112 protein-coding genes, 2 tRNA genes, 1 other RNA gene, 2 pseudogenes and 1 riboswitch (1 of these 118 running past the window's edge) are annotated in these 115343 nt (G+C 40.1%); of the genes and pseudogenes, 74 read left to right on the top strand and 43 right to left on the bottom strand.

The annotated features are described in order from the left end of the window. On the bottom strand, positions 1–143 hold the 5' end (the start) of the coding sequence (locus tag ACHZBG_RS10180; RefSeq protein ID WP_320129353.1) for an SPFH domain-containing protein. It extends 886 nt beyond the left edge of the window; 143 of the gene's 1029 nt are visible here — the first part of the coding sequence; it begins with the start codon at positions 141–143; the stop codon falls past the left edge of the window. Between the two features lie 229 nt (positions 144–372). Here ACHZBG_RS10180 and ACHZBG_RS10175 point away from each other — a divergent pair, with 229 nt between their 5' ends. The 3 genes from ACHZBG_RS10175 to ACHZBG_RS10165 all read left to right on the top strand — a co-directional run bounded on the left by ACHZBG_RS10175 (position 373) and on the right by ACHZBG_RS10165 (position 3199). Beyond that, entirely contained in the window at positions 373–1155 is a 783-nt protein-coding gene (locus ACHZBG_RS10175) for a helix-turn-helix domain-containing protein (RefSeq protein WP_320129352.1), read from the top strand. A 3-nt stretch (positions 1156–1158) separates the two neighbouring features. After that, a complete protein-coding gene (locus ACHZBG_RS10170) occupies positions 1159–2496 on the top strand; it encodes an MATE family efflux transporter (protein WP_320129351.1) in 1338 nt (445 codons plus the stop codon). Positions 2497–2770: 274 nt separating this feature from the next. Beyond that, entirely contained in the window at positions 2771–3199 is a 429-nt protein-coding gene (locus tag ACHZBG_RS10165; RefSeq protein WP_320129350.1) for a hypothetical protein, read from the top strand. Positions 3200–3206: 7 nt separating this feature from the next. Here the strand turns inward: ACHZBG_RS10165 and ACHZBG_RS10160 are convergent, their stop codons facing one another. The 4 genes from ACHZBG_RS10160 to ACHZBG_RS10145 form a co-directional block, all read right to left on the bottom strand. Then, complete coding sequence (locus ACHZBG_RS10160; protein WP_320129349.1) at positions 3207–3632, bottom strand: flavodoxin; 426 nt, start codon at positions 3630–3632, stop codon at positions 3207–3209. 312 nt (positions 3633–3944) lie between these two features. After that, on the bottom strand, positions 3945–4739 hold the full coding sequence (locus tag ACHZBG_RS10155; protein WP_394699383.1) for a tetratricopeptide repeat protein: 795 nt from the start codon (positions 4737–4739) through the stop codon (positions 3945–3947). A gap of 62 nt (positions 4740–4801) precedes the next feature. Beyond that, a complete protein-coding gene (locus ACHZBG_RS10150; RefSeq protein WP_320129347.1) occupies positions 4802–5590 on the bottom strand; it encodes a class I SAM-dependent methyltransferase in 789 nt (262 codons plus the stop codon). Positions 5591–5894: 304 nt separating this feature from the next. Beyond that, positions 5895–5967 (bottom strand) — tRNA-Met (locus ACHZBG_RS10145). Positions 5968–6103: 136 nt separating this feature from the next. On the opposite strand from ACHZBG_RS10145, the gene ACHZBG_RS10140 reads away from it, so the two are divergent. The 3 genes from ACHZBG_RS10140 to ACHZBG_RS10130 are packed head-to-tail and all read left to right on the top strand — an operon-like array spanning position 6104 to position 7738. Beyond that, positions 6104–6313 carry a zinc ribbon domain-containing protein gene (locus ACHZBG_RS10140; RefSeq protein ID WP_320129346.1) on the top strand — a complete coding sequence of 70 codons (210 nt, stop codon included), beginning with the start codon at positions 6104–6106 and terminating at the stop codon, positions 6311–6313. Positions 6314–6365: 52 nt separating this feature from the next. Then, complete coding sequence (locus ACHZBG_RS10135; protein WP_320129345.1) at positions 6366–7142, top strand: hypothetical protein; 777 nt, start codon at positions 6366–6368, stop codon at positions 7140–7142. 11 nt (positions 7143–7153) lie between these two features. Next, a complete protein-coding gene (locus ACHZBG_RS10130) occupies positions 7154–7738 on the top strand; it encodes a CYTH domain-containing protein (protein ID WP_320129344.1) in 585 nt (194 codons plus the stop codon). Between the two features lie 48 nt (positions 7739–7786). On the opposite strand, the gene ACHZBG_RS10125 is transcribed toward ACHZBG_RS10130, so the two are convergent. The 7 genes from ACHZBG_RS10125 to ACHZBG_RS10095 all read right to left on the bottom strand — a co-directional run bounded on the left by ACHZBG_RS10125 (position 7787) and on the right by ACHZBG_RS10095 (position 13468). Further along, a complete protein-coding gene (locus ACHZBG_RS10125) occupies positions 7787–8281 on the bottom strand; it encodes a heme-degrading domain-containing protein (protein WP_320129343.1) in 495 nt (164 codons plus the stop codon). A 3-nt stretch (positions 8282–8284) separates the two neighbouring features. Continuing rightward, positions 8285–9253: a Gfo/Idh/MocA family oxidoreductase gene (locus ACHZBG_RS10120; protein WP_320129342.1), complete on the bottom strand. Its 969-nt coding sequence runs from the start codon at positions 9251–9253 to the stop codon at positions 8285–8287. Positions 9254–9319: 66 nt separating this feature from the next. Next, entirely contained in the window at positions 9320–10084 is a 765-nt protein-coding gene (locus tag ACHZBG_RS10115) for a hypothetical protein (protein WP_320129341.1), read from the bottom strand. 2 nt (positions 10085–10086) lie between these two features. Then, a complete protein-coding gene (locus tag ACHZBG_RS10110; RefSeq protein ID WP_320129340.1) occupies positions 10087–10758 on the bottom strand; it encodes a lysophospholipid acyltransferase family protein in 672 nt (223 codons plus the stop codon). A 61-nt stretch (positions 10759–10819) separates the two neighbouring features. Next, the gene (locus ACHZBG_RS10105; protein ID WP_320129339.1) at positions 10820–11578 is read right to left on the bottom strand and encodes an ABC transporter ATP-binding protein; all 759 of its coding nucleotides are present in this window, start codon (positions 11576–11578) and stop codon (positions 10820–10822) included. After that, positions 11571–12551: an iron ABC transporter permease gene (locus ACHZBG_RS10100; RefSeq protein WP_320129338.1), complete on the bottom strand. Its 981-nt coding sequence runs from the start codon at positions 12549–12551 to the stop codon at positions 11571–11573. Before ACHZBG_RS10100 ends, ACHZBG_RS10105 begins: the two co-directional genes overlap by 8 nt. After that, positions 12548–13468: an ABC transporter substrate-binding protein gene (locus ACHZBG_RS10095; protein WP_320129337.1), complete on the bottom strand. Its 921-nt coding sequence runs from the start codon at positions 13466–13468 to the stop codon at positions 12548–12550. The genes ACHZBG_RS10100 and ACHZBG_RS10095 overlap by 4 nt, the downstream gene beginning before the upstream one ends. 54 nt (positions 13469–13522) lie before the next feature. After that, a riboswitch (cobalamin riboswitch) is annotated at positions 13523–13723 on the bottom strand. Between the two features lie 27 nt (positions 13724–13750). Between ACHZBG_RS10095 and rnhA the strand changes: the two genes are divergently transcribed. The 3 genes from rnhA to ACHZBG_RS10080 are packed head-to-tail and all read left to right on the top strand — an operon-like array spanning position 13751 to position 15306. After that, complete coding sequence (rnhA, locus tag ACHZBG_RS10090) at positions 13751–14206, top strand: ribonuclease HI (RefSeq protein WP_320129336.1); 456 nt, start codon at positions 13751–13753, stop codon at positions 14204–14206. Positions 14207–14209: 3 nt separating this feature from the next. Continuing rightward, positions 14210–14767 carry a chromate transporter gene (locus tag ACHZBG_RS10085; protein ID WP_320129335.1) on the top strand — a complete coding sequence of 186 codons (558 nt, stop codon included), beginning with the start codon at positions 14210–14212 and terminating at the stop codon, positions 14765–14767. Beyond that, positions 14764–15306 (top strand): chromate transporter, encoded by a 543-nt coding sequence (locus tag ACHZBG_RS10080; protein ID WP_320129334.1) that lies wholly within the window; start codon positions 14764–14766, stop codon positions 15304–15306. The genes ACHZBG_RS10085 and ACHZBG_RS10080 overlap by 4 nt, the downstream gene beginning before the upstream one ends. Here ACHZBG_RS10080 and ACHZBG_RS10075 read toward each other — a convergent pair. The 5 genes from ACHZBG_RS10075 to ACHZBG_RS10055 form a co-directional block, all read right to left on the bottom strand. Beyond that, on the bottom strand, positions 15236–15877 hold the full coding sequence (locus tag ACHZBG_RS10075) for a tetratricopeptide repeat protein (protein WP_320129333.1): 642 nt from the start codon (positions 15875–15877) through the stop codon (positions 15236–15238). The genes ACHZBG_RS10080 and ACHZBG_RS10075 overlap by 71 nt on opposite strands. After that, positions 15874–16938, bottom strand: a complete 1065-nt coding sequence (locus ACHZBG_RS10070) for a uracil phosphoribosyltransferase (protein WP_320129332.1) — start codon at positions 16936–16938, stop codon at positions 15874–15876. Before ACHZBG_RS10070 ends, ACHZBG_RS10075 begins: the two co-directional genes overlap by 4 nt. A gap of 82 nt (positions 16939–17020) precedes the next feature. Next, on the bottom strand, positions 17021–17806 hold the full coding sequence (locus tag ACHZBG_RS10065; RefSeq protein ID WP_320129402.1) for a carbohydrate ABC transporter permease: 786 nt from the start codon (positions 17804–17806) through the stop codon (positions 17021–17023). Positions 17807–17864: 58 nt separating this feature from the next. Then, positions 17865–18785, bottom strand: a complete 921-nt coding sequence (locus ACHZBG_RS10060) for a sugar ABC transporter permease (RefSeq protein ID WP_320129331.1) — start codon at positions 18783–18785, stop codon at positions 17865–17867. A 59-nt stretch (positions 18786–18844) separates the two neighbouring features. Then, positions 18845–20080 carry an extracellular solute-binding protein gene (locus tag ACHZBG_RS10055; protein ID WP_320129330.1) on the bottom strand — a complete coding sequence of 412 codons (1236 nt, stop codon included), beginning with the start codon at positions 20078–20080 and terminating at the stop codon, positions 18845–18847. A 206-nt stretch (positions 20081–20286) separates the two neighbouring features. Here ACHZBG_RS10055 and ACHZBG_RS10050 point away from each other — a divergent pair, with 206 nt between their 5' ends. Continuing rightward, a complete protein-coding gene (locus ACHZBG_RS10050) occupies positions 20287–20916 on the top strand; it encodes an adenylate kinase (protein ID WP_320129329.1) in 630 nt (209 codons plus the stop codon). A gap of 68 nt (positions 20917–20984) precedes the next feature. Here the strand turns inward: ACHZBG_RS10050 and malQ are convergent, their stop codons facing one another. From malQ to ACHZBG_RS10020, 6 genes are read right to left on the bottom strand one after another with little or no spacing between them, the layout of a single operon-like run. Next, the gene (gene malQ / locus ACHZBG_RS10045; protein WP_320129328.1) at positions 20985–22565 is read right to left on the bottom strand and encodes a 4-alpha-glucanotransferase; all 1581 of its coding nucleotides are present in this window, start codon (positions 22563–22565) and stop codon (positions 20985–20987) included. Next, the gene (locus tag ACHZBG_RS10040; RefSeq protein WP_320129327.1) at positions 22562–23635 is read right to left on the bottom strand and encodes a LacI family DNA-binding transcriptional regulator; all 1074 of its coding nucleotides are present in this window, start codon (positions 23633–23635) and stop codon (positions 22562–22564) included. Before ACHZBG_RS10040 ends, malQ begins: the two co-directional genes overlap by 4 nt. 2 nt (positions 23636–23637) lie before the next feature. Then, a complete protein-coding gene (locus tag ACHZBG_RS10035; protein ID WP_320129326.1) occupies positions 23638–25467 on the bottom strand; it encodes an alpha-amylase family glycosyl hydrolase in 1830 nt (609 codons plus the stop codon). Between the two features lie 6 nt (positions 25468–25473). After that, positions 25474–26355, bottom strand: coding sequence for a carbohydrate ABC transporter permease (locus ACHZBG_RS10030; RefSeq protein WP_320129325.1), 882 nt, complete (start codon positions 26353–26355; stop codon positions 25474–25476). A 3-nt stretch (positions 26356–26358) separates the two neighbouring features. After that, positions 26359–27267: a sugar ABC transporter permease gene (locus tag ACHZBG_RS10025; protein ID WP_320129324.1), complete on the bottom strand. Its 909-nt coding sequence runs from the start codon at positions 27265–27267 to the stop codon at positions 26359–26361. A 59-nt stretch (positions 27268–27326) separates the two neighbouring features. Further along, positions 27327–28808 (bottom strand): extracellular solute-binding protein, encoded by a 1482-nt coding sequence (locus tag ACHZBG_RS10020; RefSeq protein WP_320129323.1) that lies wholly within the window; start codon positions 28806–28808, stop codon positions 27327–27329. Positions 28809–28973: 165 nt separating this feature from the next. Here ACHZBG_RS10020 and ACHZBG_RS10015 point away from each other — a divergent pair, with 165 nt between their 5' ends. The 15 genes from ACHZBG_RS10015 to ACHZBG_RS09945 all read left to right on the top strand — a co-directional run bounded on the left by ACHZBG_RS10015 (position 28974) and on the right by ACHZBG_RS09945 (position 46969). Beyond that, positions 28974–30014: an alpha-amylase family glycosyl hydrolase gene (locus ACHZBG_RS10015; protein WP_320129322.1), complete on the top strand. Its 1041-nt coding sequence runs from the start codon at positions 28974–28976 to the stop codon at positions 30012–30014. Continuing rightward, positions 29965–30681: an alpha-amylase family glycosyl hydrolase gene (locus ACHZBG_RS10010; protein WP_320129321.1), complete on the top strand. Its 717-nt coding sequence runs from the start codon at positions 29965–29967 to the stop codon at positions 30679–30681. The genes ACHZBG_RS10015 and ACHZBG_RS10010 overlap by 50 nt, the downstream gene beginning before the upstream one ends. A 358-nt stretch (positions 30682–31039) precedes the next feature. After that, positions 31040–32314: an extracellular solute-binding protein gene (locus tag ACHZBG_RS10005; protein WP_320129320.1), complete on the top strand. Its 1275-nt coding sequence runs from the start codon at positions 31040–31042 to the stop codon at positions 32312–32314. 74 nt (positions 32315–32388) lie between these two features. Continuing rightward, the gene (locus ACHZBG_RS10000; protein ID WP_320129319.1) at positions 32389–33276 is read left to right on the top strand and encodes a sugar ABC transporter permease; all 888 of its coding nucleotides are present in this window, start codon (positions 32389–32391) and stop codon (positions 33274–33276) included. A gap of 8 nt (positions 33277–33284) precedes the next feature. Beyond that, on the top strand, positions 33285–34136 hold the full coding sequence (locus tag ACHZBG_RS09995; protein ID WP_320129318.1) for a carbohydrate ABC transporter permease: 852 nt from the start codon (positions 33285–33287) through the stop codon (positions 34134–34136). Positions 34137–34221: 85 nt separating this feature from the next. Beyond that, a complete protein-coding gene (locus tag ACHZBG_RS09990; protein WP_320129317.1) occupies positions 34222–34983 on the top strand; it encodes a copper homeostasis protein CutC in 762 nt (253 codons plus the stop codon). Further along, complete coding sequence (locus ACHZBG_RS09985) at positions 34980–36125, top strand: ROK family transcriptional regulator (RefSeq protein WP_320129316.1); 1146 nt, start codon at positions 34980–34982, stop codon at positions 36123–36125. The genes ACHZBG_RS09990 and ACHZBG_RS09985 overlap by 4 nt, the downstream gene beginning before the upstream one ends. A gap of 46 nt (positions 36126–36171) precedes the next feature. Then, positions 36172–37656, top strand: coding sequence for a M81 family metallopeptidase (locus tag ACHZBG_RS09980; RefSeq protein ID WP_320129315.1), 1485 nt, complete (start codon positions 36172–36174; stop codon positions 37654–37656). A 167-nt stretch (positions 37657–37823) separates the two neighbouring features. Further along, entirely contained in the window at positions 37824–39332 is a 1509-nt protein-coding gene (locus tag ACHZBG_RS09975) for an IMP dehydrogenase (protein ID WP_320129314.1), read from the top strand. An 81-nt stretch (positions 39333–39413) separates the two neighbouring features. Next, complete coding sequence (locus ACHZBG_RS09970; protein WP_320129313.1) at positions 39414–43892, top strand: EAL domain-containing protein; 4479 nt, start codon at positions 39414–39416, stop codon at positions 43890–43892. Positions 43893–43927: 35 nt separating this feature from the next. Next, positions 43928–43999 (top strand) — tRNA-Val (locus tag ACHZBG_RS09965). 147 nt (positions 44000–44146) lie between these two features. Then, complete coding sequence (locus ACHZBG_RS09960) at positions 44147–44986, top strand: hypothetical protein (protein WP_320129312.1); 840 nt, start codon at positions 44147–44149, stop codon at positions 44984–44986. After that, positions 44983–45678, top strand: a complete 696-nt coding sequence (locus ACHZBG_RS09955) for a YggS family pyridoxal phosphate-dependent enzyme (protein ID WP_320129311.1) — start codon at positions 44983–44985, stop codon at positions 45676–45678. Before ACHZBG_RS09960 ends, ACHZBG_RS09955 begins: the two co-directional genes overlap by 4 nt. Next, the gene (locus tag ACHZBG_RS09950; RefSeq protein ID WP_320129310.1) at positions 45675–46010 is read left to right on the top strand and encodes a hypothetical protein; all 336 of its coding nucleotides are present in this window, start codon (positions 45675–45677) and stop codon (positions 46008–46010) included. Before ACHZBG_RS09955 ends, ACHZBG_RS09950 begins: the two co-directional genes overlap by 4 nt. Continuing rightward, on the top strand, positions 46010–46969 hold the full coding sequence (locus ACHZBG_RS09945; RefSeq protein ID WP_320129309.1) for an RluA family pseudouridine synthase: 960 nt from the start codon (positions 46010–46012) through the stop codon (positions 46967–46969). Before ACHZBG_RS09950 ends, ACHZBG_RS09945 begins: the two co-directional genes overlap by 1 nt. Positions 46970–46971: 2 nt before the next feature. Here the strand turns inward: ACHZBG_RS09945 and ACHZBG_RS09940 are convergent, their stop codons facing one another. After that, complete coding sequence (locus ACHZBG_RS09940; RefSeq protein WP_320129308.1) at positions 46972–47580, bottom strand: MBL fold metallo-hydrolase; 609 nt, start codon at positions 47578–47580, stop codon at positions 46972–46974. Next, positions 47577–48155, bottom strand: a complete 579-nt coding sequence (locus tag ACHZBG_RS09935; protein ID WP_320129307.1) for a pentapeptide repeat-containing protein — start codon at positions 48153–48155, stop codon at positions 47577–47579. Before ACHZBG_RS09935 ends, ACHZBG_RS09940 begins: the two co-directional genes overlap by 4 nt. A gap of 72 nt (positions 48156–48227) precedes the next feature. On the opposite strand from ACHZBG_RS09935, the gene rsgA reads away from it, so the two are divergent. Continuing rightward, positions 48228–49202: a ribosome small subunit-dependent GTPase A gene (gene rsgA / locus ACHZBG_RS09930; protein ID WP_320129306.1), complete on the top strand. Its 975-nt coding sequence runs from the start codon at positions 48228–48230 to the stop codon at positions 49200–49202. After that, positions 49183–51531, top strand: coding sequence for a Smr/MutS family protein (locus tag ACHZBG_RS09925; RefSeq protein WP_320129305.1), 2349 nt, complete (start codon positions 49183–49185; stop codon positions 51529–51531). The genes rsgA and ACHZBG_RS09925 overlap by 20 nt, the downstream gene beginning before the upstream one ends. Before the next feature lie 100 nt (positions 51532–51631). Here ACHZBG_RS09925 and ACHZBG_RS09920 read toward each other — a convergent pair whose 3' ends face one another. Together ACHZBG_RS09920 and ACHZBG_RS09915 are read right to left on the bottom strand one after the other, a co-directional pair. After that, on the bottom strand, positions 51632–52897 hold the full coding sequence (locus tag ACHZBG_RS09920; protein ID WP_320129304.1) for a hypothetical protein: 1266 nt from the start codon (positions 52895–52897) through the stop codon (positions 51632–51634). 62 nt (positions 52898–52959) lie between these two features. Further along, on the bottom strand, positions 52960–53568 hold the full coding sequence (locus ACHZBG_RS09915; RefSeq protein WP_320129303.1) for a Crp/Fnr family transcriptional regulator: 609 nt from the start codon (positions 53566–53568) through the stop codon (positions 52960–52962). A gap of 132 nt (positions 53569–53700) precedes the next feature. On the opposite strand from ACHZBG_RS09915, the gene ACHZBG_RS09910 reads away from it, so the two are divergent. From ACHZBG_RS09910 to udp, 3 genes are read left to right on the top strand one after another with little or no spacing between them, the layout of a single operon-like run. Continuing rightward, positions 53701–54051, top strand: a complete 351-nt coding sequence (locus tag ACHZBG_RS09910) for a GIY-YIG nuclease family protein (protein ID WP_320129302.1) — start codon at positions 53701–53703, stop codon at positions 54049–54051. Beyond that, entirely contained in the window at positions 54048–54527 is a 480-nt protein-coding gene (locus ACHZBG_RS09905; protein ID WP_320129301.1) for a DUF6530 family protein, read from the top strand. Before ACHZBG_RS09910 ends, ACHZBG_RS09905 begins: the two co-directional genes overlap by 4 nt. Positions 54528–54584: 57 nt before the next feature. After that, positions 54585–55367 carry a uridine phosphorylase gene (gene udp, locus ACHZBG_RS09900; protein ID WP_320129300.1) on the top strand — a complete coding sequence of 261 codons (783 nt, stop codon included), beginning with the start codon at positions 54585–54587 and terminating at the stop codon, positions 55365–55367. Here udp and ACHZBG_RS09895 read toward each other — a convergent pair whose 3' ends face one another. Further along, positions 55368–55847 (bottom strand): hypothetical protein, encoded by a 480-nt coding sequence (locus ACHZBG_RS09895; protein ID WP_320129299.1) that lies wholly within the window; start codon positions 55845–55847, stop codon positions 55368–55370. Positions 55848–55919: 72 nt separating this feature from the next. Then, positions 55920–56228 (bottom strand): hypothetical protein, encoded by a 309-nt coding sequence (locus ACHZBG_RS09890; protein ID WP_320129298.1) that lies wholly within the window; start codon positions 56226–56228, stop codon positions 55920–55922. A gap of 172 nt (positions 56229–56400) precedes the next feature. Here ACHZBG_RS09890 and ACHZBG_RS09885 point away from each other — a divergent pair, with 172 nt between their 5' ends. From ACHZBG_RS09885 to ACHZBG_RS09855, 7 genes are read left to right on the top strand one after another with little or no spacing between them, the layout of a single operon-like run. Next, on the top strand, positions 56401–57036 hold the full coding sequence (locus tag ACHZBG_RS09885) for a V-type ATP synthase subunit E (protein ID WP_320129297.1): 636 nt from the start codon (positions 56401–56403) through the stop codon (positions 57034–57036). Positions 57037–57046: 10 nt separating this feature from the next. Beyond that, positions 57047–57580, top strand: a complete 534-nt coding sequence (locus ACHZBG_RS09880) for a DUF2764 family protein (protein WP_320129296.1) — start codon at positions 57047–57049, stop codon at positions 57578–57580. Between the two features lie 11 nt (positions 57581–57591). After that, positions 57592–59349: a V-type ATP synthase subunit A gene (locus tag ACHZBG_RS09875; RefSeq protein WP_320129295.1), complete on the top strand. Its 1758-nt coding sequence runs from the start codon at positions 57592–57594 to the stop codon at positions 59347–59349. 10 nt (positions 59350–59359) lie between these two features. Next, a complete protein-coding gene (locus ACHZBG_RS09870; protein ID WP_320129294.1) occupies positions 59360–60664 on the top strand; it encodes a V-type ATP synthase subunit B in 1305 nt (434 codons plus the stop codon). Between the two features lie 9 nt (positions 60665–60673). Then, complete coding sequence (locus ACHZBG_RS09865) at positions 60674–61285, top strand: V-type ATP synthase subunit D (protein WP_320129293.1); 612 nt, start codon at positions 60674–60676, stop codon at positions 61283–61285. Position 61286: 1 nt separating this feature from the next. After that, on the top strand, positions 61287–63125 hold the full coding sequence (locus ACHZBG_RS09860) for an ATPase (protein WP_320129292.1): 1839 nt from the start codon (positions 61287–61289) through the stop codon (positions 63123–63125). 32 nt (positions 63126–63157) lie between these two features. Then, positions 63158–63595 (top strand): V-type ATP synthase subunit K, encoded by a 438-nt coding sequence (locus ACHZBG_RS09855; protein WP_320129291.1) that lies wholly within the window; start codon positions 63158–63160, stop codon positions 63593–63595. Positions 63596–63708: 113 nt separating this feature from the next. Here the strand turns inward: ACHZBG_RS09855 and ACHZBG_RS09850 are convergent, their stop codons facing one another. After that, positions 63709–64185, bottom strand: coding sequence for a methylated-DNA--[protein]-cysteine S-methyltransferase (locus ACHZBG_RS09850; protein ID WP_320129290.1), 477 nt, complete (start codon positions 64183–64185; stop codon positions 63709–63711). An 87-nt stretch (positions 64186–64272) separates the two neighbouring features. Then, entirely contained in the window at positions 64273–64869 is a 597-nt protein-coding gene (locus tag ACHZBG_RS09845) for a nitroreductase family protein (protein WP_320129289.1), read from the bottom strand. A 125-nt stretch (positions 64870–64994) separates the two neighbouring features. Between ACHZBG_RS09845 and ACHZBG_RS09840 the strand changes: the two genes are divergently transcribed. The 17 genes and pseudogenes from ACHZBG_RS09840 to ACHZBG_RS09760 all read left to right on the top strand — a co-directional run bounded on the left by ACHZBG_RS09840 (position 64995) and on the right by ACHZBG_RS09760 (position 84128). Further along, positions 64995–65453, top strand: a complete 459-nt coding sequence (locus tag ACHZBG_RS09840; RefSeq protein ID WP_320129288.1) for a YhcH/YjgK/YiaL family protein — start codon at positions 64995–64997, stop codon at positions 65451–65453. Positions 65454–65557: 104 nt separating this feature from the next. Continuing rightward, positions 65558–66601, top strand: coding sequence for a flavodoxin-dependent (E)-4-hydroxy-3-methylbut-2-enyl-diphosphate synthase (gene ispG / locus ACHZBG_RS09835; RefSeq protein ID WP_320129287.1), 1044 nt, complete (start codon positions 65558–65560; stop codon positions 66599–66601). Further along, positions 66591–69430, top strand: a pseudogene (gene uvrA / locus ACHZBG_RS09830) (excinuclease ABC subunit UvrA). The gene ispG and the pseudogene uvrA overlap by 11 nt, the downstream one beginning before the upstream one ends. Positions 69431–69485: 55 nt before the next feature. Further along, positions 69486–72614, top strand: a complete 3129-nt coding sequence (locus tag ACHZBG_RS09825) for a hypothetical protein (protein ID WP_320129286.1) — start codon at positions 69486–69488, stop codon at positions 72612–72614. 8 nt (positions 72615–72622) lie between these two features. Next, complete coding sequence (locus ACHZBG_RS09820) at positions 72623–73609, top strand: PhoH family protein (RefSeq protein ID WP_320129285.1); 987 nt, start codon at positions 72623–72625, stop codon at positions 73607–73609. Beyond that, positions 73606–75870, top strand: a complete 2265-nt coding sequence (locus ACHZBG_RS09815) for an HDIG domain-containing metalloprotein (RefSeq protein ID WP_320129284.1) — start codon at positions 73606–73608, stop codon at positions 75868–75870. The genes ACHZBG_RS09820 and ACHZBG_RS09815 overlap by 4 nt, the downstream gene beginning before the upstream one ends. 16 nt (positions 75871–75886) lie before the next feature. Next, positions 75887–76387 (top strand): rRNA maturation RNase YbeY, encoded by a 501-nt coding sequence (ybeY, locus tag ACHZBG_RS09810; protein WP_320129283.1) that lies wholly within the window; start codon positions 75887–75889, stop codon positions 76385–76387. After that, a complete protein-coding gene (locus tag ACHZBG_RS09805; RefSeq protein ID WP_320129282.1) occupies positions 76384–77154 on the top strand; it encodes a hemolysin family protein in 771 nt (256 codons plus the stop codon). The genes ybeY and ACHZBG_RS09805 overlap by 4 nt, the downstream gene beginning before the upstream one ends. 81 nt (positions 77155–77235) lie before the next feature. Further along, entirely contained in the window at positions 77236–78240 is a 1005-nt protein-coding gene (gap, locus tag ACHZBG_RS09800) for a type I glyceraldehyde-3-phosphate dehydrogenase (RefSeq protein WP_320129281.1), read from the top strand. A 112-nt stretch (positions 78241–78352) separates the two neighbouring features. Continuing rightward, positions 78353–79531 (top strand): phosphoglycerate kinase, encoded by a 1179-nt coding sequence (locus ACHZBG_RS09795; RefSeq protein WP_320129280.1) that lies wholly within the window; start codon positions 78353–78355, stop codon positions 79529–79531. Positions 79532–79534: 3 nt separating this feature from the next. Beyond that, positions 79535–80287: a triose-phosphate isomerase gene (tpiA, locus tag ACHZBG_RS09790; RefSeq protein ID WP_320129279.1), complete on the top strand. Its 753-nt coding sequence runs from the start codon at positions 79535–79537 to the stop codon at positions 80285–80287. A gap of 16 nt (positions 80288–80303) precedes the next feature. Next, a complete protein-coding gene (gene secG, locus ACHZBG_RS09785) occupies positions 80304–80687 on the top strand; it encodes a preprotein translocase subunit SecG (RefSeq protein ID WP_320129278.1) in 384 nt (127 codons plus the stop codon). A 71-nt stretch (positions 80688–80758) separates the two neighbouring features. Continuing rightward, positions 80759–81178: a hypothetical protein gene (locus ACHZBG_RS09780; RefSeq protein ID WP_320129277.1), complete on the top strand. Its 420-nt coding sequence runs from the start codon at positions 80759–80761 to the stop codon at positions 81176–81178. A 65-nt stretch (positions 81179–81243) separates the two neighbouring features. Beyond that, entirely contained in the window at positions 81244–82293 is a 1050-nt protein-coding gene (locus ACHZBG_RS09775; protein ID WP_320129276.1) for a peptidylprolyl isomerase, read from the top strand. 1 nt (position 82294) lies between these two features. Beyond that, positions 82295–82765 (top strand): transcription antitermination factor NusB, encoded by a 471-nt coding sequence (gene nusB, locus ACHZBG_RS09770; protein WP_320129275.1) that lies wholly within the window; start codon positions 82295–82297, stop codon positions 82763–82765. Further along, positions 82734–83495 (top strand): type I methionyl aminopeptidase, encoded by a 762-nt coding sequence (gene map, locus ACHZBG_RS09765; RefSeq protein ID WP_320129274.1) that lies wholly within the window; start codon positions 82734–82736, stop codon positions 83493–83495. The genes nusB and map overlap by 32 nt, the downstream gene beginning before the upstream one ends. Positions 83496–83510: 15 nt before the next feature. Then, positions 83511–84128, top strand: coding sequence for a phosphoribosyltransferase family protein (locus ACHZBG_RS09760; RefSeq protein ID WP_320129273.1), 618 nt, complete (start codon positions 83511–83513; stop codon positions 84126–84128). Between the two features lie 45 nt (positions 84129–84173). Here the strand turns inward: ACHZBG_RS09760 and ACHZBG_RS09755 are convergent, their stop codons facing one another. The 8 genes from ACHZBG_RS09755 to ACHZBG_RS09720 all read right to left on the bottom strand — a co-directional run bounded on the left by ACHZBG_RS09755 (position 84174) and on the right by ACHZBG_RS09720 (position 90848). After that, the gene (locus ACHZBG_RS09755) at positions 84174–84791 is read right to left on the bottom strand and encodes a TVP38/TMEM64 family protein (protein WP_320129272.1); all 618 of its coding nucleotides are present in this window, start codon (positions 84789–84791) and stop codon (positions 84174–84176) included. 10 nt (positions 84792–84801) lie between these two features. Continuing rightward, positions 84802–85854, bottom strand: a complete 1053-nt coding sequence (locus ACHZBG_RS09750) for a glycosyltransferase family 4 protein (protein ID WP_320129271.1) — start codon at positions 85852–85854, stop codon at positions 84802–84804. After that, positions 85827–86999, bottom strand: coding sequence for a glycosyltransferase (locus tag ACHZBG_RS09745; RefSeq protein ID WP_320129270.1), 1173 nt, complete (start codon positions 86997–86999; stop codon positions 85827–85829). Before ACHZBG_RS09745 ends, ACHZBG_RS09750 begins: the two co-directional genes overlap by 28 nt. Positions 87000–87038: 39 nt before the next feature. Continuing rightward, the gene (locus ACHZBG_RS09740) at positions 87039–88010 is read right to left on the bottom strand and encodes a zinc ribbon domain-containing protein (RefSeq protein ID WP_320129269.1); all 972 of its coding nucleotides are present in this window, start codon (positions 88008–88010) and stop codon (positions 87039–87041) included. Further along, positions 88007–88276, bottom strand: a complete 270-nt coding sequence (locus ACHZBG_RS09735) for a hypothetical protein (protein WP_320129268.1) — start codon at positions 88274–88276, stop codon at positions 88007–88009. The genes ACHZBG_RS09740 and ACHZBG_RS09735 overlap by 4 nt, the downstream gene beginning before the upstream one ends. Then, positions 88273–88812 (bottom strand): RNA polymerase sigma factor, encoded by a 540-nt coding sequence (locus tag ACHZBG_RS09730; protein WP_320129267.1) that lies wholly within the window; start codon positions 88810–88812, stop codon positions 88273–88275. The genes ACHZBG_RS09735 and ACHZBG_RS09730 overlap by 4 nt, the downstream gene beginning before the upstream one ends. Positions 88813–89046: 234 nt before the next feature. Beyond that, complete coding sequence (locus tag ACHZBG_RS09725; protein WP_320129266.1) at positions 89047–90246, bottom strand: hypothetical protein; 1200 nt, start codon at positions 90244–90246, stop codon at positions 89047–89049. Positions 90247–90257: 11 nt separating this feature from the next. Then, on the bottom strand, positions 90258–90848 hold the full coding sequence (locus ACHZBG_RS09720) for a TP0733 family outer membrane beta-barrel protein (RefSeq protein ID WP_320129265.1): 591 nt from the start codon (positions 90846–90848) through the stop codon (positions 90258–90260). Positions 90849–91056: 208 nt separating this feature from the next. Here ACHZBG_RS09720 and ACHZBG_RS09715 point away from each other — a divergent pair, with 208 nt between their 5' ends. Continuing rightward, a complete protein-coding gene (locus tag ACHZBG_RS09715; RefSeq protein ID WP_320129264.1) occupies positions 91057–91941 on the top strand; it encodes a bifunctional 5,10-methylenetetrahydrofolate dehydrogenase/5,10-methenyltetrahydrofolate cyclohydrolase in 885 nt (294 codons plus the stop codon). Continuing rightward, positions 91938–93236 carry a tRNA (N6-isopentenyl adenosine(37)-C2)-methylthiotransferase MiaB gene (gene miaB, locus ACHZBG_RS09710; protein WP_320129263.1) on the top strand — a complete coding sequence of 433 codons (1299 nt, stop codon included), beginning with the start codon at positions 91938–91940 and terminating at the stop codon, positions 93234–93236. Before ACHZBG_RS09715 ends, miaB begins: the two co-directional genes overlap by 4 nt. Before the next feature lie 79 nt (positions 93237–93315). Here the strand turns inward: miaB and ACHZBG_RS09705 are convergent, their stop codons facing one another. Further along, a complete protein-coding gene (locus tag ACHZBG_RS09705; protein WP_320129262.1) occupies positions 93316–93810 on the bottom strand; it encodes a cupin domain-containing protein in 495 nt (164 codons plus the stop codon). A 323-nt stretch (positions 93811–94133) separates the two neighbouring features. On the opposite strand from ACHZBG_RS09705, the gene ACHZBG_RS09700 reads away from it, so the two are divergent. The 10 genes from ACHZBG_RS09700 to ACHZBG_RS09655 all read left to right on the top strand — a co-directional run bounded on the left by ACHZBG_RS09700 (position 94134) and on the right by ACHZBG_RS09655 (position 105424). Continuing rightward, positions 94134–94937, top strand: a complete 804-nt coding sequence (locus ACHZBG_RS09700) for an NAD-dependent protein deacylase (protein ID WP_320129261.1) — start codon at positions 94134–94136, stop codon at positions 94935–94937. Positions 94938–94978: 41 nt separating this feature from the next. Continuing rightward, entirely contained in the window at positions 94979–96550 is a 1572-nt protein-coding gene (locus tag ACHZBG_RS09695) for a response regulator (RefSeq protein ID WP_320129260.1), read from the top strand. Then, positions 96543–97565, top strand: coding sequence for a sensor histidine kinase (locus tag ACHZBG_RS09690; protein ID WP_394699382.1), 1023 nt, complete (start codon positions 96543–96545; stop codon positions 97563–97565). Before ACHZBG_RS09695 ends, ACHZBG_RS09690 begins: the two co-directional genes overlap by 8 nt. Beyond that, entirely contained in the window at positions 97562–99034 is a 1473-nt protein-coding gene (locus ACHZBG_RS09685; protein ID WP_320129258.1) for an ATP-binding cassette domain-containing protein, read from the top strand. Before ACHZBG_RS09690 ends, ACHZBG_RS09685 begins: the two co-directional genes overlap by 4 nt. 131 nt (positions 99035–99165) lie before the next feature. Continuing rightward, a complete protein-coding gene (locus ACHZBG_RS09680; RefSeq protein ID WP_320129257.1) occupies positions 99166–100689 on the top strand; it encodes a sugar ABC transporter ATP-binding protein in 1524 nt (507 codons plus the stop codon). Positions 100690–100699: 10 nt separating this feature from the next. Continuing rightward, the gene (locus tag ACHZBG_RS09675) at positions 100700–101713 is read left to right on the top strand and encodes an ABC transporter permease (protein ID WP_320129256.1); all 1014 of its coding nucleotides are present in this window, start codon (positions 100700–100702) and stop codon (positions 101711–101713) included. A 52-nt stretch (positions 101714–101765) separates the two neighbouring features. Further along, on the top strand, positions 101766–102683 hold the full coding sequence (locus ACHZBG_RS09670; protein WP_320129255.1) for an ABC transporter substrate-binding protein: 918 nt from the start codon (positions 101766–101768) through the stop codon (positions 102681–102683). A 169-nt stretch (positions 102684–102852) separates the two neighbouring features. Then, positions 102853–103228: a transfer-messenger RNA gene (ssrA, locus tag ACHZBG_RS09665) on the top strand. Between the two features lie 100 nt (positions 103229–103328). Beyond that, entirely contained in the window at positions 103329–104177 is an 849-nt protein-coding gene (locus tag ACHZBG_RS09660) for a DUF1848 domain-containing protein (protein WP_320129254.1), read from the top strand. A gap of 185 nt (positions 104178–104362) precedes the next feature. Further along, positions 104363–105424 (top strand): SLC13 family permease, encoded by a 1062-nt coding sequence (locus tag ACHZBG_RS09655; RefSeq protein WP_320129253.1) that lies wholly within the window; start codon positions 104363–104365, stop codon positions 105422–105424. A 13-nt stretch (positions 105425–105437) separates the two neighbouring features. Here ACHZBG_RS09655 and ACHZBG_RS09650 read toward each other — a convergent pair whose 3' ends face one another. From ACHZBG_RS09650 to ACHZBG_RS09640, 3 genes are all read right to left on the bottom strand, one after another. Next, positions 105438–106541 carry a tyrosine-type recombinase/integrase gene (locus tag ACHZBG_RS09650; protein WP_320129252.1) on the bottom strand — a complete coding sequence of 368 codons (1104 nt, stop codon included), beginning with the start codon at positions 106539–106541 and terminating at the stop codon, positions 105438–105440. A gap of 881 nt (positions 106542–107422) precedes the next feature. Then, positions 107423–107893, bottom strand: coding sequence for an SsrA-binding protein SmpB (gene smpB / locus ACHZBG_RS09645; RefSeq protein ID WP_320129251.1), 471 nt, complete (start codon positions 107891–107893; stop codon positions 107423–107425). A 1-nt stretch (position 107894) separates the two neighbouring features. Continuing rightward, entirely contained in the window at positions 107895–109364 is a 1470-nt protein-coding gene (locus ACHZBG_RS09640; protein ID WP_320129250.1) for an SUMF1/EgtB/PvdO family nonheme iron enzyme, read from the bottom strand. Between the two features lie 66 nt (positions 109365–109430). On the opposite strand from ACHZBG_RS09640, the gene lepB reads away from it, so the two are divergent. From lepB to ACHZBG_RS09600, 8 genes and pseudogenes are all read left to right on the top strand, one after another. After that, positions 109431–110438, top strand: coding sequence for a signal peptidase I (lepB, locus tag ACHZBG_RS09635; protein WP_320129249.1), 1008 nt, complete (start codon positions 109431–109433; stop codon positions 110436–110438). Beyond that, complete coding sequence (gene hemW, locus ACHZBG_RS09630) at positions 110438–111607, top strand: radical SAM family heme chaperone HemW (protein WP_320129248.1); 1170 nt, start codon at positions 110438–110440, stop codon at positions 111605–111607. The genes lepB and hemW overlap by 1 nt, the downstream gene beginning before the upstream one ends. A gap of 85 nt (positions 111608–111692) precedes the next feature. Continuing rightward, positions 111693–112442 carry a YebC/PmpR family DNA-binding transcriptional regulator gene (locus ACHZBG_RS09625; RefSeq protein WP_320129247.1) on the top strand — a complete coding sequence of 250 codons (750 nt, stop codon included), beginning with the start codon at positions 111693–111695 and terminating at the stop codon, positions 112440–112442. Between the two features lie 3 nt (positions 112443–112445). Then, entirely contained in the window at positions 112446–112940 is a 495-nt protein-coding gene (gene ruvC, locus ACHZBG_RS09620; protein ID WP_320129246.1) for a crossover junction endodeoxyribonuclease RuvC, read from the top strand. Further along, positions 112937–113572, top strand: a complete 636-nt coding sequence (gene ruvA / locus ACHZBG_RS09615; RefSeq protein WP_320129245.1) for a Holliday junction branch migration protein RuvA — start codon at positions 112937–112939, stop codon at positions 113570–113572. Before ruvC ends, ruvA begins: the two co-directional genes overlap by 4 nt. Positions 113573–113575: 3 nt before the next feature. Beyond that, a pseudogene (ruvB, locus tag ACHZBG_RS09610) lies at positions 113576–114653 on the top strand (Holliday junction branch migration DNA helicase RuvB). Next, positions 114628–114747 (top strand): S-adenosylmethionine:tRNA ribosyltransferase-isomerase, encoded by a 120-nt coding sequence (locus tag ACHZBG_RS09605; RefSeq protein ID WP_320129244.1) that lies wholly within the window; start codon positions 114628–114630, stop codon positions 114745–114747. Before ruvB ends, ACHZBG_RS09605 begins: the two are co-directional and overlap by 26 nt. Before the next feature lie 300 nt (positions 114748–115047). Next, positions 115048–115296 carry an S-adenosylmethionine:tRNA ribosyltransferase-isomerase gene (locus ACHZBG_RS09600; protein ID WP_320129243.1) on the top strand — a complete coding sequence of 83 codons (249 nt, stop codon included), beginning with the start codon at positions 115048–115050 and terminating at the stop codon, positions 115294–115296. Positions 115297–115343: the final 47 nt, after the last annotated feature.

Here is a 115343-nt window from a genome sequence, read left to right as displayed (position 1 = left end):
CAGATGCAACAGAATATAAAGCCTACGATACACACAATAATCAACAAGGTGTTGATAACCAAGAATCTCATTCCATTGTTTGGAGCATCCAGAACCTTGTCAGTCCCATAACCATGGGAAGAAACCATGTTCGCCTCACTCATTTTGTCCTCCGAGAAAGTATCTATATGATATCAAAAAGATATCATATAGATATTCTTGCTATTTTATGGTTTTGTCAATAGACAGGAAATAAAACTTTTAAAAAATTGTTTTTCTTTTATGGCAACTATTGATTACAAAAACTCTGTGGGCCACATTGACAAAAGAAAAAGCAATTTATATGCTGAAGAAATAATAGTAGTACATAATAGACAACGGTAAGGTGGTTATATGGAAACTCTTTTACAAGATTTGATTGGTCTCGGATTTACCACTCTCCAGGCACAAATCTACATGACCTTGCTTACAGAAGGTGAACAATCGGGATATCAAATTGCAAAGGTAATTGGTATATCGCGTTCATCGGTGTATGCCGCCCTGGAAGGAATGTACCAAAAAGGCATCATATTGAAACTCAATGGTGAGGTTGCCTCCTATATTGCGCAAGATCCCAAGATATTGCTTGCCCAAATGACACAATCCTTTCGTGAACATATAGATAGCGCAGAGACTCAATTAAGTGGACTCTATGATGATAGAAGAGAAGAACGATATACCAATATCCATGGGTTCGATTCCATTGTAAGTTCAGCAAGAAATGCATTGCTCAATGCAAAAAAAGAAGTATACCTAAATACTGATTTCGACCTTTCTCTCTTTAGCAATGAATTCAATATACTTGCGAAACGGAACGTCAGGATACTGGTCTTTTCCTTTGCCACCTTGGAAACCAAGGACTTGCCTATAGAATTCTATAGCCATGAAGATAGCCAGTGCGAAGAGGAAAAACCTTCACGACTGATGCTTGTAATCGATTGTGACCAGGCCTTGGTTGCAGATACCTATAAAAAACGAGGAAGTTGGCTGGGAACCATAACCAACAATGCGTTGTTTGTCTCCATTGTCGCTGAACATATACATCATGATATCTATTTGTTGAGGCTCAAGCAGGAAAGGCAACGAGAAGTAATAACAGAATCAATAAAACTCCATACCCTTTTGGAAAATAAATAACCTATGGAAATTAAAAACTCCATAACAAGGCAAGTATTTAATCTGGCAATTCCTGTTACCTTACAAAGCTTATTCCAATCATCCTTGGAAATTATTGACCAGATCATGGTAGGGCAGCTGGGGTCCGTTACCATAGCATCCGTAGGGATGGGCAGTAAGTATGCCAATCTCTTCACCGTTACCCTTGCAGCAATAGGAACGGCCGCTTCGCTTATGATGGCCCAATACTATGGACAAAAAAACAATAAGGGACTGAGCAAGACTTTTTGGATAAATTCTATGTTTGCTTTCATCATTACCGTTCTCTTTTCACTTCCTGCACTATGCTGTCCTAAAGCAGTAATGTCCTTATATACCAATGAAGCTCCTGTAATTCCTCTTGCTTCAACCTATCTGTATATTATAGCTCTTGGTTTTCCTCCCTTGTTCATTACCAGCATGTTGGCCAACTATCTTCGTAACACACAATATCCAAGACTTCCCATGATTGCTTCGATTTTTTCCGTTATAATCAATACTCTTTTAAATTATGTATTGATCTTCGGTCCCTTTGGACTTCCTCGCCTGGGACTTCAGGGAGCTGCAATTGCAACAACCATCTCACGGTATCTGGAATGCCTGATCATTGGTCTATTGTTCTGGAGAATACAGATCAAAAGCGCCAATAGAATCACCTGGGAACAAGAAGGCTTTAGACCTTTTGCCAAAATGGCTTTCTTTATTGGCTTACCAGTATTGATAAATGAATTTCTTTGGGGATTCGGAGAGACAATATATGCAGTTATCTATGGCCATATGGGAACAGCGGCTATGGCGGCAATTACCTTGACCTTTCCTATCCAAGGGTTATGTATTGGCCTGTTTTCAGGGGTTTCCACTGCAGGTGCAATTCTGGTTGGAAACCAATTAGGGAAAAAAGAGGGCACCCACGCTTATATTCTGGCCAAACATTTCGTTGAGGGCACGATTATTGGTGGTATAGTACTAGGAATCTTGCTGTATATTGCAAGCCCTTTCTATGGAAATATTTTCAAGATAAACTCAGAAACCTATGTTTTGTTAGTTATGACTCTCAAAGTTTTTTCCATTGCCTTATGGATAAAGGTATCGAACATGGTCTTGGGTGGTTTGCTCAGAAGTGGGGGGAAAACTCATATTACCCTCTATTTGGATATGATTGGAACTTGGGCAATAGGTGTTCCTTTAGGACTTATAGCTGCATTCTCTTGGCATTGGTCGCTTCCCTGGGTGTATGCAATCATAACGATAGAGGAATTCGTACGATTTGTATTGGGTATCCTGATTGTCAGGTCAAAAAGGTGGATGAAAACTCTTGCTTAATTGATGAATAACGATAGGAAAAATTTACTAATTATTTATCTAAAAACAAGAAAGATATAAAGTGCATTATGAGAATAATGAATGAAATTTGTTTCTAAGGACAAGAAATTGATTAAAAAAACTTGACGACTTTTCAGTTTAACAGTTACATTATTGTAAATATGTATAAAGTATGTTGGAAGTGTGTTACCTATAGGATTGGCAAGTCATGTATATTCCTGCAATCCTCAAGACCTAAAGTAATAGCGGAATCAGTGAAAAGTTGGAGTTTCAAATGACAATGAAAAAAGCTCGTCAGTGTTCAGGGATACTTTTTTGGTTTAAAGATTCCAACAATGATATTTGGGTCCTTATAGGAAGAAGGCAATCTGCTCCTTGTAAAGGAATGTGGTCAATTCCTTTTATGCAATGCGAGCATCAGGAAAAAACAAAATTAACAACAGAAGATATAAAGAATACTGCACTGATGGTTTCCCAAAAAGAATTTGGCCTCCAGATAGATCTATCTGAAGACCTAAAACTCCTAGGGACCAAAAAGGGGCTATTCAAAAAATACATTGTATTTGCATACCAATATACTTCAATGGAATTGCCTCCATTGAAAAATAATTTTCTTATGGTTATGTGGTCAAAAAGTGATGAAGTTCCCAAACCCCATACTTTGTTTCTGAACAGGCTGCTAGGTAAATTGAAAGCGTTTTGACAGTATGTCATTTTCCAAGAATTTCACCTAGCAAGGTACATTTCCCTAATGCAACCAAATCTGGTTTTTCTTGGGCAATGATAGGGCTGTAAAGCAATATTGCACCATCAGCCTTGACTCGTTCTTCCCAATCTTCCATCCATTGTCCCTCTCCCCATCCATATGATCCAAACAAGGCAATGGGCTTTCCTTTCAGTTTGCTTTCAATAGAAGAGAACATGGGTTCGAAAACCTCTTCTTCCAAATTTTCCACCCCCATTGAAGGACATCCAAAAGCTATGGAATCATATAAATCAATTGAATCAGGACCAAAATTATCGGCTGTCAGTATTTGGACTTCAGTACCAAATTTTTTAGCACTGGCAGCAATTGCATTTGCCATTATTTCTGTATTACCTGTTCCTGAATAATATACTATTGCCAATTTATGCATAGAGTTACCTCTTTGTTATGACATTTTATTACTTTGAAATCCAGACCAAGAGGGAAGCGTCTTTGATTCCCTCTTTTCTGTTTGTTGCAACAGAAAGTCCAGAATATGTTTTTATAAATCAATGCTTTCCATAACGCCTTTGTATAGGGAAAGCAACCCTATCAAGAGTCCCTTGCTCTTTGAAAGTTCAGGACCAAAAACCAAATAGAATGTATAAATATTAGCAGTGGCTAACATTTACATTACTATATATACCTATAAGGAGAGTACAAGTCAAGAGAAGGGGAGCATTTTTTTTATTCGCAAGGAATTTTATTGAGAATCAGAAAGTTTTTTCATTTTTGCCACTATTGAGGATTCTTCACCAAAAAAAGTAACAGCTTCATTCAATGCCCATTGATACGCGACTTTGGCATCATCAAGATTTCCTGTTTTTCGGAAACATTTTGCGATGTGCGCTATCAGCCCGATTCGCTCTGCGTCGGTTGCCAAATCTTTTTCAATATCGAGATAGGAACGAATGATTATATACTGGTCAAGAGCTTCTCTATAACGTTTTTGTTTTTCAAAGCAGGAGGCCAAGGCAGCCCTAGCCATAATGGTTTGGCTATTGGTGGTACCGAAGATTTCCTCATACGCTTCTTTTACGGTAATTCGAATGGGTTCTTCTTTAAAAAAATCTTCTTTTTTATTGAAAATATCCGCCTGAAGACACAACGTATCAATATAGGTCAGATAATTGAACTCCCGTTCTTCATCCACATTGGTATCTGAAAGCGGAACATTCTTTTCCAAAAGCTCCGTAACCACCGCTTGAGCTTCTCCTAGGCGTTCATCATCAACAAAAGATGAACCCAAGGCAAGAAAAGCCTCATAGGAAAGGGAATCGTCCTTTCCGTTCAAAGCAACGGTACCTTGATAGATTTGTTGGGCAGTCAATACTTCGTTTATCGTATCCTTTGCTTCCATATAGGCCATGTTCAATTCACTCATAATAGTTATGAATTCCCAATTGAGAGGCCCTTTGTTATTAAAAAGTGTTACTTTTTGTTTTTCCAGCTCATAGATATGCTGATGTATTTTTGCAAAATACAATGGATTATCCATTTCATTGTTCAACAAAAAGTTGGCAAAGTAATTTTCCATACAGGATACTATTCCCCAAACCCTTAAAAGGTTGTTTGCGTATTTTTCTTTGCCTTGATTGCCAAAAAGCAATCATGGACAAAACTATCCAGGATTTCACATCCACTTGAATCGGAATACATACCGGTTATTGAAAACCCATTTTCGCAGAGGCCGCCTAGTAAGCTTTCCAAGGTATGACTGAACTCAATCGTATCATATTTTTGTAAATGTTTCTCTAGTTGCTTACGAGAAAGGCTTTTTGGATCGGAATAGGGAATAGTATATTTGATTTTCAGCTTACCTTTCTTTTCAGCCTGTTCCTCAAACATATAGAGAATTGGATTTATAGCTGAAGTAAGAAGATAACCACCGGTTTTAAGAATCCTGTTGCATTGGGCATAAACAGAAATTACATCATCAATGAAACATGTTGAAGTAGGATTATATATTAAATCAAATGCTTCATCGGGAAATCGGGAAAGATCGCGCATATCTCCCTGGATGGTCTTCAATGGCAAATTCTCAAGTTCGGCTATTTTTTTATCCTGGGCAATTTGTTTTTCCGAGATATCAAAGACTGTTACCTGAGCTCCAGCGGCACTAAGCAGGACTCCTTGCTGACCTCCTCCTGAGGCAAGGCAAAGAATTTTCTTTTCTCGTAGATCTCCAAGCCATGAAGGAGGAACCTCCTTAAAAGGAGTGAGAATGCAATGTACATCTCCCTTTCGAGCTGCTTCTATTTCTTTGGGAGTACACCCATCAGTCCAGATATTTCCTTGTTCTGATTCATGGTCCCAAGCCTTCCTGTTAGCGTCTGCATAGTCGATCATACGCGAAATGTAACATGGAATACCTGTCTCTACAAGCTACTTGGCAATAATTTGATAGCGACGTTATATATTTAGTATGGATAAGTATTTAGTTGGTATTGATGAATAAATGGGAATAGCATGGTCCCGAAGGAATTGCATAAAGGAAAAAGAAGAGGCAAGGAAGGAGAGCCTTACTCTCTTTCTCAACGATTCATAATCTTTTCAGGCTATTTTCAACGCCAATTTTGAAAAAACAGGCTTCTTCCTTGAACCGGTTTTTAAAAAACGAAACCTTCCCGTTTTATCAGGAAGGTTTCAAAGGTAGCGGCAAAGGGACTTGGACCCCTGACAAAACGGATATGAGCCGTTTGCTCTACCAACTGAGCTATGCCGCCATACAGTTGCCTCAAGCAACTCTGACACTATATCGGATGAGGAAGAATTTAGTCAAGGGGGTTTTCTCCAGTCTTTTCTTGATAGCTAAAGGCCATTTTTATGTATTAAAATTTTATTTTGTGATATCTTGGGCCTATGCAAAAGAAACAATATATATGCCCTAAATGTGGTTGTTCCCATTATGAATCTGATCAATTCCAAGCTACTGGCGGAAATTTTGCCAAGATCTTTGATGTTCAAAATAAACGTTTTGTCACTATAACCTGCACTCAGTGTGGGTATACTGAACTCTATAAAGGACAATCGAGTACTGGATGGAATGTCTTGGATTTTTTATTGAGCTGATACCATAAAGAAAATGCTTGCCTTTGTTGCTTGCAATCGCTACTCTACAAATATGGTTGGATTCTTTATTAAAAAATCATTCTTTGATGGATGGGATAACTTGATTGGTATGGTAATACACAATCTTGGCTATCTACTGGTCTTGCTTGCTCTTTTTGGCAGCATGGGGCTCTCCCAAAACCACATGGTACTGAGTGTTGTTTGCTTGATACTATCAGTTGGGTTGTTTGCTTTTTACACCTCAGGGGTTTCATCATCTGCCTGGGCCTATAGCAAATATGAAAGGAGCGGGTTCGAAGGCTTTAAAAAAGGATTGAGGCAATCCTGGCGCCATGCACTTTTATTTTGGGTGCTTACGCTATTGGATGTTTCCCTGATCATCCTGGTCATTCCTTTTTACATGAGTTTTGGCAATACCGTGGGAACTATCCTCTCAGTTATTTTGTTTTGGGTATTCGTCGGATTGTTCCTGGCTCTTATGTATTATTTTCCCTTATCCAATGTTATGAGTGGTGATCGCCCATTAAAGACACTCAAAAAGAGTTTTCTTCTTGTTTTTGACAATCTATGGTTTTCATTGTTTCTTGCTCTTGATGTAATCATTTCCTTAGTGCTTTCAATCTTTCTTGCCGGTCTTGCCCCTGGTGGCTGTGGCATACTTCTTGAATGTCAGGATGCAACAAAACTTCTGATGCTAAAATATGATTACCAGGAAGCAAACCCTGAAATGGAACGAAAAAACATTCCTTGGGACGATATCCTCTATGATGAAAGGGAATGTGTCGGACACAGGTCTTTAAAGAATATGATTTTTCCCTGGAAAGACTAAGGTATAAAAGAATGGCATTTGAAGTTGAATTGAAGGCTCATGTACAGGATCCCAAGGTCATTATGGCAATCTTGGAAGGATTCGAGCATATTTCTGAACCTGTATGTGAATATAAAAAAGATATCTACTATGCGAAGGCAAAGGGTGAGGATCCTCTTTTCCGTCTTCGCAAAGAAAGCTTTGGACCTGATTTTGATTCTCTTACCGGTTCCATCCTTTTTACCTATAAAGACAAAAGTCTCAAAGATGGCATTGAAGTGAATAGTGAGACGGAATTCACCACTTCAGATGCACAAGGCGAGAATGCCGAAAAATTCTTTCAAGCTTTAGGCTATGAGATCTATATCGAGAAAGAAAAGAAAGGATATTCCTTTGTTTATAAGCCTGAGGGATTTGAGCCATTGTTGCATATAGAGTTGGTTCAGGTAATTGGCTTGGGATGGTTCCTGGAAATGGAATTTCTTTTGGAGGAACAGGAACTGGTTCACGAAGCAAAGAAAAAGCTGCACGAGGTTCTTGGTATGGCAGGACTTGCAGAGTCCGATATAGAAAGCAAATATTACATGCATATGCTCAAGGAAAAATCAGCTCATTAAAGAAAAAATAGGCCCGAGGCGAATGCTTCGGGCCTTAAAACGTAAAAATTAGAAAAGAGGAATCCTTGGAACATCCTCAATAGCAAGATACTTGCTTAAACAGGTTACCAAGACTTCATGATCTTGCAAATCGGTAAGACCGGAAACCATCGCTACCGCCACGATTCCCACTCCTTGTACGATAATGGGAAAACCACCGCCACACGATACATACTGGGTTGGATCCAACCCTTTGTCAGCTAACGTCTTTCCCTGCTTTTGCAGCTGCATCGCAAAGTGAAGGCTACTGTTCTCATGCATCTTGACAGTGTTGAATTTACGATCCAACCAACGATCATTATTAAGTGTTGCACCTTCAGCAGAATATTGGAAAAGAACAAGTCCACTGACTTTCCTTATACCAATTGCTATGTGCAAATCCTTGTCCATTGCCTCTGAAACAATGATTTTTCCCAGTTCCCATGCATCTTCATGGGTGAAGGATTCAAAGGTCAACAATTCCTCTTGAGCCGCGACAACTGCCAATTTTTCATTGATGTCCATAATTTACTCCCTTGGGTAACGAAGACCCCATTCCTTTCTTACTTCATCCATAATTTCCATTACCCGTATGGTTTCGCTGTGAGGCATCTGTTTGCATTCCAGCTTTCCTTCAGCGATAGCCAATTGGGAAGCCTCGACCTCATGTTCAAATCCCGTAATATATTTGAACGGTTTATAATTCTCGATCAAATGATAATCAAGATCATACACATTGATTCCTTCGCAGTTATTGATATTCAGGAATTCAATGTAGCCCTTTGAGCCAAAAATCATTCCACGTCTATCAGAATTGCAAAGCATTGAACTATGCAAAAGTGCCATATTACCATTCTTGAATGTCATGGTGATACTATCATTTGCATCAACACCTGTTTCCAGCTTTGTGCACGTAGAGGTAATACGATCGATATCATTGCCAAAGACCATCATAGCAAAATTAATGGTATAGACTCCGAGGTCAAGCAAAGCTCCTCCTGCGAGGGCCAGCTCTCTCATTCTTGGAACGGTTTTGAGAGGGTAGCAAAGATTCGCGGTAAGTGATTGAGGATCACCTATTACCCTACGTTCAAGGATTTGATCCAAAACCAATCTCATAGGTAGATAGCGAGTCCAAATTGCCTCAGTTGCAAAAAGCTTGTGCTCCTCTGCATAGGAAAATATTTTTTTTGCCTCATCTGCGTTCACTGTGAACGGTTTTTCGCAGATTACATGTTTGCCATGTTCCAGGCACAGCATCATATGCTGGAAATGGAAGATATGAGGAGTACATACATATACCAATTCAACTTCCTTGTCCTCAAGCATTTCCTCATACGACCCGAATGCTTTCAAGATGGACCATTTCTTGGCAAAATCCTGGGCTTTCGCCAAGTCACGGGACGCTACTGCATATGCTTCGATACCCTCCATTTGTACAATGGTGGTAGCCATTTTCCTAGCTATATTTCCGGCGCCTAAAATTGCCATTTTCATAATTCACCTCCAATCGTAAAGATAGTATAGTCGTACTATTGCATATAAGAAAGAACCATTTTTAATTTAAAGAACAAGCAAGCAATTCATCGCAAAGGTCAGCATTCCCATTATGGCGAAAATAGTAATGGTTCTGGCTCTCAAAGAAGAGCTTGCAAGGAGATTTACCAGAGACCAAAGAGCAAAGAGTATAGCCGTGGAGACCGTCAGCATGGTTATCTGTCCCATTAATGCAATAAAGGGAAGCATCACCGCAAAAGACAGTGAGGCACGGCTTCCTCCTTGTGTACCCATGGAAAGGAAAAGAAAAGCCATCGCGGCAAAAAGCAAGGTTCCCAGCAAGGCAGGAATGATTTTTGCCGGATTCATCAAGAGAACACTGCTGATATTCACCAAGGCCAGGGTAATGATTTTCAAGGCTTCCGCAACAGTTGAAAAAACATGCCTTACAGAACTTTCCCTATCAAAAAGATGGTAGAGGCAAGAGACAACAAAACTGCCTATGAAGAAACAAAAGGTGACTATGGACCACAGGGACGCGGGAAGAAAGCTAGCTGAGTGCTCTTCCAGTACAATGACATAATATACCAGAAGGAAAATTGCTGCCGATCCTCCTATGATGTCAATGATTGCATTGAATATGGATACCGGTCTATACGTACGTTTCCCAGATTCCAATCGATTGAACGTGTCACTGTTAAAGCTGAAATTGAAAGAAGTTCCGTTTTTCAATTTCGCAAAGAATTCGACTCTGTGGACCTGTTGTGCATGGTCCGATATTTCTTGCACTTGCTTTTGGAAATCTGCGAAGACATTAGTCAATTCATCCATATTCAACTCCAAAATTTTTCAGTCTTGATTTCATTTATGAGGCAGGTGACCCGTTCCTTGAGAGCGTCGCAAATCATCTGCTCAGCTTCTGCCTGGTTTGTCTTTGCCAAAACTAGAGCCTGGGGAAATTCCATTGGCTTACCGATATTTGCATAATAATTTCTAGAGACAACTGTCATTTTTCTTCCGGCTGTCTTTGAATGCTTGTCCTTGACTCTTCTCTTGGGAGCAATCAGTCCTATAGGTATGATGGGTACGGGGTTTTTCAAGTAAATTCGGGCAATTCCTGGGCGGAATATCTCGATCTGTTGTTGCGTATTCAATCTCCCTTCAGGAAAAATATAGATACTATCACCTTCCTTAAGATAGGAAACCGAGGTATCGACAACTTTTGTTCTATCAGATTTGGAAAGAGCCTTGATTTGTTCAGTCCAATGTAAAAAACTCCCTACCACGGGAATGCCATAACCTGGGCCAATGACTACATGCAAAGGATCTTCCATCAAAGTCGTGACAAAGTGGACATCGCTTGAACTGAAATGATTTGAACAGAAAATCTTAGGACCAGTTGGTAGGGGAGTTTCTTGCCAAGTTTGGAAATCATAGTTTAGTTGAAGGCTTAGCTTTACGACCTTCCGATAGATACCATGCAAGAATCTACTCAGTGGCTTCACTCAATGCTCCTAGGATGCAGTGTACGAGCTGACTGAAGAAGGGTCAATATGCTTTGGCAATTCAATACCATGTAGGCATCCATAGATTTTTGTTCAACATGGAATCAAAAACCTGATGGGACTGAACCCCATATACTTGAAGAAGGTTTTCTTTGGTAATCACTGATTCAACGGTGCCTTCAGCCATTATCTTTCCCTTTTGCAAGAGTATTACTTCGTCACTATAGACTTGAACCAATAAAAGGTCATGCAGGACACAAACCACGGTCAAGTCTTTTTCGACAAGATGCCGAAGGAGATTCATCATTTTGCGTTGGTGCTTTACATCAAGGTGATTGACAGGTTCATCGAGCAACAGAATCTTGGCATCCTGGCAAAGTGCCCGGGCCAGGAGTACACGCTGCATTTCCCCTCCTGATATCTCGGTAACACGTTTTTCCTGAAGTTCTTCAATGTCACAATCCTTCAAGGCCGTTTCAATGGCATGGTCCTTATCAGTTCCATTATAGGCATAACGTCCCATGGCTACGGCTTGTCGAACGGTAAAACCATAATCAATCTTGCCATTTTGCGGTACAAAACCAAGGATTCGCGCAATATCCTTTTGCTTGAGCATATCGATTTTTTGGTTCTGTAAGTACACAAGCCCATTCTGGGGAATGAGTTCCCTATAAAAAAATTTCAGCAAGGTACTTTTGCCACTTCCATTTGGACCGGTAAGAGAGACAAACTTGTTCATGGGTACAGCCAATGAAAAATCAGAAAAGACAGAATTCTTGGGATATCCGCCATCTAGGGTTTTTGTTTCAAGACTATACATAGTCAGATCTCCCTTTTTTAAGCATCCAGACAAAGAGAGGAGCTCCCAACAAGGAAGTTATGACGCCAACGGGCATTTCCCCTGATGGAAGGATAATTCTTGACAAAGTGTCACTACCAAGCAAGAGCAATGAACCAAACATGGCCGTAGGCAAAAGCAAATGCTTATGACTTGGGCCAAGAATCAATCGAATGACATGAGGGGCCATCAAGCCAATAAATCCGATTACTCCAAAAAATGATACGCACGTGGCCACTCCCAGGGTAGCCAGCAAAAGGAACAGAATCCTTGCCCTGCCCATGGGAAATCCACCAGAGAGAGCTGACCCTTCATCGAGAAGCAGCATATCCAGGTCGCGATGCTTCAAAGACAGGGGAATGATGCAAAGCAAGGAGACTATAAAGGTATAGATAACCTGGGACCAAGTGCTGGAGGAAAAGCTACCCATCGTCCAAAAAAGAATCCTGTCATATTGTTCATGATGCAAGAACATCAGCAACGTCATTCCTGCTGAAAGAATATAGTTGGTCGCAACTCCAGTAAGGAGCAGGGTAGTCTTGCTTACTTTTGTATGCATACCCAAAGAAAATATGAATAGGGTAGTCAACAGTGCCCCGACCAAAGCAGAGAAAGGCAATCCGATTATCGATGAATAACCCAATGATATGGAAAGGGCAACTCCAAAGGAGGCTCCGCTTGAAACACCCAGGACAAACGGATCTGCCATGGGATTTCGCAGTGCAGCCTGGAATACGGCACCACAGCTACCAAGTATAGCCCCACAGAATATTGCTGATAGAATACGGGGTAATCGCAAGTCCCGTATGATATAGATTTGTGAAGCATCAAGATTCTTGCCAAAAAGTGTTGAGAACGTATCGGCAAAACTGATTTTTGCAGGTCCCAGGCCAAGGGAGGCAATTCCCAAAAGAAGTATGCAGATGCCAAGGATAATTCTGGGATGTCGTTTCATAGGTCAATTCCTGGATGTATGGCCTTTGCCAAGGTTTGCAAGGCCAAGGCACTTCTAGGCCCTTGCCGACTGATGAGATCAGCATCTATGCTTACCAGGTTTCCTTCCTTGGTTGAGCGAAGATCCTTATAAGGTTTTGTTGAAGAAAAGGCCTCAATGGTCTCTTTGGCGGTTTCGCCCCACCTCGGACTTATTATTATGAGATCAGGATCATTTTCTACCAATAATTCCTTGCTGTAAGTCCAATTTGATGCACTCTTTGCAATATTGGTTGCTCCAGATAAGCTAAGCATCTGGTCTATGAATGTATCACCTGTGGCTGTACCATCGAAGGATCCGAAATCAATGAGAAAATATACTCTTGGTTTCGGAAGGTCTTTTGTCTTTTCCACAACATTAGAAACTGTATTTTTCATAGTGGATACCAAAGCCTTGCCCTCTTTTTCCTTACCAAGAAGGAATGCAATATCCTCGATCATTGCATACGTACCGGAAAAAGTCTCCTGCTTATTTATGCAAACAATCTTGATGGAAGCTTTTTGCAAGGATTCAATCAACTGGTCACTTACAAAAGAACTGGCTATGACCAGATCTGGTTTCAAGGAAATAAGTTTTTCCACCGAAGGCGTATACAACGTCCCGATACTGGGGATGTTGGAAACTTCTACAGGATAATTGCAATAATCGGTTCTTCCGACCAATAGATCCAAGCTTCCCAGCGCAGCAATTGTCTCGGTTACGTTGGGAGCTAGACTTATGATACGTCGGGGATTTTCAGAAAAAGCAACAACACGTCCAAGACTATCGGTATAGGTCAATTTCACTGGTTTTTGTTCAACTTGGGGCTGTGCAAAAAGAGCAAGATTGAAGGATAAAAAAAAGGCAACGAGTAATATCGAAAATTTAGACCTAGACATAAAGCCCCTTTGGAATAATGGGCATACAAAATACCCAAGCCTATACTCCGTAGGCTCTTCGTACGTATCTGAGTCAGGTCTCCTGGCTTAGGCATTCACAGAATCTACGACTTCCCGCAAAATTGCAGTGTCCTTGGTAGATTCCCAGCCTTCACAGTGGCGGGACCGCAGAGGATTATACCTCTTTCCCTTGGCTACAGACGCTTTATCCTACGATTGTCAGTCCTAGCTGTCAAGCCAATCAGGTTGACCAGAATTCTGGCGTAGGTTACTATCGCCACTATGGAATATGCAAATATCGAGATATATACAGATGGTGGTTGTAGCGGAAATCCCGGTCCTGGCGGATGGGCTTTTGTACTCAGGGCAGATTCGGTTTTTGAAAAAGAAGCCAGCGGAGGAGCTGTCGCAACTACCAACAATAGAATGGAGTTGCAGGCTGTTATCGAAGCTTTGAAAACTTGTTTGAATTATAGCCCCAAGAAAATCATTATCAATACCGATAGTCAATATGTAAAAAATGGCATTACAGCCTGGATAACCAATTGGAAAAGGAATGGTTGGCGTACAGCCAACAAGGCACCTGTAAAGAATAAGGAATATTGGATTGAGCTTGATAGCTTGAACAGCCAACTTCCTGTTACGTGGAATTGGGTGAAGGGTCATGCTGGAATTGAATTGAATGAACGATGTGATTCCCTGGTAAGAAAAGAAATGGATGCCATCATTAAGGGGTAGGTAATGAAGGAAAATACACCAAGTCTCTGGGACCTCTATATCACATTTGTCAAGATTGGTGGATTCACCTTTGGAGGTGGGTTGGCAATGCTTCCCATGCTCCAGAAGGAAGTGGTGGAAAAACATCACTGGGCCACTGAAGATGATTTGCTTGATTGCTATGCCATCGGACAATGTACGCCTGGTATCATAGCAGTAAATACCGCTACCATGCTCGGTTATAGAAAAAGAGGAGTTCTGGGTGGCATTATCGCTACTTTTGGTGAAGTTACCCCTTCTCTGGTAATCATTACGGCACTATCTACCTTGCTCAATCAACTGCAGGGAAATGTGATTATGGATAGGGCTTTTGCGGGGATACGGGTGGCCGTTTGTGTCTTGATATTGCAGGCCATACTCAAGCTCTACAAGAAAAGCCTTGTAGATATTCCAACGATTCTTTTTTGTATTGCCACGATCATCTGTACTGTTTTTCTTGATTTTTCTCCAATCTGGTTCATCCTCATTGGTATTGCCTATGGGTTGATAATCCAGAAAATTAAACGGGGAAATGGGAAATGATACTTTTCAGTCTTTACTATGAATTTTTCAAGATTGGTTTGTTTTCCATCGGCGGGGGTCTTACGACCTTACCTTTTTTATATGATCTTGCCCAAACCCATCCTCTTTGGATCACGACCAAGGAAATTGCCGATATGGTTGCCATTTCGCAATCAACCCCTGGACCTATCGGAATCAACATGGCTACCTATGCAGGATATCTTGCAGCGGGACCATTAGGCGGTCTTATGGCTACCTTGGGAGAAATAAGTCCAAGTATCATCATTATCATAATCATTGCACGGTTTTTGAGTAAGTTTGACCAAAATCAATATGTCAAGGATGCCTTTTATGGCTTGCGAGCGGCTGTCATTGGCTTGATAGTATATGGTGGCTCAAAAGTAGCCATGATTACTCTTTTCCATGAATCCCAGCTTCAATACAAGGAAGCAGCGATGTTTATCGTACTTTTTGTGTTTGCTGAGAAATTCAAGAAGGTTCATCCACTGTTTTGGATTCTGATTGCTGCGGTGGCGGGGATTGTTTTTCAATTGTCTTGAGTTTGCTCAAGTATTCTTGGATGAGAACAGCTGGACTTTCCTTTCCCTGCAATTTAGCGAGTATGGTAAGTGCCCGGTCTTCTTGTTCTTTACGTTTCATCAAGAATTCAGCTTCTTTTTGGGCAACTGTATAAAATGCATTGTCATAGGCAAATTCCATGACACTTGCATGCAATACATAGTCTCCTGGGTCAAGTTGCAGGATATACTCATAGATATTCACTGCATCATCCATCTTTTTCAATCCGATAAGCGCAGAAGCCTTGGTTTTCAAAAATCGTAGATGAGCAGGAAAAGCCTTGAAAGAATTTTCACTCAACTCCAAGGCTTTTTCAAATTGCTTGTCGGCAAGCAAGGTGAGAATCTTATTATAGAGAACCTCACTATTGTTGCCATCGATGGCCAAGGCTCTATCGAAGGAGTACAAGGCCATCTCATATTCTCCATTATCCAGATACAATACTCCCAATTCTTGTAAAGCCTGCATACTCTTGCTATCAATTGCAGAATTGCTTACACAGGAGATAAAGAATAGAGAGAATAATATAATGGAAAATGCAAGTTTTTTCACCTTCCCAATACCGTTTGCTCGATTTCCTTGACTTGGGAACGATATAAATTGGTGATCGAAGCTCCATAGTCTGCAAGCAGTTGAATCATATTGCGAGGATTGTCAGCAGTATCCATGCCATTGAGCCTATCCCCTGCATCCCCAAGACCAGGAAGAATATACGCTGCTTCATTAAGCACAGGATCCATCCAAAGCGTATAGACCTCAGCACCTTCAATGGCCCTGCAAATTCTCAAGGATCCCTTCAGGGCACTGATGACATTGATGAATTTTACGGATTTGGGCTTGATATTGTTATCCTTGAGATACTTTACTATCGTTACAAGTGATCCACCAGTTGCATTCATGGGATCTGCAAAGATCAAATCCTTGCCATCCAACTCCTCAAGCTTGAAATAAGAGCGGTCAAGATCGAGAATATAATCCATGTTTGATTCTTTTTTCGTATCATCTCGTTTGATCTTGAAGAGAGCAAACGGGGTAACAAAATCATCAGCACTGTATTCCTGGATCTCCTTGCTAATGATCATGCTTGGAAGTAAGGCTCCTCGAAGCATGACACACATGACACTGTTGTGAATCAAGGAATCAACGTCAGGAATACGGTGCACCGCATAGTTTCTTACTGGGGATGTAACAGGAGTTTGGGTGATGATACTTCTTTTTCTGGGAAGGGCAGCATCGGCATACACATGGGAAAACAGCATTTCATAGGCCCTTTGAATAAAATACAAAAATTCCTCATGCTGGGTATTGGGAGATCTCAGTTTTGCAATAAGCCTGGATGCTTGTCCATGTTGTTCCTGGGGGGTCTCGAATGAATAGACATGGATTCCTGGTTCTTCGGAGCACACTTCCTTGAGATATTTCCCGATTTCAGCGGCACTGTCTACGATTCCCATACGGGCTTTTTCAAGTTTCAGGATATCAGTGGCACTTTCCAAGACTGCACAATGAGCCAGGGAATTCTTGTACAAGGAATCGACATGGGCAATCTTCTCTTTGTCTGATTCCTTGAGGAATCCATCAAGATCCGTTGCATGCAATACTATTTTATTCATTTAAAAACTTCTCCTGTTTATCTTCGCAAAATTTTACCTGAACTTTCTTTTTTACACAAGGAAAGAAACCTATATAATTCTGTTATCCTTTCACTGCGCCGGAAGTGACGCCCTTGATGAATTGTTTACTCATGAGCAAGTAAAGAACCAATACAGGAACCGCAGAAAGTGTCAAAACAGCAAGGACCTTGGACCAGTCTGTTTGATACTGACCGAATAGACGGGTAACTCCCAAAAGTAAGGTCTTGGATTTTTCATCATTGATGAAGATCAAGGGGAACCATAGGTCATTCCAAAAAGGAATGAGATTGTAAATTGCCACGGTAGCCAAGGCTGGTTTTATCAAAGGAACAATGATAAAGGAAAAGACCTTGAAGCGACTGGCCCCGTCTATGATTCCTGCCTCAACCAGTTCATGGGGTATTTCACGAATGAATTCAGTCAATACGAAAACTCCAATAGGTATTCCCATGGCAATATAAATTGGGGGAAGGGACCAGATAGTGTTGAGCAATCCAAGAAAACGCATTATTTCCAACAACCGAATTGAAGCTATCTTAATTGGAAGCATCATGCCGGCAATTAAAAAGAAATAGAAAAAACGAGAGAGTTTTCCTTTCCAGTTTGCCAAGGCATATCCTGCAAGGGAAGATATTACAGTCATGAAGAAGAGTGACAGCAATACAACCAAAAAGCTGTTCTTGAAATAAATGAGAAAATCACCATCCTTGATTACCGTACTATAATTTTGGAAATTCCATTTTTTGGGTATCCAAAAAGGATTCTCATAAATTGAAAGCCTTGTCTTGAAGGAATTGATAATCAAGACCCAGAGTGGAAAGAGGACAATCAAACACCAGATAACCATAACGACATGGCTAGGTATATGTCTGTTTTGCCTTCGCAACGATTGACCTTGTTTCACTTTATTCGCCTCCCTGAGTCTTCTTCAAGGTAGGAATGACTCCTACTAACAAAATGAAGAAAGTAATGGTTGCAATAGCTGCCCCAAGTCCAGGATCGGGAATACCGATCGGATGCTGTCCTGCAATTCCATAGCGATAAAAAAGTGTCCCTATAAGGTCGGTGGAATATCCCGGTGCCCCATTTACATTTTCCATGGCAAAGACTACATCAAAGGCATTGAAGTTGTTGACAAAGGTCAAAACAGCAATCATCCCGACAACTGGTCTAATGAGCGGAAGCTTGATTTTCCAGAATACCTGCCAGGAATTCGCTCCTTCAAGCTGGGCTGCTTGCAGACAATCCTCACTGATGTTTCTCAGGGCGGCAACGAACATCATCGTAGGAATTCCCATCCATTGCCAACAAGAGACCAGTGCCACGCAAGTAAGGGCTGTAGTTGTATTCCCGAGCCAGGGTTGTTTCAAGAAAGGAAGTCCTATCCTGACCAAAAAATCACCTGCCCAAACGGGGTTAAGCAACAATTTCCAAAGATACCCCGTTACCAATACGGCAAAAGTAGTGGGGATAAAGATAATTGTCTGGTAGATTTGCCTTCCTTTCATGGTCTGGTTGGTCAAAATTACGGCAAATAAAATGCCAAGACAATTCTGGAAAAGAAAATGAATGAGAAAAAAATACCAGGTATTTGCAAAGGCTCCCCAATATCTTTCTGAAATTATGGGATCAAAAAATAATTTCTTGAAATTTTCCAGACCTACAAAAGTCCGCCCTTGCCCAACATTTCCCGTATATAGACTCAGTCTAAGCGAATCCAATAGAGGAAAAGCCATAAAAATCACATAAAAAAACAAGGCGGGAAAGAGATATACCAGCCAATTCCATCCTTGTTGGTTTTTCTTGAAAATATTCTTTGATTTCATAGCATTTCCTTGAAAAGCAATGCCGGGAAGGGTAATCCCTCCCCGGTTAATAAATTGAATTACCTAAGGGCCTGAATGGAATCAGCAGCTTGTTTAGCAGTTATTTGGTGTTTCATGACTTTGATGACAGCCTGATCCATAGGTGCATACAAATCCATCAAGGCTGGCCAGACAAATCTGGCATCGGTTTCCTTTCCTGCGTTCAAGGCAAGGAATTCATTTGCATGAACATCATCCAGGGTGATATTGAACTTGATCATCGGGAAATATCCGCTTGGAAGATTCTTGCTGGCAGTGGTTGCCCCTTGTTCAGTACAAAGCCAAGTAAGGAAAGCCTTGGCCTCTTGTGGATGGGTAGTTGCCGTATTCATGGTTATTGCCATATCAGGATGGAAGCAAATCGCAGTCTTTTTGCCTGCAGGGGCTGGAATAGCAAAGACTCCCCATTGGAAGGAAGCATCCTTATATACTCCGGCAGTCCAACTACCATCAACAAACATGACTGCTTTTTGTGTGTTGAACAATATTTGGCTATCGTTATAGGTGACTGATTCAAAACCATCAGGACAATACTGTGCAACATCGGCCATTGCCTGGTAAGCGGCAATGAAGTTTGCATCATTGAGTTTCAGTTCCCCTGTTTCATATTTTACTCGCTGGGAGGCTCCACCGATATAGTTCGGTACCAAGCCAAGGAAGAAGGTCTCCAGAATATCCCATTCATCAGCCAGACCATTGGCTAGGGGAGTATACCCTTTTGCTTTTAATTTGGCGGAGAGTGAAAGGAATTCTTCCCAAGTTTGGGGAATGGAAAGTCCTTCTTTTTTAAAGATATCCTTATTGTAGTATACGGCATGGGATACTGCTGCAAACGGAACGGCAAACATCTTTCCATCAGCCATTTGCCAAGGGGCCCGATTTGATGCTGTAAAGTTTTCCATGAGTCCGGCAATTGAGGAACAATCATAGAAATAACCGGCATTGAATAATTCTTGACCTGCTGCATAGCTTCTTGCATACATAAGATCTGGTCCAGTCTTGCTGTCAAGTTGCAGTCGAAGGGTGGCATTGTAGTCTGGTGGATTGGTAGGCTGGAACTTGATAGTTACATTTGGAGCCATCTTTTTATATTCGGAAAGCAATTTATTCATTTGCTCGACGTCATCAGTTCGCCAAGAACCCATGGTAAGGACTACCTGGTCAGAGGCTGTGTCTTTTGTTCCTTGGGCTGTGAGTGGCACAACCAAGCCGAATAGCACAAGAAGAAGTACCGTGCAACGAAATGTCTTTTTCATGCGAAATCTCCTCTATGTGAAAACTCTATCCGTAAAAGAGTATACCACCGAAGCTTCTGGCTCGATAGGTATCTTTTCCCTGAATGTTTTTGCTAGTAAGGAAAAATAACTGATCTTTCCAAAAGCCCAAAAAAGCTTTTGCAAGATAGGCGACAAAAGGCTTTCTTTTTGTTAGAATGATACAATCTTCTGAATCGAGGTATACAATGAATCTAGTGTTTCTTGGCCCTCCGGGAGCAGGCAAAGGTACGATTGCTTCCCAGGCAAAAATCCATTATGACATTCCCCATATTTCAACGGGGGACTTGTTTCGCAACAATATCAAAAATGATACAGAGCTAGGAAAGCAGGTCAAGGCAATTCTTGCAAGTGGGAACCTGGTTCCTGATAGCGTTACCATTGCGATGGTAAAGGACCGTTTGGGTGAGGAAGATGCAAAGAAAGGATTCATTCTTGATGGTTTTCCGCGTACAATTGCCCAAGCCGATGCACTGAAACAGATGGCAGATCTTGACGCCGTTGTTAATTTTGTATTGAATAGGGAAGATATAATCAAGCGTCTTTCCGGAAGAAGAGTCTGCAAGAGTACGGGAAGGACCTATCATGTTTTGTTTGATCCCCCAAAAGTTGCGGGAATTGATGATGAAACAGGGGAGATGTTGATACAACGTGATGATGACAAGGAAGAAGCCATTGCAAATAGACTTGATGTCTATGAAAAACAAACAGAGCCTCTTATTGCCTATTACAGGGAAAAAGGTATCCTTTTTGATATTGATGCAAAGAAATCACCTGCAGAAGTCTTGGCATCCATGGTGAAAGTGCTAAAGAAATAGGGAATGAATTCTTTCATGAATTCCTATATAAGCGATTTGTTATCGATACTGGTGACAGATCGCTTTTATTATCGTTGCTGAGAAGACTTACTTTGGGCAAGAAGGTGTTCCAGTTCAGCTTCTTCGGCCAATTTTCCATTCCTTGCATAAAAATCAACCAGCTCAGCAAGCTTTTCGGCTTTTTCCTTGGTATTCATTCCTTTTTGCATTCTCCAGGACCAGTTATGGGGACCGCAGGTTGAAGGTGTATTCATCCTTGCTTCTGATCCCAGGGCAAGGATATCTTGCATGGGAAAAATTGCATATTTTGCATGACTTGCCATTATTGAGCGAATCATGCTCCATACCAATTCTGATTCATTGCAATTAAGGTATCGTTTTACCATATCCTTGTCATTCCAACAAAGAGAGTCATACCAGCCTTTTACCGTATCGTTGTCATGGGTTCCCGTATAGGCGACACTATCATAGGGATAGTTATGAGGAAGAAAGGTATCGTACGGATTTGGCCAATCAGCATGGTCACGAGAGAACCCGAATTGACAGATTCTCATTCCAGGGAAATTATTCTCATTCCTTAGTTTTTCAACTTCAGGTGTCATGAACCCAAGATCTTCAGCCAGAATGGGAACCTCTCCCAATTGTTTTCTGACTTCTTCAAAAAAATCCTTTCCCGGAGCCTTGGTCCAAATACCATGCTCAGCTGTTTTATCTCCATAAGGAACTTCCCAATATGATTCAAAACCTCGAAAATGATCGATACGCAAGATATCAATCTGATGAAACATGGCTTTTATACGTTGCATCCACCAATGGTAGTTGTCTTTTTTCATTTCTTGCCAGTCGTAGACTGGATTACCCCAAAGTTGTCCGGTAGCACAAAAACAGTCTGGAGGAACACCACTTACTCCTTTGTAGTGTCCATCCTGATCAGTCTTGAATAGTTCAAGGTGGCTCCAGGTATCAACGGAATCAGCGGCAACAAAAATTGGGATGTCTCCAATAATCGATATATCGTGTTCATTGGCATACTTTTTCAGTCTTTGCCATTGGGTTTCAAAGAAAAATTGAAGAACCTTCCAAATTTCTATCTGTTTTGGATACATGTCCTTTATTTTTTGCAAGGCCTGAGGCTTGCGATCTCCTTCATCCCTGTTCCAGACGCTGAACCAACGAGCATCCTGATAATGTTCGTAGATAACCATGAACAAGGCATAATCGTCCAACCAAAATGCATTTTTATTGCAAAAAGAATGGTAATCCTCTATTTCCTTGCCTTGGTCTATAAAAGTTTGAGCTGCCCTTTTCAAAAGAGGCATTTTCCAAGCTTCCACCATTGAATAATTTATTTTATCCTTGGGAAAAGGGGGTGGTGAAGCAATTTCTTCTTCTCTCAGATATCCCTTGGAGGCCAGTTCCTCAAGGGAGAGGAGTTGCTCATTTCCAGCAAAAGTTGAACGCGAAGCATACGGGGAATTTCCAAATCCCGTGGGACTTAATGGAAGCACCTGCCAAAGGCTGACTTTGGCAGATTGCAAGTAATCAACAAAATCATAGGCAGCAGCTCCAAGATCACCAATTCCATACAAAGAGGGAAGGGATGTCGGATGCATCAGAATTCCACAATATCTTCTGTCTATACTATTCATGTTTCTTCCTTTACCTTGCAAAGGGACTCACGGGTGATTATATTGAACGGAATTTCCATATGAGTGGAACCAAGGGAATCACCGTTGATCATTCGAAACAAGGCTTCTGCTGCCAAATACCCTTTTTCACCTGCTGGCTGGTCAACAGTTGTCAAGGCAGGGGAAATTATTTGTGCTTCATTTATATTGTCAAAACCAACAACAGAGATATCCTGGGGAACAAGAAAACCATGTTCCTTGAAATACAGTATGCAACCTATTGCTATGATATCGCTCATGGTAACCACTGCCGTGGGATTGGTTTTTAGTTTTGAGATAAGATGTCCTGTATGTTTGCCATCTTCTAATGTACATTCACTGACCATCTGGGTAATGGAATTGGTTTCATCGTACAAGGATAGTCCAAATTCATTGAAGGCACGTTCATATCCACGTTTTCTTCGCTTGGGTACGCTGGCCTCAAATTCATCGGAGTCAAAGGCATCTTCACTCATGCAAACCACAACGATTCTTCTATGTCCTTGTTCAAGCACCATTTTCATGATCATGTAGGCTGCTTGTTCATCCTGGATATTCACTGATGGCATTCCTTCAGAAGGAGCCCCGTCAATGGTGACAAAAGGTAGTTTTCTTATCTTCATAATCTTGACTATATCCATGCCCACTTGCATTCCCATTGTTATCAATCCGTCAACGGCAGCAGAGCGTACTGCATCGGTGATACTTTCGTTCAAGGGAGGTATCAACGTGAGAGTATAGCCATATTTTTGACAAACACTGCCGATTCCTTGGATTACTTGCAAGGTATAAGGATTTCGCATGGAATAATTGATAATCTGGGGTAAAAGGAATCCAATGCTTAGATGCCTTCTGAGAGAAAAGTTCCTTGCCATGGGATCCGGTATATACCCAAGCCTGTTGGCAGTGGAAATTATCATATCCCTTGCTTTCTTGCTGATTCTTGAAGGATCATTGAAGGCAAAAGAGACCGCAGTCTTGGAATATCCACTTTCCCTGGCTATATCTTTTATGGTTGGGCGTTTTTCTGTTTTGTTTTCATTTTGTTCCATTGTTAGTTCCTTTTCAGCACAAGGTACTGATAAGGGCCGATTATAAAGGGAGAAGGGGAAAGTTGCACGACTCTTTTGCTGAAAACTTCCGTATAAGACCCAAATGCCCTGGAATCAAACTGCACTTCCTTTTGATGTTCACTGAAATTGGCGAGTATCAAATGCTTTTTCCCTCTTTGCAGGACAATGACTGCTTGATCTGAATTTCCTATTATTCGTTCAATGGTATTACTGCAAAAATCCGATTCACTTGCCCTGTAGGCTGTAATCTCTTTCAATTTTTCAAATAATTCCATCGAAGGGGAGTTCTGTACGGCATTTGGTCCAACAGCATTCCAATCAAAGAAAGGTCTATGGATATTCCTGCTGTCTTCCTTGAGTCGTGGGTCATCCAAATAACTGTTATCATTCAGTTGCGCAATCTCATCGCCGCTATAGAGGACACAAATTCCTTTGCAAAAATACAAGAAGGAGTGAGCAAGCAATAAACGTTTGCGTGCCAATTCTTCTTGATATCGATCGTGGTCCAAAAGGGCTTTTTCAAGTCCACAAAGTGAAGCTGCCGTCCCGCAATTCCTGGCATCAAGATTTTTCTCATTGAATTCATACAGTTCACCTTTTGCAAAGGAACCGGGAAATGTTCCCTTATAAAAAGATATCAAGAACTGCTTGTGGCTGAATGGATCAAATCCCAGGTCTCGTAATTCCTGGTCTTCGATTCCCCAGCCAATATCATCATGACAACGCAGATAATTAACCCAACAAGCAGAAGGAGGTACCTCGGTTGGGAGATCGGAAAGGCATTTTTGCAACAGTCTGGTATCCCTGGTTGCAAGGGAATTCCACATTTGCACCATCAAGGAAACATTATAGAGCAAGTGGCATTCTGGAGCTTGCGAAGTGCCAAAATAAGCGGCGACTTCCCTGGGAGCCATGACTACTTCACCTTTGATGATGCAACACGGGGCAACTATTTCCAGGGCCAAGCGAAAAAGCCTGATAAGAGTATGCACTTGTACAAGATTCCTGCTGGAGGTTCCCCATTGTTTCCAAATATACGGAATTGCATCAAAACGGAACACCTCGACACCGAGATTTGCCAAGTACAGGACATTATCGATCATGGACAGGCAAACTTCAGGATTCGCATAGTTCAAGTCCCATTGAAAATGATTGAAGGTAGTCATCACATAGGTATTTGCATCTTCAAGGTATGTAAAATTACCTGGAACCTTCTGGGGAAATACTTCTGGAGTCGTCGCTTCATAGGCATCGACCTTCGCCTTGTCAGAAACAAAGAAATATCGCTTTTGAGCCGAAGCATCCCCCTTTTTAGCTTCCAATGCCCATGTATGAGTATCAGCTGTATGGTTCAGGACAAAATCAAGACAAATACTTATTCCTTGTGACCGACAGGCAGTAGTAAGTTCCCTGAAATCTTCAGTCGTCCCGAATTTTGGATCAAAAGAGGTAAAATCTTCTACTGCATAGCCACCGTCATTGTAAATCTTCGGCATCTTGTTACAAGGCATAAGATGCAGATACTTGACATTGCAAGACGCAAGGTAGGGGATTTTATCGATAAGTCCCCGAAAAGTCTTGTTGAATTTTTCTGTATAGAGCATCTGTCCGGTCATATTCCCGTCAAGATACCAATTTTGATTCACCAATCTGGTTTCATCAAGCAGTCTCAATTCCTTTGGCCGTTGGGCAAATCGTTGCCTAAGCATATCAGAAAATTTCTCACTGATAGTTTCGCTGTATAAGCTAGCCAAAAGGTGGGAAATTTCCTGATTATGTTCGGAAAGTCTACTTGAAAATGAAGATTCCATATGATTTTAACTCTTTATTGCACCATCACTGATGCCTTTTACTATAAATTTCTGCAAGAACAAATACACGATGACTATAGGGATGATGGAAATGAAGACCGCGGGAAATATCAGTTGCCAAGGATTTCCGTACTGCCCGGAAGTAATTTTTGCAAAATACAGTTCAAGTACGAGAGTTTTCGTATTGCTATTGCCGATGACAAGGAAGGGAAGAAGATAATCGTTCCAGATCCACATGGAATTGAGAACAACTACCGTAACGGTAATGGATTTAAGCAATGGCATTACTACCAGCCCATACATTTGAAAGATATTGCAACCATCAATGGTGGCAGCTTCCTCTACGCCTTTGGGAACTCCCTTTACAAATCCATGATAGAGAAAAACTGACATGGAAAGCCCAAAGCCTCCATACATAAAAACAAGGCCAATGGCATTTTTCAATCCAAGATCATCAAAGAATTGTATCAGAGGATACATGATAGCCTGGAAGGGAATCAGCATGGCTGCAACAAAGCACATAAATACTAGATTTGAGGCCTTTCCCTTATTGCGAACCATCATCCAGGCAGCAAGGCTACTTACCAAGACTATTAGCAGAACAGAACTTGCTGTGATAAGCGTTGTTGTGCCTACCGCCTTGAAGAAATGAATCTCTGATATTGCATTGAGAATGTATTGCATGGAAAGCGTTGTGGGCAAGGCAAGGGGATTTGCAATTATCTCATCCTGACCCTTGAACGAGTTTACGAACAATATCCAAAGGGGAGCCAGGGTGTAAAGGGCAAGAAGAAACAGGACAACATAGAGAATACCAAGATCAATCTTCTTTTTCCTGAAATAACTTGTATTCATTGTTGATGAATTTTTGGCTAGGGTTTGTTTCATACCTTACATCTCCAATTCTTTTTTCTTGGTGATTGCCACTTGAGTCAAGGTTATTCCGGCAATAACGATAAAAAATATGACAGCCTGTGCCTGTGCTTTTCCATAATTAGGAGGTGAAGTATCTTTTATAGTCCTCAGAATCTGCATTGCAAGCATTCGGGTATTGAATTCTCCATTGGTCAAGGCGACGTTCTGGTCAAGTAACTTGAAACTGTTTGCCAAGGTCATGAAAAAAACAATCGTAAAGGAAGGCATGAGCATTGGAATGGTAATCTTGCGAAAAGAGTGCCAATAAGACGATCCATCGATGCTGGCAGCCTCATAATAATCGGAGCTAATGGTGTTGAGACCTGCAACGTAGATAATCATCATATAGCCTGCATATTGCCAGGTATTGAGAATAGCCAAGGCAAATAGGGCTTTTGTTGAATTCTGTGTCATATAACGCAAGGCTTCGATATGCCATCCAGTTGGTGAAAATAAAATATCAGTAAAGATTATCTGAAAGACAAACTGCCAAATGAAACCCAGGGCAAGACCACCCAACATATTGGGTAAAAAGAAAACGGTTCGGAGTAATCCTGAACCTTTAGAGATCTTGGTGAGCATCAAGGCAAGGGCCAAAGCCATGAAATTAATAAAAATTACCGCAACAATAGTATATTCAACAGTATATACAAGTGCTTTGATAAAGCGTTGGTCAGAAAAAGCCTCCTTGTAATTTTCAAAACCCACGAAGGAATTAAGCAGGCTTTTGGCCCTGGTTCCTGTCTGGGCATCAAAATAATACGTTCCTCTCCAGGCTAAAAAGGAGTTTATCACTCCCATGATAAAAGGGTAGAAGATAACCAAGGCAAATAGGAAAAGTGAAGGGAACACCAGTGGCCAAAACCATTTTTTATAGATATTCATGCGACCTCCTTTTTAAAAACAGGGTCGGAAAATTCCGACCCCGATAGAATCGTTGTCTTCTAGTTCTTCATTTCGATCCATTTTTGGATGGCGTAATTTGCAATGTCATTGTAATCAGCTTCAGTCCAAGTTTTCTTTGTAAGATAGCTTTCCTTCAGTTTCAAACCAACAACATCTCCGCTCCAAGAAGCAGGTGACCCATTGTATGGGGCTCCAAGGATATTCCCGGAATCAATGTAACTGATAATTGAATTACCGAGGCTATTGGGAACCGTAGTTGTCTTGGGGTCGGCATTGTAAGGAATGAAGGCAAATTCATCAACCAAGTAATGCTTTCCTGTTGTGCTATTGTTCAACCAATACAAGAAGGCTTCTGCCTTTTGTTTGTCGGCATCACTGGCCAAGGCATTGATTGCATAGTAATTGGGAACGAATACAGGAATTGAACTATTCAGTTTTGCAACAGTCATTCCATCAGTCCGTTTGATATCCTCTGGTTTGAAAGGCATCTTTACGGGAAGGAAAACCAGTCGTTTTGCCATATCCGCATTGAGATTCTGTATATTGCCGAATGCCCAGTTTCCTTGCTTGAGGAAAACGGCTTTGTTCTCAGCAAAAATCTGGATGGCTTGGTCGTAACCGAAGTTGGCGCTGGAAACAAAGTCCTGGCCTCTTTCGGCAGGTCCTTTGAGCCCTGCAAGATAACTTGTCTTTAAATCCAAGGCCTTGGCATAATCAAGCAAGGCGCCCTTGGCGCTTTCAACTTTTGCATTATCTGCCTTGTTTGCATCAAGTTCACTGGTGAAAACGGCATTGAGAGCAATGTTTATGAAATGGTCGCCATAAGTCCATTTCTCTGATCCCATAACTGAGAAAACACCGTTAAGATTGGCACTGAGGGTTCCTTTTTTAGTTGCAAAGGTATAGGTTTTGCCATTGAGCGTAACAGATAAGGCTGAAGGTGCCTTGATCCAAGCATCAGTTGTCTTTATCAGGTTTGCCCATTCATCATAGGAAGCAGCCTTGATATCCGAGATAACTGCATCAATCTTGTCAGAACCAAAAAATTCGCCCAATAATTGCTTGTCGACAATATACCCATAACCTTCTACGTTATAGGGAACACCATAACTTGTAATACCGTCTGTGGTGAGTCGTAGGGACTGAGGTATGGCTTTGGCCATTTTCCCGAAATCCCCGGTTTTTACCGTATTCAGATCCAATGCAAAACCACCTTGGGTCCATTCTGCAAGTTCCTTGATACCCTGAACGGAAAAAACAGTAGGCATATCCTTGCTGTTCATCTCGGAACGAAGGGTCTCCATATGGTCCTGGCCACTTCCGATAGAAAAATTCTTGACCCTGACGCCGGTTTCTTTTTCATATGCAGCACACATTGCTGCAAACTGGGTGGCATTTTCACCTTTGGAATTGTAGACATAAATGTCATATCCACGATCTGCTTCCTGTGTGCCATTTGCAAAAGCCATAGTGCCAATAAGTAACAGGAATACGAACAAAAAGGCTAAACTCTTTTTCATTGCTTTCTCCTTTAGTGATTGAAAAAAAACATTCAACTGATTATCTTGTGAAAAAATCTGCTTGATTCCACTAAGCCCAACGTGTAGTATAAAATAATACTAAACCGGTTTTCTAAACCAGTCAACTAATTTTTTTAAAGAATTTTTTAACCAAGGAAGGTTGCCATGAAAGATAATTGGAAATGCGAAGTAGACAGCATGGTTTCAAGCCAATATGTCTATCCTTTATATCCCAAGAAAGGGAATACGGTGACGTTACGAATCAAACTGCCCTCCAATATGGAAAGAGTTACCGTTTTCCTCATGGCCTATGTTTCAGGAGAGTTTTTGAGAGTCCCCTGTACTTTCCAACAACCATATTACGGGGTTGCCGAAATTGACATGCCCGAAAAAGAAGATCTCTTCTGGTACTTCGCCTTGGTCCTTGAAAAAAAAGCCTACTACTATAGCCAACTTGGTCTGACAGGTTCTGTACCTTCCCTGATGGATAGTTTTCGCCTGATAGCGGACCTTCAGATTGCAAGTTGGGTTTCCAGCGCCACCTGCTATCAAATATTTCCGGATAGATTCAAAAATGGAGATCCTTCCTGTGGGGCGAAAGAGGGACAATATATGTTTGATGGCGGAAAGGTCACCACTCATGCCTTTACAGAAAGACCCCTGGACTTTGAACAAGGCCGTTGCCTGGACTTTTTTAATGGGGATTTGAAAGGCATCGCTGATTCCTTGGATCATTTCAAGGAGATTGGCGTTGATACGCTGTACTTGAACCCAATCGGAGTATCGCGGACCACCCATCGCTATGATTGTTGTGATTTTTTCCATATTGATGAAAAACTTGGTGGAGATGAGGCCTTTGCTCAATTGTGCCAGAAGCTTCATGAGCATGGCATGAAAATCATCATTGATATATCGATCAATCATACAGGCACTGAACATCCTTGGTTGAAAAAAGCAAAGGAAGATACCAAGAGTCCAGAAGCTTCATACTACTACACTCTTTCTGATGGCTCTATTGCTTGTTGGCAAGATGTCCCGACCTTGCCTCAATTGAATTATACTAGCAAGGACTTACGGATTTTGATGTATCAGGGTAAGGAAAGTGCCATGAGAATCTTTCTTCGGGAGCCCTACAATCAAGATGGCTGGCGACTGGATGTCGCCAACGAAGTGGGTAGGGCGTGGAAAAGATCAACTTTGCCATGAAATCTGGCAGGAGGTACGCTCAGCGGTAAAACAGGAAAACCCCGAGGCTTATCTGGTAGGGGAGAACTGGGCTGATGCTTCTTCTTATCTACAAGGGGACCAGTGGGATGGCACCATGAATTATTTGGGATGTTCGAGACCTCTACGTTCCTGGATGGGAGAAACTGACAGATTCCTATGCAGTGGGTGGGGACACAGCCCTGAACCGACCACTTGCTATACAGGATTTGAATTGGCTCAGGCCTTGCAAAGTCAATTGGCAAGTATTCCTGCCCAGATGTGGTATCAACAGTTCAATCTTTTGGATAGCCACGATACCCCGCGTCTTCATAACAACACGGATATATTTGAATGGGACGTCTACAGTGGTTGCGTAATACTGATGTATTTGCTTCCTGGTATGCCAAATATATATTATGGGGATGAAATAGGACTGGCTGGTCCCTATGGTTCTGTTGAAGCTTCACGCTATCCGATGCAATGGAATAAGGCTACCTGGGATGAACGCTTTCTTTCCTTGTATGCATGGCTGGGAACCCTTCGCAAAGAATATGCCGATCTCTTGTCAACTGGAAGTTGGAAAATAGTATATACAGATGAAGAAACCTTCTGTTTTGCCCGGTATAATGGAAAACAGGCTTTGCTGGAATACTCAATAGAGCAGTAAATTCCAAAGTATTGGATATTCCAAACCAAATTCTTATGATTACAAAGATTGTTGGACAGACACCTGCTTTTCTTTCTGAAAATACCATACGTATTGATTTAGCACCAAAGCAAAATTGTCTTCTTGAGTGTGTATGTTTTTAAATTGTTTTTTTTCTTACATATGTAATGGTTATAACCATAGGATTGCATACATAGCAAAAAATTTGCATGTATGCATAGTTTGTATATAGAATGGAATGTTTATTCATTTGACAAATAGTTCTACTCCTGTTATTAATTAATTCATTGAATGAAATATAAATTTCAAAAGGAATGGAACATGAAAAAAAACAATGACTTTGTTGCTCATCCTTTGCATGGTGACCTCGACAGCTCTGTTTGCCACAGGGAAAAAGGAAACCGGAGCAAGTACTGATGGAAAAATCCATCTTACCACTTACATGCAAATCGAACCGGCAGATTCTCAGTATGCGGGCCATAATGCAATTATGGAAGGTTTTGCTGCCAAATACCCTAACATAGTATTGGATAGTGAATATGCCAGCGGTGAAGCTTTTCATCAGAAGTTCCAGGCAATGGCAGCCAGTGGACAGATGCCTGATGTCTTTACCGTGTATGGTGGCGCTCGCACAGCTTACATAACTGAAGCCGGGTTGGCCATGGATATTGGTAAAGAATATCTTACCGATGATTTCAAGAGCCAGTTCTCTGCAGCTACTTGGGCGACCCAAGGAAAGAACGGGGAATTTTGGATGGTTCCGCCCTCTCTTGCAGTATGCCATACCGTATATAGCAACGATGCCTTGCTGAAGCAGCTCGGTCTTAGCTTCCCTGCTACCTATGAGGAATGGTTGGCACAGATTCCTGTTATCAAAAAGGCCGGCTATTATCCTGTTTCCATGGGAAACAAGGATCAGTGGGTTGTAAACTCCTGGCTCTTGAGCCTTCTGGTAGATCGTCTTGGTGGACCTGAATGGTTCATGAACGCAGCCAAGGGTAAAGCTTCCTTTACAGAAAAACCATTTGTCCGTTCCTTGGAGATTATAAAGGAAATGACCGATAAGGGTATATTCTCACCTGGTGTAAACCAAATGTCCAACAGTGAAGCTGACCAAGAATTCTATCAGGGCAAGAGTGTATATCTTATCGATGCAGGCTGGAGAACCAGTGGAATGGATAAAGATCTTTCAGCTACCATGCAAAGTGATATTTCCATGCATGTGTTCCCTGAAATTTCAGGAGAAGTAAGGCATAATACTTCGACAGCTACGGTAAGCGAAGGTTTTGGTATCAACGCAAAGCTCAAAGGAACCGAGAAAGCTGATGCTGCCTGGAAGTTCATCCAGTACTACAATGGGGCAGAGGGTGCTGCAATCAGGGCTCAATATGGTGAAGTTCCTACCTATAAGCTTGACTTGCAAAAGATCAAACTTGCAACCATGCAGGCAAAATTCGCACAGTTCCAGAGTTCTCACGACATGGGATACGTCTTTGATGCCATTATGGGCAGTGAAGGTGTATCAATGTTGAATCAGGATATACAGGCCATGATGCTTGGTAACGGAACTCCTGCTGACATTGCAGCTAAGTATGAAACCTACGTTGCAAAAAACGATAGTAATCGCATCTAAGTTTATTATTCCATGGGGCGGGGGGACAAAACCCGTCCCATATTTTTTTACAATTTTACAGGAGGTGAGGATCTATGCTTCAGAACAAAAATAAACATCGAGCGTACTTGTCTTTGCTGCTTCCCGCGTTTCTGATCTACATAGTCATCATTATTTACCCAATCCTTATGAGCTTTGGGCTTTCCTTTACCGAATGGAAACATTTCAAGTTGGTCGGTTTTGTCGGTATCTCAAATTACCTGGATATTTTCCATGATCATTCCTTTTTGAAGGCAATGGGAAACAATATCCAGATAATGCTTATATCGGTGCTTGGTCAAATACCTTTGGGCGTTATGCTTGCCTATTTATTGTTCAGAAAATGGGTCCGAAAAGAAAAATTCTTTGAAATGATCATCTTTCTTCCCATAACCATCAGTTCAGTAGTTATTGCGCTCCTTTGGAACAGGGTGTTTTCTCCTGTTGGAATTTACACCTCCCTGGTGCGTAATCTGACCGGTAATCCTGATTACATAGTCAAGATCTTCGAGAACAAGACCTTTGCCATGGTACCAATTCTCATTGTTCTTCTTTGGCAGTTCACCAGCCTTTACATGGTTATCTTTCTGGCAAATCTCCAAAGGATACCCCAAAGTGTCTTTGAGGCTGCAACCATAGACGGTGCAAAGGAATCTACAATTATCAGGCACATTGTCCTGCCTGAACTCGCAAATGTAATTTTTACCTGTTCGGTTCTTGCCATCAGCGGAAGTTTGAAAAGCTTTGATCTTGTTTTTGCCATGACAGGAGGAGGTCCCGTCGACTATACGTCGGTAATGGCTTTGTATCTGTATAAACAAACCTTTACCTTCAATAATTATGGCTATGGAAGTGCAGTATCCATTATCATCGTGATCCTGAGTGTTGGGTTGATTTCCCTTGTACGTTGGATTTATTCCAAAGCACAGAAAAAATACGAATAGGAGTAATCATGGCTGCTTTGAAAAAACGAACACAAAGGATATCTAAAGGCTGGACACTCTTTTCCTATCTTTTTTTACTATTTTTTACCTTTATCACACTCGCCCCAATAATCTGGATGGTGTATTCTTCCTTTAAATTGAATGGGGAGATAATGATCAGGCCCTTGTCGCTTCCCCAGCATCCAACGCTGGATAACTACAGGAAAGCCTTCTTGTATGGAAATTTGATCAATGCTTTTGGCAATAGCATATTTTATTCTTTCATTTCAACATTTTTTACTGTTCTACTCTCCATAGCCGCTGGTTTTGCCCTTACCAAGTTTGGGTACAAAAGCGGAAAATTCTATATGGGGGCCTTTACCCTGGGATTGCTCATTACGGTGAACTCAGTAATAACCCCCTTGTTCATCATGGAAACAAGCAGTGGACTATATAATACCCGGTTGGGTGTTATACTTCCGTATATTGCCTTTGGATTGCCCATGGCTGTTTTGATTGCCGTTTCGTATATCAAGGCGATTCCAGATGCCTACATTGAAGCTGCCACGCTTGATGGAGCCAGTTACCAATATATTTTCTGGCATATCATCTTGATTGTTTCAACTCCTGTAATGGCTACTATCGCCGTTTTGACCTTCTTGGGAAATTGGAATGAATTTCTTCTTGTCTTTACCCTCACTTCTGGAGAAAATATGCGCTCTTTGCCAGTATCGATAAATTCTTTTGCAGGAAGACTGAATCAAGATTATGGTTTGCAATTTGCAGCGCTTGTAGTTGGAACTTTGCCAATGTTTCTATTTTATCTGGTTGCACATAACGCATTGGTAAAAGGTTTTGGAGAAGGGGCTATAAAAGAATAATTTTGAGTGAACGAAGGTTTTTGTTTGAAAAACAAAAGAATATTGATATTCTGAAGAGGTTTCTTATAATAGGAGAAAGGTAAAAATGGGTGTTTTATATACTAGAAAGGAAGGAATCAAGATAGAAATTTGTCTTGAATCAGCACAATCAGTCATCGAAGCAGAAAAAGGCGGAGCTGATCGCATTGAGTTTTGCAGCGATTTATTTGAAGGTGGATTGACTCCGACTTTAGGTTCTTTCAGGATAGCGCGAAAACATACAAATATTCCCATGAATGTAATGATTCGTCCTCGTGGTGGAGATTTTTGCTATAGCGACATTGAATTTGAGACCATGCTTGAGGACGTCAGGATTTTCAAGGCAGAAGGAGCCAACGCCATAGTTTTTGGCATTCTCACTCCTGATGGAGAAATTGATGTGGAACGATCGAAAAAACTTATTGATGAGGCCAGGCCTCTTAGCGTAACCTTTCATCGGGCCTTTGATATGACCCGTGATGCCTTCAGAAGCTTGCATACTTTAATAAATCTTGGTGTTGACAGGGTCCTTACCAGTGGTTTGGAACCAACCGTTCCAGAGGGAGCTGACCTGCTGGCAGAATTGGTACAGGAAGCAGGGGATAAAATCGTTATCATGCCTGGTTGTGGAATTTCAGAAAGAAACTTCTTGAAAATGCAAAAAATCATTGGGGCTAAAGAATATCATGTTTTCCTTCCCTCAGAAGTTCCTTCAGCGATGCAATATCATCCACAGCATATCTATATGGGTGGTACCTTGAGACAAAATGAATTTACTGTTTCACAGACAGATGCCAAACGTGTAGGGTCCATTAAGGCAATGGTATGAAGATTGTCGGAAACAGCCAATATCAAAAAAGTGCAAATGGACTTCTGATTTTAAATTTGCTCAGGAGATATCCCTGCAGTAGAGTCCAGATTGCACATGAATTAGGATTGCAGAATTCAACTGTTTCCTACAGTGTGGCTCGGCTATTGGAAAATGGAACCGTTCGTGAGATGGAAATGGAAAGACAATCGAAATCAGAAATTCCCAAGGTGGGTAGAAAACCCAATTTGGTTGAACTCAATGCCGATTTTGGAAGAGTCATCGGAATTGAGATGATGAGTGGTCTTTTTAGGGTATGTATCTGCGATATTCTGGGAATGGTCAAGTCAAAAAAAGAATATATTTATTCACAAAAAGAAGTTCCCTTTGAAGTCCATGTAAAGGAATCAGTACAAGTTTCCCAAGAATTATGCGGTAGGGACCAGACGATTCTTGGAGTTTGCATAGCTGTGCCAGGAATAGTCCTTGAAGGAAATACCTTTATCGAAGAGTGCTGGACCCATGGACTGAAGAATGTTGAATACAAGGAATTCCTGGATTCTTTTCCTTTCCCCGTGATATTTGAAAATGATGCAAATTGTTGTGCAGTAAAATATTTATTCAATAGTGACGATCCAAAGGATAGTTTTTTCTATCTTTTGACCAGAAAACATGATAGTGAGAAAGTTCCAAAGAATATACCAACCATAGGAATTGGACTTGGATTGGTAGTCAATGGAAAATTGATACGAGGATCTTCTTCACGTTCAGGGGAATATCGTTCTTCCCATTTGATGGGAACAGAAGCAAAAGGGCAGGTAGATTTTGACGAGCAAACCCTTTCGCACCTGGAAACAGATAGCGCTATACAAAGAGCACTTAGCAAGACTATCTTCTCTGATTTGTTTTGCACAATCAGTATTTTTGATCCAAGCATGTTCTATGTTGGTGGATTCTTGACTTCCTTGCCCTATCGTACATCTGTTTGTGAGGTTTTGGAACATGACCTCAATGATTTTTGGCTGGAAAATGGGTGGGAAGGTGAGATGGTTTTGGTTCACGATACTCATTTTGACCCATCAGAAGGGGCTGCTGACAATGTGCTGGATTTACTGTACAAAGTGCCCCACGTAGGGAAATCGGAACCAGATCAAGGACGTTGAATTCCTTATTGAAAGGAATTGTTTGAATATAATTGGGAGGCTTTCCGTGAAAAAACGAGTTTTGGTTGGTGGTATGCATCATGAGTCGGATACATTCAATCCAATTCTTTGCGGCAAGAAGGATGTTTGGGTTCTCAGGGGTCAGGCATTGCTGGACCATAAAGGAAAAGATTCTGTAAGTGGTGCAATTGCCACTCTCTTGAAAGCAGGATATGAGGTACTGCCTACCCTTATAGCAAGGGCCGTACCCAATGGCATATGGGAACGATCATTTTATGAATCCTTGAAAGAGGAATTTCTTGATTCTATCCGTACATCTCTCCCCTTGGATGCTCTATGCCTTTCCTTGCATGGCTCCATGCGCGTCCAGGGAATAGGCGAGGCTGAAGGTGATTTATTATTGGCAATCAGGCAAATTTGCCCGGATATCCCCATCTTTTCATCCTTGGATATGCATGCCACGGTTACCAAGGCCATGCTGGAAAATTGCAATGGATTTATCGGATATAAATGTGCCCCACATACAGATACCTATGAAACAGGGATCCATGCAGCAAACATGACCATCGAGACCTTGGAGAAGAGACTGCATCCCAAGATGGCTGCTGTTCATATACCGATGCTGATTGCCGGTGAGCAAAGTGAGACCAGTGTCCTGCCTATGGTTAAATTGATGGATCAATTGAAAGCAATCGAAAAACGACAGGGCATAATGGCCTGTTCCTATTTGCTTGGATTCCCGTGGGCAGATGTCAGGGAAAACGGGGTAACTGCTTTGGTCGTAGCAGATGAGAATGAGATAGAAGCTAGGTCAACTGCAAAGGAATTGGCAGAATTGTTTTGGAACACTCGTTCTGAATTTGGATTTTACAATGAGACTCACGAAAGTGATATAGCCCTTGAAGAAGCAAAAAAAAGTATAGCTGAAGGAATATGGCCAGTTGTTATCAGTGATAGCGGTGATAATCCTACGGCAGGATCCTCCCAGGATGTCACAAATTTCTTGAAAATGATTCTTAAGGACTCAGTGCTATCGCATCTGGACCCTCCTCTTTGTTATCAGGGTTTGTATGATCCAGAGATTGTAGCCAAGGCTCTTGCTGCAGGAAAAGGGAATCGAGTGCAGGGAATGCTGGGCTCAAAATTTGATGGCAAGACAAGCACGCCAATTTCGATTGATGCTTTGGTAAAACAAGTGGTTCCTCATTGGGAGGGAGCCCAGGGAAGTGATTTGGCATTATTGGAAATCGAGGGAGTGAATGTCATAGTTACGGGTTCCCATGTAGGTTGTTATGACCCGGAAATGATGAGGATCCTGGGCGTCACTCCTGAAAAGTGCAAATGCATCGTAGTCAAGCTGGGCTATCTGGAACCAGAAATCAGAGCCATTGCAAAGAGATCTATGCTTGCTCTTACAGATGGGAGCACCAACGAAGTCTTCAGCCGACTGAACTATGAGAATCTTCCCCATCCAATCTATCCTTTGGATACTGATTTTGAATCTTCCTTGCCATTCATAACAGAGATGTAGATTTTACCTAGGCCCTTTCTTGTATTATTTTCTGCAAGAAAGGGCAGTATTTATGAATTTTGCAACATAAAAGGATAATATTGTTGCAATTATCTATCTAAGGCCTTGCAAAATACATCATATTTATGCAGTATTAGTTGCCATAATACGTCAGGAGATTCAATAATATGGCATTATATTTCGATGAGGCTTCCCATACATTCAGTGAGTATCTTTTAGTACCTGGTTATTCCAGTGAGCATTGTATTCCAGCTAATGTGAAACTTGCAACTCCTTTGGTTGCCTATAAAAAGGGTGATAAACCCGCATTGTCGCTTAATATTCCAATGGTCAGTGCCATCATGCAATCGGTAAGTGGGGAAAAAATGGCCCAGGCTTTGGCAAGGGAAGGCGGGTGTTCTTTCATTTATGGATCCCAGACTATTGAATCTGAAGCAGCAATGGTAGCTAAGGTAAAATCTTTCAAGGCTGGTTTTGTTCCCAGTGATTCCAATATTCGTCCTGACCAGACGCTTGCTGAAGTAATGGAACTAAAAAAAAGACTCGGGCATTCAACCATTGCAGTAACTGATGATGGAACCCCTAATGGGCTTCTTATGGGTGTGGTCTCAAGCAGGGATTGGAGACCAAGCAGAATGGATTCCTCTACGAAGGTCTCTTCCTTCATGACACCTTTTTCTCGATTGATCTATGCAAAGGAACCAGTCACCCTCAGTGAGGCAAATGATATTCTTTGGGATCATAAATTGAATAGCTTGCCTATTGTGGATAAAGAAAACCACCTGAAATACTTTGTATTTCGAAAAGATTACGACAGTCATAAAGAAAACCCGAATGAGATACTTGATTCCCAAAAGCGGTATATTGTCGGAGCTGGAATCAACACCCGTGATTATGAAACTAGAATTCCGGCACTGCTTGCAAGCGGTGCGGATATCCTGTGCATAGATTCTTCAGAAGGTTTTTCCGAATGGCAAAAGAAAACGCTATCTTGGGTTAAGAAAACATATGGGGATACGGTCAAGATCGGTGCCGGAAATATCGTAGACGGGGAAGGATTTCGCTTTCTTGCCGATAGTGGTGCTGATTTTATAAAAGTCGGTATTGGTGGCGGTTCGATTTGCATTACTCGTGAGACAAAAGGAATCGGGCGTGGTCAGGCGACTGCTATCATTGAAGTTGCAAAAGCCCGGGATGAGTATTTTTTAGAGACAGGAAAATACATACCGATTTGTTCTGATGGCGGTATTGTTTTGGATTATCACATGACACTAGCCTTGGCAATGGGTGCCGATTTTATTATGCTCGGAAGATACTTTGCACGATTTGATGAAAGTCCGACGGAAAAAGTGAATATCAACGGTAATTATATGAAGGAATATTGGGGAGAAGGTTCTGCAAGAGCCCGAAATTGGCAGCGCTATGACTTGGGAGGAGAAGGAAAGCTGTCCTTTGTAGAAGGAGTAGACTCCTATATTCCCTATGCCGGATCCTTGAAAGACAATGTACAGTTGACATTGAGCAAGATTCGTTCGACTATGTGCAACTGCGGTGCCCTTACTATTCCAGAATTACAAGAAAAAGCAAAGCTTACCTTGGTTTCTTCAACTAGTATTGTTGAAGGAGGTGCACATGATGTCCTCTTGAAGGATAATCATGAATTGCAAAAAAAATAGAAGATTGTTTCTAAATTTGAAATTGTTATGGTATAGTTTTGAGACTTCTCTAATGCAAAAAGGCAATAGGATGTGCTAAACGTGATTAATGACCACTTAGATGGACAAATGCTTGTACCTTCTCAATTTTCTATCAATGATCTACCAGGTGGGGTAGGTGTAATTGAAGTAGGAAAACAACTCAAGGTGATATATCTAAGCCAAAAATTATCACGTTTAATGGGTCTTGTTGATACAAAGCTCCAAGGTGAATTCGAATTGGATGCTTCTTTGTTGATGCATCCTTCAGATTTGGATCTTGTCAGAATTGCTTTTGCAAATGCAAAGAATAACAACTCGGAAATAGACCTTGAAATCAGGCCAATCTCCAAGGAAGCCGTAAATTGGGTGCGAATACAAGGAAAATTTTCACATTTACATGACGGGAATCCTGTTTACAATATACTATGTTCTGATATTTCCAAAGCTAAGGGAAATAGTCTTTTAATTGTACAACAAAACAACAAACTGAATTTGGTATTGGAAAATTCTGTTTCTGAAATGTGGGAAGTCAACTTACAAAACAAACATATTTCTACTTTGACCAAGACTATCCTCGGGGGACATGATCCTCTTGAATTTGATGATCCGGTTACGTTCCTTTCTGTGAACAACTATATACCACAGGACTATCTGCCAGCACTTGCCTATGATTTTGAGAATTTGATGAAAGGGGAAAGTACTGAATCCATTTTAAAAATTAGATGCAAGGATGATATTTTCAGATATTTTAAAATCAGTTATACCTTGATAAAGACACAAGAAAACATTCCTTACAGTGCTATCGGTACGTTCCAGGAAGTTGATGATGAAATTGAGGCAAGACTTAACTTGCTTGGAGAAAATATTATTTTTTTTGCTGCTTTTGATGTAAAAAGTGGTAAACCCATCCTGGCCGACCGAAGGGCACGTTTTTTGATCGGGCCTGCCTTGAATATCTACGCTGTCTATGAGAATGAATTGATTTCATACATTCATCCAAAGGATCTTTTTCTTTTTGATACCATAGCTACGTGCGATTTATTAAGGGAATTCTGCAAGAACGGGAAAAAGGAATTAAGCTTTGAAGCTCGTATAAAATCACCCTACAATACTTTTGAAGGCTATCATTGGTGCCTCTTTTCCTTTAACTTTTCCAACAATGTCAGTCGTGCTGATTCCGCACTCTTTTTAGGCTTGAAAGATATCGATGCAAAGAAAAAACAAGAAATCCAATTGGTCAAGCAAGCAAATAGGGATCCTCTTACAGGGTTATTGAATCGTTATTCCCTAATACACCTTGTAGAGACTGCTATTGAAACAACTTCGCCAGAACTACCGTATACAGGATTTTTCATTATTGACATCGATGATTTCAAAAAAATAAACGATACTTTTGGACATGACTTCGGTGATGAATCCCTTCAGTATGTAGCTACTATCCTAAAAGATGAATTTGAATCCTCTAAAATCATAGCAAGAATCGGTGGTGATGAATTATTGGTATGTCTCCCTTCTCTGGAAACGGAGGCAATCGCTTTCGAAATCGGCTGTTCAATTTGCAAAAAAGTTTCCCAAGGTCATGAATTGATTCACCCTATTTCTTGTTCCGTAGGCGTGAGTATAGCGCCCTCACACGGAAAGAGTTATAAGGATTTGTATCAAAAGGCAGACATTGCCCTGTATAAAGCAAAGCATCGGGGCAAGAATAGATGTTGTGTATATGACAACGAAGTAAATTTTTCCAATGCAGGTTTATGGATAAATCAAGAATGGATGCTGGAGGATCTTGAGCAAATTGTATTTTTGCTTGATGAAACTGGCAATGAAGTACTTTTTCTCAATAAAGCGGGACGTGTCAGAATTGGAAAATCTGAAGAATATTATGATTCCTATTTTGATAAATTGCTTTCTAGTTCAAGCCTTATTTCCAATTCAAAAGATGTTTTCAATGGCAACTGGATTGCCTTTGAAATGAGAACAGAGAAGACAGATATAGCTTTTCGTTTCAAGAAGAAATTGATCTTATGGAAAGGAAAACACGCAATACTTGGAATTTCTTTGAATAGGGAAGAAGAGGAAAGCTTTGTGCAAGGCATTGTATGCCAGAAAGCCATTCTACAGAATGAAGAAGTACTGTCCTTCATTGAATTGGCTGGTTCCTACTATTGGAATCTGGACCTTATAACAAATAAAGTTACCTTTACAAAGAATTTTTCAGAGACCAATAATTTGGGAGTTCTCTTTAACTTTCCTGACGGAAATCAAAAAGCACCTCTCATTCATCCTGATGATTTTAGTATTTTTGTTTTGTTTCTAGAAAATGAATTGAAAGACCCTTTAGGAAATTCCCTGATAATTCGGTGTGCCTTTTCCCCAAATTCCCCTTTTTCTTGCTATCGGATATCTTGCGACACAGTTGTTGATACAAAAGGAAATCCCAAAAAACTTGGAGGTACGTTGGAAGCACTTTCCCATTCGGATCGAACTGAGGGGATTATGCCTGAATTAATTAATCAAATACCACTTTCAGTTATTATTTTTTTCTATCAAGAAGGAAATCCCATTGCTTTCGCAAACGATTTTTTCTTTTCGTCTTTTGGATATTCCAGGGATTCCTATTTCAGGGAATTCGGAAATAATGGCCTGGGCTTGCTTTTTGATGTCGATTTAGCAAATTTATATGATATTCTTTCCAAGAACATTGAGAAACATGAAAATTTGATCGAAATGGATCTCCGTCTGGAACACAAAGACAGAGGCTATGTACTATTTTCTGCAATATTTATAATTACGTACGACTACGAAAGTCCGTTGGTTCACATGTATGTCAAGAATGAGAAAAAGGAACAGGATATTGCAATAATGACTATTTTAAAGAATCTACATGACCTAGTCGAAGATTTCCCTCAGTCAATAGGAATATTCGCTCTGCATGAAAATATAGTGGAATTGATGTTTGCAAATAAAGTATTGGCGGATTTGCTTGGATATAAGGTACAAGAGCTTCAAGAATTGGAAGAAACAGAGCCCTTATCCATCATTTTTTTTGAAGATATTCAGTATTTTAAAAAAAGTATCTTGCAAGCAAAATGGCCGGAATCTCCATCTTCTATCCGTATGAGGGTAGTGAAAAAAGATGGTAAGGTTGTCAACACAAATCTTATATTTAAATATTTTGAACGTTCCGAAAAGAGCATCTATTTCTATATTGTATTCAATGAGGCTCCCTCAGTTTCTCAGATGGAAGAACAAAGAGTGCAGGCAATCGAAAAATTGGAATATTCTCTTTCCCATTGTCTTTTGACAGGACTCTATACGAGGCAACGTTTTTTTGATGAAACAAAAAGAATGTTTGAAAACAACCCTGGACGTCAGTTTGTAATGGTATGCTGGAATATTGAACGGTTTGCAGTAATAAATGAATTATTTGGTCTTGAAATCGGGAATCTGGTGCTGAAGACAGTTGGATCGGCAATTCGTGATTATTGCATTTCGCCAAGAACTTTTTCACGTCTGGATGCTGATCATTTTGCTGCTTGCTTACCGTCAGAACTTTGTAATCCTGTTGATATACAACGATCAATTAATCTTGATACTCTCATGAAGGAATTGAATTTTTCCATTTCCCTTGTTTTCGGGTTATATCGCATTGAAGATACAACCATGTTGATTCCTCTTATGTGTGACAGGGCAAATCTTGCCATGAAATCGACCAGACGAAATTACATGAAGAATTATGAATATTACCATGAATTATTAAGTAGCAAACGTATCGATGAACAGACGATTATCAATGAAATGAGAGCAGCCCTCCAAAAGGGAGAATTTTGCTTTTATCTTCAACCGATCTATTCTCTTGAAAATGGAAAAATAAGCAGTGCAGAAGCCTTGGTCCGTTGGAATCATCCCGAAAAAGGTATTCTCAATCCCCTTGAGTTCATTCCTGTGTTTGAAAAATATGGATTTATCACTACCATGGACCTCTACATCTGGGATATGGTTTGCAAGTATATCGCAGGAGAACTGGAAGTAGGCCATGCGATAGTCCCTATTTCGGTCAATTTTTCAAGGATGGATCTGTACGATAGAAATCTAAGCAGCTTACTGATTGCCACCTCAGAGAAATACCAGGTTCCACCCCATTTGTTGGAATTGGAAGTCACTGAGACAGCTTATATGGATAATCCAGACCAAATGAGGATATTGGTGGGTACCTTGCAAAAATATGGATTTACCATACTCATGGATGATTTTGGAACTGGCTACTCTTCTTTGAATATGCTCAATTCCATTCCCATGGATATCTTGAAAGTGGACCAAAATTTTTTGCATTCTCTCGGGCATGATGAGAGGGCATCAAAAATACTTGAAACAATAATTTCCTTGGGAAAAGCCCTTCGGTTCCCTGTAATTGCCGAAGGTGTGGAAACAAAGGAACAGTTGGAATATCTCAAGCATATTGGATGCGGTCATGTTCAGGGATTTTATTATTCGAAGCCTCTTACGACGAAAGCATTCAGAATACTTCTGGATAGTTGACATAATCAACAGGGTATGGTAGGGTCTTTCAAGTCGGCCGGATAGCTCAGCGGGAGAGCTGTTGCCTTACACGCAACTGGTCGGGGGTTCAAATCCCTCTCCGGTCAAAGGCGTACTCTTAAGGGTACGCTTTTATTTTGCCCTTTTTATGTAACAACATCCGAAACAATACCGGAAAATGAGAATTGTCAATAAATCCTGATTGTTGCCTGTCCTCCTTTGGTTTATTATAGGAATAAGGGTTGGAGGATTTAATGCAACTAGATTTGTATATCATGTATTTTTTTATGTATTCTATCGTAGGCTATGTTTGTGAAGTAACCTATTGCTCGATTCCTGCCAAGCATTTTGTCAACCGTGGATTTCTTTATGGCCCGTATCTTCCAATATATGGTTTTGGGGCTATGATTGTCATAGTGTTTTTCCAACGGTTTTCAGCCTATCCAATCCTGATTTTTTTTGCCGGGATGGTTTCTACAAGCATTCTCGAGTTTTTTACCAGTTGGATTCTGGAAATAGTCTTCAATGCAAAACTTTGGGATTATTCCAAATATTTTGCAAATATCAAAGGAAGGGTTTGTCTTCTGAATTCTACTTTGTTTGGCATAATGAGTGTTTTTGTCATCTATGTGCTTCACCCTTATACCATCAAATTCATATCGTTTATTCCCATCTGGATGGATGCTTATGTATCTCGAATTATATTGATAGGTATGTGTGTGGATGTAACGGCAAGCATATATGGAATGGCATCCTTCCAGAGACAACTAGAAGAAGTAAGAAAGAAAGGGAAGGAGCTTGAGGAACGACTTGCAATTTTGCAAGGAGAGACCCCTGCAAATGCTTTTGAGTTGCTCAAAGTAAAAATGAGTGATGAATTTGAGGAAATGAAGATCCGATTGAATACATCTTCAAGAAAAATCGTGAATGCCTTTCCTTCCATCACTTCTTCCAATGAAGAGACTCGTTTGCAAATTGAATTGTTGAAAATGAATATGCGGAATTATCGGGAAAAAATGAAAATGCAAAAGCTCAAGCTTAAGCAGAAAGCTAAGGACATTTCCCAAGAATATGCAAAGAGGAAAGATAAATGATTCAGGAGAACATCAGAAAGATCTTACAGGAAATGGAAGATTCAGCAAAAGCTAGTGGAAGAGCTCTTTCCGATATTTCCCTGATGGCAGTGAGTAAATTGCATCCTTATGAGGAAATTCTGGAAGCTTATGATTTTGGTCAAAGATTATTTGGTGAAAACAAGGTACAAGAAGTTCAGGCCAAGTTTCCAAAAGAACATCCCTCGGCTATGGAATTGCACCTTATCGGGCATTTACAATCGAATAAGGTCAAAAAGATAGTTCCTCTTGTTGATGGCATAGACAGTGTCGATTCCTTGAAACTGGCAATAAAAATAGAGGAAGAAGCCTTGGCCATCGGAAAAAGAATACCGATTCTTCTGGAATTCAACACTAGCGGGGAGTCAAGCAAGAGTGGATTTGAAACTTCTGATGAGTTGTATCGGGCCTTGGATGGGATGGTAGCATTCAATTCTATATACATAAAAGGTTTGATGACAATAGGGCCGCTTGAGGGAAGTGAAAGGACCGTACGTAATGCTTTCAAACAATTACGTACAGTGCAACTTTCCTGCAGACAACGATATCCCCAATTTTGTTTCGATACGTTAAGTATGGGAATGAGTTCGGATTTTGCCTGGGCGATAGCTGAGGGATCAACCATGGTTCGCGTAGGTACACGTCTTTTTGGGAAACGGGATTATACTGTATGAAAAAAGTAATATTGCTACTATGTCTTGTAGTTTTCATGTCTTCCAGTCTTGGTTTGTATTGTGAGGCTCTTCCAACGTATACTCCCTATGAAAAAAACGAGTTCCCTATTTGGACATATAAATTGAGACGTGCCGAAAGTCTCTTCTTTGGTTCCTTGGCTTTAACATTGCCTGTTGCCTCCCTAGGGTATTCTTTGGCAGTCAATTACCTTGGTGCCCCTGCGGCTTCTTCTGATATCAATGCTCTTCTTTTACAAGCGGGTATTGCTTCAATAATCTCTGCTGGAATTTCACTGGCCGATTATATAATCGGTGAAGTGCAGGGAAAATAATGGCTATACAATATGGAAATCTACATTTTACGGTTGAGTCCTTGACTTCTGGACATAGACTGGATGCCTATGTTGCTTCTCATACAACGGTAATAAGTAGGGGAACCCTAAGTTTAGCTACCACCACTATTTTGCTCAATGGCAAGAGGGAAAAGAAAAGTAAGTTGGTGAAGGAAGGTGATGAAATAGATATATCCTATAGCCAGGAATTTTTTGAAGGATTGAAGGCTCAGGATATTCCGCTCACTGTGTTATATGAAGATACAGATATATTGGTAATTGACAAGAAACAAGGGATGGTGGTTCATCCTGCAAATGGTAATTACGAAGGAACTGTAGTCAATGCCTTGCTATACCGATATGGTTCTTCTTTTACTACCAATGACACCGATGAGGAAGAAGAGGAAGAGGAGATGATCCCTACCTTGCAAAACGAAAGAATTCGGCCAGGTATAGTCCATAGACTGGACAAGGATACCAGTGGAGTGTTGGTCATTGCCCGCACCAGGGAAAGCCATAGGAATCTTGCAGCCCAGTTCAAGGAGCATGCCACCGAAAAATGGTATATTGCGCTTGCCAAGGGTAATTTTAACAAGAAACAGGAAAAATTGATAACCAATCTTTCCCGGGACAAGAAGAACAGGAAGAAATTTGCAGTATGCCCTGAGAATGAAGGGAAAAGAGCCGAAACTGAATATTTGGTACTGAAGCAATACAAGAGCTTTGCCTTGCTGAGAATACGTATTTATACCGGACGTACCCATCAGATCAGAGTCCATTTATCGTCGATTGGCCATCCTTTGGTGGGCGATGTCATCTATGGCAAACCAGATGGGACAACGTTGATGTTGCATGCCTTGAGTTTGACTCTGGAAAGTCCCTCATCAAAGCAACGACTATGTTTTCGCTCCCCAATGCCCCAGCGTTTCAAAAATTTTATCAAGAACCAGACATTGTAAATCTATTCGGTTTCCCTCCAACGTTCACGCTCGGTTTCTATCGGGCCCAATTGCATAAGATCATTATTGAACATCCTTTCTATCCTGAGTTTGCTGGGAGTCCCATGCCCTGGGAAGAGCAGGATATTTTCATCAAGGCTCATCAATCTTTGATAGATGGATTGGATCAATACAGCTTTTTCCATGTAACCGGTCGTCGATCCGATTCTGCCGCAAAAAAGAGTATCGCCACTGAAAAGGGCATGATCAATTTTATAAGCCATACTATCGAGGCTATGTCCCGGAACATGAATGATTTCAACAGATAACCCGCAAATATCGAGGATTTCCCTATCCCTGACGATTGTCACTGGATATTCATAGATGGAAATTGCAGCTGCATATATTGTAGGATTATAAATTTTCAATAAAGTTTTGACGCCTTCTGTATGGGAAGCATGCCGATGAGTCAAGAGTATGCTTTTCAGCTTGAATTTATTATTTTCTATCAGATTGATCAGTTCTATATCGACATGGCCAGGATCGATGATCATGGCATCTCCACCTCCATCCTGGGCAACGAGATAGGTATTACAGAAACCTATTATGGAAAAATGCTGATAAATTCTCACTGTCTTGCATCCTCGTAATTGGAATAACGAAACGATACCCGCCGTTTGTCGGTATAATGAAAATCAGATTTCTTCAAGTTGCAATCCTCAAAGGATGTGTCCCGAAGATAACTGGAAGAAAAGGATGAAAAGTAAAGGTCACAGGAACTGAAATTGCAAAACAAGGTGTCTATTCCAGCAAAGTTGGTATGATTGATAACGGATTCCGAAAAATCACAATTAATCATCTTGCTTCCGGAAAAGACAGAATATCTGCAGAAGATTTCATTGAACTTGCAATTCTCGAAAAGGCAAAAATCAAAATAGCTAGTCATGAAGGAACAAGTACTGAAATCAATATTCCGGAAGGTGCACCAGGCCATATTGCTGGCAGTAATTTGCTTTTTTGCTACGATAAGATCTTCAAATTCTGTATGGGTAATGGAAAGATCGACAATTTCTTTTTCCCCGAGCAAGGCATCAATGCATTCTTGTCGCAAACGTTCTTTATCCGGACTATGACGGAAGCATAGCGTATCATTTGAACAGACATACGTATGGCAATTGGGGTGGGAGCAAGTTTTAAAACTAAACATAGCATTACAGTATCAAATTAGCGGAGGTTGTCAAGTACAGGGTTTGCATGTACAGTACATTCAGGAGAACATATGGAGCAACATATCGGCCTGGTTACCCGGGGGATAAACAATATTTACTCAGTCAGTGAAAATGAGAATCGGTACCTCTGCAGGATCAAGGGTAAACAATTAACTTCAGTAGTGGGAGAATATAATCCCATTGCAGTAGGTGATATGGTTGCTTTTGTTGTCTCAGGAACGAACGAGGGATTGATTACCGATCGCCTTGATAGAAAGAATTCTTTTCAACGTTGGAATATCAAGGGCCAATGCAACCAGACAGTGGTTGCCAATATGGATATGATTGTATGCGTTTGCAGCGCTGATACTCCTCCCTTTCGGCCAAGGTTCATTGACAGGGTCATTGCCTGTTGTCAGGAAGTTCCCGTAATGTTGGTCATGAACAAGAATGACATCATGCTCACTGAGGATGAATTCGAACGGTTTGCCCTCTACAAGAAACTTGGATATCCGATAATCGGTGTAAGTGCGAAAACCGGCGAAAATCTAGAGGATCTCAATAGGATGCTTGCAGGAAAAACCGTTGCTTTTGTCGGGCAAAGTGGGGTAGGTAAATCCACCTTGATCAATAGACTCCTTTCAACAGAACAGAAGACCAATGAAGTATCAGCAAAATACAACAGAGGAAAACATACTACCAATTATTCCTTGATGATCGAAGGTCCAGATTATATTCTTGTAGATACTCCGGGAGTACGGGAAATTCTGGTTCCCCATGGAGATCCTCATAGGATAGCTGAATCCTTTCCTGAGTTCAGGGAACCTTCTAAGGAATGTTCCTATGATCATTGCCTGCATAATGATGAACCTGACTGCAAGGTGAAATTGTTGGTGGAACAAGGGAAAATTCATTCTGACAGATATGATAGTTATCTGAGAATGCTTGCCTCTCTTGATACCAAAGCCCCTGAGTGGATGGGAAAGAGCCAACAATCAAATACACGTTACAAGAGTATGGAAAACGATGAACAAGAAGAGTATTGAGGAATTGGGGTTTCCTGCTGTCCTTAAAAAGATGGAAGGTTGCGCATTGGGTATGGATGGGGTGCGCGAGCTACGCCAGTTTTCTTTTTTGACCGATAGAAAGGCTTTGTTAGAACGCCAAAACAAGGTTGCTGCTTTTTTGAGATTGCTCAGTTCCCCGAATGTTGAAATTCCTCTTGCCTTCAATGATATTGCCGAGGTTTTTTCAATTCTTGAAGATCCTATGAAATCCTTGGATGGATATCAGCTAGCAAGTGTAGCCAATTACATTGAAAGTGGCTGCATTTTACAATCCTTTTGCCAGTGTTGCCTTGAAAACAATGAAATGCTTTTGGCCATCAAGGATTTGATGGGTGAACATATTGATCCTTCGCTTGTCGTTCTTTCAAAGGAAATACGAGAGGTTCTTGAAGCCGATGGACAAGTAAAAGAGTCTCATCCTGCAATCAAGGCCTTGAAACGGCAAGTTGAAAGTGCAAAGCAAGGTCGTTCCCGGTATTCCCATGAATTTATACATACAAATGCTTCATTGGTTCAAAGTGATCAAGGAGCCTTCAGGGACGGGCGATTGGTAATTCCTGTACGTAATGACAGAAGAACAGAGGTCAAGGGATTTATCAATGGGGCTTCTACCTCAGGCAATACGGTATTTATGGAACCCTATAAACTGGTAGAAATGAATAATGCCGTGGTTATGGCCGAGAACCAGATTCTCGTAGAAATTGCCAAAATTCTTTCACAACTTGACAAGAAAGTAAAACAGGTACGGACCGAACTAAAAATCTTGCATGATTTGGTCAGTACTACTGATGCTTTATTTGCCTTGGCAAGATATGCTCAAATGACCCATGCAACTGCTACCGATAGTACTGTTGACCTATGCAGACTCCTTGGAGCAAGGCATCCGCTATTAGGCTCCAAGGCTGTCCCTATAACTATAGATTTTGAAGAAAATATCAAGGCAGTTGTCATTACAGGCCCCAATGCTGGAGGTAAAACTGTCACAATCAAGACTGTTGGTCTCTTATCCCTCATGAATCAATTCTCTGGATTCATTCCTGCCCAGGAGGGAAGTTCAATTCCTTTGTTCGACGATATTTTTACGGATATCGGGGATGATCAAAGCATAGAAGAAGAACTTTCGACCTTCAGCGGACATATGAAACAAGTAGGTTTTATCCTGCATCATATAAGTGACCGGTCCCTCGTTATTTTGGATGAACTGGGAAGTGGTACGGATCCAGTGGAAGGAGCCTCCCTTGCCAGGGCAATCCTGGAATTTTGCATCGATCAAGCTCGATTGTCTTTTGTTACCAGCCACCATGGAGTGTTGAAACAATTTGCGTATGCAAAAGAAGATGTAATCAATGCCTCCATGGAATTTGATGAACAGTCCCATCATCCAACCTTCAAGGTAATCAATGGCATCCCAGGTGATAGCCATGCTCTTGATACTGCCCGTTCCATGAATTTGCCACAAGTCGTACTTGACAAGGCAAAGCAATATCTAGGAAGCGAGGCAATACAGATCGGGCAAATAATCAAGGGACTTGAGAAGAAAAAACAAGAGGCGGATCTTCGTGAAAGAAAAATTGATGAACGTTTTTCTTTTTTGCAGGAAAAGACCAGGGAAGTGCAACTCAAGGAATTGAGGGTCAGGCAACAAGAGTTGATCGTGAAGGAAGAGCAGTCGTCACAATTGTCCCGTTTCATGAAAGAGAAGAGAAAAGAACTGGAAAACCTTGTAGCTGATCTTCGAAATGGCGAAATAACTCGCGAGAAAACAAAAAAAGTAAAGGCTTTTGTCTCTTCCTTGGAAGAGAAACAGAATAGCACAGAAAACCAGATTGAAATGGAACGAGCTCAACTTACCCCTGAAAATAGAGAGGATTTCATCGAGTTCAAGGAAAATCAGGATGTCTTATGCGGTTCTGCCAAGAGAGAAGGCCGAATAATTAGAAAAGCTGGAAAGGGAAGTTGGGTAGTAGCTATAGGAACAATGAAATTTACCATGAAAGAGAAAGACCTTTCCCTTCCAAAGCGAGAGAAGAAAAAAGTCCAGGTACTCTATCAAAGCGATGCCCCAACGCCTAAAATGGTACTTGATGTGCGAGGCATGAATCTGGAAGAAACCTTGGGTTCCTTGGATATGCAAATTGAAAGCGCGTTGGTTCACGGGATGTCCTCCTTTTCTATTATCCATGGTTATGGAGATGGCATTTTGAGTAGGGGAATAGGTGAATACCTCAAAGCACATCCTAGTGTAACAGATTACCGGTTTGCACTGCCTGAAGATGGCGGCATGGGAAAAACCTATGTAATGCTGTAGATTTTCCATACAGACAAGGTATAGGGTTTCTCCTTGAGATTCGTGTAAACCCATGATCTTGAGTTGTAAGAGAAACTACATATTCGAAAAGATCTGCCTTCTAGGAATTTGAGAGGGGCAGTTGCTTTTCCACCAGAAAAAGAAAATGCGCGATTGTCTCATAATCCTGGCGGCTGCCATACAGGTTGCTGCTGATTGTCAAAGTATCCTTGAAACTGCTTATCGCTATTTGAAAATGCGGACGGTATTTAATGGAACCGCAAATAAAGGCATCCTCTATTTCTGTTCCACTGAAAACCAGTTTGGTATCATCGAGAATTCCGATGTTTGTCATGCAAATCGGTGGATTCCGTAAAGCTTTTTTAGTGAGTTTGTAACTTGATTTATTGCTCAGGAACTTGAAACCCATATTGAGTTTTACAAATCCATTCACGCCGATATCATGTTTTCTGTTCTTTACCATGCGATGTATGGTATAAACAGTATCGTCAAAGCTTTCTTCTGCTTTTATTGGAATATGTATGATACTTGTAGAAGATAGGTTGGTAAGCGCCCTAAAATTTTTATCCTGCAAATATCGTCGCATATCAACCATAAGGGGTAGGGAAAGTATGTTGCCAGCTTCTGGTATTTCTAGCAGTAGTGCTCTGTGATAAGCGGCAAGAAACACATCATTTATCGTGATCTGATTCCTTTTGCAATAGGTGCGTATCTGCATGAACTTTTCAGAATCCAGTTCACGGGTAAGGATGAACGGAAAGATATCCATATCCTTGCTCAAGGGGAATTCGAGACTGCTGTCTTGATTGCTTTCCTTGTTATGAAACAGCATGGATTTTATTAGGATTTTGAATGGAATTTGCTGAATTATCCCTTGAAATCCTCTTTCACCACTAATGGTGAAATTCGGAACATAGCGTGAATTTTCCAAAAGGTTGGAATACAGGTTGGAAAATAAATAGAGACATTGCTTGAATCCTGCACCATCACCTATCATATGGTTCATTATAATCGAAAGAGCATCTTTTTCATTTGTCCGGTAGAGACAAAATAGGATCTGAGGACCGGTAAAGGCATCAGTTTTCGATGTCGTAAAATGCTCGAATGCATCTTTTTCATATACGATATGAAAAAGAGCATCTATTGAAGGAGTGGGAACACTTTCCCAATAATCGTTACCATCATCGTGTCGGTAGACACATGATAAAATTGGTATTACCTGCAAGAGCAACATCACCGATTTTTTCAACACAGGTATATTGAGTTTGCCATTGAATCGAATGACACAATGAAGTTGATGATCGTTGAATTTTGTTTTTTCGTACAGATATTGTACCTTATCGAATATTTCTGCTTTGTATTTCATGACTTGTATTCCTTTTCAATTAGAAGTGTAATTAAATTGATAGTAGTTGTCATTGATATAGATCAATGAATTTGGCTACGTATTCTGCTCAAGGCTTCCGGAGTAATTCCAAGATAGGATGCGATATGATATTGGGAAATTCTTCCAGACAAAGTAGGATATGTGTTCATGAATATTCTGTATCTTGTTTTTGCGTCAGCACTGAGAAATTCCCGTTCCCTCTTTTCTTTTTCAATAAAGAGCATCTGGGAATATTTTGAGACTACACATTGCCAGCAATCATTGCCTGCCAATAGTTCTTTGTAATCTTCTATCGTTATGTATAGCAATATGCTGTCTTCCAAGGCCTGAAAGGAATACTGAGAGGCTCTACTTTCCAGAAAGGAGCTGTATGCTGAGAGAAATCTTCCTTTTCCCCGGAATACCAGGCAGTTTTCCTTGCCTGAATCAGAAATAAAATATACACGAAACAAGCCCTCTACAATGAATGCTATTGTTGATGGAATATCATCAATAGTAATGAAATGTGAATTTTTCGGAATTTCTGTAACGTGCAATCGCTTTTTGAAATTAGTTCTTTCTTCTTCAGGGATATAGGAAAATTCGGAAAGGGTATTCATTAGTTGCTGATATCCACTATCTTGAATGGGTTTTGGTCTTTCCCTATACATTGGCAACTCCTTTTTATTGGCATCTTGCTTTTTTTTATCATATGGTATTTACTAATTAAGCAAATTACTAAATTACTAATTAAGTAAGAATATAAGGTCTTTATGTAATATTTACAACCAGGGAAGAAGCACATGAAAGAAAACAGAAAAGAATTGATTGCCAAATATAAAGAAAGAAAACCTCCTATGGGCTGTTTTGCTTTGGTGTGCAAGCCTACTGGCGAAAAATTCATTGGTTCTTCATCTGATCTTACAATAATGGAGAATTCCTTGCTTTTCAGATTGTCAGTAGGTTCTTTGGGGCAAAATCCGTATCTTCAAGAACAATATAAGCAATATGGTTTGGATGCTTTTGCCTTTGAGATATTGGAAGAGCTTCCTTATGACAAGGAAAACCCCGAAAAAGATTATAGGAAAGAACTGAAGACCTTGAAAGAATTGGTACTTGAATCGCTGAAAAATGCAAGGGAGTTATTGGTATGAAGATTCCGACTGAATTGAAGCACAAGCCTATCATAGTAAGTGAGGATTATGACAAGGTAGATGGAAAAAGGGCAAATGAATCTGATGCAAAAGGATTGTCCATAGGACTTGCCCAATGGAATGATAGGGGAAACGTGGAAATTTCAGCAAAGGTTTGGCGATATACCAGTGACAAATGGTCTCGCCAAAGTGAAGAGTTACCCTTGAATAGAGTGTTGGATCTCGCATTGCTTATATGCAGGACAAGCCAATATTTTCAACAAGCCTATAGGATGCCCAAATACTATGACCCAAGCAATCCGCAAATAGACCGTATTGGCATGCAAGGGGATGCCTTGAATGTTGGCGTTTGTACCGAAAATCCCATGATCGATACTGACATTCGACTTTTAGCCGATTATATGGGGCAAAATGGTGAATTATTGGGAGAGCGGTTCCGGCTTCTTTCAAAAACCTTGCAAGAGATGGGGTATTGATGCGAATTGTTGCAGAAATGATATTCACATGTTAGGATTGAATTCAGGAGAATGATAATGTCAGATTATATGAATGGAACAGGAATCCAATACCATTTGCATATACAAAAAGGTGATGTTGGTCGCTATGTAATACTGCCAGGTGATCCCAAACGGGTCCCCCTTATTGCAAAATATCTTGATGATGCCCAGCTGATTGCCGATAGCAGGGAATTTGTTACCTATACGGGATTTCTTGACGGAGAAAAAGTGTCGATTACCTCAACTGGTATCGGAGGTCCTTCTGCATCGATTGCAATGGAGGAATTGTATGCCTGTGGTGCAGATACTTTTTTGAGAATGGGAACCTGCGGAGGAATTGCTCTTGAAGTTATGGGTGGGGATGTCGTTATTTCCACAGGAGCTGTCCGAATGGAAGGTACCAGTAGAGAATACGCGCCAATTGAATTTCCTGCCGTTGCCAATTTTGAGGTTGTCACTGCTTTGTCCGACGCTGCCATACAATTGAAGAAAAAACACCATATAGGAATAGTGCAATGCAAGGACTCCTTTTATGGCCAGCACAGTCCATCAAGCATGCCTGTTTCCTATGAATTGCAAAACAAATGGGAAGCCTGGAAAAGATTGGGTGTTCTTGCCAGCGAGATGGAAAGCGCTGCATTGTTTGTAGTTGCATCCCATCTAGGGGTTCGTTGTGGCAGTGAGTTTTTTGTAGTGGGAAATCAGGAACGTGAGTTGCGGGGTATGGACAATCCGAAGCTTCATGATACCGAGGATGCCATCAAGGTGGCTATCCAAGGTATCAGAAACTTGATAGCAAAGGATAAGATTAAAGCCTGACTACGTGCATTGGTTCGAAAATGTTGCCTGGGTAAATTCCCTGGGCAATATTTTTTTGTCAAAATACTTGGATTTCTTTTTCCACTTCAGAATTTCCTCAAGTGGAGGCAAGTAATTTGGCTTTGCAACCTTGCCCAAGAGACAGAAGCAATTGCTTTTATGGTACACTTCAAACATCCCGCAATACTCATAGGCTTTGCCTTGTGACGGTAGCCCCTGTGAAAGATTCGAATAGGCTGCAAGCAGTTCTTTTCTGCTAGTGATATTTTTTATCAGGACATTGCTTCCTCTCCAGGGAAGGTTCTTGAGATCCAGGGGAACCATTACGAGGAATTTGAGAAGCAAGGGTTCCAAGGAATAATCCAGAAGGGTTCCATCGATTTTCTGGCATTGCAATGAAAGCGCAGACAAGAGTGAATTGGCTTGTTCTGGTTTTGAATACAAAGATTTTTCTGGTGAGATGCTTATCCAATAAAACATACTTTTTACCTCCATTTAAAATAGGGCATAAGTATTTGGATTTGCTTCATAGTTCTTTAAAAAACAATAAAATCAATCTTTATAAAATGTTATTCTCTTATCTGATAGTTCCTTGATGCTTGCCTCAAGAAGTAAATCCAGGGCCTCGTCTTTCTCTTGTATTTTAAATGGTTCAAGGCAAAACAATTCAAGCCCAATTGACTCATATTCATCTTGAAGGGTTTTCTGTTCAAAAATTCCAAGATCAAGTTTGAACCGTATGGATTGAATGTCCTTTACAATATCATTGCTTTTCAATAAAAGTGATTTATCAGTTTGAATATTATATATTCTAAGAATGCCTTTTGTGGAATTTTGAAAAAGAAATAAATTTTTATTCATAAGATCTTGCATAATAAACTACATTATAGGGGAAATAACAGGGTTGGTACAGATTGATTTGAAAATGGCCCTCCTAATTGTCCTTTTCTTCCTTTATATTGTTGTGGGGGCGAATTTCACATACGATTAAGACTATTTTTGTTTATTGCATAATTATTCTTAATCAACTATTATGAAAAAACAATACAAGGTAGGGATTCAGATGGCTCAACAAATTCAAGATTTGGTTGCATCCATCCGCAAGGATGGTATTGAGGCTGCGCAAAAAGACGCGGCCAAAATCATTGCAGATGCAAAGATTCAAGCTGATAATATTATTGCCCAGGCTAGAAAAGATGCAAAGGTTTTAGTCGAAGAGGCCCAGAAAGAAATGGATGTTCGTGACCAAAGTGCTCGGGCAAGTCTTCAGCAAGCTAGTAGGGATGTACAGCTTTCCCTGAAAAAGGCTATTCTTGCGCAACTTAATAATTTGCTTGTTGATAAAACTGAGAAAGCTTTTACTGGAAAAGATTTGGTTTCGCTGATTTCTTCAGTAGTGACCACAGTCAATGCAGATGATGCAAAAAGTTCAATTCAACTTGGCGAGAAAGACTTCAAGGCACTTGCCACCTCATTGCAGGCTGAACTTTCAACCCACATCAAGGCAGGTCTTGAAATCAAGCCGGTAGAAAATATTAGCTATGGTTTCAGAATTGCTGATAAGGATGGTTCTGGTTTCTATGATTTCAGTGCAGAGGAAACAGCCTTGTTGATGGCTCCTTTCCTTTCCTCCGCAATCGCAGAAATAGTCTTCGCCCAAGCGAAGTAAGGAGAAGCTCGTGGCTTCCTATTATTACCTGGTAGCGACTTTACCTATGTTGCATCATGATGGAACGGCACCCTTTGGGTGTGATGAATTCCTTGAAAAATGCAAAGGTAAGGTCAGTGATTCAGATTTTGTAATCATTTCACAGGCTTTGGCAAATGCACAATCAACTTATCCTTTCCTGAAAAAATGGCAAGCTTTTACTTTTATGGTAAAACAGGAATTGACTGATCAAAGAAGCCGAAAATTATCAATGGCTTCTGTAAAATACCAGTATGAAGGATCCAGGGAACCAAAGATTTCCGAAGCCGTACGACAGGCATTGGGAAATGACAACCCCCTTGCCGCAGAATTGGACTTAATACTTTTTTCCTGGAAATATCTTGATGATCTTGCGGTTTTGCATACTTTCGACCTTGAGGGTTTGCTTGCCTATGCCATCAAGTTGCAGTTGCTTGAGCGAAAGGGTTTGTTTACTCGTGAGGATGGAAACGCTGAATTCAAGCGATTGTTCTCCAATTTGCAATCGGAAATAAAGAATATTTAGTGGAGTTGGATATGGCAAATACAAGTGGAAGTGTTATCGGCGTCAATGGTAACATGGTTTCGGTAGAGTTCGAAAGCGCCATTTCGAAAAACGAAGTGGGTTACATTCATCTCGGTGATATTCGTCTTAAAGGCGAAGTTATCAGAATTAATGGAAACGTAGCAGCACTGCAGGTCTTCGAAATGACAGATGGTATCAGTGTTGGGGATAGAGTAGAGTTTTCCCATGAAATGCTCAGTGTCGATCTTGGTCCAGGGCTTCTACAGCAAATCTATGATGGTTTGCAGAACCCTCTTCCAGATTTGGCAGAAAAATGTGGCTTCTTTTTGCAACGTGGAGTCTATTTGGATCCGATTCCGAATAAGGACTGGGAATTTACGCCGTTGGTAAAAGAGGGTGACATTGTCCGTCCTGCAGATACTCTTGGAACGGTTCCAGAGGGATTGTTCGTCCACCAGATCATGGTACCTTTTTCCCTTGAAGATGTGAAATGGACTGTTGTGTCCATCAAACAGAAGGGAACCTATAATGTTCGTGAAAACATTGCTGTGATACAGGATCCAAAAGGTAATAAAAAAGATCTTTCAATGGTCTTTTCCTGGCCTGTAAAAAAAGCAATTACCTTATATGAAGAACGTTTGCGTCCTACCGAACCACTTGTCACAAAAATCAGAATTGTAGATACATTCCTTCCAGTCGCGAAAGGTGGTACCTATTGTACTCCTGGACCATTTGGAGCCGGTAAGACCGTTTTGCAGCACATGACCAGTCGTAATGCCGATGTAGATATCGTAATCATTGCAGCATGTGGAGAACGTGCAGGTGAGGTTGTTGAAGTCTTGAAAGAATTTCCGGAATTAACTGATCCAAAGACCGGACGCTCCCTCATGGAACGAACGATTATCATTTGCAATACTTCCTCGATGCCCGTTGCCTCTCGTGAAGCTTCCGTATATACGGCAGTGACCATGGCAGAATATTATCGGCAGATGGGCCTCAATGTATTGTTGCTTGCCGATTCAACCAGTCGATGGGCTCAGGCGATGCGTGAAATGAGCGGACGACTTGAAGAAATCCCCGGAGAGGAAGCTTTCCCTGCATATTTGGAAAGTCGTATAGCTGATTTCTATGAACGAGCAGGAAAAGTCAGATTACGTGATGGACGTTTTGGTTCCGTTACCATCGGAGGAACTGTCAGCCCAGCTGGGGGAAACTTCGAGGAACCAGTAACCCAGGCAACCTTGAAAGTAGTCGGGGCTTTTCATGGCTTGAGTCGTGAACGTAGTGATGCCCGTAAATATCCTGCTATTGATCCTTTGGGGTCTTGGTCAAAATATCCCGGAATAATTAATGTCAAGAAGGTTGATTATACCAAAAATCTTATTTTCAAGGGAAAAGAGATCAATCAGATGATGAAGGTAGTAGGAGAGGAAGGTACTTCAGTTGCTGATTACATTACCTATCAGAAAGGTGAATTGCTTGATGCAGTTTATTTGCAACAGAACTCCTTTGATCCTATCGATACTTCAGTTTCCGTCGAACGACAGATTCATACATTTGACCTTTTGTTCAAGATTCTTGCTTCTGTTTACGCGATTGAAGACAAGAAGGAAGTACGTTTGTTCTTTAACCAGGTAAGACAGAAATTCCTGGATTGGAACAACGTAGAAATGAATAGTGAACGATTTGGCCAGATTGAAGGGGAGCTTGTCGAATTGTATTCGGGAAAAATGGCTTCCTATGATCCTGAAGCCCAGAAGTTGATGTAAGGGGTAGATGATGCAAAAAGTATATTCGAAGATTGAATCCATTGTTGGAGACGTCATTACCGTACGAGCGGAAGGTATATGCAATGGGGACCTGGCAGTTGTCACAATAGGTTCCACCCAAAGTTATGCCAGTGTTATCAAGTTGGACGGTACCCTTGTTTCCTTACAGGTCTTTGCTGGTGGCCAAGGTATTTCCACGGGCGACCAAATTCGCTTTTTAGGTGTTCCCATGCGGGTTTCCTATAGCGAAAACCTTATGGGAAGGATATTCAATGGATCAGGGGAACCAAGGGACAATGGACCTGCACTTACCGAGAATATGATTGATATCGGCGGGCCTGCGGTCAATCCCTCAATGAGAATTATTCCAAGGAATATGATACGTACCGGTATACCGATGATTGATGTATTCAATACCTTGGTTGAAAGTCAAAAATTACCAATATTTTCGGTAAGCGGAGAACCCTACAATCCCTTGCTTGCAAGAATTGCAATGCAAGCTGAGGTTGACCTTATCGTGCTCGGTGGTATGGGCCTGAAGTATGATGATTATCTTTACTTCAAGAACACCTTGGAAACAAGCGGAGCAATGAGCAGGACAATCATGTTTGTCCATACGGCGAGTGATCCTACCGTTGAATGTATGCTTGTTCCTGATATGGCCTTGGCAGTTGCGGAGAAATTTGCGCTTGATGGCAAGAAAGTTCTTGTTCTCTTGACTGATATGACCAACTTTGCAGACGCCCTGAAAGAAATGGCCATTACCATGGACCAAGTTCCTTCCAACCGAGGATATCCTGGCGATTTATATAGTTCACTTGCTTCCCGATACGAGAAGGCCGTTGACTTTGAAGGTGCTGGTTCCTTGACCATCTTGGCCGTTACGACGATGCCTGGAGATGATGTTACCCACCCGGTACCTGATAATACGGGATATATTACCGAAGGTCAGTATTATCTTAAAAATGGTCGTATTGAACCTTTTGGTTCTTTGTCACGATTGAAACAGCAGGTCAACAAGGATACCCGAGATGACCACCGTGCCTTGATGGATGGTATGATTAAATTGTATGCCTCCTATAAAGAATCAGTGGAAAAGAAATCAATGGGATTCTTGATGACAGAGTGGGACGAGAAATTACTTAAGTATGGCACCTTGTTTGAAAGCAAGCTGATGGACTTGAGTGTAAATATTCCTCTTGAACAGGCATTGGACCTTGGGTGGGAAATTCTTGGTGAATGTTTCGAACCTAATGAGACAGGACTGAAAAGCGATTTGATTCTCAGCCGTTGGCCGAAGAAATCAGTCGATTAAGGGGGAGTGATGGCCGTCAAACTGACGAAAAACGAGCAAAAGCTGCAAAAAGACCATCTGAAGCAATACCAAAGGTATTTGCCGACCTTGCAATTGAAAAAACAACAGTTGCAAATGGTTATCAGGCAAATCGAGGTACAGGTGGCTTCCCTGAGAGACCAGCAAAAGCAGGTCGTTGATGGAATGCAGAAATGGATTGCCGTTTATCATGAGAATACTGTTTTCCCTGCAAACCTTAAGCTGGAAAACTTGATCAAGATTGATCGAGTCGTAAAAGCAAAGGGCAATATTGCAGGGGTAACGATTCCTGTTTTCAAGGAACTAACTTTTTTGCCTATTGAATATGATTTGAATATGTATCCTTTATGGGTAGACAAGGCCTTGGAAAGCCTTCGGGATTGTGCCCGCTATGATGCCTTGATCTCCACACTTGAACACCAAATACGTTTGTTGGGAAAAGAGTTGAGAACAACCAGTCAGCGTGTAAATTTGTTCGAAAAGATCAAAATTCCCGAATCAAAGGAAAATATCAGAAAAATTGGTATTTATCTCGGAGATCAACAGACAGCTGCTGTTGTTCGAGGTAAGATAGCGAAGAAAAAACTCGTAAAGGGGATGTGACATGATCGTACCGATGAAAAAAGTCTCTGTCATTGTTCAGACCCATAAAAAACGGTCAATGCTTCGCACTTTGCGTAATGCCGGGGTACTTCATGTTTTTGATTCAGGCAAGAAATCTGAGACAGAAGAAAACTTGAAGAAAAACTATGAGTCCCTTTCCTTGGTAAGAAATACTTTTTTGGAATTGCAGAATAAAAAGCATCCTGTAACCCAGAAAGCTGTTTCCGATGAACTATTCGAGGAAATCCAGGAACGTCATCTTTCTCTTTTAGAGACAAGAAAGCGTTTATTGGAAGAAATTAGCAAGGATGCCTCGCAAATTGAGACCTTGAGGCCTTGGGGAGATTTCAATCCCAAAGATATTGCTTTTTTGGAAGCAAATGGGGTTGTCGTATATTTCTACACAATGGGAAAGAAGGATTTGGCTTCTTTGCCAAAGGAAATCAAGTATATTCTTCTTGATCCTATGGGATCATTGCAAGTGATTGCAGTACCAAAAGAACCCTTGCCTTCACAAATCAGTGCCACTCGGTTTTTTATTCCTGAATCAGGTCTTTCACAACTGGTAAATAAAAATAAACAGGACCGTGAGAAAGTGAAAGAAATTGAGGGTGCATTATCTGAAGGTGTCCAATACCTTGAGGCCTATGAACTCCACTTGAAGAGGAGTGAACAGAGTATTCGTTTTGAACAAATTGCCAACTCTACGGATGGTGGTGAAGAATTGACTTGGATTACTGGTTATATTCCAGTGACATCCGTTGATGATTTTTCAAAACTAGCTTCAAAGCAAGGTTGGGGATATCAACTGGATGATCCGACTGAAGAGGATGATCCTCCTACATTGATCAAATATCCCAAGGGTTTTGGAATAGTCAAACCAATATTTGATATTTTGGGAACCGTTCCCGGCTATCGTGAAAATGATATCAGCATGTGGTTTCTCTTATTCTTTACCTTGTTCTTTGCAATGATTATTGGAGATGCAGGATACGGCCTAATATTTTTATCTGCAGCCGTCGGTTTGCATATCAAGGGAAAGAAAGCAACGAATGCAGTATTGTTGCTATATGTCCTGAGCATTGCTACTGTTGTATGGGGGGCTTTGACTGGGACTTGGTTTGGTTCGGAAAAAATCCTTGTTGCATTACCTTTCCTACAAAAATTAGTTATACCCTCGATCACCAACTTTCCAGAATTATTTGGAGTGACGACCTTATCGACTCAGAATCACGTAATGAAATTTTGTTTCATGATCGGTACCGTTCAACTTTCTCTTGCTTGTATACTCAATGTTGTCCATAAGGCAGCAAAAAAAGATATTAGCCTCGTTTCTGATATTGGATGGTTGATTGATGTCTTGGCCCTCTATTTCATCGTCTTGCAACTGGTTGTAGGAGAAAGCGCAAATTTGAGTGTTGTTGGTTCCCTTGTAGGAGTCGGCTTCCTTTTGGTTTGTGTTTTCGGAGCCCAGGGACCTGGCATTCCGTTCTTGAAAGGATTGGCTTCAGGTCTGGGAGGTTTTTTTACTACCTTCCTCAATACGATAAGTTGTTTTTCAAATATCATGAGTTATATTCGTTTGTTTGCCGTTGGTATGGCTTCTGTGGCAATTGCACAAAGCTTCAACAGCATGGCAGGTGGAATGATGACTGGTTTTGCAGCATTTGCCGGGATTGCCGTATTAATAATAGGGCATAGTCTGAATCTGGTAATGGGTATCCTCTCCGTGGTAGTCCACGGTGTACGTCTTAATCTTTTGGAATTTTCCGGTCAGCTAGGAATGGAATGGACCGGAATTTCATATGAACCGTTTTCCCAAACGGTAAGTGAAAACTGAATCGTTGTTTGGAAACAACTAAGGAGAAAAAAATGGCTAATTTGGAATTTATCGGAATGGCTTGTGCCTTGTGTCTTTCCGCCCTTGGTTCTGGCCTTGGAGCCGGTACTGCAGCGCAGGCTGCCGTTGGTGGTTGGAAGAAATGTTATGCGAATGGCAAACCCGCTCCGTTTATTATGGTCGCTTTCGCTGGTGCCCCTTTGACCCAGACCATTTATGGATTTTTGTTGATGAACTTCATCAAGTCTGCAATTAATGCAGGAGCAAGTTCAACCTTGGCTCTTGGTGTTGGTATCTTTGGTGGCCTTGCCATTGGGCTTTCAGCCTGGATGCAGGGAAAGACTTCTGCATGTGCTTGTGATTCATTGGCTGAGACAGGAAAAGGTACTGCAAACTACTTTATCGTCATTGGTATCGTTGAGACCGTAGCACTTTTCACCTTGGTCTTCAGTTTGCTTGCTCTTCAATAAGCAATTTGCCGAACAACGGTTGTTTTTATATCAAAAAAAGCTCTCCTTTACAGGAGAGTTTTTTCTTGTTTGCATACAATTAAAATTCAAGCAAAGGGAAGAGATTCTCAAAATTATCTATGCAGCCTCTCAAAATCCAGTAGTCCTTGTTTGTTATGAAGTCCTCCCGCATACCCTACCAATGTTCCATTCTTTCCGATAACTCTATGGCAGGGAATAATTATACCGATAGGGTTACGATTATTTGCCATTCCTACAGCCCTAAATGCTTTGGGATTATCGATAAGGAAAGCAATATCGGCATAGGACCTTGTTTCACCATAAGGAATCTGTTGTAATTGATACCAGACAGATTCCTGGAAAGCTGTGCCCTGAGTGCCCAAGGGAAGAGTAAAAACTTTACGAGTCCCGTCAAAATATTCCTGTAATTGTTTCTTTGCTTCTTTTAGTATTGGTGTTTCTTCTTCCTTGCCAGGAAGGTAGCCAAAAGAAACTCCAGTAATTAATTCCTTTTCACTATGAATTGAAATCATTCCATAGGAACTTTCCAAGTAGGCAACAGAATAGGAATTTTGGTATCTCTCAGACATATATTTACTCCTTAAAGAAACAAGGTAGAAACTCAAAGAGTCTCTACCTTGCAGTATTAATAAAGTTCTTGAATTTTTCAATACGTATTAGATAACTCTGACGCGTTGATCAATAGGAATGGATTGTTTTTCGCCAGCAGGGGATTCTATTGAACCAAAAGGCATCTGGGCAATCAATGACCAGGCCTCCGGAAGATTCCATTGCTTTTTCACTTGGGGTTCAATTAGATTTCCATAATGCTGCAAAGAAGCACCTACTTGAAGATTAGCCAATGCTGTCCATACTGCAAACTGGGAAATCCCCGTTCCATGTTGACTCCATAATGCAAAATTTGATGCAAAAGCGGGCATTGCATCCTGCAGCCCCTTGATTACGCTCATATCCTCAAAGAATAGTGCAGTTCCAGCACCGGCAGCAAAAGAATTGATTTTCTGTTCAGTCTCTTCAAATTTATCTTCTGGAACCAAAGGTTTAAGTGCATTGAGAACTATTTCCCATAGCTTCTTGCTCTCTTCTCCGTAGAGAATAATTACTCTGGCTGATTGTGAATTGAATGCAGAAGGGCTGAACTTGATTGCATCCTGTATGGTTTGCGTTATCTCTTCCTTGGCAACAGGAAGATTACTTCCTAAATTATATATGGTTCTTCTTTTCTTTATGTTTTCAATAAAAGTATTGGACATTTTGAATCTCCTTATCTACAAGATACTGAAAGTATTTCGAAAGAAAATATATTTATGAGCATTTTACAAAGGAAAATATTTTTTATATAATGAAGTAGTTAACATTTGTTAGTTTATGATAACAATTGAGGTGCTTCTTGATATATGACACTCTTACGAATATGGCAAGCCACAGTATTCTTGTCCCTGCCTTGAAAACAATTATAAGTATACTGGATAAGGAAAATCTTTATGAGAAAAGTGTAGGGGAATATAAAACAAATTCCGATAGTGTGCGATATACACTCTCCTTAGAAGAAACTTCCTTTAATCAAATACCCTATGAAATGCATAGGAATGAGACAATTGTACAAATAATACTTAGTGGAAAAGAGCTCTTTTCCCTTACTTGGAGAGAGCATACCAAGGGGTTACCTTATGATGAACAGCTAGATTGCATGTATCTTGAAGGAGATCCCATTTCAGTCATCAATGCCAGTGAAAACCATTTCATTCTCTTTTTCCCAGGTGAGCCTTTCAGAAGTAGTGGAGCAATAGAATCTAAAGCACTTGTAAGAAAAGCTGTGTTCACTATTAAAGATTGAAAATGATCTAAAAACACTATTATCCTATACATTTGTTTACCAATCTATTAACAAACCCATTATTTTATTGTACAGTACCACTAACTGTCAGGAGGAGATTTCACATGGTTGAAGGTCACACAGCGACTATAGGTACTTTTAAGCTCGGAAAGGATGAACCAATTCGCGTTCAGACAATGTACGACAGTCCAATACCACATGGACAAGAAGAACTTTTAAGTTTGCTAAAACGATTGGGAACGCTTCAATCAATGGGCTGTGATATCATTCGGTTTTCCTATCCTTCAGATGAGGATCATCAAGCGTTTTTATGGTTATGCAAGCATAGCCCAATGCCAGTGGTAGCCGATATTCATTTTGATTATAAGATGGCTTTGGCAGCCATTGAATGTGGATGTCAGAAAATTCGTATAAATCCCGGAAATATCGGTGCTCGATGGAAAGTTGATGAAATCGTAAAAAGTGCAAAAGACCACGAGGTTGCAATTCGTATAGGCTTGAATAGTGGATCGTTGCCTAAAGGGACAGAGCCGATGCCTGTATTGATGGTCAATTCTGCAATGGATTATCTTTCTTGGTTTGAACAGGCAAATTTTTTCAATTCCGTGGTTTCCCTAAAGGCCAGTGATGTTGAAACCACATACCAAGCAAATCTTTTATTTTCAGAAAAATGCGGGTATCCCCTTCATCTTGGTGTTACCGAAGCAGGTTCCGTGGTTTCTTCAGTTATAAGATCCACTTGGGCCTTGGGAAGATTGTTGAGTCAGGGAATTGGGAATACCCTTCGGATCAGCATTACCGGAGATATCGAGACTGAGGTGCAGGCAGGAGTCGAGCTTCTCCGTACCTTAGGATTAAGGAAGGGGGGAATCCGTATAGTAAGTTGTCCCCGTTGTGGTCGGCATAGCTTTGATTCACAAGGATTTCTTCAATCTGTAGAGAAAGATCTCCTGACTATAGATAAAGATTTGACAGTGGCCATCATGGGATGCCAAGTCAATGGTCCTGGAGAAGCCAGTCATGCAGATATTGCAATAACAGGTATTGGCAAGAGTGTCTTCCTCTATGAAAAGGGAAAGCTATCAAGGGAAGTTAGTGTTGAAAGTGCAAAAGAAGCCTTATTGGAAGCAATAGATAATGCAAAATAAGTTAATTATAAAAGGTGCAAGAGAGCACAATTTAAAAAATATCGACATTGAACTAGAAAAAGACAAGCTTATCGTAATTACAGGATTATCCGGTAGTGGCAAGAGTTCCCTTGCCTTTGACACTATCTTTGCAGAAGGTCAAAGACGATACGTAGAGAGTCTAAGTGCCTATGCCAGACAGTTTCTTGACAAGATGGATAAGCCAGATGTGGATTACATGGAAGGGCTAAGTCCTGCCATTGCAATTGAACAGAAGACTACCCATAAAAACCCCCGTTCTACCGTGGGAACGATTACGGAGATTTATGATTATTATCGCTTATTTTGGGCAAGGACTGGTGTACCTCATTGTCCGCAATGCGGAAGAGAAATAACGGAGATGACCATTGACCAAATAATCGATGCTATTTTCAGGGCCAAGGAAGAAAGCAAAATTATTGTAAGTGCACCGGTTGCAATTGGTAAGAAAGGTGAGTTCAGGAAAACTTTTGAAGATGCCAAGAATGCTGGATATCAACGGGTGAAAGTAGATGGAAAAATGCTTGATCTTGATAATCCCATTCTTCTTGATAAACAATATAAGCATTCAATTGATATCGTGGTTGATCGATTGATACTTAGAGAGGATGTTCGGCAACGACTTGCTTCAAGTATAGAGACCTGTAATGAAATGACCAACGGTTTGGTAAAAATCACGTTCATTTCCGAAAACTCGGAAGAATATGAAGAAATTTTCAGCGAACGCAATAGTTGCTCGCATTGCGGGATATCCTTGCCTGAAATGGAACCAAGGCTTTTTAGTTTCAACAATCCCTTTGGAGCTTGTCCTGATTGCAATGGTTTAGGTGTCAAGACAGAATTTGACCCAGATCTCATTATCCCCGATTATACAAAAAGTTTTAATGAAGGAGCCATTGCAACACAGAATCCTGAAGCAGAATGGTCTAAGGTTCAATTTGTTGCTCTTGCCAAACGATATGGATTTACCCTTGATACTCCTTTCAAGAATTTGGATCCAAAAGTAATCCAAGCCATATTGTATGGAACAAAAGAGCGATTGGAAATGGAATACATTAGTGATATAAAACATCAACAATATAAAATGGAGAAACCCTATCCTGGAATAATTCCAGATTTAAGAAGACGATACTATGAAACCAATAGTATGCAAATTCGAATGTGGATGAATAATTTCCAAACTTCCATACCTGCAATACATGTAAGGGAGATAGGCTTCGACCTGAAGCCCTGGCTGTGACGGTAAATGGCATGAATGTAATGGAAGCCACCAGGTTATCGGTAAAGAAATCCCTTGAATTTTTCAATTCCCTGGAGTTGACCGAAAACCAAAAAATCATAACCTCCCAGGTACTCAAGGAAATTCGTGCCAGGCTCTCCTTTCTTTCGAATGTTGGGTTGAATTATCTTACCTTGGATAGAGGCAGCGCTACGCTCAGTGGTGGGGAAGCCCAAAGAATCAGATTGGCTACCCAAATAGGATCAGCCTTGAGCGGAGTCCTGTATGTACTGGATGAGCCATCCATAGGACTGCATCAACGAGATAATCAGAAGCTTATCGATACCTTGAAAAATCTTCGTGACCTTGGAAATACAGTACTTGTCGTTGAGCATGATGAAGCGACGATTAGGGAAGCTGACTATGTTGTTGATCTTGGTCCTGGTGCAGGAGCTCTTGGTGGTTATATTACAGCTAAAGGTACTCCAGAGGAAATTGAGAAAAACCCGGATAGTATTACTGGCCAATTCCTTTCCGGGAAACTATTCATTGAAGTCCCCAAAAAAAGAAGGAAGGGAACTGGCCAGAGCATTGGCATCGAGGGGGCTTGCAAAAACAATCTGAAACACATCGATGTAGAAATTCCCTTGGGTAAACTGGTGGTTTTTACGGGTGTATCAGGTAGCGGAAAGAGTTCTTTACTCAATGAGGTGCTTTTGCCCGCCGTAAAAAGACAAATGAACGGAAAGGCTCCTGACTTTGAGGGATATAGCAAAATAACTGGAGTAGAGAATATTGATAAGATCATCAATATTGACCAAAGCGCCATTGGGCGTACGCCCAGAAGTAATCCTGCAACCTATGTAGGGGTTTTTACTGCTATACGTGATCTATTTGCTTCTCTTCCAGAAAGCAAGGCGCGTGGTTATAAAAGTGGCCGATTTTCCTTTAATGTGGCGGGAGGTCGATGCGAAAATTGCAAAGGTGATGGTACTTTGAAAATTGAGATGAATTTCTTGCCGGATGTATATGTGACTTGTGATGTTTGTCATGGCAAAAGATTCAATCAGGAAACTCTTGCCGTTCGATATAAAGGGAAAAATATCTCTGATGTCTTGAATATGACTATGTCAGAGGCTTCAGAGTTCTTTAGTGCAATTCCTTCCATTAAACGTAAACTTGACACCTTGATCTCCGTAGGCTTGGATTATATCAAATTAGGGCAAAGCGCCTTGACCCTGAGTGGAGGGGAGGCACAGAGAGTCAAATTGAGTCTTGAACTTTCCAAATATGGAACTGGAAAAACTTTGTATGTATTGGATGAACCTACTACAGGCTTGCATTTTGCTGATGTCAAGAAGCTAATGGAAGTGATCAATCGATTGGTCGATTCCGGCAATACTGTTTTATTGATAGAACACAATCTTGATGTTATAAAACAAGCTGATCATATCATAGACCTAGGACCAGAAGGGGGTGATGGGGGAGGTATGGTCGTAACTAAAGGTACTCCTGAACAAGTTTCCCTATGCAAAGATTCTTTCACAGGGTATTATCTTGCTCAGATGCTCCATGAAAAGAAACAGATTTGAACACATTAGAATAATATTTTTATTGATACTCATATTATTTGGGTGTAGTTTCATTGTGTTTGCAGACTCTTCTGAGGATTCACTTTTACTCTCACTTTCCATTGCAAGTGCATCCACCGAAGAGTTGGAGCAGATGGTTACTGTCAGGTCTCTTCCTGTAGGTACTGAAGAAGAAATGCGTAAGTCTTTATATGATGCATATTCCATTCAGGAAATAGACGTTGCTACCGAAAATGATTCAGTAGCTAAAGATTCATATACACTTTCAATTGTTCATGCTGATTCTGCTATCAATCTTGTAGGCGATTCCTCTTTGGTTGTTCTTGATGGCAATGCCGTCGTTGAATTTTCCATGGCTGACACCGATAAACCCAAAATTTTGACAGCAAATAAAATGATAATTGATCTCAAGCATACAAGACTTAGCGCTTTTGGTTCAGTTTTATATCAGGATAATTCTCAAAATGCTCCTGTGCAAGAAATAACAGGTGCTATTGTTACACTGAACTGGGATTCACAAGCTCTTTCTGTCAGTGGGGGAACCACCAGTACCGAAAGAAAAAACAGTGATGGTGATGCCGTATCTTTTTATACTTCAGGAGACCAGATAACCTATTCAGGTTCTGATAGTGGTATATTTTTTGATAATGGTTTTATAACTACCAATAAAGATGATGCATATTCTTCTCTTACCGCAAAAAAGCTTTCCATGCTCAAGGGTGGTGACATCCTTATGAACAATGCCTACCTTTCAATAGGAAGGGTTCCTGTATTTTGGTTGCCATTTTTCTTTTTCCCAGGATCTACCATGGTTGGAAATCCTGCTATGGGCATAACCAGTGATAGAGGGATGTTCGTAAATACAACTTTTGAAATATTTGGCCAATATCCTGAAATAAAAGCTTCTTCCCAGAACAGTTTTACCAGCCTCCTTGCGAATACGGATTCCAGTGAAAAGACAAAAGATGGCCCTTTATATCGAGATCTTGTTAAAGATGAGAAAGTTAACGATCTGGAAGACTGGGCTAAGAAAAGTAGTTCATATCTAGCATTGTTTGCAGATAGTTATGAGGATAGTGGGATTTCCTTGGGCCTGAATACACAGGAAAATTTTTATGATAAAAAAATTACTGTCTATTCTGATCTCAGGTTTGCCGTGCACCCGAAAGGTGAGGATACCCTTTCCAGTTATAGCAGTTTTCCAGTTTCCCGTTATTTTTCAGAATCAAAATTTAATATTGATACTTCTTGGGCAGATGTTAGTCTCCTTCTGCCTTTTTATTCTGATCCTAAAGTAAAGAGAGTCTATGGTAATAGACTTACCAGTTTTTCCATAGATTCGTTGTTTGGGACAAACCAAGAATTTCCTACGGACTATACCAGTGATATTACTTCCTATACTTGGATTGCAAAAGGAACTTTCAATATACCAGTTTCATCTCTTTCACCTTTTATCTCTTCACTGAACATAACCACCTTGGATGCCTCCATAAATTATACTTGGCAAAAAGTTGATGGGGAATATGGGTATTTCATCGACTCCATCACGCTGCCGGAAATAAATGCTACGATGGAAGGGACTCTTTTTTCCTTCGAGCGGAATTTAGCTTCAAATACCTCGGATATAAAAAAGACGACAAGCAAAAATACGTATGAAAAACAACTAGGATTGGCAAAAAAAAGGCTTTCAAGCAATGCTTCATCTTTTACCTACGATAGCGAGGTACCTTTGGATGCCCCCTATAGAACAGAAGAATCACAAAAATTAAATACTGCAAGCAGAACAGAAAAAAAGCAATCCATTTCACTGGGGTATACGGTTGGGGAAAAGTATTATTATACTGCTGAAGCTACGGACGGATATATTTCCGATTGGGAAAGTACCAAGGAAGTATACAATCTCACCAATGGGACTATAAAGCTTGCAGTCCAGGCACATCCCGATTATTTTACTTTTTCACAAACCTTTACGCCCAAGCTTACCAGCAAACAGGATATGTCCAAAACTATTTATCTTACCGAAGGATTATATTTATCAGCTACTACTACAGCAAGTATTCCAATACTGGGGCTTACGTATTCATTGAATGAACGATTATATTCCTATACAGCTTCCTACTCAGATGATGGAACAGATCCTGAAATTGAAAGTTCTTCATTTGAATGGACAAAAGAATTTGTTACAACTCATCAAATAAAAATGGAACAAACTTTTTTCTTTCCCAACGGTTCCTTCAAGCCATCGATTACAGCTACCTTGCCGCCTTTGGATTCTGTTTTGCTACCTGCCTTTACGTATAAGGTAGGTAACTGGCAATTCACGGACTCTTTCAAGTTCAAGGAAAATACTTCCGGAATCCTTTCGGGAAATTTAATAACATCAACCCTTGGTTATACTTCTGATTTCTTTACGACATTACTTACAGGAAAGTATCAATTATCAGAATATGTTGATTCTTATTGGGAACCCTTTGATTTAACGGGAAATGCTACTTTGAAAGTATGGGGTAAGAATATTGTTTTAAAAGAAAATTTTGTCTTTGAGGCTTTGTCTTCGTCTGGCGATGCCAATTATTTTTCGACTCTCAAAACAACTCTGGAATTTCCCTTTGCAAAAACATCCTTGGATTTTCTTGGTTCATATGGAGCTTTGGAACTTTCCACATGGGACACTAATATTGTCCTAAGTGATGTTTCATTTTATTATTGGAAAAATCGAGTTAAAGTAAATCTTGGGCTGAATGCCGCTCTTTCAATAAATTTTCTTGATATATATGATACTTCCTTTTCAATCTCTGCGAAAATAGGTTTTTCCATTGCAGAATTCTTGGATTTCAATTTTTCAGTAACTAGTGCCAATACTGGATTTTATAGTTATTACACCAATAATGTATTTTCATTTTCTTCAATGCTGGAGGACTTGGGAAGATCTTTTGATTTTTTTGGATCAGGAAGAACTTCCACCCAATTCAATATGTCCTCTATTACAGCTGAGGTTACCCATTACATGGCAGATTGGTCTTTGAATTGTAAATACAAAGGAAGTGTAGTATTATCGAACAATCAATATAGCTGGGTACCGGTTATTTCTGTGTATTTACAGTGGAAAACTATTCCAGAGCTGAAAGTTGATGAAAACTGGACGAAGAATTCAGAAACTTGGAGTTCCACGAGCACGACATAGGACATTAGATGGGTAGAAATATCGAATTCGATGACGAAGAGCAAATGTGTAGGGTGTGTGGGATCAACGATCGATTCGTACCATATATGGAGATGTTATTGGGAGAGGATCTCTATGTGAAAGGTACCTGTCTCTCATATCTTGGCACTGATGAAACAAAAGGTATTCTATTCTCTTCCTTGCTTTTACGGCTAAAAAAGATTGCTAATAAGCATATTACAATAAGTGAAGCTGAAATTTTCATGGAATTTCAAAGTTTGAAGAACATTCCTTCGGCATATGAGGCAAGCACTGTAAAAGAGTATGAAGAAAAATCTTTCATATGTGTACAGAATAAAATTGCCTATCCAAAAGGTCCTAGACAAGAACAATATATAAAAGCCATGGAAAACAATCAGATTGTATTTGGTATCGGTCCTGCGGGGACAGGTAAAACCTATTTGGCAGTTACCTATGCATTAAGTCTTCTTTTATCAGGAAAATGCCAAAAGCTGATTCTTACCAGACCAATTGTAGAGGCAGGAGAAAACCTTGGATTCCTTCCTGGGGATCTTGCCCAAAAAATCAATCCTTATCTTCGGCCATTATATGATGCTATGGAAACCATGGTTCCGATTGCCCATATTCGTCGCCTTGAGGAAAATGGAAGTATAGAGATTGCACCGTTGGCCTATATGAGAGGACGTTCCATCCAAAATGCCGTTTTAGTCTTGGATGAAGCGCAAAATACCACCAAGGAACAAATGAAGATGTTTTTGACTAGACTAGGGGAAAATGCCTCGGCTATTATAACAGGAGACATATCCCAAGTCGATTTACCACGTAATAAAGACAGTGGGTTGATCCATGCCATGAATCTGCTCAAGGGAATAGATGGGCTTGAAATTGTTACTTTTAATTCGTGTGATATAGTCAGAAGCAGAATCATACAAAAAATCATCGAAGCGTATATATCAGAACAGGACCAAGTGGTAGCAAGAGGCAATCATCAATGAGCAAACGCATGAAAAGATCTTTTGATGGGCTAAAAGCTCAACGACAGGAGCAAGTCTTATTGATTGTCTTGACAATCTTGATCATGACTTGTGCCATGTTTATTCCAATAGCTCTGTTGAGTAATCCATCGGGAACTATCCGTTCCATTTCCAGTAAATACAAAAGCGGACAACTTGCAAACGAAGATGTATTTGCAACTTCTTCTTTTCAATATCTTGATGTCGATAAGACCAATGAGCGCAGAAAAGAAGAATATGCAAAAATAACACCTTCTTTTTCTTTCTCCCTTAACGGAACGGCTACCTCCATGGCACGACTGAAAGCTTTCCAGGAAGCTTGGAATACACCTGCTTCAGCGCAGGCAGTACTAAAAAATTATTTTTCAGATAATTCCATTTATGATACTGCAAATGTTATTGGAAGATTCTCTACATTGCCTAATGAACTCAGGACCACGATGGTTGAAGCGGTGTCTGCTGCAATGGAGATTTTATTGCAAAACGGTCTTTTCTCCCAAAAAGATATAGATGCTTTGATTCAACAAGGATACCAGTTTTATTCAATGACGAATAAAATTTCATTAAAAAAAGCAGATTCAATACAAAAATTACCTTTGAAAGAGGCCATGACAAAGGAAAATCTAGAAGAGGCCCTTCATTCTTGGTTAGTACCCTATGTACAGCAGTATTCTGATTTTCAGCCGGTGTTGCTTTTCGATGCATTACGGTTGCTTTCTGAAGAAAATGTTGTCTATGATGAGGCAACTACTCTCTTTTTACAAACAAACATTGAAAAACACCTTACCCCCATATATATAAATATAAAACAAGGACAGAAGATAATTACCCATGATACAGTCATAACAGATGAACAATTGGATTTGTTATCAAAAATGACCAACTCCACATTGCAATATTCCTGGATGGAACTTTTCGGCAGAAGTGTCTTCATCTTGATTGTCACCTTTGGTTCCTTGTACTTATTCTTGATGGTCCTGAGGGATGATAAACGTTTCTATTTGTATACAAACTTAATGCTGATTTCTGTACTTGCAAGTGAAGTGGCTTTATATTTTCTTTCCCGGTTTATAACAAATTCTGCTATCAGTATGCTGGATTCGTATCTCCCCATCCTTTTTGCCCCAGTATTCATCTCTCATATCACTAGCAAGAAACGATTGGGGTTGATTACAGCTTTTCTTCTTTCCAGCTATACCATGATCTTGCCCCAGAGTACTTCCATTACATTTTTCTTTGGTATGGCGGCAGCTGGAAGTTGCCTTTACTGTTTCCAATTCTCAGGAAAAAGACTTGATGATGTTTTCAATTGGTTCTACGCATGTATTTCAAGCAGCTTTCTTGCTCTTTGCCTGAATCTTTTATCAGGCATTGCTTTTTCAGCCATAATACCTTTTATGGGTGGCCTTATTATCAATATTACAATATCAATCGTGTTGGTTGATGTCTTGGTTCCTCTTTTCGAACGTTTGTTTAATATTCCTACTGCTTATCGACTCAGTGAACTTGCATTTGCAGATAGCCCTGTACTTGATAGGCTTGGAGCCTTGGCCCAGGGGACCTATAACCATAGCCGGTATGTATCCGAACTTGCTTATAATGCGGCAAAGGCAATCGGTGCAAATGCAATGCTTGCAAGAGTAGGGGGGATGTATCACGATATAGGCAAGGCGGATCATCCTGAATATTTTGTTGAAAATCAAGGGCAAGAAAACAAACATGATGATATAAAACCAAGCCTGTCAGTGGCAATTATAAAAAGTCATGTGAAGCTTGGCATAGAAAAAGGCAGAGACGCAGGGCTACCCCAGGAAGTCCTTGATATCATTGCCCAACATCATGGCGATGATGTGATTCATTATTTTTACAACGAGGCAAAACAAGAGGCTGCAAAAACAGGAAGAGAAGTCAAACGTGAGGATTATTCGTATAATGGAAATCCCCCGACATCCCCTGAGGCTGCAATCGTTATGCTTTCTGATTGTGTAGAAGCAGCAAGCAGAACTTTGAAAAAGCCCAATCCGGCAAAGTACGATAAACTAATTCATTCAATTATATTGGGTAAGATAGAAAGGGATCAGTTGAAACATTCAAGGCTCTCCCTTACTGATCTTGATGTGGTCGGAAGTTCTTTTTTACAAACCTTGATTGGAAGGGATCATCATCGTATTGAATATCCCGACGAAATTCTTCAGGATGACAATACGCAGTCAGTGAATGCTAAAATTACAAAAACACTATGACGATCAGGAGCATTGCATGAATGAACCGATACTTGATATTTCATATGAAGAAGAGCAATACAAAAAATTAGCCCCAGAAGACCTTGTAGTCTCTCGGTTGAAGGCTATATTGGCAGAACTCAAAAAAGAGAATAGTGAAATTTCTGTAACTTTTGCTTCCGATGCAACTATTCAGGAGCTGAATAAAACCTATCGAGCGAAAGATGAACCAACAGATATTCTTTCTTTTGTTCAGACAGATGAGATCAATGATTTCGATTGGCCTGATTTTTCTTATGAACAGGGAGATGAGCCAGAGGAGGGGAATATAGTTCTTGGGGACATCGTTATTTCTCTTGATACCTTGCAAAGAAATGCACAATCCTTTACTGTTTCCATAGATGAGGAATTGTTCAGGCTTTTGATTCATGGTGTTTTGCATCTTCTTGGAGGAGATCATAAGACCAATGAGGAAAGCGAACCGATGCTAAGACAGCAAGAGGAACTTTTATCTCGACTTGGGGGTAAGCAACTTTGATTTTTCCATGGAAAGGTCTGTTCGAGAAAAAACAATCCGATTCTGCTTCTTTGAAACAAGAGCAAGAAGAGATTGAGGAACGTCGGACTATGATCGAAGGGATTCGCGAACTGAAGGACAAGACGGTCAGGGAGATCATGGTCCCCAGAATTGATGTCCAGTTCATCCCTTCTGATATTACCCTTGTTGATTTGTATGAGATCATTCAGGAACAAGGATATTCCAGATACCCTGTATTTGATCAAACGATAGATAATATCATAGGTGTCCTTTACGCAAAAGACATCCTCAGGCAAGGTATTGAAAAGAATTTTGAAGCAATGACTCTTATGCGTAAACCTTATTTTATTCCTGAAAGCAAGCATCTTGATGATTTGTTGAGAGAATTCAAGATGCGCAAGGTTCATATTGCGATTGCCATTGATGAATATGGTGGAGTCAGTGGAATTGTATGCATGGAAGATATTCTTGAAGTCATCGTCGGGGAAATACAAGATGAATTCGATGAAGATGAAGCAGAGGAAATTTGTAAATTAGAAGTCGGAACCTATGCAATCGAAGCCAGGACCCCCATTGAATTGGTCAATGAGGCAGTAGGGTTGCATTTGGCGGATGAAGATTTCGAAACTATCGGAGGATATGTTTTTGAGTTGTTCGGTAGGATTCCCCTCAAGGGAGAATCAATCGAGGATTCACAGGCTATCTTTACGGTAGAGGATATTGAGGGGCATAAAATTAACAGATTAAAATTGGTTGTTAAATCATAAGATATATACGTTGACCCTTTGCAACGGAAAACAGTATATTATTATCGATACACATAAAGAATTCTCGGAGGAAAACAAACAATGAAAATTGCAATTAATGGTTTTGGAAGAATTGGCCGCAACGTATTTAAAGTTGCTTTTGAAGACAAGAACATTGAGATTGTCGGTATTAACGACTTGACCGATCCAAAAACCCTTGCACATCTCTTGAAGTACGATTCAACCTATGGCGTTTATGCCAAAAGCGTAGCTGCTGGCGAAAACAGCATTATTGTTGAGGGGAAGTCCATTCCCGTATTTGCCGTACGCACACCTTCCGAACTTCCCTGGGGAGAGCTTGGTGTTGATGTTGTTATTGAATCCACTGGTGTATTTGCTACAGCAGAAGGCCCTAGAGGCGGTTACAAGGATCACATCAAGGCTGGCGCCAAGAAAGTTATCCTTACTGTTCCTGCAAAGGACAAGATTGACCAGACCATCGTTTGCGGTGTAAACGACGACCAGATTGATCCTACTGCCGTTGCATTCTCCAATGCTTCCTGTACTACAAACTGCTTGGCTCCTTTGGCCAAGGTTTTGAATGATGCTTTTGGTATTGAACGGGGTCTGATGACAACTGTTCATGCCTATACCAATGACCAGGTAATGCTTGATCAACCCCACAAGGATCTCAGAAGAGCTCGTGCCGGTGCTGTTTCAATTATTCCTACCACCACTGGTGCTGCCCGTGCTGTTGCAGAGGTTATCCCTGAATTGAAGGGTAAACTCAATGGTATGGCAATGCGCATTCCTTCACCAGCTGGTTCGATTGTCGATCTTGTTGTAATGCTCAAGAACGATGCTACCGTTGAGGAAGTCAATGCAGCAGTGAAGAAAGCCAGTGAAGGTCCTATGGGCTATGTACTGGAGTATACCGAAGACCCAATCGTATCCCACGATGTTGTAGGCAATAACCACTCTTCAATTTTTGATTCCTTGTTGACCATGAAAATGGGCGAGAAAATGTTCAAGGTTTTGAGCTGGTATGACAATGAGATGGGTTACTCCACTCGTGTTGTCGACCTTGCCAAGAAGCTGGTCAAATAAGTTTTGCTACTTTTAGCTGTCAGGCCTGCCTTAAAGCAGGCCTGACGTTCCTTTGCAGGAATATAGATGTTTGGAATATGATAATGAACATCACGAAAAAAAGAGGAAAACCATGGTTTTAAATACTATTAGAGAATGCAATTGTGCCGGGAAGAAAGTTCTTCTCCGTGTTGATTTCAACGTACCTTTGAAAGATGGTGTAGTGACTGATGATACCAGAATCAAGGCAGCACTCCCGACTGTTAAGTATTTGCTCGACAAGGGTGCCGCCCTTATCGTAATGAGTCATTTTGGGCGACCAAAAGGGAAAAAGAATCCAGAATTTTCGATGGCTCCCATTGCAAAGAAATTCAGTGAAGAACTAGGCAAACCTGTTCAGCTTGCACCGGATGTAATCGGTGATGAGGTTTCTGCCTTGGTAAAGAATTTGAAAAGCGGTGAAGTCTTACTTTTAGAAAATGTCCGCTTTTATGAAGGTGAAGAAAAAAATGATCCAGAGTTTGCCAAAGCCTTGGCTGCTTTTGGTGATATATATGTAAACGATGCTTTTGGAACTGCCCATAGGGCTCATGCTTCTACGGAAGGTGTTTCTCATTTTCTTCCTTCCTATGCTGGCTTCCTTATTGAAAAAGAAATTAAATTCATGGCCCCTCTGTTGGAAAACCCTGAGAAACCCTTTGTGGCAATCATTGGTGGTTCAAAGGTTTCCAGCAAAATAGGTGTTCTGGAAAGTTTGGTCAAGACTTGCGATACCATTGTTATTGGTGGTGGGATGGCCTATACCTTCCTGGAAGTCCAAGGGCATAAAATAGGAAAGAGTCTTGTAGAGGAAGAATATAGGGATACAGCAATTTCCTTCCTTGCTAAAGCAAAGGAAAAGGGTGTATCTGTAATACTTCCTGTAGACCATCTTTGTGGTGCTGAGTTTTCTGAGACCACTCCGGCCATAACCATTGATAGTGTTGAGATTCCTGATGGAATGATCGGTATGGATATTGGTCCAAAGACAGTCAAGTTGATAGTGGATGCTGTAAAGACAGCAAAGAGTGTTGTTTGGAATGGCCCGATGGGAGTCTTTGAGTTTGAGAATTTTGCAAATGGTACACTTACCGTAGCAAAGGCACTTGCATCTTGCAAGGGAATTACGGTTGTTGGTGGTGGTGATTCTGTTGCAGCACTCAATAAATTTGATCTTGCCGATAAAATCAGTCATGTAAGTACTGGTGGTGGCGCATCACTCGAGTTCCTTGAAGGCAAAGTGCTTCCAGGAATTAAGGCATTGGAGAAATAAAAGATGAGAAAACCTTATATCGCAGGAAACTGGAAAATGAATATGACTCCTTCAGAGGGAGCCGCTTTTGCCAAGGAATTGGCAAAGGCTCTTGAAGGTGTCGATACGAAAGTCATGATTGCGCCTCCTTTTGTTACGATTCCATCTGTTCTTGCAGCTGTCAAGGGCAGTAACATAATTGTTGCGGCACAGAATATGAATGATCATATAAGTGGGGCTTTTACTGGTGAAGTAAGTCCTGCCATGCTCAAGGACCTTGGTATTACCAATGTAATTCTTGGACATAGTGAAAGAAGGGCAATTTATGGTGAATCAGATGAATTCATCAATAAAAAAGTTTTGCTTGCACTTGCAGAAGGAATGGATATTGATCTTTGTGTTGGGGAGACCTTGAGTGAGCGAGAAGCTGATAAACTTGAAGAAGTCCTTACACGTCAGATTACTGTCGGTCTCAAGGATGTAAGCGCCGAACAAATGAGCCATATTACTATTGCCTACGAACCTGTATGGGCAATCGGTACCGGAAAAACAGCAACTCCTGAAGATGCTGACAATGCTCATGCCTTTATCCGTTCTCTTATCGCAAAACTCTATACAAAGGGTGTTGCAGAAGAGCTGATAATACAGTATGGTGGTTCAGTGAAGGCTTCAAATGTGAAGGCTTTAATGTCCAAAGAACATATCGATGGTGCCTTAGTTGGTGGTGCTTCTCTTTCAGTTGAGCAGTTTCTTCCAATTATTACCTTTGATAAGTGATTAGCGGAGTATAGAAATGAGTGTTTTGAGCGTTATTTTGTTGGTATTATTCGTGTTAATCAGCCTCATTCTGATTTTCCTCGTAGCAGTACAGGATGAACAGAGCGAAGGTCTTGGTGGCATCTTTGGTGGTGGTAGTAATACTGCATTTGGATCGCATGCCAGCAGTGTTGTTACAAAGACAACTACTGGGTTGGCTATAGCGTTCATGGTACTTGCATTATTAGTAGCATACGTCAACAAGACTCCGTCTCAAGACAAGTTGCTCAATTCTGTTACCACTGAACAAGTACAGCAAACTTCAGATTGGTGGAAGCAATCCGAAGCTACTACTGCACCTGCTGCCACAGTGAAAACAACGACTGATACAACCACAACAGCACCTACCGCATCGAACTAGGACGGTAGCCTGGTTATATTTTGACTGCCGGCCGCATTATGTGCGGTCGGTATTTGTTTAAAGGATAAACAATGAAAGTTTGTGTGTTATATGCTTCTTCAAACAAGGATTCGAAAAATCTAAAAGACATCTCCAATGCATTGAGCGAAGGTATTGCTAGCCAGGGCCATATTGTTGATGTATTCGATATGAATCTCGAAGCCGGCAAGATAGTCTCATATTACGACTATCTTGTTGTTGGAACAGAAACAACGACTTTTTTTGGAGGAAAGATTCCTTCTATAGTTTCCTCTTTCCTTAAAGGTGCAGGATCCATTTCTGGAAAGCGATGCCTTGCTTTTGTAACAAAAGGGGGCTTGAGATCCATGAAGACTCTTCAGACTTTGATGAAGGTTATGGAAAAAGAAGGAATGTATCTTAAGAAAAGTGAACTCATTGCAAAAATAGATTATGCAAAAGCGGTGGGAAAACATTTAAAAGTATCGTTTTAATATATTTTTTGTTATAGTTTGTATTAACATGCCTTGTGTTTTATCAAGTATCTTTAGGAGTAATCATGAAAAGATTTTTTTTAGTACTAATATCAATCCTCTGCCTTGTTTCCCCAATGCTTTTTTCAGCAGCGATAAACGCTCCTGCCGCTATGGTAAAGCTCATAAAGACTACTCCGATCTCGACTGCAGAATTGGATACAGAAGTTAGGAAATATCAAGATTCTGCGACAAAAAACGGACAGGATCCTACTACAGTAGATCCTTTGCAAGTTTTGAATCTCTTGATTAACAACGAACTGTTTAAACAAGGGGCAGAACGTGATGGTGTCAAGATAACTGATGTAATGATTGACCAAGCCTATGCTTCACAAAAGGCAAATATTGAAAAGAGCTATTCCCAAAGTTTGACTGATGATCAGTTTACACAGTTGATCAATACTAACTACGGTAGTGTTGAAGCCTATAAAAAAATGTTAGCTGAACAATTGATGGTAGATTCCTATGTAAGGATGAAGAAAAGTGCTGATATAGATAAACCTATTACAATAACAGCAGAAGAGATTCAATCTTTCTACAGAAAGAACAAGACTCAATTCGTCAGCCCTGAAACCGTTAAGCTTAGTCATATCTACATTCCATTTTCCACGGATAAAGATACTGATGCAAAGAACAAAACACTTCTTGAGAATATAGACAAGCAAATCAAGGCAGGTACGCTTTCTTTTGAAAAGGCAGTTGCAGAATATTCCCAGGATGCCCAAAGCAAAACCAAGGCGGGGGATATCGGTTGGTTGACCATGGATAACAAGGATGCCCTTGCAGGTCTTGGCCAGAATTTTTTTGATGTAGCTTTTTCTACTGAGGTAGGTTCAGTCAGCTCTGTTGTCACTTCATTGACTGGGTATCATATCTTGAAAGTCCTTGCTTATAATGATTCAAAAATCCTCGCCTTGACTGATCCTATAAATCCAAATACCACAAGTACAATCTCAGATTATATCAAATCACAACTTTCAAGTTCCAAGCAGCAGGAAGTTTATTATGCTGCAATAAATTCCTTGGTATCTGATTTACGCAAGAATGCGACTGTGACGATACTATATAAGAAGTAATATGAAGACACGACACAAAGCACGGGAATTAGCATTGCAAACACTTTATGCAATGGATTTCAACAAAGAACTGGATAAAGACCATATTCCCATGGGATTTAGTGGCATGACTGATGAAGAGTATTCAGAACTCGAAGATGAAGTTAAGCTGTATGGAAGATATCTTGTAAACGGGACAATAGAGAACCTTGAGCAAATTGATGCGCTCATTACTCGTTTTTCTCTTAATAGACCGCTTAATCGTATTGATGCGGTTGACAGAAATATTTTGAGAATGAGTGTATTCAGTTTTCTCTATGGCGATATTCATCCACATATAATTATTGATGAAGGTGTAAAACTCTCACAGGATTTTTCCACTGAGGTAAATTACAAGTTCATCAATGGTATATTGGATACTATGCAAAAACAACTTTTTCCCATTGGAGGTAATGCTAACAATGATTCAACTGAAGAATCCTCAGCAAATTGAGGGTATCAGGGAAGCATGTCATTTGACAGCTCGACTGATGAACTCTTTGAAAACATATTTGGAACCGGGGATGTCGACCCATGATATTGATCAGCATTGCTACGATTTTATAATTCATCACAACGGAAAGCCAGCCTTTTTGAATTTTGAAGGATTCCCTGGTACTGCTTGCATTTCTATCAATGAAGAAGTCATTCATGGTATTCCAACTCGTTCAAGAAAGATTGCCCTTGGCGATTTAGTTGACATTGACCTTGGCATAAATATGAATGGATATTTTTCTGACATGGCACGGACCTTCATCATTGGAGGAAAGACGAAGCCGGAATGGGAAAAACTTTGTAGAATTACAGAAAAATGTCTTGTCCTCGGTATTGAGGCCGCTGGCAAGAAGAACGCAAGGATCCAGGATATTGGAGCTGCTGTCTTTAAGCTTGCCGATGCGAATGGATACGGAGTCGTAAGGGATTACTGTGGACATGGAGTAGGGCTTGCCGTACATGAAGAACCCGAAATACCTAATTACACTAGTTCTTATATGCCAAATTCCAGGATACGGGAAGGAATGGTCCTTGCAATTGAACCAATGATCAATTTAGGAACTAAAAATATCAGGGAAACTGATAATGGCTGGACAGTAATTACAGCTGATGGAAAACCTTCCGTCCATTTTGAAGATACCATAGCCATTACAAAAAATGGTTTGGAAATTTTGACCGTTGAAGACTAACAAGGATGATTTAACATGGTAAAGGAATTTATTTCAGGTGATACGATTCGTGACAGTGCACTCAAACTCGTTCATAAGATGTATTCTGAGGATCACTTCGTACCTGATATCATCTATGCTTCCTTACGCGGTGGTGCCTATATGGCCAATGTGTTCAGTGAGTATTACAAAATGGTCAGGATCAGGGAACATGGTAGACCGGTGTTTTATGCAGCGGTTGTAGCACGTTCCTATGGATATCTGCGTAGTCAAAGTAATGTGATGGTTGATGGTTGGACATATTCCCCGGAACATTTGAGAACCGGTGATAAAATTCTCATTGTCGATGACATTTTTGATACAGGAAAGACTGTGAATGCTCTTGGCCACGTAGTAATGCAGAAGGGAATTCCTCGAGAAGATATTAAAATAGCTGTCTATGACTACAAGGTGCCTCTCTATAAAGACGAAGAGCCTCTTCCCATACAACCAGACTATTATTGTCGCAAGCACGTGCTGAAGACGCAAGAGGATGAACGTTGGATTCATTATAATTGCCATGAGTTCCTTGGTTTGACTTCTGAGGAAATTGACGCACAATACAATGACCCTGAAGTACGTGATATCCTTCATTATGTCAGAGGCGATAAATAACCACTGCAAAAAGCCTAAAATAATTACTAGATTATTTTAGGCTTTTTAATGAATGAGATTTCCGATAACCCCTGCACCAACCTGTATTACTTTTGCAAGACCTAGACTATAGAGAAAAATTGAAAGTGGTTTGCAGAGAATGATGATCAGGGTAAATTTCTTCAGACTCATTTTTGTAAGACCACTGAGATAGCAGAGAAAATCATCTGGGGCCATAGGCAGAAAGATTGCAATGGCAAAAAGTCTTTCATACATTTTACCTTTTTCAAGCCATCCGATATATTTATCATATACTTTTTGTGACGCCATGCTTTTTACAATGATCATTCCATATTTTCTTGATATCAAAAAAGCAAGAATCGAGCCAATACAAATTCCAATATAATTATAAATAAAACCTATGAAAGGACCAAAGATCAATACTCCGGCAGCACATCCCATAGCGCCTGGAATAATAGGAATTATTACTTGAACCAATTGCAATAAAACAAACAATAGTGGCCCCCAGACACCATAGGGTGCAAGGAAAGCCATCATAGCCTTTTGTGATGTAAAAATTCCTTTATGAATTCCATATATACAGAATGCCGCACACACCAGTATTCCAAGAATTGAAAGTATATGTATATATCGGGAAAAATCTTTGTTTTCTCGTTTTGTCATTAGGTCCTCATTATTTCTTTTTTAGAGAAATTGTATGATAAAAAGTATTCCAGAGTTGGGATACATGTTCCTTACTATAAAAGTTCTTTCCTTTTCTGGACATATCCACTACCTCTTCATAATAAGAACGTTCGTCTTGCATTTTTCGTAAAGTCATTATAAATTCATCATTTGTCGTCTTTTGCAAAGCAAAATCAAACAATATTGAATCATATAATTCCAATTTCCTTACTAAAATTGGAGTTTCGCAACACATTGCTTCCAAGATAGTCATCGGAAAAAGTTCACCATAGGAAGGAAGGAACATTACATCGGAAAGATTGTATAAACCGATCATTTTTTCTCGTTCAATATATCCAAGAAAAGAAACATTGGAAGGGGGAGTATCAAGTAATTTCTTGATCTCCTTATAACCATCGGAAATATGTCCAAAAGTAAAATTCCCTGCCCATACGAATTGAACATCAGGCATTTGTTTTGCAATCTTTACAAAGTCAAAGACACCTTTTCTTGTTTGCAGTTGACCAACACACAAGACAACAAATGCATCTTTTCTTATGTTGTATTGCAACCGAAGATCTTGTCTCATTTTTGCAGGTTGTTTGTAAAATTCTTTTTCTGAAACAAAATTAGGTATATAACTTATTTTACTTTCTTCTATACCATAGGACATCAATTTCTTTATGAATATTGGATTTACAGTAACCAGATAATCCATTTTTTTATAAAAATGTATAATGTACCTATAGAAAATTTTTTTAAATAATCGAGGAATATGAATACTGTTTTCAACCGTTTCCGGAATGAAATGAACATATCCTACACTTATGGATTTTCTATTCTTAAAAAGCAATCTGATATAAAAACTTGGATTTATTGTATGAAAATGAAGGATATCACAAGTCTTCCAGGAGTTCTCATATACTGTGTAGAAATTTGGTAACATTTCCTTTATAAGTTGGACTTGTTCATCATGAGCAGACAAAACCCCATGGCCTTTGACCATATCGGCCTTTGAAAGCATATTTATAGTATTCAAGATTTTATTCCTTTTTTTTGCCATTGCTCAATGCATTCAAGATAGACAGCCTCCATTGATGCACCAAATTCTGACAATGCGTATCGTTTTGAAATCAACACGGCATTAGTTGACAAAGATTTCAATAATTCTTTGTCAAAAAGTATATTTTTAATAGTATTTGTTAATTCTGTTTCTGATTGAAAAACATATCCATTCAATCCATTGATTATATCTTTTTCCAAACAATAATCTTTTCTGCAAATTACGGGGAGACCACTTGCCAAGGCTTCCCTGTAGGTAATCCCCAAGGTATCTTCAGTAGAAGCTGTTACAAAAACTGTTCCGATCTGGAAATACAAACTAATTTCTGAAGGAGTAATCATTCCAGTGAATATCAAATTTTCTGAAATACCCAAGGAATAACCTAATTGCTCCAGTTTTTCACGCATCGGTCCCTCTCCGATAAAGAGAAGTTTTACTTTTGCATTCCACTGCACTATGGAGACCATATTCTTGATCAGCATTTCACAGTTCTTTTCTTGCATCAGTCTTCCTATGGAAATCAAGACAGGGCAATCTTGTTCAATCCCTAGTTTTTCCCTGAGAAGGTGCGTTTTTTCTGGGTCCTGTCCATTCTTAAATTTCTCAAGATCGATACCAAGAGGAATAGTCACTATCTTTTCAGCTGAAACGATTTCCAGTAAAGTATCATGCACATATTGAGATGGTGCAATAATCTTGCAAGCCTTAGATAGACGATTCTTTAAGGTATGACTCAAAGCTTTTTCTCTTGTCTGTTCTGGCAACCAAGTATAGTGAGAATAATTTCCCATGAATAAATAATGAGTATGAATCAAGGGTATGTCGGCTTTCTTTGCAATAGTCTTTGCAAAATTAAAAGTATAGAACTCACATTGTGAATGGACTATTTCAGGAGCCCAAGAAAGGATGTCCTTCAAACTGTCTGAAGGAAGATGAAAAGCAGCATACCTATCCTGATAGATTGGATGCTTCATTGAACCGATATAATATACTTCATTGTCAAAATAAGACAATTCTATCGGAGATATAGTCAGTATCCGAACCTCATGACCTTTTTCTCTGAGTGCTTGCCTTAGATTCATTACAGATGTCACGATATCATTGACTGCAGGTAAGAAAAGATCCGTGGTCAGTAGTATTTTCATGTAAAAATTCTCTTTTTCCTAATTTGGCAAATATTGATTTCATTGATTTTCATGGTTGTTCTCTTTTTCATTGTCAACAAACCTTGAACCACAGGTTCCGCAAAATTCTCCACGATCAGGGATTGCCTCTCCACAAGTAGGGCAAGTAGATTTCAATTGTTCACCACAATATATACAATATATATTCATGCGATTTTGAACAGCCCCACAATGAAAACAAGTCTGGTTCCCTTGTTTATAGAGTAAATATACTAACAACCCTGCAATATTGGTACAAAGCAATATTATTCCCCAAAGACCTTGGTCCAGTTTACCTTTATAGGAATCCCTATACACCCATAATGCAAGGTAGACCCAATACAACATAAACGCCAAGACCAGATAAGCCTCAACTAAAGTTGAATACAACTTTGAATATTTCTCAGGATGCAGCGTACCAATAAAATAAATTTTGTCTCCACTGGATTTTTCTATTATATAACCCAAGAGAAATATTCTTTTCTCCATAGAATTATTTTCAAAGAAATTCGAATCTTGATAAGCTTCTGATATTTTCATTCCTGGTGCAAACATATTTTTTGAGAAAAAGAAGTTTTCGTGTTTTACCAATTCAAAGGAGTTTTTTGGGTTGGAAACTTGTTCTAAATAACGATGAGTATCCTGTGGATTTTTTCCGTCACTCTGCAAAATAAAATAGGATTCTCTTCCGAATTCCGATTCTTTTGCACTAAAGAGAACTTTATTGTCCTTCCCAAGGATCAAAATATCCACTAGCTCAGAGGATTGAGCAGAGAGCATAAGCAATTCTTGTTTTAATTGCTCATTGTCCAACCTTCCATCTTCAATTAATTCCCTGACTTTAATATAGCGATATGCAAATATAAAACGTTCATGGTATATGGCCCAAAGTGAAATTGAAAGAATACATCCCAACAAGAACATTATAACTATAGTACCAATGACCAACCGTTTGAAATGCAATGCCTGGATTTTTACATCAAAGGTTTTCACCGTGTCAAATCTCCTTTTGAAATTCCTAAAAAGATAGGAATAAGGATAAGCAAAGCAAAGGAAAAATATATTGAATAGGGGAGCAGAAAACCAATGGCGTCAAAATTTAGAAAAACAAGGCTGAAAGGTCCAATAATGAGAAATAAAGAAAATATTTCAAATACTCTTCGAAGCCTTCTATTGAATTTTTGAAGCTTTATCTGAGAACATTTTCTATCAACTTGAGCCATTAGGGAAACAGGAACATCCAATTGCTTGCCATTCATGATTTTCTCCTCGATCTCAATAATTCACGTAGCTTGACGGTACCATTGTGAATCCTGCTTTTTATCGTCATAGGTTTCTTTCCTGTTAGATCTGATATTTCTTGTAATGTCAGATTCTCTATATATTTCATACGTATGGGCAATGCCTGTTCTTCAGGTAAGGAATCAAGCAATTCCATCAATTCATCCTGTTCGATCTTATCAACAACTTTCGTGTCCAAGGCAAAGCTTGAGGAAATTTCCAATTCATCATAACTTATCGTAAGTTTCCCTTCTTTTCGCGTATAGTCGATAAAAATATTTTTTGCAATGGTAATAAGATATGTGGAAAATTTTGCTTTTCCGTTACTATCAAATCCCTCAATGCCCTTGATAATCCGAATAAAAGTCTCTTGTGTCAAATCCTCCGCTATCTGTTGATTCCTGGATGTTTTCAAAAGGTACTTAAAAACATACGGATAATAAAATGCTATCAAGCGATGGAAAGAGTCTTTATCTCCGTTTTGGGCACCTTTAATAAGTTTCTTCTCGTCCAAAACAAAACCCTCTCTATAGCTCTCGCTTTATTACACGAAGGAAATCCCTTTTGGTTGCAATATTCTTGTAATTTTTTTATTTTATTTTATTTTTTGTTGAAATGGAGTCAATTCAATGACTGATAATTGGCAATATCTATATGTTTGCATACCCTTGATCTGTCTTAAGTCAAATAAAAAAGACCGAGGATAGGGATGCCTTACTATCCCTATCCAAACATACTTTTCAAAACATCAGAAAGAATATACTTCCGAGTCAGAAGATGATCCATTGTCAGTTGAATTTACATTGGCAGAATCAACACTGATTGTAAGTTGATACATACCGTTCTTTCTTGTTGCCACCAAGAGATTCATGGGATCTGTGCCAACGGAAGAAAGAGCCAAGGCACTGACAATATTCGATGAGTCCAGATATGAGGCATAGCCTTTGCTTATTGAGGTAGTTTTGCTAAATGTCGGAGCTGCTGTATTGTAATTTGCAATTGTATAGATGTACAGGGAACTCGCTTTTGTAGAGTTCTTGGAAATCAAGTACATGGTAGCCCCGTCAGAATCAAACACTGGATAGAAAAAGGCATTGTCAACATAATCCTGGGAAGAATCCTTGAGAGTGTAATGGTTGCTAATAGTACTTGCTAAAGTGGAATCAACACCAGTATACCGATATAAAAGTCCATCATAGGTAAGAACGTACAAATTACTATGAGTCGAATCATAATAGAAATTTGCGATCCGAATATCCGTAATGTCATCAATCAAACTTACAGCACCAGTAGGATCAACTAAATAATGTTTGTAGATAGGATTATCTGTATCGTCACTGTTTACAAAGGAGATGATGATAGGTGCCGCGGAATCAATATGCTTGGTTGTCTGCATCAAGAAATTGTCGAGACCGTAGCCATTAACCAATGAAGAAGAAAAGGTAGCAATGGAATTAAAACTACTGCCATCATAGGAAGTTATCTCATATGCAGCATCGCTTCCCTTTAGTACCAGCATTCTGTTTGAATACATATTATTAATAATAAAAGAAGAGGAAGAAAGAGTTGTTGATGTAACAGAAACATCAGGCTGAGCCGTACCATCCTCATCGTACGCCTTGAAGGTATCTGTTCCATTGGTCAGCACATATAGCTTATGTACAGAAGGATCATAAGCTGATGCCTTGATTAATTTTGTTTCTGCACTTTCAACCAATTTACTAGCGCTATTGACTGAGCTATTGGCAATCTTATAAATACCATCCGCTGTTTGAAAAAACAAAGTATCTTTTGCAGTATTTAACCCTAAAAGTCGTGAATACACGATATCAGCAGGAGTCGTAGTCTGGCTGATTTGCCTGAAAATTCCTTCTGAGGCATCACTATTGCAGGAAACCATAAAACCCAAGAGGGTGAGTAAAATTAGTATTGGCAAAGATTTTTTCATGCTAGGTACTCCTATTGACGATAAGTCACTGATAAAGTGATAGGAACAAAACCTGCTATTGCGTCGTCACCCGTGATAGCTTCCGTATAATTGAGTTCAGGTATAATCCATATGCCCGAAGTAAGGCCAAAACCCCAATGATCGATAGGGTACCACGTAATACCAAGTCCGATATTTGCATACAAAGTCATCAAGGAACCATCACCATACTTGATGAAAGCAGCTCCAAGTCCCAGGGACACAGGAATGTCGACCACTCCTTGCACGGGAAAATAGGTTATCTTTGCAAAAAAAGGAACTGCAGTAAATAACTCATCCTCTGCAGTATAATTGAAGTTATATCCAATTTCACCACCGATAGCAAATCTCGGTGTAGTAAACACCTGGTAACTGATAGCTCCATAGCCACCGGCATTCATACCTGTATTGCCTTCTCCAAGTCCGGTCAAGAATTCACCATCAGAGAAAAAATACTCAAAGGCCGGAATGGTAGTTCCAACGTTAAAGGAAAACATCTGGCTCCCTGTATCATAAAAAGGGGCAGAGTACATTGAGACAGGGAGTAAAATTGCTATCATAAATAGCATTATTCTTTTTTTCATGGTTACCTCATGTTTATTGACTTTATAACAAAACTTTTAGCATTTTGTTACAAACTCATCTTCTCGTATCATATCCAAAACATTAATATATTCATACCGTATCGCAAGTATATCAGCAAGGTTGTGGAAAAGGCAAATCACCAGCAGTGATTTATTGCCTCAATCACCTGTTTTGGGATATTGTAGGAATAAAGTAAGGAAGGTTCACGTGCAGCTATTGACTGGAAAAGAAGTAACTGAAGCAGTTTATGTAGATTTGAAGAAGAAGACTATCGATTTTATTGAAGAACATGGATTTGCCCCTACCTTGGCGGTGATTCTCGTCGGAAATGATCCGGCAAGCCAAAGTTATGTAAAAGGCAAGAAGAAAGCATGTATTTCTTTAGGTTTTGGACATAGGGATTATTCTTTACCAGAAGATACTTCCCAAGAAGAACTCCTAAGTCTTGTAAAGACCTTGAATGCAGATTCCTCAGTCCATGGGATACTTGTTCAATTGCCCCTGCCAAAAGGATTGGATGAGAATCTTGTAATCGCTACCATAGACAGTCGCAAGGATGTCGATGGCTTTCATCCAGAGACAGTAGGCAAACTTCTTATCGGACTTCCCTGTTTTGTCAGTTGCACACCCAAGGGAGTTCTGGAAATACTCGATTATTATAAAATAGAAACCCAAGGTAAGCATGTAGTTGTATTGGGAAGAAGCAATATCGTCGGAAAACCCATGGCTGCATTACTTATGCAAAAAGGCAGAGATGCGACGGTAACAGTCTGCCATTCGAAAACGAAAAATCTCAAGGAAATCACCAAGTTGGCAGATATTCTCATTTCGGCAATAGGCAAGCCTTTCTTTGTAACAGCTGATATGGTCAAACCAGATTCTGTTATAATTGATGTCGGTATAAACCGTATTGAGGATGCCACCCAGAAACGGGGTTATCGCCTGGTAGGTGATGTAGATTTTGAACATGTAAAGGAAAACTGCCTTGCCATTACCCCTGTCCCAGGGGGAGTTGGTGTCATGACTATCGCAATGCTCATGAAAAACACCTTCCAAGCAGCGATGCAACTTTCTCAAAAGGATAATCAATGATTCATAGTTACTGGCTCGAAACATATGGCTGTCAAATGAATGTCGCCGAAAGCAATGCCCTTGAACTTCAATTGAAAGGAGCAGGACTTGTTCCTTCTACAACTGCTGAAGCAGCTGATTGCGCTATCCTCAACACTTGTTCCGTGCGTAAAAGTGCTGAAAACAGGATTTGGGGAAGACTAGGTTTCTTCTCTCATGTGAAAACTCTTCACCCACTGATTCTCATCGTAACTGGTTGTATGGCTGAAAGACTTCTCGAGGATATGAAAAAAGAAGCTCCACAGGTAGATTATGTAATCGGAAACAATGATAAACAAAAGATTGTCGAAGTACTTACTTCTCCTGACGGAAATTTCTTGGAACATAACGATACCTATGGATTTGGAAATTCGTATTATAAGGATGGTGATGTCACTTCCTATATACCAATATTGAATGGATGTAATAATTTTTGCTCCTATTGCATTGTTCCGTATGTCCGGGGCAGGGAGCTTTCTCGCCCTGTTGAGGATATTCTTTCGGAAGTTGCATACCTTTCTTCCAAGGGTGTCAAGGAAGTAACCCTGCTAGGGCAAAATGTCAACAGCTACCATTTTGACGACAATGGGAATATCGTCACCTTCCCATCTCTATTGAAACGAATATGCGCAGTTGCCGGAACTATTGATTGGATTCGTTTTGAAAGTCCTCATCCAAAAGATTTTTCGGATGAATTGATACAAGTAATCAAGGAAGAACCCAAGGTAGCGAAACATTTGCATATTCCGATGCAAAGTGGCAACACCCGTATTCTTGAGCTTATGAATCGTCGATATACCAGGGAATCTTTTCAAGCGTTGATTACCAAGATCAAAAATGAAATCCCTGAGGTTACATATGCAACTGATGTAATGGTTGGTTTTCCTTCAGAGACCGAGGAAGAGTATCAACAGACGCTTTCATTACTTGAACAAATGTGCTGCATTGAGGCTTTCATGTATTACTGGAATCCAAGGGAAGGTACAAAGGCCATGGATATGAAAGGCCAGATACCCGAAGATCAAAAAGGAAAACGACTGGAACAATTGATTGCCTTGCAACACGAGATTTTTGCAAAAGAAAAATCCAAGCGTACAGGAGTGACCGTAAAAGTTTTGGTTAGCCAGGTTTCACGTAACAATAAGGAAGAGATGCTTGGAAGAACAGAGCATAACGAAATGGTGGTCTTCAACGGCAATTCCGAAATAGGTAGTTTTGTCTCTGTCTTTTTAACTGGGTTGAAGGGTAATACCTACACAGGAAACCTAGTCATATAGATAATTACAATTCTATACAAGAAGGAGCCTTATAATAAAAGGGCTCCTTCTTTATCGAAAATAAAAGAAAAGAAAAATCTTAAGCCCTTTCCCAAGTATCCCAGATTTCCTTCAGCGATTCTTCCCCTGCAAAATAATCTATGGGTTTTCCTTTCTCAAAGATTTCCTTGCCAATCAGATTGACCTTACCCGTATCTGGGTATTCACATACATCAAAACTAGTCTGCACTTTGATATCAAGGTACACAAGGTCTTCATTTTGGTCATTTCTGAGCTGATGGGCACCTTCCTTGCCCTTTTCAAAGAAGATACTGTCACCTTTCTCTACTACCTGGATTTTTCCTGGAGTTCGCAATTGACCTTTTCCTTCCAGGATTACAAAAATTTCCTCTGCATTGTGATGAAAATGATAAGGACAGGAATATTGTCCTTTCTTAAGCATGCAAACATGACTGGATACTTCTTTTTGGCCAGCAAGCTTGGAAATATCCTCACTTGAATATCCATTGTATTCAGGAATAGGCGCCTGATCAAAAGGAAGGTCAATGGTACTGCTATGTATTGTTTTTGACATTTATATCTCCTTTTCGCAGTATTATTATTAATATCTCATAAAAGCAAGGAAGATGATAGAATAGTATAGAAAAGTAGCATTTTTCATTCTTGTCTGCAGTAAAAATTATGGGATGACAAGCATAAGGACTACTCTTTTCTTTTTGTCTTCGTTCATTGATAAAAAGATATCAATGCCTGCTTTTGTATAAGTATTATTTCTTTAGAATGTATATATGTATACCCAATAGTTTTTAAAAAGACTAGAATATGGAGAAAAGAGTAACACCTGTTAAAAACCAATAATCGTAGGGTAGTGGGAGATCAGGCGAAAGGAAGTATTAGATGAGTGATAATCACGAAAACAGTATAGTCTTCGAAAGAAAAATTGAAAGACTGAAAACTCTTATATTGAAGTCAAATTCTATGGTTGTATTTACTGGTGCTGGAGTCTCCACTCTTTCAGGTATCCCTGATTTTAGGGGCAAAAATGGATTGTATACTGATCAATGGCACTCAATGCCGGTCGAGGAGATTCTCAGCATCTCTTTTTTTGATAAACATCCAGAACTTTTCTATCAGTGGGCAAAAGATGTTTGGTATCATCTTGAGGATTATCAACCCAATATTGTGCATACAACACTTGCAAGCATGGAAGCTAAAGGCTATGTAAAGGGTTTGTATACCCAAAATATAGACATGCTGCACAGAAGGGCAGGGAGCAAGAACGTCTATGAAGTGCACGGAAGTGCAAAAAATCATCACTGCAGGAATTGCAATAAATATTTTGACTATATAGAAATTGCTGATAAGGTACGCGACGGCATCGTTCCTAGGTGTGACCAATGTGGCGGCATTATCAAACCGGACATAGTATTTTATGGTGAAAACCTTGATTCATTTATTCTTGAAAGAGCTTATCAGCAATTCAGCACCACAGATTTGTGTCTTGTCCTCGGTTCTTCCTTGAGTGTACAACCTGCTGCTTCTTTCCCGTATTATGCAACGAGAAATGGAGCGCCTCTGGTTATCGTGAATGCCCAGGAAACAAACCAGGATACAGTGGCAACCTTACGTTTTTCTGATTTGGAACAAACTTTCAAGGCCTTGAGCTCTTGGTTCGAGACAGTAGAACCCAAAAATAATTAGTTTAACTTTTTTTTCCTCAATTTCTACCGTACAATACTTACATGAATGTATTGGTTGCTGATGATGAAGAAAAAGTATGTAATTTGATTTGTGCCTTGATTGATTGGAAAAGACTTGGCTTGAATCTCTGTGGAACAGCTTATGATGGAATAAGTGCTCTTTCTCTCATAAAAGAAAAAAAGCCTGATTTGGTTATTACCGATATAAGGATGCCTGGGCTCGATGGCCTTGAATTGATAAAACAAGCGAAAGAATTCAATGAATCATTGGAATTTATTATAATAAGTGGACATAGGCAATTCGATTATGCCAGGACTGCTATAAAATATGGTGTTGCTGATTATTTATTAAAACCAATAAAACAACAAGAGCTGGAACAAACCATCTCAAAAATGATCGCTAGGCATATACAAAAGGAGTCCTTACAGAAAACTTCCGATTTTCTATTGCAAAAAGTAAATGAAAGCAAAGAACAGGAACGGGGTAGAGCAATCAAAGAGCTGATAGAACAAGACAATGTTTTATCGCTGGAGAAATGTTTTTTCTTTTCTGATTTTGCTCGGTTTCTTTCAATTAAAGTCGATTATTCCGAGAGTCCGGAAGCAGGATTTCTACTTAAGGACAAAATAGATGAACTACTAAAAAGAGAATATGAAACTATTTACAAGGATATTGCCGTTTATTTATGGGGTAACTATATTCTCATATTAATTTCTTATAAAAGCCAACTGGATGATCTTCTGCTCAACAAAACTACGCTTTTTCTTCTTTCTTTTCTAAAAACACAGACTGAGATATTTCAGGGACTATCTTTTACCATAGGTGTTGGTCTTGCTGTTACAGACGTTAAAGATCTCAAAAATTCTTTATTATCATCCAAACAAGTTTTGTCCAGACGTCTTGTTGAAGGATGCATGAATAAATATGTTTCTGAAAAATTTGAACCACCTATACCAGGGCAATATTGCATTGAATTTTTTTCTACTCTTGAGGATTCCTTTGCCAAGGAATCCTTGGAACTGCTTAGGGATAATTGCCTGTCTCTTTTGAAAAAGATTTCTTCTTCATCCTTAAGTCCCTATGCTCATCAACAAATACTTTTTGATTGCTTTTCACGATTGGTCTCATTCATAAGACAACAGAATGTTTGCATAGCTGAGACTGAGAAAGCAATTGAAAAAGGATATTCCTGCTTGGATAACGCAAGAACACTGGTTTTATTGGATGCAGTATTTTGTGAATCCGTTGAAAATCTTTTTGTATTATTCATTGAACATGCTAAACAAACAATTTCAAAACCAATTCGCCTCGCTCAGCAGTTGATTGCAAAACAATATTCTGACGAAAGACTTTCCCTGGAAGCAATCAGTGATCAAGTTAATCTTAACAGTTCATATTTCAGTGCATTGTTCAAGAAAAATTGTTCCATCGGGTTTGGAGAATATCTTCAAGACATACGTATCAAACAAGCTAAACAACTACTTACTGAGACTACCCATTCCATCTCGGAAATATCGCAGAAAGTTGGCTATCATGATCCAAAGCATTTTGCAAAAGTTTTCAAGAAAGCCTGTAAAATCAAACCAAATGAATTCAGGAAATTATATGGTTAAAAAAAAGTTCTATTTGGTTACTAGATTAGAAATAATATTGATATTTTTTTCCATGGTAATCCTTGGATTGTTTTTTCTGGCTATCGGTTATAAAAAAGAAGTTATACAAAGTGTTTTTTGGTTGTTCATACCATTTTTTCTTTTATTATCCATATTGATTACCCTGTATTTTTGGGTATATCTTCCCTATAAAACTACAAATCATATTCTTCAATTGTTTTCTACAGGATATACCTTCGAGAGCATTATCGATAAACGATGCCCTATCAACAAAGAAATGGAAGAAGTGGACTGCAAATTGCATTCCTTGTTGAACACTGATCAACTGATGAATGCCAGTAAACGTCAAGCACAATTCCTTGCCTTACAAAACCAGATTAATCCGCATTTTCTCTACAATACCTTGGAAGGTATACGATCTGAGGCTCTTATTGCAGGGCTGACTTCCGTTGCTTCCATGACAGAAGCTCTTTCAACATTTTTTCGATATACCATTAGCAATGTAGAAAATCTGGTAACTCTTGAGCAAGAACTCGAAAATACCAGAAATTATTTTTTCATTCAACAATTTAGATTTGGAACTCGGTTGAAACTAATAGTGACACTTGATGAAGAAGATCGAAATGAAACAATGCATTACCGTATTCCAAAGCTCACCTTACAACCAATTGTAGAAAACTGTATTATTCATGGTTTGGAATGTAAGGTTGGGGAGGGGATTCTTAGAATTCATATCGAAACTACCCAGTCTAGACTGCTTGTTACGATTAGCGACGACGGAGTCGGAATGGAACCATCTGTTCTTAGTAATATGAACCGCAGCCTTTCCATACGCAGTCTGGATTATGTACGACATGATGAAGTTCATGTGGGAATTGCCTTGGTGAATGTAAACAATAGAATTAAATTATTATTTGGAGAACAATATGGACTCACGGTAACCAGTCAAGCAGGGGTAGGTACTGATGTACTTATCGTGTTGCCCAGAAGTGTGGAGGAACAACCACAGAAATGAAAGAAGAGCTTATTCGGCTTGAACAAGTTTCATTGCCTCCCTATCTTTTTGATATTAATATGCACCTCAATAAAGGGGAAATAGTAGGTCTTATTGGAATTAATTCATTAGGAATAAATGAATTAATCACCATCATGACAAGAAATATACCAATTCATTATGGACATGTATATTGTGATGATAAATTGGTCAATGATTATTTATCCAGTTCACGAAAAAAAAACAGAGTTGTGGTTATCCAAAAAGAATCGATGCTAATCGATTCCATGACTGTAGAGGAAAACCTCTTTATTCTTAGGCAAAATGCACACAAGCATCTCGTCAATTTCAAGACTCTCACAGGACAAATGCAAATTCTCCTTCAACCTCTTGGAATTGATTTGGCACCGAAAACCCTTGCAAGAGACCTTTCGCCATATGAAAAACTGGTAGTGCAATTCATAAAGGCAAGCATTTGCAAAGCTGAAATAATTATACTTAAGGATATTTCCAATTTTGTAAGCGAGGTTGACCTTAAGAAACTTAATGAAGTCCTGCAATTTTTAAGAAAACTGGGAATGACCTTTCTGTATGTTTGCAATCATCATCAAGATGCTTTTCGTTTTAGTTCTCGCTGTTATTTAATGCAGGAGGGAAGAATTGTAAAGCATCTTTTTTCCTATCAAATGAATGACGAGGTAATTTCGCATTTTAGTAATATCTTTGAAGAACGAGTAGAGAATAATCAGAGGCAACGGCAATATGATTCTACCAATACTGAAGGGTCCAATGCATTTTCCTGTGAAAATGTTGTATATCGAAATATCCATGGACTGAATCTTACAATTCACAAAGGTGAAACGGTAGTGCTGCTCGATAGTGAGAGTTTGGTGAATGAAGATTTATTTTTTTTGCTAAAAGGTATTGCGCAGCCAGAAAGCGGACAACTATTTGTAAATGGCCATTATCCTTTTAAACATGATAGGGCTGTCGCCATGATCGAGGCAAAACCTGTAGAGACCTTGCTTTTCCCCCAACTTTCAGTCTTGGACAATATTTGCTTTACTTCGGATGAAAAAATTGATCATCTTTGGTTGAATCATAGTAAAAAACAGTCTATTGCAAAGGAATTGGAATCTAGCTTTGGACCAGAAATCTATCATTCTTCTCTTTATGGACTCAATAATGAGACTTTATACAAGATTGTGTATCAACGAATACTTTTACAGAAGCCTTCTTTTGTTTGTATCGTACAACCGTTTGCTTCCGTTGATATGTATCAGCGTATACAACTAATCTCGTTTCTTGATAATTTCAGACAAAAGGGAATGGCTGTATTGGTTTTGGCCGTTTCCCTTTCCGATACGCTCCAAGTTGCCGATCGTCTTGTTGTTGTAAAAAAAGGCAAGGTAGAGAGGCAATCAAATAGGCCAGAATTCTTTCAATACAGCAATATTGCAGGTTCTGTACCAGGAACAGCCTTGCACTGAAAAGAATATTTTTCTCTCTTTTATTTGTAATTTATCTCAAAACCTAAAAAATGATATACCTTTTCCAAATTCTTTCCCTCTTTGCCAAACGTAGTTTCAATGTAAGACTTATTACAGGGAGAGAGAACTTAATGGAAAATAAAAGATACATCGTTCAGATGAATCATATTTATAAAACATTCCCTGGAGTAAAGGCTCTTGATGATGTTTCATTCAATCTTTGTGCAGGAGAGGTAATGGCCTTGCTTGGAGAGAATGGAGCTGGAAAATCTACCTTGATGAAAATACTGAGCGGCGTATATACCCGTGACAATGGTGATATATTATTATTCGGGAATGAAGTGGAAGGAGATCTTACGCCTATAAAGGCTCAAGCCCTAGGGGTTGCTATCATCCATCAAGAATTGAATATGTGCGCTCATTTGACTGTAGCCGAAAATATTTTTTTAGGAAAGGAAATCCTCAAGAAGGGCATGCTTGATAAAAGGGAAATGAACAGGCAAGCCAGCACCATACTCAATTCCCTGAAAATTGCTATTAAACCAGAGACTATTCTGGGTTCTCTTGCTGTTTCAAAGCAGCAAATGGTTGAAATTGCAAAAGCCCTTCAATCTGAAGCCAAGATACTCATCATGGATGAGCCTACCAGTGCACTGACCAGTAAGGAAATCAATCAACTTTTTTCCTTGATTCGGGAATTGAAGACAAAAGGTTGCGCTATAGTCTATATCAGTCATCGATTGGAAGAATTACAGCATATCGTCGACAGGGTAACCATAATGCGTGATGGGAAATTTATCATTGAGGACGATTTCAAGGCTCTTTCAATGGAAACGATCATTTCCTATATGGTAGGTAGGAAAATCGAGGAAAAATTTCCGAGAATAGATACAAAAAAAAGTGAAAGAATACTGGCTGTCAAAAACTTGAATGCAGGAAGGATGGTCAGGAATGTATCCCTGGAAGTTTATAAAGGAGAAATTCTTGGAGTTGCAGGGCTAATGGGAGCAGGGAGGACAGAAACTACAAGGGCAATTTTTGGGGTTGATCATAAGGATAACGGCCAAATTGAGCTGGAAGGGAATATGATTTCCATTTCTTGTCCGAATGATGCCATCAAACAAGGGATAGTATTGGTTCCAGAAGACAGAAAACGCGATGGACTGTGTACAAAACTTTCCGTTAGGGAAAATGTTGCCTTACCCAACCTGGATATAATTTGTAATCGTATTGGGATAATCAACAAAAAGAAAGAAAAATTAATGGTAGACAAGGCTATTTCCGATTTACATATCAAGTTACCGACCGGTGAGGTCAATGCCTCTTCACTTTCTGGTGGGAACCAGCAAAAAGTGGTGGTTGGAAAATGGCTAGCCAGAAATAGTAAGGTAGTTATTTTTGACGAACCTACCAGAGGAATTGATGTTGCGGCAAAGGTCGAAATCTATCATTTGATGAATCAACTCAAGCAACAAGGGATAGGGGTATTATTCGTTTCAAGCGAAATGCCTGAAATCATGGGAGTCTCAGATCGTATCATTGTTATGTGTGATGGACGTGTCACGGGAGAATTGATGAGATCCGAAGCTTCCCAGGAAAAAATCTTGGCTTTTGCCACCAAATTTGAAAACAAATTTGAAATCGAAAACAAATAGGATGATTGAGATGGAAAGGGAAAAAAGAAATCCGTTGAAAAAATTTTTGGCTATTAGGGGAATTGGGCAGATAGTTACTGTTACTATTGGGCTGATTGTACTCTATGTTGTATTTGGCATCATGAATCCTGTGTTTTTTTCCTCACGGAATATCGCCAACCTGCTACGGCAAATTGCTCCTATTCTTTTAATAGGGATAGGCCAATCCTATGTCTTGATAACCGGAAATATTGATCTTTCCATAGGTTCGGTGGTTGGGATGAGTTGCATGATCAGTGCAACAATGATGACCAAGGGAGTAAGCCCTATCATTGCTGTCATTGTGACTATGATCTGTTGTCTGGCAGTCGGATTGGCCAATGGTCTACTTGTTTCCTTTGCAAAACTACCTCCCTTCATTGCCACGTTGGGAACAATGACTATCGCCAGGGGCATTGCTCAGATAGCAAATAACAACTACAACACCGACAGTATCGGAGAAGCAGCACAGGGATTCAGGGATTTTTTCTATTATGGAAGAACTATGGGGTTGTATAACACCATCTGGATTGCTGCAATCCTTTGGCTTCTGTTTAATTTTATATTGAACAGAACAAAAAGTGGCCGACATATTTATGCCATTGGATCAAACCTTGAGGCAGCAAGACTTAGTGGTGTAAATGTTATTTCTGCAACGAACAAGGCTTACCTGGTGTCCGCCTTTGTCTCTTGTGTGGTAGGCCTTATTACCAGTGCAACCTCTGGTATGGGTACCATGGATGCTGGTAACAGCTATGAACTGTATGCAGTTGCAGCTTCAGTAATAGGGGGAATCTCAACGCTTGGAGGTCAGGGGCTTCTCTTTGGTACAGTAATCGGAGCTTCCATTTGGGGAGTACTTCAGAATGGTTTGCAATTCGCAGGAGCTCCAGTTGCAATCAGGAATATTGTAATCGGGGTCATAGTAGTTGTGTCAGTACTTCTCGATGTAATAGTTCGTTCTGGAAAGGGTTCTTTTAAAAAGAAATCTGTTGTTGTCAAGTAATTTATTTCACAGTTTGTGAATGTAAATAGTGTTTCTAAAAGGAGAAATTTCTATGAAAAAAAGTGTCGTATTCGTGTTGTGTGCATTGCTGCTCGTAACTTCCTTGTTTGCTCAGGGTACCCAAGAAAAAACTAAGGGTAATTACAAGGTGTATCTTATCACCATGGACCAGATGGATCAGCATTGGGTAAACGTTGACAAGGGAGCCCAGAAAGCTGCAGCCGAACTTGGTGGTATCGATTACAAATGGCTTGCCCCTGATATCAAGGACGATGCAAAACAGATTGAATGCATCAACAATGCAGTTGCTGGTGGAGCAGATGCCATCATGCTTGCTGCCAATGGTCCTACAGCAGTAACCGCAACCTTAAAGGAAGCTGCCAATGCTGGCGTGAAAATAATTTATGTCGACTCTGCAGCAAATTTTCCTGCGGTTCAGACTCTTGCTACAGATAACACCGCTGCAGGAACCACAGCCGGAAAAGAATTGATCAAGGCTTTGGAGGCAAAGGGCGTAACTTCCGGAAAAATCGGAGTCATTTCTGTCAATAGCGCCACTGCTTCTACTGTTGCCCGTGAGAATGGCTTCAAAAAAGCTTTTGAAGGTTCCAAATTTACTTTACTGGAAACACAATATTGCGATGGTGATGCTGCACGATCCAAAGATATGAGTGCAAACTTCATAACACAAGGCGTAGTAGGTCTTTTTGGAGCAAATGAAGGTTCGACCGTCGGTATAGGCAATGCCATCGCCGAAGCAGGAAAGAGCGTAATTGGTGTAGGTTTTGATAAATCCGATATGATTCTCAATTTAATCAAGAACGGTTATTTGCTTTGCACTATGGCACAGAATCCTGATGTCATGGGTTATGAAGGTATGAAGACTACTATCAAGGCATTGAAAGGGGAGCCTATAAGTTCCGAATATTATGATACAGGAGTTTCAGTTCTGACAAAGAATTCTCTTTAATTTCTTTCTTTATCTTACAGATGAAAGGGATTGTTTTGTTTTCAAAACAGTCTCTTTCATTTTGAAAATCAATAGGTACTATCAGGGGACTTTGAAATAAAAAAGTGTTATGCTTGCCTTCTTTTGCCTTTCTTCGTATAGTATAGATACTCCAAGGGAGAAATCCTAAGGGGGTGTTTCGGTTTCGACTGGCGGTAGATCAGGTCAGTGGCTGCAAGCGGAGCGCCAACTCCCAAAACTAGCAAAAATTTTAACTGCCAAAAAAGAAGACGAAGTCTCCTTCAATGCAGAATACGCCCTCGCTGCCTAATAGCACGAAGACGTACAAGCCCAGCTTCTGCCGCTCTTAAGAACTGGTAACTTGTAAAAACAGGGGCTTACTTGTTGGAGTGCCTACGGCCAACAGGGAAAATTAAGCAGGCTACGATGGAAGGACGTTTTGCAGATGAACCAGCCTACCATTGGAAATTTGATCATCTACTAAGCTTGTAGACGTCATTGGGTGGCCCGTTAGGACGGGGGTTCGAATCCCCCCACCTCCAAAACACCAAAGGCTAGGATATCAAATAGATAGCCTAGCTTTTTTTTTCGATGGCAGATAAGACTGGTTCATAGGAATTGCTCTAAAATTTGGATGGAGTGAATATGATCATAAGTGCCAGCAGGAGAACAGATATTCCTGGCTTTTACAGTGATTGGTTTTACAGACGAATAGAGGAGGGGATGGTCTATACCAGAAATCCCAGAAATCCAAAACAAGTAAAAATAATAACATTATCGCCCGATACGGTGGATGGTTTTGTCTTTTGGTCAAAGAATCCTTTGCCAATGCTGCCAAGATTGATTGAACTTGCATCATATCCCTACTATTTCCAATATTCCTTGACTCCCTATGAAGAAGATGTACAGCCAAAGGTTCCTCCAGTATTTAATATTGGAATTGAGACGTTCAAACGGTTTTCGGCTTTACTTGGACCAGACCGGATTATTTGGCGATACGATCCAGTTCTTCTCAGCAAAAAATATGACCATTCGTTTCATATCAAAAATTTTTCACGAATGGCTTCCCTGTTGGAAGGCTACACCAATCATTGTACGTTCAGCTTTCTGGATGACTACAGGACTATAATAAAGAATACGGCAAAACTAGGCTTGCAGGTAATACAAAAAGAAGACATGTATCTTCTTGGCAAAGAATTCTCCTTCATAGCCAAAACATATTCCATGGCACTTGATACCTGTGCTGAAACCATTGATCTGCAAGAATTTGGAATTTCTCATGCCCGATGCATCGATGATCGTATACTGGCAAAAATAAAGGGAAAGAATTTGAACTTGAAAAAAGATCCAAACCAACGTTCTGTCTGCGGTTGCGTCCAAAGCGTCGATATTGGCACGTACAATACATGTATGCATGGCTGTCTCTATTGTTATGCCAATACAAAACCCCATATTGCAACCAAGGTATCTAACCCAAATTCTTTCTTTCTGTAACTCTTTTGTACTGAAGCATTCAAAACAGTCATATTTCGTACAAATCGAAGCAGCAGACTATTCACAAACTATCATGCGATGGATATGATTGCGAATCGAGATCGTTTTGAACAAAAGAAAAAATGAATATACCAAAAATAAAGCAAGACCTTTGTATTCTCTTTAGAAAGGAACCCATCTTGTGCATGGCTTGTCTACTGGCCTTGGGCTCCATGTTCTTGGTAAAACCTTCCAATAAATATCTTACCTATATTGATTTCAAGGTGCTGGGATGTCTTTTTTGTCTCATGCTGGTAGTTGCGGGGTTTCAAAAACTGTATTTTTTCAATCATCTTTCCGCATTTCTTCTTCAATTCGCCCATACGCCACGGCAGGTTTCAGGTATTCTTGTATGCATTACATTTTTTTTATCTATGGCAATTACCAATGATGTTGCTCTCATTACCTTTGTTCCTCTTACTCTTATAATTTTTTCTCTTTGCAAGAAAACAAAGCCAATATTACTTACCATAGTATTGCAGACAGTTGCTGCAAATATCGGAAGCTCCCTTACACCTTTCGGGAATCCCCAGAATCTTTTTATATTTTCATATTATTCCATGACAAGCAGTACTTTTTTCAAAACCATGCTTCCCTTGGTTTTTCCAGGGGCTTTGGTACTTCTCTTGCTTCTGAAAGGAATAACGTCCGATAAGACAGATTTTTTTGTTCAAGTTGAAACTCCTTTAAAGTTGAATAAACGTCAAATAATACGTTATTCAGTATTGTTCATTGTTTCCTTGAGTGCAGTGTTCAGCATCCTTCCCTGGTATATCGCACTATTGATAGTATCTATTTTTTCTGAAAAAATTCTTTTCAGATCTGTCGATTATTCTCTTCTATTGACCTTTCTGGCTTTGTTCATATTTGTCGGTAATTTAGGGACATCCTATCAAGTCCAAAATTTTTTCAAGAACCTACTTATCGGAAAGGTATTTCTTACTTCTTTATTTGCCAGTCAATTCATAAGCAATGTACCGGCAACGCTCTTGCTTGCAAAATTTACATCAAATGCAACCCAATTATTGCTAGGTGTAAACGCAGGAGGATGCGGTACTTTGATTGCCTCCATGGCATCTCTTATATCTTTTAAGTATTTTGCAAATTTTTCACCCAGTCAGGTCACTCGTTATATTGTGGTGTTTACTGCCATCAATGTATTTTTTATCATTCTTTTCCTTGGTATTTGGAGCATATTTCTCCAATAGTACGACAAACATTTTATTCTTTACTTTCGCTAGCCTCGTCAGATATTTCTCCTATCAAGGGAAGTATATTGTTTTGTTGTGCCAATTCAACGCTCTTCAGGCCTCTTTGACTCAAATGGGTATATAAATCAGAAAGTTGTTCACTGCTATGGCCAATGGTCATTCTCAGGATATGCTCATCAACAGAGCCTCTCAAAAGTGTATTGGCCATATGTCTCAATGAATGGAACGTAATATTTCTTTGTTGTATCTCTTCTTTTGTAAGTATCTTTGATTTTTCAAGTTCTATCTGCATTCTCTGACAAAAGTAATGACTGGATACGTAGACACCTGTTTTCTTACTCCAAAAGACCAAATTTCCTGTAGGTACCAAAATATTCTCTTTTGCCAAGGATATCAGTTCCTTGCAAAGGAATAGAGGACAAGGTACTAGCCTGGTCTTTTTTCCTTTTGGTATTTTTAGTCCAGCTTTATTTGCATAGGCATACTCAACAGTAATCAAGCCATCGTGAATTGAAGTACTTTGCAAGCCTCGTAACTCACCACTACGCATACCTGTCAGTAAGGAAAGCAAACAGGCCAGATATATTCTATGTTCACCCTGTGCCTTCAGGTATTTCATAAAATGAGTCAATTCTTCCTCTCCCAGTATCCCACGCATCTTATGTACACAAGTAAGTGGACGAATATGTATGGATATGGAATTGTCGAGTAACCCATTTTGTTTTGCTTCCTGAAGAGCAAGGGAAACTGCCTGCATGCATATATTGATTGTTGAATGGGAAATTGCGCCCTTTTTTACCAAAGAGAATTGCAAGTCTTCCAAAATACGAGTTGTTACTTTTGATAGTAACAGATCCGTTTGGATAATTGGTAATATATGGTTTTTTATCAGGTTTTGCCTTGTTGCCATATAATCAGGAGAAATGCTTCCTGGATCCAATAGATTTCTTTTCTGGACATATGAGCTCGTATTCCAATCAAAAAAGGTATTGAGATATACAAAAAGGGTAGTAGGAAGATTTTTACTGAAGATCAAGCCTTCATCCAATGCTTTCTTACATATGAGAATAGCTTCATCCCTTCTCTTGATTGGAAGGTCTGACAGGTTTCCCATTTTTTTCCGCAATGTTTCTACGCTTTTTTTGTTTGTTCTCTTTCCTGTCTCAGGATCCCTGAATAGGGCATACCAATATATCCTTCCATTTTGTTCAATTTTGCATAAGGTGAATGGTGAACTGTTGATCATTTCGATATGCCTCATTTTTCTTTTTGTTCAATTACTTGTTCATTCTTCTATAATTTATAAATAAAACACTCGTCTATATAGATTTTTATTTTCTTTATATATTGTAAGTTATTTCTTTTATACAATCAATATTATTTCTACCTGTTCTTACTTGTATTCAGTAAGTACGTTTTTTAGACTACGACATTTTTGCTTTACATAATATATGTATATGTTATTTATATACATAATTATTACATTGTTTACTATGTTATTAATAATAAGGTTATAGTTTTTATTATTCGTTAATACCATATTATACTCATCTTTTTATAAATTTTAATATATTTATAAGCTTTACATATTTTTAATATATTTTTTTTAATTGTTAATTATCATTTTTTGTTATATTTTTATGCATTTCTTTATGCATATTTTATTATATGCAGTTTTTATTGCATACTATTATAGAACATTTTTTGCTTTACATAATTTTTCACTCTATATTTTCAAATGTTTCTACACATATAGACAAATGTTTTTTTATTTATGTTATTATCTATACTATTAGTATAATTTTTTTTCTTTCAGTTGTTTTTAAACTTGGATTTCTTTATTATATTGTTCTATTTATGTTAAATATCCAATTCAATTTCATGCATATCGGAATAAACAAGAACTATTTTGCATAAAAACAAAGCCAGTCTCCAAAAGTTGGGCTGGCTTGTAAAGAAAGTATTCTCATTTTTTAAATCAGATGGCAGGTGTGATCAATATTGAAGCTGTTTCAGCTCCCTTCTTGTATCCCTGCTGACATCACGTTCTTTTATGACGTTTCTCTTGTCATGCATTTGTTTTCCCCTACAAAGAGAAACTTGTACCTTTACTAGATTCCCTCGCAAATATACTGAAGTGGGTATAAGGGTAAAGCCTTTTTCATCAACCTTCCTCTTGAGCCTCTTGATTTCGTCCTTATGGGCAAGCAATCTTCTATTTCGTTCAGGATTATGATTGTTGATATTCCCATGCGTGTAGGGCTGTATAGTCAAGCCTACAAGCGTCAGGGCATGTGCAGTTACCGTTACATAACTATCGGCAAAACTGAACCGACCGTCTCGTAACGATTTGACCTCAGTTCCCACCAAGGCAATCCCACATTCGAGGTCTTCCAATACTTCATAGTTGAAATATGCCTTTTTATTCTTCTGTAAAGGTTTGAAGGCATTCTTGTCTTGTTTCATCTTATAATTCCCATGCTATGCGAAAACCAATCAGATCCCCGCATGCGATTTTGCTGACAGCACCGACAGTATGTTCTGTTATATCGGAAGGTGAGTTTTGATAACTCCCTCCTTTTACTATACAATCTGTCGTAACGCCCATTTTTATTGCCAGGTTTTTGACAGCCTGGTAATCAGTTAACCTTTGCAACGGAATATACTCACTATCGGTAAATTCCCAGACACCCCCAAGCATGGCGGAACAACTACTATGATCAGAATCAAGGATAGTCAAGGTTTTCGTGTAAGGTTTATCCGTTGCTGCAAAGGCAGCTAATGTCCATTGCTCTTGCGAAGGTATAAATACTTTTTTCCCTGTCTTTTGTGATAACCAGTCGCAAAAGGCTTCTGCTGCCTTGAAACTGATATTATGAATGGGTTTTCCGGTAGCAAAAACAACGGAAGGAGTAATTCCACTCAAATAATATTCATCTACCAAACCTTTTTTGTACAAGTCATCACTATTGGTCTTATCCCAGAGAGGGTTAGCTTTCACAAACAAGGCCCATTGATATTCACTGACCGGGGTAGTGGCAATGGTATAGGTATTGGTCTGCACGTTCACGCCAGCTTCGTTGGTATCAGGAAAAATGGATAAAGCAGCTTTTCCCATCACAAAGGAAGTAGCTGCATACGTAAGACCCTCCTGAGTGAAATCCTCAAATGAAAGCGATGCCGATTTCCCTGTATTCTTGATAGGCGTTGCGGCAAGACCCATTTGATTCTTGCTATCTGCCGATACAAAGAGTTTGGAACTGACATCCAAGGCTGTTTTTGCAATATCCGAAGTTATTGACAATCCCGCCTCAGAGAGCATCGTCTTTGCATTATTTGCATCGCTGAGTATTTCAGATGAGGTAATGAAGTTCGTTCCAAGTGCAAAACTATCATTGACAGTTGCTTTATCCAATCCAAGAGCTATTGCATCCTGTGCCCATTTTTTAAAGACAGGAGAATATTTGGTTACTTCATCAAAAGAAGTAATCGTACTAGTACGGGCAATTTCATTCAAATTAAATATATTGATAGACTCTTTTTCATTTTCTGTCAGGCTTTTCAAGGTCGGTTCATAGATTGTATGCCTATGAATTATGTTCGTCAGAAAGACAGGATGGTCAATCACCAATTGCGTTTTGGCAACCTGGATACCACCTTTCTCATACACAACTGTATGCTTACCGCTTGCAATAAAAAATTGATACGGAGTACCTCCCAGGTATACATCGTCAACATATACCCCTGTTTCAGAAAGTGGACTGTTGAAATTGACATATCGTCCTCCCTTATGTATCCCCGGGAGAAAACAAAGGAGAAAGACAATAAGCAAGATACCTATTGTCAAGAGGGTAAAGATATAGATACCAGGCCGAAGTCCCAGAATATGTGGAAGTTTCACTTCTTCCACTTGCGGAAGTTCAATATGCTTTTTCATAACTACCAAAGGTATCTTGCCCGCTTGAGCTTGTCAACTCGCACCTATTGTGCTATTTTGCTATTCATGGATGGAATTTGGACTTTTCTTGAAAAAAAGACAGTCAGTATTCTTACTCACCGCAAGGCAGAGAAGGCATATGAACTTGCCAATAAGAAACCGCGTACCGTTGTAGGAGAAATCAAGGGCTGGGTTGATGCCCTTGTATTTGCTGTATTTGCCGTATTGATTATCAATCAATACGTGTTTCAACTTTTTCTCATACCAACTCCGTCCATGGTAAGTACGCTGCTTGTCGGAGATAGGGTATTTGTCAGCAAAACCAGTTTTGGAATTGAAGCCTACCCAAGCGGTCCCAAGATAGCCATGACCAATCGTCAGGTACACAGAGATAATATCATCACGTTTTACAATCCTGAATATATTACCAAGGGACCATTCTTTGATATTCTTTCACAAATTCTTTACATGGGAACTTTTTCCCTGGTCAATATTGACAGGAATCCTGACGGATCCACTGCAGAAAGATTATACGTCAAGCGTGCAGTTGGTTTCCCGGGAGAAGTAATACATTTCCAGGAAGGTAACGTGTATATCCGCCCGGCAGGAAGCAATGCTTTCATTGATGAGCGTACCTTCCGTTCAACAAATGGTCTTTCAGAAGGTCCCCATAGAAGCCTGGATGCATCAACCTATGACGGGATTAAGGCCTGGGGTTCACTGATGGGCTACAAGGATCTTGGATTCTCACCCAATAATGCACCTTCTTACCTATCCAATGCATACAATTCAGTCAAGAATGATTCTTACCCCAAGGATATGTATCAGTTCGAGACTTCCAGGACCAGAACCAAAGCCCTGTTTGATCCCAGCAATTTCAGTTATCGCAATGAAAGCCATAAATATAGCGAAGGCATCTATGTACCTGAAGGTTCAATCCTTCCTCTTGGGGATAACCGTGACGATTCCCGTGATGGCAGGTATTTCGGCCCTGTTTCCCAGAAAAAAATCAATGGTAGGGTACTTTTCCGTTTCTGGCCTTTTAGCAGAATCGGATATCTCGGGAATAAATAGTGGATACTTTCCTTTCAGTTGAAGAACTGTCACTGTATGTCCATATCCCTTTCTGTACTAGTTGCTGTTCCTACTGTGCCTTCTATTCTGAACCAGAAAATTTCTGGCTTGAATATCGTGAGGCATATGTAGCCCGTCTCGAACAGGAAATATGTCAATATGCTGATTCCCTGGGTCAGCCCTTTGTAACAATTTTCTTTGGCGGGGGTAATCCTGGATGTCTTTCTTTTTCACAATTGGAAAGGTTGCTTCTTGCTGCTACAACCTATGGGTTGGCTGAAGAATGTACGGTTGAGATGAATCCAGAATCGTTCAGGGATGATCTCTTCCCGCTTTTTGAGAAAAAGTTGATTACTCGTCTGAGTATGGGTATCCAAAGCATGAACCCAACTACGCTTAAAAGACTGGGAAGGAATGCTTCAAGAGAAGAAAACTTGCAAGGTATTGCCTTGGCAAATAAAGTACATGCTTTATACGGGACTGATCTTTCCTTTGACCTCATGACTTGCATTCCTGGGCAAACAATTGCTCAGGCAATAACAGATATCGATACCGTTGTTTCCCTTTCGAAGGCAGATCATATTAGTTTGTATTGCTTGACGATAGAGGAAGGTACAGCCCTTGCCAATCTTGTCGATAAAAATCTCATTTCCCTTTTGCATGATGACTTTCAGGCTGAAATGCTTACTTCTTGCTGGAATCATCTTGCATCCCTGGGATATGGACATTATGAAATATCCAATTTTTCCAAACTGGGTAAACGTTGTCTGCATAACCTTCGCTATTGGGAACTGAAAAGCTATATAGGATTGGGCAGCAGTGCAGCCTCGACCTTGGTCAAAAACCAGCAGGTCATGCGAATTACCCAAGAGCAGGATTTGAAGTCCTTTTCCTCATCTGCCATTTTTTCAGGATATAGAACAGAAACCTTATCAAGCACAGAACAAATGGAAGAATATTTGCTCATGGCTCTTCGCTCTGATGAAGGCATTTCAAAAGAGCAGTTTTCCATGAGATTTTTCAATACTTTTGATTTTCTTTTTGAAAATACAATCAAGACTCTTGATAAAAACTGGTTTTTTGATACACCGTATAGCTTTTCATTGCAAGAAGAAGGAATGCTATTTTTGGACGACATTACCCTAAGACTGGCCATGTCCATCTCGTAACCCCTTGACCGGGTCTGCTAGTTGTGATAGCTTAAATGGGTTCGTTTTAGACTTAACGCATACTAATATTTTGAGAGGTTCAATTATGTCCGGCCATAGCAAATGGGCTACAATCAAACACAAAAAAGGTATCGCCGATGCAAAGCGCGGCCAGAAATTCACAAAACTGATCAAAGAAATATCAGTTGCAGCCAAGATGGGTGGCGCCGAACCTGACACGAACGCTAGGCTCCGTACCGCTGTCCTTAAAGCCAGGGCCGAAAACATGCCCAAAGACAATATCGACAGAGCAATCAAGAAGGGTGCCGGAGAACTGGGTACTTCTATTTATTATGAACTTACCTATGAAGGTTATGCACCTGGTGGAGTTGCTATCATCATTGATACCTTGACTGATAACAAGAATCGAACGGCCAGCGATGTGCGCTCTACCCTTACAAAATCTGGCGGCACCCTTGGAGCCACAGGTTGCGTATCCTATATGTTCCAGACCAAAGGTATCATTACGTTCGATGCTTCAAAATACACTGAAGAACAGATTTTTGAGGTTGCCCTGGAAAACGGTGCTGATGACGTAACTTCCAATGAAGATTCAATTGAAGTAAGCACCTCCCCGGCAGACTTTGCAAACGTACTTGAAGCCCTGCAAGCTGCAGGTTTTGAGCAGGAAAGTGCTGAAGTAGAGAAGATTGCTGATCAAACAGTGACCCTCGAAACTGAAAAGGCCCGTAAGGTTTTGAAAATTGTCGATCGCCTAGAGGAACTGGATGATGTCCAGGAGGTTTTTACGAACCTCGAGCTCCCCGATGATTTCGAGGAAAGTGACGAAGCTTAACGCATGAGAATCCTCGGTATAGATCCAGGATATGCACAGACAGGCTGGGGCGTTGTCGAAACAAGCGGACAACGTAACCGGCCTGTTTCTTTTGGAGTCATCAAGACAGCGGCCTCCATGGCTGATAACGAGCGAATATTCTTTATTGCAAGTTCCATTGGCAAAATTGCCGAAGAGCAAAAAGTAGATATTTGTGGAATGGAAGATATCTTCTTTACCAAAAATATCAGTTCTGCTATACCTGTAGCAAAGGTTATTGGGGCGGCCGTACACCAGCTTTATCTGCAACATATTGAAGTCAGGCTTTATAGCCCTCCGACTATCAAGAGTGCAGTAACTGGATATGGGGGCGCTGACAAGAAGCAAGTGCAAGAAATGGTGAAGATTCTTCTTGGCTTCGAGAAAATCCCAAAACCGGACCATGCGGCAGATGCTTTGGCAGTAGCCATTTGCTTGTCTGTCTTTGATGCTACACAAAAGAGGATACAAGGAAAATGATACATGCAGTCATTGGTGACATCGTAGCCGTAACGGAACAGGAAGTCATTTTGCGTGGAGGGTCCCTTGAGTATTCCCTATTTATTACAGGGCTGACAGCCAGTAAGCTCAGTCAGTTACAGGGAAGTGACCGACAACAAGTACGACTTCTTTCAGTCTTGCAGCATCGTGAAGACAGCATGACACTTTTTGGGTTCCTTGATGAGGCAGAACGTGAAGCTTTCAAACAATTGCAGTCCGTTTCAGGTATCGGGGCAAAACAAGCCTTGAGGATACTCTCAGGAATAAACGTGAAGCAATTGGCTGAAGCTTTGGATAGTGGAAATGTGAAGCTACTTGCTTCGATTCCCGGCATTGGGCCCAAGACTGGACAAAAAATGGTTCTGGCCTTGAGAAATAAATTGGTCCTTGAGGAAGAAATTGATGCTTCTTCCTTCTCAGCGCCAAAGGCTGGTAGATTCAAGGTGTGGAATGATATTCTCGATGCTCTCTTCGAAATGGGATATGACCGTAAGCGAAGTGAGGAAGTTTTGGATAAGCTGATTACCCAATTGGGTCCCCAGCTTGATTCTCTGGGAAAGCATGAAGCGGAAGAGTTGCTCTTTCGTAATGCGATTATCGCATTGGGGTAATGAATGGATGATTTCGAAACAGATTTGAAAGATCTCGATGAATTGCAAAACAGTTCAGTGATTTCTACATCCTTCCAAACGGAAGCAGACGCACAGGAAAACATTCTAAGACCTAAAATGCTTTGTGATTTCCAAGGACAGCAACAACTCAAGGACAATCTTTCAATATTCGTAAAAGCAGCAAGGGAACGTCAAGAACCCTTGGATCATACGTTTCTCATAGGCCCCCCAGGCTTTGGGCAAGACAACTCTTGCTTCTATCATTGCAAACGAAATGGGCGCGGAAATCAGAATGACCAGCGCTCCAGCATTGGATAAGCCAAAGGACTTGGCTGGAATTCTGACCAAATATCACAGAAGGTTCTGTTTTCTTCATAGATGAAATTCATCGCTTGAAACCAGCCTTGGAAGAAATGCTTTATATTGCAATGGAAGATTTTGAAATTGATTGGGTAATAGGACAGGGACCTGCTGCCAGGACCATGAGAATTCCCTTGCCAAAATTCACCCTTGTGGGAGCTACAACAAAGGCAGGATCAGTTTCCAGCCCTCTTTCATCACGATTTGGCATAACGTGTCATATCGATTTTTACAATGAAAAGGAACTTGCCCAGATTATTGCACGATCTGCCAATATCATGGATATCTCAATTTCTCAGGATGCAATTATCCGATTGGCTAAGATGCAGTCGAGGGGACTCCCAGGATTGCCAATCGTCTGCTTAGGCGATTACGAGACTTTGCAACAGTCTTGGGTGACGGGACAATTACCATTGATATCATAAACCATGGGCTCGAACGCCTTGGCATTGATTTCAATGGACTCGAGAAACAAGACAGAAATATTCTTAGGACAATTATTGAATTTTACGATGGTGGACCCCGTCGGTGCAGAGACCTTGAGCATATCGGTAGGAGAGGCAATAGAATCACTTGAGGATTTCTAATGAACCATATCTTATCCAAAAGGGATATCTGAAACGAACCCCGCGGAGGACGCATGACCACAAAGAAAGCCTATGATTTGCTTGGTCTTTCTGAGATAAGGAATAGTAATGAAGATCAAGGAATTCTCTTTTGATTTACCGCCTGAACTCATAGCCCAAACTCCATCGGGAACACGTGGCAATGACAGGCTTTTGGTATTGGACAGGATTAGCGGGTACCTATACTGATGCGATGATGAATGATTTCGTGGATTTTCTCTCAAGAGGGAAGTGTCATTGTAATCAATAACAGCAAGGTCAGGAAAGCTCGAGTCCTATGGCATGAGCGAAACAGGTGGAAGGGTAGAATTCCTTTTCCTGGAGGAAAATCTCGATCATAGCTGGAATGCGATGGTCACCAAGCTGAAAAAAACAGCATATTGGCAAGCGATATACATTTGTCAGTGCAGATGGTTCAGTTTCTTATCAAGGCCAGTATCATATCGGAAAATAAGGATGATACCCGGACGATAGCGTTCGAACAGCCTCTTGGATGAAAACTTTTTTCATGTACTGGGGCATGTACCACTTCCCCCATATATCAAGCGAGAAGATGATTTTCAGGATGAAAGCCGGTATCAGACAGTTATATGCAAAAACCGAAGGATCTGTTGCGGCCCCTACGCCGGGTTGCATTTCACCCAAGATATAATTGATAGAATAAAGGCAAAAGGGTGTGTGTTTGCTCCTGTGACCCTTCATGTGGGACCGGGTACATTCCCTTCCTGTAAGGACTGAGGATCTCGAAGATCATCATATGCCATTTTGAGCGATATGAAGTAAGT

Origin of the sequence: uncultured Sphaerochaeta sp. (assembly GCF_963676625.2) — a bacterium.
Taxonomy (GTDB): domain Bacteria; phylum Spirochaetota; class Spirochaetia; order Sphaerochaetales; family Sphaerochaetaceae; genus Sphaerochaeta.
The sequence above is the reverse complement of the archived record's forward strand: the minus strand, read 5'-3'. Positions and strand labels throughout refer to the sequence as shown.

Coding starts and splice junctions, on each gene's coding strand:
- ispG (WP_320129287.1), top strand. CDS start 65,558: ATGGTTGAAGGTCACACAGCGACTATAGGTACTTTTAAGCTCGGAAAG.
- ACHZBG_RS09870 (WP_320129294.1), top strand. CDS start 59,360: ATGCAAAAAGTATATTCGAAGATTGAATCCATTGTTGGAGACGTCATT.
- ACHZBG_RS10015 (WP_320129322.1), top strand. CDS start 28,974: ATGAAAGATAATTGGAAATGCGAAGTAGACAGCATGGTTTCAAGCCAA.
- ACHZBG_RS09745 (WP_320129270.1), bottom strand. CDS start 86,999: ATGAAAATACTACTGACCACGGATCTTTTCTTACCTGCAGTCAATGAT.
- ACHZBG_RS09905 (WP_320129301.1), top strand. CDS start 54,048: ATGAAGATTCCGACTGAATTGAAGCACAAGCCTATCATAGTAAGTGAG.
- ACHZBG_RS10070 (WP_320129332.1), bottom strand. CDS start 16,938: ATGAATAAAATAGTATTGCATGCAACGGATCTTGATGGATTCCTCAAG.
- ACHZBG_RS09705 (WP_320129262.1), bottom strand. CDS start 93,810: ATGTCAAAAACAATACATAGCAGTACCATTGACCTTCCTTTTGATCAG.
- ACHZBG_RS10040 (WP_320129327.1), bottom strand. CDS start 23,635: ATGGAACAAAATGAAAACAAAACAGAAAAACGCCCAACCATAAAAGAT.
- ACHZBG_RS10005 (WP_320129320.1), top strand. CDS start 31,040: ATGGTGACCTCGACAGCTCTGTTTGCCACAGGGAAAAAGGAAACCGGA.
- ACHZBG_RS09845 (WP_320129289.1), bottom strand. CDS start 64,869: ATGTCCAATACTTTTATTGAAAACATAAAGAAAAGAAGAACCATATAT.
- secG (WP_320129278.1), top strand. CDS start 80,304: ATGAGTGTTTTGAGCGTTATTTTGTTGGTATTATTCGTGTTAATCAGC.
- ACHZBG_RS10050 (WP_320129329.1), top strand. CDS start 20,287: ATGAATCTAGTGTTTCTTGGCCCTCCGGGAGCAGGCAAAGGTACGATT.
- ACHZBG_RS10100 (WP_320129338.1), bottom strand. CDS start 12,551: ATGAAACGACATCCCAGAATTATCCTTGGCATCTGCATACTTCTTTTG.
- ACHZBG_RS09895 (WP_320129299.1), bottom strand. CDS start 55,847: ATGTTTTATTGGATAAGCATCTCACCAGAAAAATCTTTGTATTCAAAA.
- malQ (WP_320129328.1), bottom strand. CDS start 22,565: ATGAATAGTATAGACAGAAGATATTGTGGAATTCTGATGCATCCGACA.
- ACHZBG_RS10080 (WP_320129334.1), top strand. CDS start 14,764: ATGATACTTTTCAGTCTTTACTATGAATTTTTCAAGATTGGTTTGTTT.
- smpB (WP_320129251.1), bottom strand. CDS start 107,893: ATGAAACAAGACAAGAATGCCTTCAAACCTTTACAGAAGAATAAAAAG.
- ACHZBG_RS09690 (WP_394699382.1), top strand. CDS start 96,543: ATGGTTAAAAAAAAGTTCTATTTGGTTACTAGATTAGAAATAATATTG.
- ACHZBG_RS10165 (WP_320129350.1), top strand. CDS start 2,771: ATGACAATGAAAAAAGCTCGTCAGTGTTCAGGGATACTTTTTTGGTTT.
- ACHZBG_RS09680 (WP_320129257.1), top strand. CDS start 99,166: ATGGAAAATAAAAGATACATCGTTCAGATGAATCATATTTATAAAACA.
- ACHZBG_RS09655 (WP_320129253.1), top strand. CDS start 104,363: ATGGCTTGTCTACTGGCCTTGGGCTCCATGTTCTTGGTAAAACCTTCC.
- ACHZBG_RS09820 (WP_320129285.1), top strand. CDS start 72,623: ATGGGTAGAAATATCGAATTCGATGACGAAGAGCAAATGTGTAGGGTG.
- ACHZBG_RS09675 (WP_320129256.1), top strand. CDS start 100,700: ATGGAAAGGGAAAAAAGAAATCCGTTGAAAAAATTTTTGGCTATTAGG.
- ACHZBG_RS10160 (WP_320129349.1), bottom strand. CDS start 3,632: ATGCATAAATTGGCAATAGTATATTATTCAGGAACAGGTAATACAGAA.
- ACHZBG_RS09935 (WP_320129307.1), bottom strand. CDS start 48,155: ATGTTTAGTTTTAAAACTTGCTCCCACCCCAATTGCCATACGTATGTC.
- rnhA (WP_320129336.1), top strand. CDS start 13,751: ATGGAATATGCAAATATCGAGATATATACAGATGGTGGTTGTAGCGGA.
- ACHZBG_RS09755 (WP_320129272.1), bottom strand. CDS start 84,791: ATGACAAAACGAGAAAACAAAGATTTTTCCCGATATATACATATACTT.
- ACHZBG_RS10120 (WP_320129342.1), bottom strand. CDS start 9,253: ATGAAAATGGCAATTTTAGGCGCCGGAAATATAGCTAGGAAAATGGCT.
- map (WP_320129274.1), top strand. CDS start 82,734: ATGATTCAACTGAAGAATCCTCAGCAAATTGAGGGTATCAGGGAAGCA.
- ACHZBG_RS10150 (WP_320129347.1), bottom strand. CDS start 5,590: ATGATCGACTATGCAGACGCTAACAGGAAGGCTTGGGACCATGAATCA.
- ACHZBG_RS10025 (WP_320129324.1), bottom strand. CDS start 27,267: ATGAATATCTATAAAAAATGGTTTTGGCCACTGGTGTTCCCTTCACTT.
- ACHZBG_RS10175 (WP_320129352.1), top strand. CDS start 373: ATGGAAACTCTTTTACAAGATTTGATTGGTCTCGGATTTACCACTCTC.
- ACHZBG_RS09990 (WP_320129317.1), top strand. CDS start 34,222: ATGGGTGTTTTATATACTAGAAAGGAAGGAATCAAGATAGAAATTTGT.
- ACHZBG_RS09950 (WP_320129310.1), top strand. CDS start 45,675: ATGAAAAAAGTAATATTGCTACTATGTCTTGTAGTTTTCATGTCTTCC.
- ACHZBG_RS09650 (WP_320129252.1), bottom strand. CDS start 106,541: ATGGGAAACCTGTCAGACCTTCCAATCAAGAGAAGGGATGAAGCTATT.
- ACHZBG_RS09865 (WP_320129293.1), top strand. CDS start 60,674: ATGGCCGTCAAACTGACGAAAAACGAGCAAAAGCTGCAAAAAGACCAT.
- ACHZBG_RS09685 (WP_320129258.1), top strand. CDS start 97,562: ATGAAAGAAGAGCTTATTCGGCTTGAACAAGTTTCATTGCCTCCCTAT.
- miaB (WP_320129263.1), top strand. CDS start 91,938: ATGATTCATAGTTACTGGCTCGAAACATATGGCTGTCAAATGAATGTC.
- ACHZBG_RS09640 (WP_320129250.1), bottom strand. CDS start 109,364: ATGAAAAAGCATATTGAACTTCCGCAAGTGGAAGAAGTGAAACTTCCA.
- ACHZBG_RS09775 (WP_320129276.1), top strand. CDS start 81,244: ATGAAAAGATTTTTTTTAGTACTAATATCAATCCTCTGCCTTGTTTCC.
- ACHZBG_RS10065 (WP_320129402.1), bottom strand. CDS start 17,806: ATGGTTATCTGGTGTTTGATTGTCCTCTTTCCACTCTGGGTCTTGATT.
- ACHZBG_RS09725 (WP_320129266.1), bottom strand. CDS start 90,246: ATGAAAAAATCTTTGCCAATACTAATTTTACTCACCCTCTTGGGTTTT.
- udp (WP_320129300.1), top strand. CDS start 54,585: ATGTCAGATTATATGAATGGAACAGGAATCCAATACCATTTGCATATA.
- ACHZBG_RS09945 (WP_320129309.1), top strand. CDS start 46,010: ATGGCTATACAATATGGAAATCTACATTTTACGGTTGAGTCCTTGACT.
- ACHZBG_RS09760 (WP_320129273.1), top strand. CDS start 83,511: ATGGTAAAGGAATTTATTTCAGGTGATACGATTCGTGACAGTGCACTC.
- lepB (WP_320129249.1), top strand. CDS start 109,431: ATGGATGGAATTTGGACTTTTCTTGAAAAAAAGACAGTCAGTATTCTT.
- ACHZBG_RS09995 (WP_320129318.1), top strand. CDS start 33,285: ATGGCTGCTTTGAAAAAACGAACACAAAGGATATCTAAAGGCTGGACA.
- ACHZBG_RS09910 (WP_320129302.1), top strand. CDS start 53,701: ATGAAAGAAAACAGAAAAGAATTGATTGCCAAATATAAAGAAAGAAAA.
- ACHZBG_RS09985 (WP_320129316.1), top strand. CDS start 34,980: ATGAAGATTGTCGGAAACAGCCAATATCAAAAAAGTGCAAATGGACTT.
- ACHZBG_RS09955 (WP_320129311.1), top strand. CDS start 44,983: ATGATTCAGGAGAACATCAGAAAGATCTTACAGGAAATGGAAGATTCA.
- ACHZBG_RS09860 (WP_320129292.1), top strand. CDS start 61,287: ATGATCGTACCGATGAAAAAAGTCTCTGTCATTGTTCAGACCCATAAA.
- ACHZBG_RS09660 (WP_320129254.1), top strand. CDS start 103,329: ATGATCATAAGTGCCAGCAGGAGAACAGATATTCCTGGCTTTTACAGT.
- ACHZBG_RS10135 (WP_320129345.1), top strand. CDS start 6,366: ATGGTTGGATTCTTTATTAAAAAATCATTCTTTGATGGATGGGATAAC.
- ACHZBG_RS09700 (WP_320129261.1), top strand. CDS start 94,134: ATGAGTGATAATCACGAAAACAGTATAGTCTTCGAAAGAAAAATTGAA.
- ruvA (WP_320129245.1), top strand. CDS start 112,937: ATGATACATGCAGTCATTGGTGACATCGTAGCCGTAACGGAACAGGAA.
- ACHZBG_RS09670 (WP_320129255.1), top strand. CDS start 101,766: ATGAAAAAAAGTGTCGTATTCGTGTTGTGTGCATTGCTGCTCGTAACT.
- ybeY (WP_320129283.1), top strand. CDS start 75,887: ATGAATGAACCGATACTTGATATTTCATATGAAGAAGAGCAATACAAA.
- ACHZBG_RS09975 (WP_320129314.1), top strand. CDS start 37,824: ATGGCATTATATTTCGATGAGGCTTCCCATACATTCAGTGAGTATCTT.
- ACHZBG_RS10000 (WP_320129319.1), top strand. CDS start 32,389: ATGCTTCAGAACAAAAATAAACATCGAGCGTACTTGTCTTTGCTGCTT.
- ACHZBG_RS10130 (WP_320129344.1), top strand. CDS start 7,154: ATGGCATTTGAAGTTGAATTGAAGGCTCATGTACAGGATCCCAAGGTC.
- ACHZBG_RS09960 (WP_320129312.1), top strand. CDS start 44,147: ATGCAACTAGATTTGTATATCATGTATTTTTTTATGTATTCTATCGTA.
- ACHZBG_RS09890 (WP_320129298.1), bottom strand. CDS start 56,228: ATGAATAAAAATTTATTTCTTTTTCAAAATTCCACAAAAGGCATTCTT.
- ACHZBG_RS10035 (WP_320129326.1), bottom strand. CDS start 25,467: ATGGAATCTTCATTTTCAAGTAGACTTTCCGAACATAATCAGGAAATT.
- ACHZBG_RS09750 (WP_320129271.1), bottom strand. CDS start 85,854: ATGGCAAAAAAAAGGAATAAAATCTTGAATACTATAAATATGCTTTCA.
- ACHZBG_RS09920 (WP_320129304.1), bottom strand. CDS start 52,897: ATGAAATACAAAGCAGAAATATTCGATAAGGTACAATATCTGTACGAA.
- ACHZBG_RS10170 (WP_320129351.1), top strand. CDS start 1,159: ATGGAAATTAAAAACTCCATAACAAGGCAAGTATTTAATCTGGCAATT.
- ACHZBG_RS09875 (WP_320129295.1), top strand. CDS start 57,592: ATGGCAAATACAAGTGGAAGTGTTATCGGCGTCAATGGTAACATGGTT.
- ACHZBG_RS10020 (WP_320129323.1), bottom strand. CDS start 28,808: ATGAAAAAGAGTTTAGCCTTTTTGTTCGTATTCCTGTTACTTATTGGC.
- ACHZBG_RS10085 (WP_320129335.1), top strand. CDS start 14,210: ATGAAGGAAAATACACCAAGTCTCTGGGACCTCTATATCACATTTGTC.
- ACHZBG_RS09625 (WP_320129247.1), top strand. CDS start 111,693: ATGTCCGGCCATAGCAAATGGGCTACAATCAAACACAAAAAAGGTATC.
- ACHZBG_RS09815 (WP_320129284.1), top strand. CDS start 73,606: ATGAGCAAACGCATGAAAAGATCTTTTGATGGGCTAAAAGCTCAACGA.
- tpiA (WP_320129279.1), top strand. CDS start 79,535: ATGAGAAAACCTTATATCGCAGGAAACTGGAAAATGAATATGACTCCT.
- ACHZBG_RS09850 (WP_320129290.1), bottom strand. CDS start 64,185: ATGTCTGAGAGATACCAAAATTCCTATTCTGTTGCCTACTTGGAAAGT.
- ACHZBG_RS09925 (WP_320129305.1), top strand. CDS start 49,183: ATGAACAAGAAGAGTATTGAGGAATTGGGGTTTCCTGCTGTCCTTAAA.
- ACHZBG_RS10155 (WP_394699383.1), bottom strand. CDS start 4,739: ATGGATAATCCATTGTATTTTGCAAAAATACATCAGCATATCTATGAG.
- ACHZBG_RS09720 (WP_320129265.1), bottom strand. CDS start 90,848: ATGAAAAAAAGAATAATGCTATTTATGATAGCAATTTTACTCCCTGTC.
- ACHZBG_RS10115 (WP_320129341.1), bottom strand. CDS start 10,084: ATGGATGAATTGACTAATGTCTTCGCAGATTTCCAAAAGCAAGTGCAA.
- ACHZBG_RS09885 (WP_320129297.1), top strand. CDS start 56,401: ATGAAAAAACAATACAAGGTAGGGATTCAGATGGCTCAACAAATTCAA.
- ACHZBG_RS10140 (WP_320129346.1), top strand. CDS start 6,104: ATGCAAAAGAAACAATATATATGCCCTAAATGTGGTTGTTCCCATTAT.
- ACHZBG_RS09855 (WP_320129291.1), top strand. CDS start 63,158: ATGGCTAATTTGGAATTTATCGGAATGGCTTGTGCCTTGTGTCTTTCC.
- ACHZBG_RS09915 (WP_320129303.1), bottom strand. CDS start 53,568: ATGTATAGGGAAAGACCAAAACCCATTCAAGATAGTGGATATCAGCAA.
- ACHZBG_RS09605 (WP_320129244.1), top strand. CDS start 114,628: ATGAAGATCAAGGAATTCTCTTTTGATTTACCGCCTGAACTCATAGCC.
- ACHZBG_RS10030 (WP_320129325.1), bottom strand. CDS start 26,355: ATGAAACAAACCCTAGCCAAAAATTCATCAACAATGAATACAAGTTAT.
- gap (WP_320129281.1), top strand. CDS start 77,236: ATGAAAATTGCAATTAATGGTTTTGGAAGAATTGGCCGCAACGTATTT.
- ACHZBG_RS10055 (WP_320129330.1), bottom strand. CDS start 20,080: ATGAAAAAGACATTTCGTTGCACGGTACTTCTTCTTGTGCTATTCGGC.
- ACHZBG_RS09780 (WP_320129277.1), top strand. CDS start 80,759: ATGAAAGTTTGTGTGTTATATGCTTCTTCAAACAAGGATTCGAAAAAT.
- ACHZBG_RS10010 (WP_320129321.1), top strand. CDS start 29,965: ATGTCGCCAACGAAGTGGGTAGGGCGTGGAAAAGATCAACTTTGCCAT.
- nusB (WP_320129275.1), top strand. CDS start 82,295: ATGAAGACACGACACAAAGCACGGGAATTAGCATTGCAAACACTTTAT.
- ACHZBG_RS09795 (WP_320129280.1), top strand. CDS start 78,353: ATGGTTTTAAATACTATTAGAGAATGCAATTGTGCCGGGAAGAAAGTT.
- ACHZBG_RS10125 (WP_320129343.1), bottom strand. CDS start 8,281: ATGGACATCAATGAAAAATTGGCAGTTGTCGCGGCTCAAGAGGAATTG.
- rsgA (WP_320129306.1), top strand. CDS start 48,228: ATGGAGCAACATATCGGCCTGGTTACCCGGGGGATAAACAATATTTAC.
- ACHZBG_RS09735 (WP_320129268.1), bottom strand. CDS start 88,276: ATGAATGGCAAGCAATTGGATGTTCCTGTTTCCCTAATGGCTCAAGTT.
- ACHZBG_RS10105 (WP_320129339.1), bottom strand. CDS start 11,578: ATGTATAGTCTTGAAACAAAAACCCTAGATGGCGGATATCCCAAGAAT.
- ruvC (WP_320129246.1), top strand. CDS start 112,446: ATGAGAATCCTCGGTATAGATCCAGGATATGCACAGACAGGCTGGGGC.
- ACHZBG_RS10095 (WP_320129337.1), bottom strand. CDS start 13,468: ATGTCTAGGTCTAAATTTTCGATATTACTCGTTGCCTTTTTTTTATCC.
- ACHZBG_RS10060 (WP_320129331.1), bottom strand. CDS start 18,785: ATGAAATCAAAGAATATTTTCAAGAAAAACCAACAAGGATGGAATTGG.
- ACHZBG_RS09695 (WP_320129260.1), top strand. CDS start 94,979: ATGAATGTATTGGTTGCTGATGATGAAGAAAAAGTATGTAATTTGATT.